This is a genomic window from Legionella sp. JM-2024 (assembly GCF_055389095.1).
The window spans coordinates 3435344-3550686 of the sequence record NZ_AP039388.1 but is presented as its reverse complement, the minus strand read 5'-3'; the positions used below and the strand labels follow the sequence as shown (position 1 = coordinate 3550686).

The following is a 115343-nucleotide window of genomic DNA, read 5'->3' as shown; positions in this document are numbered from 1 at the left end:
TTATTTACGGGATGTTAATTTAGATTTTATTTCATTAACTGCAGGAAGCTTATTATGATCAATTATAAATCAATAAAATGGGGATATGGCCTCATTGCAGTGTTTGTTTTAGGAGTATCAGGATGCTATCTTGACGGCACAAGTCCACAAGAAAGAGGTTATTATTCTCAAAACAATAACATGTCTGCAGCGGGACAAACTGCAACAAATGAAACCCAGTCTCAACAAAAGAGTTATGCTGCAAAAGATCCTGTTCAAAAATCAACTCCAGGACCAAAACGTACAGCAGCACCTCAACTTCCAGTAATTCAATAAATAAACTCTCTATTTATTACCCCTCAAAGTATTTTGCCTATGAGGGGTAGCTCATTTCATATTTGCCTGGATATATTTAATTTTTGCACTATGATTTTTATATGGAACTATTGTGCATTAAATGCAATGGTTTTGCATGATTTTTTAAATTACCAGTAAGTTCCTATTAACTAATGGAGTAGTATGTTATGAAAAACTTTAATTCATATCAGTGGTGTTACTGGATAGTGCCGATTTTTATTATAGGAATGATAGGATGTACAAGTACCACAAAAAATACAGGCAAAGAAACAAATGTTTCATCAATTAGTGAAATTCAGCGAACTAACGTTACCGAGCAGCAAAATATAAGTAATGTGTCGTCAAGTACTGCAGTTGTTACTCCCCCTCGTCCAGAAATTCAGCCCGAAATAGTTCCACTAACACCTATAGAAACTTCTCCCCTAACACCTATAGAAACTTCTCCTCCTCCTTCTGTGGAAGTTCCTATGTGATGGATTTGGCATAAGGATTAATTTATCGCTTAACAGTACAATAGGCTCCTTGCTCTAAAATTAGGTGGGTTATGCAGGGAGCCTATTGATTTAGACAAAAATTTATAATGGTTATTTAGGAGCAATCATTTCTTCCGGTTTCACGTACTGTGCAAATTGTTCAGCAGTTAATATTCCTAATTTGACGGCTGCTTCTTGCAGCGATATATTGTCGTGGTGAGCAGTTTTAGCAATTTTTGCTGCATTATCATAACCTATGTGTTGATTAAGAGCAGTCACCAGCATTAGTGAATGGTGTAAATAGTAATCAATAACGGGTCGGTTAGGTTCTATTCCTTCCGCACAAAACTCCTGGAAAGAATGGCAGCTGTCTGCGAGTATGTTTAAGGAGTGCAACACATTAAATATTATGACTGGTTTGAAAACGTTTAATTCAAAATTGCCTTGGCTGTCAGCAATTCCAACGGCGGTATCATTGCCTAATACTTGTGCACAAATCATGGTCATCGCTTCGCATTGAGTTGGATTCACTTTGCCGGGCATGATGGAGGAGCCTGGCTCATTTTCAGGAATGAGTAATTCACCAATCCCGCAACGAGGTCCTGAAGCCAGCCATCGTATGTCATTGGCGATTTTCATTAGGGCGCAAGCGAGAGTTTTCATGGCACTGTGAGCATGGACTAGTGGCTCATGAGACGCTAAAGCGGCAAACTTGTTAGGGGCTGTCACAAAAGGTAGCTTGGTTATTTTAGAGATGTGTTCGGCTATTTTGACAGCAAATTGAGGATGAGTGTTCAACCCGGTTCCAACGGCAGTACCTCCGGCAGCCAGTTCATATAACTCAGGTAATACTTCTTCCAGACGGTGAATACAGGCATCCAATTGAGTCACATAACCTGAAAATTCTTGACCCAGAGTTAATGGAACTGCATCTTGTAAATGAGTTCTCCCAATTTTTATGATGTCTTTGAAAGCTTCCATTTTGGCAGAAAAAACGTCACGTAAATTGCGTACGGCCGGCAATAATTTTTTATTAAAAGCGATTGCTGCTGCAATATGCATAGCTGTTGGGAAAGTATCGTTGGAAGATTGAGACATATTCACGTGATCATTAGGGTGAATGGGGGATTTGCTTCCCAGTATGCCGCCAGCTAATTCAATCGCACGATTAGAAATAACTTCATTGGCATTCATATTGGATTGTGTACCACTTCCTGTTTGCCAGACATGTAAGGGAAAATGATCGTCTAACATTCCTTGGCTCACTTCATCGGCAGCTCGAATAATTAAATCCGCCTTGTCTTTTGGCAATTTGCCTAATTCCAGGTTGGTCAGCGCTGCCGCTTTTTTTAAGATGCCAAAGGCGTGTGTTACTTCTCGTGGCATAATGTCTTTGCCTATATTGAAGTGATGTAAGGATCGCTCGGTTTGCGCTCCCCAATATTTATCAGCTGGAACTTCAATTTCACCCATGCTGTCTGTTTCTACGCGTGTTTTGGCCATGTTTTAATTCCTTAGCAAGTTAATCGATTGAATATATTGGCTTTGCAACCCTCTCAGCGAGTATGGGGGCTGCTAATTTTAAATCAGAGCTGCGACCGTGAGCGAGCGGGCAAGAAACAGATGCGCTTATGTCCGCTCCCTCACGGTTGCGGCCCTGATTTCTTAAAGTAATGGCTGTCCCTAACCTCCTCTCCCAAGGGGGCATGGGAAGTAAGGGGCATTTGATGGGCTAAGGCCCAACCTACAATAGTAATTTTGGTTTTGTAAATATATACCCCCAAATACCGTGGGTATGTACCTTCCTCTACATGAAAGGAATAAAATCAATTGTCAAAATTCTAGCATAGCAGACGTAAATTAGTAATTTTTGTTATAGTGTCTTATCAAAATTATTGGTGGTTAACTGTGAGAAAAATACGTATCTATCAGCCTGGGGAATATCAACCAGATCAACTGTTGGAGTTATCTCCAGAGGCAGGACAGCATGTGGCTATTGTTTTGCGTATGCAGCCTGATGAACGATTGACCTTATTTAATGGAGATGGTCGTGAATTTGATGTGTTAATCAAGAGTGTAAAAAAAAGACAAGTTCTTGTATCAATTAGTTCCGTCACTGAGATCAGCAGAGAATCTCCATTAAGCATACATTTGGCACAAGCAATTTCTAAAGGTGATCGTATGGAAATGGTGATGCAAAAATCGGTTGAGCTAGGGGTATCAAGTATTACCCCTGTCATCACGGAGCGATGCCAAGTAAAACTGGATAAAGAACGAATGACTAAAAAAATGCATCAATGGCAGAGTATTGTTATTGGAGCATGTGAGCAGTGTGGTCGAAATAAAATTCCGGTGGTAAACCCACCGATACAGCTGGAACAATTGGTCAGAGACGCAAAAGAACGTTTAAAGTTAATTTTACATCCTGCATTTAATAAGACATGGCGTGACTATACTATCGAATTATCAGACATCGTATTGATTATTGGCCCTGAGGGTGGTCTGAGTGATGAGGAAATTAAATTGACTGCTGAATATGGATTTTTACCCTTATCATTAGGGCCTAGAATTTTACGCACCGAAACTGCAGCGATAACTGCTTTAAGTGTGTTGCAAGCTGCCGGAGGTGATCTATAATAGACTCTTTCCAAACTCTACTGCGGTGGGAAATTGCTTCGTCGATACGGTGCTCGAGCCCCCATGTACTGACGCGTACACTCCGGTTCTCCTCGCACTTCCCTCACCTCAGCGAATTTGGAAGGAAGTCTAATAGATCGCTGTATAACCTGCGTCTTTTGCTTTATAGCTCTATTGCATGTATTTTGTAGTATTATAGTAGAGTACTCTTCTTGAAAATCTTGTGCTTGCTCTAAAACAAAATACACAGATTATGCAAGAGATCTGGATCTGGTAGAAAAATCTGGTCTTGGATCAGAAATTTATATTTCTAATAACTGAGGTATATTCATGAGTGATCATATTAAAACAGTAACCGATGCAAGTTTTGAACAGGATGTAATTAAATCATCCAAGCCTGTGTTGGTTGATTTTTGGGCTGAGTGGTGTGGGCCTTGCCGTGCATTGACTCCAATTTTGGAAGAAGTAGCTGCAACTCATAGTAAAGATATGACGTTTGCTAAAATCAATATCGATGAAAATCCTCAAGCCCCAGCCAAATTTGGTGTGATGAGCATTCCAACTTTAATTCTTTTCAAAAATGGTCAGGTTGAGGCCGTTAAAATGGGTTTGTTATCGAAATCTCAATTAAGTGCCTTTGTTGAAAGTCATGTTTAATTGTTGTGATATTTAAGATAATGTTAATAAGTCGGAGCACAATGAGAGATATTTGAAAGGTAGGGAGCCCTGAGTTGGATGTATTATGTACCAGGGCATATATCTTTCTTTGTGCAATTTGTGTTAAAATAATTCTATGAAAGGGATTTTTTCTTAAAATTTAAAAGTTAGAATCAAAAAAATCAAAATAACTTTTTATTTTTAGTTTAAAATGTTGGATCTTGTTGTAAAGCTGTGATAGCCTGTTAGCTATATGTGACATCCTTTAAAACAAGTGAGCCACATAGGCAGCGGATTCCTTAGCTGCTATTCCCTAACATAATTTTTTCTTCGGATATTCAATTCGTTTAAACAATAAATCAAGTGAGAAGTATGAATCTTAGTGAACTTAAGCAATTACCTATTGCCGATCTCGTTAATATCGCTCAAGAGATGGGTGTTGAAAATACCTCCCGTATGCGCAAGCAAGACATCATTTTCGCCATTCTTAAAGCCCATGCTTTAAAAGGTGAAGACATTCATGGTGATGGTGTTTTAGAAGTTTTGACAGATGGTTTTGGTTTCCTGCGCTCTGCTGATGGATCCTACTTGGCTGGCCCTGATGACATTTATGTTTCACCCAGTCAAATCAGGCGCTTTGGACTTCGTTCCGGGGATACCATTTCGGGTAAAATTCGCCCTCCCAAAGACAGCGAGCGCTATTTTGCTTTATTAAAAGTAGATCAAATTAACTATGATACGCCCGACAGCGCTAAGCGTAAGATTTTATTTGAAAACTTAACGCCTTTATTTGCTACTGAGCGTTTGGTTATGGAGCAAGGCAATGGCAGCACTGAAGATTTAACTGCCAGAGTAGTTGATTTGTGCGCACCTTTTGGACGAGGTCAGCGTGGTTTGATAGTCTCGCCTCCCAAAGCAGGTAAGACTTTGATGCTGCAAAACATAGCTCGTTCCATAGAAAAAAATTATCCTGAATGTTATCTCATTGTATTGCTTATTGATGAGCGTCCAGAAGAAGTTACTGAAATGCAACGCTCTGTTAAAGGAGAGGTTGTTGCGAGCACCTTTGATGAACCGGCAAACCGACATGTCCAGGTTGCCGAAATGGTAATAGAAAAAGCAAAACGTTTGGTTGAGCATAAACGAGATGTGGTTATTTTACTTGATTCAATCACTCGCTTGGCCAGAGCTTACAATACGGTAGTTCCTGCATCAGGCAAGGTGCTTACAGGTGGTGTTGACGCTAACGCACTGCAAAGACCTAAGAGATTGTATGGTGCTGCGCGAAACATAGAAGAAGGGGGCAGTTTAACCATTATTGCGACTGCTCTGGTAGACACTGGTTCTAAAATGGATGAAGTGATTTACGAAGAGTTCAAGGGTACTGGTAATATGGAAATTCACTTGAGTCGTAACATTTCAGAGCGCAGAGTTTTCCCTGCAATTAATATTAATCGCTCAGGCACTCGTCGTGAAGATCTCTTGTTGAGCCCAGAAGAATTACAACGTACTTGGATATTGCGTAAAATTCTGCAGTCTATGGATGAATGTGATGCTATTGAGTTCTTATTGGAGCGTATGAAGAATCATAAAACAAACGCTGAATTTTTTGATGCGATGAAGCGTCAGGAATAATTCCAATAAATTTTTGTAGCCCGTACTGGCGCAGCGTAATACGGGATGGGTGATTGATTTTTACATTTTTAATTCATTCATCTCCGGATTCCATATTACGCTGCGCAATACGGGCTACGGTTTTCTTCTTTTTGAGATATTTGTTAATGAAATATTCCGATCTGAGAGATTTTATAATCCAACTCGAATCACGTGAATTGCTAAAACGAATTGATTATCCAGTATCGCCTCATCTTGAGATGACAATAGTCAGCGATAAAGTGTTACGCTCAGGGGGGCCAGCTCTTCTCTTTACTAATACACCCAATTACGATATGCCGGTATTAACCAATCTTTTTGGTACAGTTGAACGTGTTGCTTTAGGAATGGGCGAAGAATCAATAGCTGCCTTACGAGAGGTTGGAAAGTTATTGGCCGCTTTAAAAGAACCGGATCCTCCCAAAGGATTCAAAGATGCGTTTAGTAAATTGCCTTTATTGAAGCAGGCGCTGAATATGGCACCCAAGTATGTTAGTGGGGCAGAATGTCAGACTCATGTTTGGGAAAAAGATGAGGTCGATTTAAATTTATTGCCTATTCAAACTTGTTGGCCTGGAGATGTCGCACCATTGATTACCTGGGGTTTGGTCACTACAAGTGGTCCACATCAATCTCGGGAAAATATGGGAATTTACCGTCAACAGCTATTAAGTAAAAATAAATTGATTATGCGTTGGTTATCCCACAGGGGGGGAGCCCTGGATTATCAGGCTTGGCAACAAGAATATCCGGATGAGCGTTTTCCTATTGCAGTGACCCTGGGTGCTGATCCAGCAACCATATTGGCCGCAGTGACCCCTGTTCCTGATACTTTGTCTGAATATGCTTTTGCTGGGTTACTTAGAGGTCAACGTACTCGATTGACTCGGTGTATTGGGAGCGAACTGCATGTACCAGCCAGTGCAGAAATTATTTTGGAAGGTTATCTTGAGCCAGGGTGTGAAGCACCAGAAGGACCTTATGGGGATCACACTGGTTATTATAATGAAGTACAATCATTCCCTGTATTTACTGTAGAGCGTATTACTCATCGAGATAAGCCTATTTATCATAGTACGTATACCGGGCGGCCACCAGATGAACCAGCGATTTTGGGTGTTGCTTTAAATGAAGTGTTTGTTCCCTTGCTACAAAAACAATTTCCCGAGATCGTGGATTTTTACTTGCCTCCAGAAGGATGTTCTTACCGTTTGGCAGTCGTGACTATCAAAAAGCAATACCCGGGACATGCCAAACGTATTATGATGGCTGTTTGGTCCTTTTTACGTCAGTTTATGTATACCAAGTTTGTGATTGTTTGTGATGATGATGTGGATGCTCGTAATTGGCAAGATGTGATATGGGCAATGACGACACGTATGGACCCTGCCCGCGATACAGTCATGGTCGAAAATACCCCAATTGACTATCTGGATTTTGCTTCTCCTGTTTCAGGACTGGGATCAAAGATGGGCATGGATGCTACCAGTAAATGGTCAGGAGAAACCCAAAGGGAATGGGGTAGACCCATTACGATGGATGAGGATGTGTTGGATAAGGTAAATGGTTATTGGTCCTTATTGGGATTAAATGAATGACGGATAAAGAAGTTCAAGCTCAGGTAGAGGACATTTCCCCTTTAACGGACAGTATCGTGCGATTAATATTAGCGCCAGATGAGTATATTGAATATCAGGCTGGGCAATATTTACAAATACTTTTTGCAGAAGATGCGTTGAGTTATTCGATTGCAAATGCCCCTTTAGGTTCACATCGATATGAATTGCATATTCGCCATAGCCAAGATAATTCTTACCATCAATTATTATTAGCGCATATCAAAAAATATGGTTCTGTGCAATTAAGATTACCATTGGGTGAATGTAGTATTGATAAATTACATTCCCAAAAACCTATTTTATTTATTGCTGGCGGAACGGGGTTTGCTCCAATTAAAGCAATGATTGAACAGTTATTAGCGAATTCGGATAACAGGCCATTTGAGTTATTTTGGGGGGCCCGATCTCAAAGTGATTTGTATATGGATGAAAAGGTAAGAAATTGGCGGTCCCATGCCTCTCACTTTCAGTATTTTTCACTATTATCGGATAAAAGTGATGATACTCTGGCTTCTCGAGTACTCGCCAGACATTCAAAAGATCTTAATGACTGGCAAATAGTTATTAGTGGTCCTTTCGATATGGTTTATAGTACTCGTGATGTGTTAGTTGGTCATGGAGCATCTCCTGCACAGATGTTTTCAGATGCTTTTGGCTTTGAACTAAAAGCAGAAAATGCCTCAAAAAGAACCGAGTGAAATGGAGTAGATTTATGGAAACTTTGTATCAAATTCTGGGCCTTATAGGTGCAGGATTAGTTATTTTTGTATTGTATCGATTTATTAAAGGAAGCCCAGAGCAATTCAGTAAAGAAAATATGAGCAAAAGTTTTATGACGATGGGAGTTTTAGGCTTAATTCTAATAGGTTTTATTGCTTTGCTGGTATTGATGTTAAGAAGCACTTAATGAAATATTGAGCTTCTTATTTACTCAATAGTTACTGACACAAGCTAATGGCTGGAACTGGCACTATGGTAACCCCCGCCTCTTTTTTTCAAATAATTTCTAATATTGGGGTTATTGATAGGTTCCTGGCTTGAGTCTGGAATTAATTGACATTCCTCAACGTAAGTCATTTGGCTGCTGCCATCCACTAATAAACGATACCAAGGATTTCGTGTTGCAAATTCATGTTGAATTGCTTGGGGATTGTATTTTCCTGACGCCTGAAATATGGGATCCACATCGATAACGATCGCTCTATAGCGAATTCGTTTGTGAATAACCAGGTCACCGATATTAAATTTGGCAATTTTACTCATATATTGCTCCTTTTGTGAGCATCATGATGAATGTATCGGTATTTTTTTTTTAAACTTGAGTTAGTGGACTTCTTTGGGAAACTGTTACGGTGAATGAAGTGCGAGGAAAAGCGGAGCGCAGAACTGGAGTTTACTCGCCACTACTGAGGGTTCGATCACCGCATCGACGAAGTAATTCGTCATTGCAGTAGAGTTTACGAAGAAATCTAACCAGTTACAGAAGAGCTGGTGGGTACGTAAAGCTTGGCTAAAATAATACCGGCTTCATAAAGTAAGCACAGTGGTAAGGCGAGTGTAATTTGTGAAAAGACATCAGGAGGAGTAAGCAACATACCAATAATAAATGTTCCGACTATAACATAAGGTCTGATTTTTATAAGAGTGCTTACTGTCGTTAAATGGCTTCGTACCAGAACAAGACAAATTAACGGAACCTGGAAGGAAAAACCAAACAAAATCAGCATGTGTGTAATAAAGTCTATAGCATAAGCCATATCAGGCATAAGCTGTACACCTTCTGGTAGCGCGCGGGCAAAAAACTGGAACATAAAGGGAAGGACAAGATAAAAGCAAAACAGTGCCCCAACTATAAATAGTGAAAGACTTAGAATGATTGTTCCTCGAATTTGTTCCTGCTCATCTTTATATAGTCCCGGGCGAATAAAACGCCAGAGTTGCAATAAGGCAAACGGAGCGGTTAGTAGTAAGGAGACATCAGCGGCCAGCTTCAAGGGAGTAAAAACAGAGGAAGTAATCTGAGTGGCAATCAAGCCTGTTTGATTGGGTAAGGATTTCAGTAATGGTCTTACTAAGGCATGAAAAAGCTCTTCTGAGATGAAAAAAAATAATAAAAATAAGATACCAAACCAGAAGAGGGTATATATTGCTCTGCGGCGTAATTCAATTAAATGAATTAGCATAAAATCAGTTTTGATTAAGTATAAAAATATAGAATAAACTATTAAATTTAATTTATCTAATGCTTTGGTAGAAAGAAATTTACACCCGTAAATTTTCTGCTTTAACCAACTGCCAAAATCTCTCAACTGGATTGTATAGTGATTTGAATTTTAAATGACTTATTTCGACGTACCGCTGCTTGTCAGCGGTATCCATAAATCACTCTGGGTACCTCAGGGGCTAGCCGAGGCATGAAGTTTTTTGAACAGGTCTTTTAAATTTTAATTTACTTGTATTACTGATTGTCTGAATCAATCACAGAGGTTAAACCAGCTGGGTACCATACAACATGGCAGACCCAACTTTAACAATATTTTATTCATAATGTGCAACTTATAATACTATACTAATTAAGTAGCTTTTAAAAAAACAGACTATTAAAAATACGACTAACGACGACATCACCTTGATGATTTTGGGTTCATCTCAAGATTAGAAAATATTGGAAGGTTAAGCAATGACCAGAAATAAAACAGAAAAAGACATTCAATTTGATTTTAATCAATGCTTGGAAAAAGCCAAAGCCAACGAATCGTCTTCATTAGATGTTTTAAATAATGTGGATACGTGGAATAGTTTATCTATTAAACAAAAACAACGTTTATGTGTGGAGTGGGTGCGCCATGGATTTTTAAGTTTTGAAGACTTTAACGATCCTGATACTACAGAATTTTATGGGTTATTGAATGAAGACATATATATTGCTGGCGTAAAACATGATCCTGTTTGTTTACAGAATATTCCTGACAAAATGCTGCCAACAATTTTATCCTCCCTCTATGAAGACGAAAATTTTATGAATGTCCTTATCGATAAAGCTTGTAAAGATATATCGATTCTCCAATGTTCTCAAGAGCTTCACGAAAAAGTAATAGAACTTGCGGCAAATCAGATATGGGGCGGGAAAAAATCTATACTCATGAGGAGGGATACTCCGTTTTACAACGACGTCGAGAAATTCATCGTAGAATCTATCAATCAGGGAACATTTGTAATTAACAATGAAAATACCTTTTTAGCTGGTCAATTTCACTCTTCTTCCGATTTTCTAGCGCATAGTCCCGCGATATGCATGGCCATACTAAGAAAAAATCCTGGAAAATTATTTATTGTATCGAAAGATATATTACCCCTAATACTTAACGATAGTGACACGATGGGGGTGATCGCGCAAGCCTTGCGTTTCGGGGAAATTGAAATGAAAACAATTCCCACCTCTTTGAAAAACAAGGATATTTGTTTTGCAGCACTTATATTCAATCTTAGAAATAATATTTTTGTTCCAGAGGAAATCCGGGAACAGCTTGATTATGAAGAGATTTACTATGAGGCAATGTTAGCGAATCCTGCCGCCTTAAAAGACATTCCTGACGATATGAAAAGTAAAATCATCAATCGATTTTCTCATGAGGAATTTTTTCAACTTATTCAAAAATACCATTTTAATTGTCTACCCTATTTGCCCGATGAATGGGTAGAAAAAATAAAAAGGGAAATATTGCCCAAAGTTAGTACCGTTGTCGTATATGACCCTGATCGTTATGATCGGGAAATACGAATGAGTTGTCAATTATATGCAAGCAGGCCTCAATATCAGGATCAAACGATCGTTATTAATAGCGAGGATTTAAATAAGTTATTAAAAACATTATCTAAAGTATCCGAGCATTCCAGTATAAAATTAGTGATCAATGGCCACAGCAGTTATAGGTCAGAGCACTTGGCTGGTTTGAGTAGTCAATCCATCGTGCATTATCTAGAAAAATATCCCATCATCCATGATCTCGTCCTATCAGGCTGTAGCACGGTAAAAATGGAAGTGACTGCTCAAGAGAAAGAGATAATTAAAGAATTTATTTCCCTGATAAACCAAAAGAGTATTGAAAATAATAAGTCACCAGAAGAAATTATCGATGAGCTTGTCATGAACGGTGTATTTGAAAAAGGTCATCCAGAGTATAAAGAATATAAAAAATTTGTACCATTCCTTCAGAGTATTACAGTAACCCCAGAAGAAATAGAAAAAAATTTAAAGGAATCGGTGATGAAGCTGGTCATTGATGAAATTGAAAAATCAGAAAAAATCACTCATTCCATTACTATAAAAGCTATTCCTGGTCCACTTAATGTAAATGAAACATACGAAAAAAGTACACGAGGCTTTGTCGTATGGAATAAAGAACTATACAAGGAAGGGAAAACCCGGCTTGATTCAGATTTAAGGAAATTGGAGTATAGAAATTACTTTTTTAATACAATCAAGCCACCAGTTATGGGAAAAATTTATATTGCTAATGAAAGAATTACCAAAAAGGGCGAGAACAAGCTAAATGGAAGAAATGAAAAGGCTTATATCATTGTAACTAAAGGAAACAGTGCGCCGCAACTTCATTATTACGATCCTGCTACAAAAATAATTAGCAAGTTGGATTTAAAAGAAAGTCATACTAATGAATTATTATCAATAGTGACGCAAACAATCGGACTGGAAAATATTAAACAAGGTATTAATTTATTTAATTTGAACGATCGTAAGCAGCAAGAAAAATTAGACGATATTATTCTTTCGACCCAAGATAGTACAAATAAACAAGAGCTAACGAGTGCTAAATCAATACGTTATCACTATACGAAGTAGCTTCTCAATGGCATTGCAACATACGAGAATTTTGTACTAGTCTTCACTTGGATAATCAATCTTATGCCGGGCAAGGTATTTTATTTTTGACTCCAATTCTTTCGGGTCTGATTTCTTTTAGTCGATTAAATTGATCAACAAAAATAACAGTAGGTTCATGCATAGCGCAATCATCTTCCAGAATTTGAGAAAAAGAGGCGATAATGACCAAATCACCTGGGGTTACTAAATGGGCTGCTGCTCCATTCACGCAAATATCAGTTGAACCTTTTTCACCGGTAATAGCATAAGTTTCAAATCGAGTTCCAGCCGTGATATTCCAAACATTAACGGCTTCATAATGCAGTATATTCGCAGCTTTTAAAAGCTCGGGAGAGATGGTGATACTTCCTTCATAATTCAAGTCGGCCTGAGTAACACAAGCCCGGTGAATTTTTGATTTAAGCATTTTTCTGTAAGCCATTCTTTACTTCCTAAATTTAAATCCGGAAAAACAGCTGCAAACTACTCTGCAGGTTTACTGCATTGATTTTTCCAGGTTGAACTAACTAAAAAACCGATAACATTATTAACCTTGGTCATTGTGGTTGAATTTTACCCCATGTTTTGGAGTTTATGCTATATAAATTTGCAAAATTGAGAAGGATAGATTTCAACTGATAAGAGTCAGGCTTTGCTGGCGCTTAGCATTAACCTACGGTAAAATTATTAAATCTATTATATTCTGTAGGTTGGTACTGAGATTTTCCTTCGGTTAGGAAGGTTAAATTCAGCGAAACCCAACAATACTGCCGAATTCATTTTCCTAGCATAGGTGATAAAAAGTGAGGCATAGCCCACGTAAACGGTTTGGTCAAAATTTTTTACAAGATAAATATATTATTGATGAGATTCTAAGGGCTATTAATCCCTTGCCAAATGATAATATGCTGGAGATTGGTCCTGGTCTAGGGGCTTTAACACAGCCTTTGTTACAAAAACTGAACAAATTAACAGCGATTGAAATAGATACGGATTTACAAAAATATTTGGCTCAATTGCCCATAGCTCAAGGGAAGTTGAACTTAATTGCCGCGGATGCTCTAACTGTCGATTTTAGTCAATTTCATTCTCATTTAAGAATAATAGGTAATTTACCTTATAATATCTCTACTCCTTTGCTTATCCATTTATTGAAATTTATAACTTATATTGATGACATGCATTTTATGTTGCAAAAAGAAGTTGTAGAACGAATGGCGGCAGTTCCCGGAACCAAAGCATATGGACGACTAAGTGTGATATTGCAGTATCATTGTGAGGTAGGACATTTATTTGATGTGTCGCCAGACGCTTTTGATCCTAAACCGAAAGTGGATTCAGCAATAGTCCGATTGACCCCTTATTGCCCCTCTCCGTTTGATCCCATAAACGTAGAGAAATTAGAATACATTGTTGCAAAAGCTTTTGCTATGAGACGTAAAACCCTTACAAATAATTTGAAAGGGATCATCTCATTATCTCAATTAAATGATTTAGACATTGATGGAGGTAAGCGTCCGGAACAAATTTCTGTTGCGGAATATGTCCAACTAGCGAAATTTATTTCCAATTAGTGTAAAATTATATGATAAGTAATTGTGGAGGTTGTCTTGTTTCATCGTCAACGAAAAAGCTCTTTGTCTAGCCAAGCCAAATCTTTAAAAGAGTTAACCCGTATGGTTACTGCAGAGCAGTTCCTGGGAGAAGAAAAACGGCAAATATTGTTGCAGAAAATGAAAGAGTTGAGCGGGCTTGAAGCGTCTCGCTATGACAGTTTATGTTCTGTTCTTATTGAGAACCTGGTGAACTATTGTCAAAATTTGCCCGAAACCTCGAACAGTTATTATTCTCAACCTGGCGGTTTGGTCGACCATGCCTTAAACAGAACCGAAGCCGCATTGAGCTTATTCAAGGAATTCACTATCCAGGAACAGCCTGACTTACTTTCCGAAGAACAGAAACTTTGGCAATATGCTCTTTATTCAGCCGGTATTTTATTAGGTATAGGTAAATTATTTGATGAGTTTCGAGTTAATTTATATGATCTCAATGGCCAATTATTAAAACAATGGAATCCATTGTTAGAAAATTTAATTAACACGGGTAGTTATTATGATTATCAATTTCAGAAAGAAGCGGATGTAGAGTTTCGTCGCAGATTGAATTTATTATTGGCCAGAACCTTAATGCCGGCTAGTGGGTTTGCCTGGATTGCGTCTAATCCTGAGGTTTTAGCTATTTGGTTAGCTTTACTGAACGAAGATCAGCGTTCCGCTGGCACTTTAGGCGCCATTTTGATTCGAGCTGATGCCATAGCGCTACAACGTTATTTAATGGAATTTATAGCCAGAAGTGGGGCAAGGCGTAGTGGTCGTTATGGAAGAGCCGTAACTTTTACTGGTGGTGTGCCAGAATCCTTGGTAGAAAAAGAACAAGCGATAGGTGTTGAGTTTATTCAATGGCTCATCAAGTCGTTGGATGAAGGCCGTATTATGGTGAATAAAGCACCATTGTTCATGGTGCCCGGTGGGATGCTAATGTGTCCAGAAATGTTCCAACTGTTTGTTCGAGAACATCCAGAATATAAAAATTGGCAAGCGATACAGAATGGATTTTTGTCCTTAGGTCTTCATAGCCGGGGAACGGCAGGCAATGTGACCAGCCGTTTTGAGCAGGCACATACTCAACAAATGTATAGTGGAGTTGTTTTTTCAGAATATGGTGTTGCCTTACCGGATTCCGTTCAGGTGCATCATTTGAATACAGGAAAAATAGAATCCATATCGGCACTGGAATTAATTCATAAATCGCAATTTACTAGCCAATTCACCCAGCAACAAAATGCCATTGTCGTTACTTCTTTACAGAAATTGGCTGCTAATGGCCAATGGCAAAATGTGGAGCATGATACGCCTAATTTGTCACCTGGAGCAAAACGCGGTGCCTGATTATGCGATAGGGGACGTACAAGGCTGTTATGATCCTTTACAACGTTTGCTGGAATTAATCGATTTTAATGAAAAGGAAGATTGTTTATGGTTTGTTGGGGACTTGGTAAACCGAGGCCCTGATTCATTAGCAGTATTAAGATTCATTAGTTCTTTGCCTGTCACGCCTAAAGTGACTCTAGGTAATCATGATTTGCATTTGCTAGGCTCATTATTCGGGGGAAAACCCTGGAGAGGGCATGATGATACTCTTGAAGAAGTCATGCATGCTGAAGATGGAGAGGAGTTGGGGCATTGGCTGCGAAAGCAATCCATCCTTTGTATTTCATCCGAATTGAATATCGTCATGTGTCATGCGGGTATAGCTCCTTTATGGGATTTGCCTGCAGCCATAAGTCTGGCTCATGAATTGGAAACAATACTTTCTGGTGATTTGTATACAGAGTTTTTAGCGAATATGTACGGCAATAAACCAGATATTTGGTCAGATGATTTAGTTGGAATGGACAGATTAAGAGTCATTACCAATTATTTTACCCGAATGCGGTTTTGTGATGCGCAAGGAAGATTAGAGTTAGGCTACAAAGGAACCATTGCCAAAGCGCCTACCCATCTTTATCCGTGGTTTGAAGTACCATGCCGAAAAGAAATTGAAATGGATATTGTTTTTGGTCATTGGGCTGCATTAATGGGACGAAGCACTAATCCCCGTATTCATGCAATAGATACGGGATGCCTTTGGGGTGGAGAATTAACGGCGTTACGTTTGCAGGATAGGCTGAGATTCGCAGTACCAGGATTTGGGGCTAGCCCTTTTTAGTTTAATAATGATGATCAACAGGCGATAAGAAAAGGTGAAATTTTCAAATAAAAGCACAATTTTATTGCAGGTAATTATTTTACTGAGCCTGATTAGCTTTCATGTTTGGGCTGCGAAGTCAACCTCAGCCTCCGACGGTTTCCTTTATTCATGGGTAGACGATCCTAATGCCGAAGCACAGAAGGTTGAGCAAGCTGGAAAAAGGTTACGAGAAGCCATAGCCAATCCAGAATACATGTTGAAAAACTGGATAGAATTACCAATATCTCCGGAATCGCGGAAGAAAACAATTCAGCATTTAACTATAAGGGAAGCGATTCTATTGGCCTTACGTTATAATCCCAATATTCAAAACGCGGAATTGGATCGAATTATACAGCGTTATCAATTGCGCCTGGCTAATAATGAGTTTGAATTACAGTACGCTCTCGGCGCTTCAGGAGTTCTGCAAAAAAGTACTTTTGAGGGGGTGGGGAGTGACACAACTCATTCTTTTTTAGCTAGCCCTGAATTGAATTTGAAAACTAAAATTGGTACCACAGCTTCAGTATCTATCGACAACAATGTTTCTACGAACAACAGTTATAATCCTGTATTAAATTTGTCAATTACCCAACCCTTGCTGCGCGGATTTGGCAAAGCCGTGAATGAGTCAAAGCTTTTGGATGCTATTGATAAAGAATGGTTGAATAAACTCGGCTTGCAGCAATCTGTTATAGATCAGATTACTCAGGTTATTATGGCATACAGGGCGTTGATCTTAAGTGGGAATAATTTACAAAACCAGCGATTGCAATTAGATGAAGCCAGGAAATCCTATCGTATTAACGAAAAAAAGATTGCTGCAGGACAATTAGAGCCGACAGGAAACATACAACAATCCTATCAAATAGAGTCTTTAAGTTTGATGGTAGAGCAGGGTGAAAATGATTTTAAAATAGCATCTCAGGAGCTATTACAAATGATAGGGCTCGACCCTGATTTGCACATATCAGTACCTAGTGATGTGACTATAAAAGAAATAGTAGTTCCTGATTTGCAGAAATCCATTGATATAGCGCTGAATCATAATACCCAGTATTTGGCGCAAAAAATGGCATTACGTGCTGATGAACGGGCATACACCGTTGCAAAAAATCAGCAACTTTGGCAGCTTGATTTAGCGGGCACTGTACAAGGAGGTGCAGTCAATGATGTCACAGGTACTAATACTGGCGTAAACAGTATTTATAATGGTAATAACGTTACGGAATCTGCTCGAATTACCCTTACTATTCCCTTGAATGATATCGGGAGGCGTAGTCAATTAATTAATGCTAAGGTGCAGTTGGAAAAAGACAGAATTAATCTTATTGCGACCAAAAGAGCTTTAATCACTAACGTAACCAACACCATTAATAACATTCAGAGTTTGGCCAAACGTTATGAATTGGCACAAAAACAAGTAAAACTGGCGGAGCAGTCTTACGCTTTGGAAAAGAAAAAACAACAGGCTGGAATATCCAGTGCTTTGGATGTCAATAACACTCAGAATCAGTTGATTCAAGCGCAATCGGGATTGATAGGGGCAAAGATTGCCTATCTCAATCAGTTGTCTACATTGCAACGGATTTTAGGAACTACGCTGGATTACTGGCAGATTAAACTAAGGTATGGCGGATGAACAATTATTTAAAAATATTCTCTATAACATCTCTGATTTTAATTCTGGTTTCTTGTGGTGGTTCTGATAAAACTCAAACCAGTTCATTAAAAACCTACGAGGTGAAACCTCAACCTTTACATAAGATCTTGCATTTTACCGGAACAGTGCAACCATTAAGGGAAAGCAGCCTGACAAGTCCAATGGAAGCAGTGGTTGAAACCATGAATTTTCATTATGGCCAGATGGTAAAAAAAGGGGATATTGTTTTAACTTTAAATTCAAATGAATTGCAAAAACAGTATAACGATACTTTGACGGATTACTTAAAAGCAAAAGACAGTTATTCCATTGCCAAGGCGAAATTTGTTGGTACAGAAGAATTGTGGAATGCAGGCTTAATATCCAAAAATAATTATTTAAGTGAAAAATCAGGGGTGGATACGGCACGAGTCACTTTGATGCAGGCGACACGCAAGCTTTCGGAAATGTTAGAAAAAATGGACGATAAAAACACTCAGAGCTTATCCAATCTAAGTCTGGCTGATTTTGAAAAGGTCCGAAAGATCCTTACCGCAAAGCATAATTTGATTCATTTGAAGGCACCTAGTGACGGAATTATGCTCTACCCTCCCAAGTCAGGTGAGGATAAAAACAATCGAGTGACTGTAGGATCAACCATAAAATCCGGTCAAGTTATCGCTTTGATAGGTGATCTGAAAGGAATCAGCGTAGAAATTGATGTTCCCGAAATAGATATTGATAAAATACGTCCGGGAATGGATGCAACCATTAGTGGTGTTGCGTTTGGCAAGCATCAATTAAAAGGCAAATTGGTTGCAGTGAATGCTCAGGCATCAAACACCAGCAATGCAGGGTTACCATCATTTACAGCAGTAGTAGAGGTTAGCTCATTAACTCCCGAGCAGCAGTCATGGATAAAAGTGGGTATGAGTGCCTCAATAGAACTGAATGTGGAATCCAATAACCAACTGTTAGTACCTATTGCGGCTGTCAAAAGAGAGAAAGGCAACAGCATTGTTCAAGTGCAATTAGCACAAGGCCCAATTCAGAAACGTATCATCACGACAGGTACAGCCCAGGCCGATACTGTGGTGGTTGAGAGTGGTCTTAAATCAGGAGATGTGGTGGTTTATGACTGACAAACCGTTAATCAAACTTTCTGATTTGGTGAAGATTTATCATCTTGAAGGCATCAGTACTACGGTATTAAAAGAAGTCTCTTTAACGGTGAATGAAGGCGATTTACTTGCTATTGTAGGGGCTTCCGGATCGGGTAAGTCGACTCTAATGAACATCATTGGCTTATTGGATAAACCCGATTCGGGGAGTTATACCTTAAAAAATAGAAATGTAGCCAGCTTAACGGATGATCAGGCCGCCGAATTACGTAATCAAAACATAGGCTTTGTCTTCCAGCAGTTTAATTTGCTTCCTCGGTTTACGGCAATGCAAAATGTGGGCTTACCTTTGACTTATAGAGGAGTCAGTCCGACTCTAATCAAAGAAAAAGTGGAAGAGGCTCTGAAGAAAGTTGGAATGCAACAGTATATGCGTCACAGACCAACTCAACTGTCTGGCGGTCAACAACAGCGAGTGGCTATAGCCAGGGCATTGGTCACTGATCCTCAAGTTATCCTCGCCGATGAACCTACTGGTGCGCTTGATTCAAGAACAGGTACTGAGGTAATGAATTTGTTTTTGTCCTTACATGGCGAAGGGCGCACCATTATCATGGTGACGCATGATGAGCACGTTGCCGCTCAATGCAAGCGAAGGATTACTTTAGCAGATGGAGCAATCATAGCGGAGTCCGGGCAATGAATTTTTTCAACCATTGTCAACAAGCCCTGGTTAATTTAACAGCCTCCAAATTGAGATCTCTTTTGGCTGTATTAGGAATCCTGGTGGGAACTGCTGCAGTAGTGGCTTTGATCAGTTGCGGGCAATTGGCAACGGAAAAAGCTTTAGAGCAATTTAAGGCATTAGGTACGGATTTATTAGCTGTTTCTGTTTATCAAAAGGTACCGAGCAAATCACACAGTGAATCGGATTCGTTATCGGTAGATCAATGGCAGCAAATTGCTGAACGCATCCCTTATGTGTTAAAAATTGCACCTTATAGTACGGCCTATCAAACGTTAAGCTTTAACGGGAAGGTGATGCAGGGGGCGATTATTGGGGCTGATGAAAATCTGGCCGATATCGTTCATGTTACTTTGTCACAGGGACATTTTGTTTCCTTTTTAGATTCCTTTGAGCATTTTTGTGTCATTGGGAATGGTCTGGCGCAACAAATAAAGGAAATCAGTCTCGATGACCCTATTGGAAAACAATTACGCATAGGGCAATCACTGTATACCATCATTGGTGTCGCAGATCGTTGGAAGGAAAATGGATTTTTTAATGAAGACATTAATCAGGCAGTCATTATTCCCCTTGCCGGAATGAGCCTGGTGAGCAAGGATGCCAAAATCAGTAATGCTGTGTTACTACTTAAGCCAGACAGCCCAATTGACGAGGTCATTAATGAAATAAAGGAAATCATTAATTCCCAGGCGCCCAAATTAAGTGTTTTTCCTCGCAGTGCAAAACAAATCATAGCCAGCATGGAAAATCAGGGTCGTATCTTTACCTTATTGTTAGCAGTAATTGGTGGGATCTCATTACTCGTTGGCGGCATCGGTGTGATGAACGTGATGCTGGTTTCTGTTAGTGAGCGAAAGAAAGAAATTGGTATTCGAAAGGCTGTAGGTGCCAAGAATAAAGAAATACAAGCGTTGTTCCTGGTTGAGTCGGTTATGTTGTCCTTATTAGGAGGCATACTCGGGGTCATTTTAGGGTTGATTTTTACAAGAATAGTGGCTTATTTCAGTGATTGGACTTTTACCATCTATTTACTTCCGCCTATCGCAGGCTTTCTGGTTTCCGCGGCAACGGGAATATTTTTCGGATTTTATCCAGCTCGACGTGCTTCAAAATTAGAACCTATGGTATCTTTGCGAAGTGAGTAGTTTATTGAAAAAATCTATAGTTTTTTTAAGCAAAACAGGGTACCTGCTCGTTCAATAGGTTCAAGCAAATCTTGAATGCCTATAGGTTGCTTAATCGATAAATCAACCTTCCAGGACAATAATAAATCATCAATTTTATTTTCAATATAAACAAAACGATGTCATCCTGAGCGAGCCGAAGGACCTCCTGAAGATAATTTCCGATGCTCAAATGAGAAGATCCTTCGTTTTACCAGGATGACGGTAATTTGGACAAAACAGGGCTGTTAAATTAACTCTAAATGGTATGATCTTGCTCTGTTTATCCAAATCGATTTATTGCATTGGATTTATAAGTATTTTATGATCATAAGCTATTCAAATAAATGGAATTTTATATGTTAAAAAGAGCTTTAGCCCTGGCCACGTTAGTTTCGAGCACAGTTTCACTGGTTTTTGCCGATACCCCTGCCCCATCGTCTTCAAACAATACCAAACCATCATTACCCTCAAGCTATGCTCCAGTAGTGATTAATGAGACCTTTCAGAGTATTTTGCAAAGGATGAGCGCAGCAAAGGATGGCATCAATGCAAAGCAGCAAAAGCTTTTGGAAGATCGATATGATTTAAGCAATAACCCTTCCAAAACGACAAAGATGACAGGTGGCAAACCTATTCAGGAAGGAGTCAGGATTAAATTGCCTGAAGGGATGACCTGGGACAAACTGTCGCAAATGACACCGGAAGAAATCAAAGCCAAGGGATTGTTCCCGCAAGGGTTTTTACCATTGCCTCATCCTAATCATGCGGAAGGAGGGATGTTATTTCCCAAGATCGCTATCGATGAAATTAAGAAACAGGAAGAGAGGGATTTAACTCGCTTTGATTTGGATTTTGATATTCCGGAGCATTTTTTACCATCCTTCCCTGCTCCAATTTTCTTAACGACCCGCCCTGATCTGGGTGATGTGTCCCAAGGCAAGTTGGTTACCATTGAGAATTATTATGAATTGTTTAATGGAATATTAAATCCCAAGCAGATTGAAGGATTAAGATTATTAGTCACTCCTTTCCCACAGCAACAATTCAACCAAACCAAAGATCGACGTACTGAGAAGCCCAGTCGAGGTGTGGCTTGCTTTGATTGCCATGCGAACGGACATACTAACAAGGCGACCCATTTGGTTGGTGACATTCGTCCACAAGAGTTTCGCCATCGTATTAACACACCCAGTTTACGCGGTGTCAACATACAACGTTTGTTTGGATCCCAGCGCGCTTTAAAATCAGTTGAAGATTTCACTGAATTTGAACAAAGGGCAGCTTACTTTGATGGTGATCCAGTCATTGCTACGAAAAAGGGTGTCAATATTCTGGAGCGTGGCAGCCAGGTTCATTTCATGGCTGAATTTCAGGAGATTTTAGATTTTCCTCCTGCGCCCAAGTTGAATTGGGAAGGAAAACTCGATCCGGCAAAAGCAACCCCGGAAGAATTACGTGGACAAGCACTGTTTTTCGGGAAAGCAAAATGCGCTACTTGCCATACTCCTCCTTATTATACTGACAATACCATGCATAACTTGCAGACAGAGAAATTTTACAAGCCGCAAATGATGAATGGCATGATGGCTGTAGGAGATGGCCCTATTAAGACTTTTCCCTTAAGAGGTATCAAGGACTCCCCTCCTTATATGCACGACGGCCGACTTTTAACCCTGGCTGATACAGTCGAGTTTTTTAATCTGGTGTTGCAATTGCAGTTGACTACTGAAGAGAAGTCGGATTTGACGAAATTCATGGAAGCTTTATAGTTTAATTCCCGATTAAATAAGCCTGTATTAATACAGGCTTATTTTAATTTGGGAAAAAACATCGGAGTTGCCTTTTGATAGTCAATATAGGCTTGGCCCCGTGACTTAATTGAACCTCTTTCCGTCATTGGTCCAGTGACCTGCGTCATGATCAAATAAAGGGTAAGTGGTGAGACGAGACCTATGAAGCCATAGGGTGAGCTCAAGCCAAATACGGTAAACCCACACCACACCAGCCATTCAAAAAAATAATTAGGGTGCCTTGAATAATGCCAAAGGCCGTTAATGCATACTGGAGCTATTGGATTTTTTTTGTATTGCTGAAGTTGATTATCCGCGATGGTTTCTCCAGTAAGACCTATCAGGACAAGAAGGATACCCGGATAATCTAGCCCTGCTAAATAATCCTTAGCTTCCATTCCACTGAAAAACCAGGGGATAGAAATCATTAAAATGAATAGCCCTTGTAATTGAAAATTGAGAAAGAACCCCAACGGTTTTGCTATTTTCCAGGAATCGCTTAGTGTCTCATAACGTTTATCAAGAAGGCCTATTCTAATCCGTGTTACCCAAAGATAAACCCCCAAGCGACATCCCCAAAGAAAAAGTAGAAAACCAAGAATCAGAGTACGTAATGAACAGGATTGAGAAAAAAGATAAATTAATCCACTGATAGTTAATCCAGATGCCCATCCGACATCAACAACAGAAGGGTTTTTTAAATATCGATAAAGACACCAAATCAGACACATGTGTAAGAACAAGACACAGTAAACGATGGCAATCCAAATCATAAAAATCCTTTTTAACGAAGAGATTGGAATTTTTCGTCAGCCCTGTTTATTTCATCATAGTTGTCAAAGCAATACTACCCTTGCCTGCGTGCAAACCAATAGCAGTAGAAACAGGTTCGATGAAAGAAGGCTGCTTTCCAAAAGCCTCTGTAGTAAGCTCAGCAAATTGGATAGCATTTTCAGGCACTCCGGCATGTACTATGCCGTATTGCTCTAGTTCCTGAGTTTGTTGTAATGAGTTGATATAACTGACTATCTTGCCCAAAGCCTTGGTTTTACTAAATGCTTTATCAAGCAGAACCGTTTTACCTTCTTTATTAAGGCCAATAATGGGTTTCAGATTAGCCAATTTAGCAATTTTCCCACTGAATTTGCTCACTCGACCACTGCGAATCAAAGATTCAAATTGTTCTACATAGATAACCAAATGAATTTTGGGGATTCTTAAAGACAATCTCTTTTTAATCTCGTTTATTTCAAGATCGGCATGAATTAATTGCGCGGCATGGCTTACCAGTAATCCCAAGGCACCCGAAGCAAGGCATGAATCAATAACATGAACATTAGGCAAATCCTCTGTTGCTTTGACTATGGCATCGTGTGTTCCACTTAAGGCTTGAGCAATAGGAAGAATAAGTACATGTTCATAGTGAGCCGCCAAGTGGCTGATTTGTTTAGAGATTATTGCCGTCGATGGAAAGGACGTTTTGGGGTATGTTCGCAGCTTGGCTAAATTGTTATAAAAGGTATTTTGATGAACGCCTATTCTATCAAGCAAATGATGCTCATCTATATGCATATTTAATTGAATGATATGAATTTGATTATTATCCAGGATTTCTTGAGGTATGTCGGCACTGGAATCGGTAACCAGAGCTACGGGATATTTCCGTCGGTGAAGAATTTCAAATTGCCTTAGCATGTCTTCGGCTTTCGCTTGAGTAACTGTTCCTTCATTAATTAACATGTCAAACACTTTGGAGGGTTGCATGCAGTGGACGTGAAAGCGACATAGTCGTTCATTGCCGCTGCTTACTATACTATCCCCAAATTGTTCAAGTTGTTTGGCGATAAGCACTCTATTAATAGATTCCCCTGACAGCATGATTTCTGTACAATACCTTAGTTTTGGCGGGGAACCATCAGGGGATGATTCGTGATGGGATTGTAAATCGTCTAAATGGATTTGGTTTATGTTGGTTGCTCTTGGATTAAACAGGTAATCGGTGAATCCACTGATGAAATGATAAAATCCCAAAGCGCCAGCATCGACAACTTGTGCCTTTTTAAGAATGGGAAGCGTGGTAGCTGTACCTTGTAAGGCTTGATTAACTTCTACCAAGGTTTGCTTGAGCAATGTTTTAAAACAGTCAATTTCTTGAGCTAATTTATTGATACTTGCTGACCAGGCGTCCATTACTGTGATAATTGTTCCTTCGACAGGATGTAAAATGGCAGAGCGTACGCTATGACAGGCTTTGGAAATCAGCTTGGCAAAGGTTTGGATATCAATGGATTCAGAAGGGAGTTGTGTTTCAGTAAGGCCATTAAAAAATTGTGAAAATATCATTCCAGAGTTACCTCGGGCTCCCATGAGCGCTGAATTGGCCAATGATTGAATGGTTTCACCCAAAGTAGGCTTTGCTGAAGAATGGTTTATGATAGCCATTGCTGTAGAGGACATATTGTCACCGGTGTCTCCATCAGCAACTGGAAACAGATTAATGGCATTGAGCTTGTCGCGATTTGTAATAACAGAATCACAGGCCGTTAAAATAGCAGCATAAAGTGTGTTGACATCCAGTCGTTGGATTTCCATAGTAGGCTAATTTGGAATAAATGAGCTATCTTATAAGAATACACATAGGCAATTAATTTAAGATAGTGTTTTTTATAAAAAATTAAAGAGAAATAAAAGTTGGTCGAAATTAGAAGTTAACGAATTATAAATATAAATTAGGGGAGAGCTATGAAAAAGTGGGGGCTCATTATTGCATTTATGCTATTCAATCAGTTCACGTATGCCAGTCAAAGTTGGAATCAATGGGTTGCAGGAGTTAGGGAAGAAGCGTTACAACAAGGAATTCCACCCAGTTTATTTGATGAAGCGTTTGCCGGGATTCATGAACCCAGTCGAAAAATAAAAGGATTTTTACGCTCTCAACCTGAACATCGGTTAACTTTCATGAAATATCGCAATACTCGCGCGGATAATTACCGGATTGCGATTGGACGGAAAGAGTACAAGAGAAATAAGGAAATATTAGAAGAAGTTGCCCAACAATTTGGAGTTAACCCTTGCTTTATTGTGTCTTTTTGGGGCATGGAAACCAGCTATGGATCCTATATGGGGAATTTCCCGGTGATTAATGCCTTAGCCACTTTGGCCTATGATTCAAACCGCAAGGATTTTTTCCGCAAAGAATTATTTCTTGCTTTACACATCCTTAAAGGCGGGCATGTCAGCCTGGCTGATTTCAAAGGAGAATGGGCCGGGGCTTCTGGCCAGCCACAATTCTTACCATCCAGTTGGGTAAAATACGCCGTCGACTATGATGGGGATGGAAGAAAAGATATTTGGAAAAGTAAACCGGATGTGTTTGCTTCCATAGCCAATTATATGAAACAAAATGGCTGGCACTCCGGCGAGCCTTGGGCTATTCAAGTGAAGCTTCCTTCCAAGTTTGATATGAAACTGGAAGGTAAAGGTATTGTCAAACCAGTCAGTGAATGGAATGCTTTAGGGGTGCGAACGGAAAGTGGTCAACCACTGCCCTATCAAAATTTGCAAGCCAGTATTGTACAGCCTTATGGCGGCCCGACTTTCCTGGCTTTTCCCAATTACAAAATGATCTTGCGGTATAACAATTCTATCTATTATGCCGGAGCCATTGGCTATATGGCGGATAAGATTTGCCAGGGACAATGATTTAAAGCATAAGGTAGTTCGAGCCCTTGCATAACTATCTATTGATGAAATCCACTGAGCTAATCGTTCAGTGGATTTCATCAATACCATAAGCATTTAAAATGATTTATAAATCATAGGTATCCAACTTAAATGAATCAAAAATCGTTTCAGTGGTCAGTTGTAGGTGCGGGGCCTGCCGGAATTGCAGCAGTAGGGAAATTATTGGATTATGGTATCACGCCTTCTGAAATATTATGGATTGATCCTCATTTTAAAGTGGGAGATTTGGGGCAGCTCTGGCGACACGTTTCCAGTAATACTACGGTCAAGCTTTTCTCCAGTTTTCTGCAGGCTGCGGACTCATTTTCCTATAAAAAAGTATCTCGAGATTTTCATTTAAGCCGCCTGGATCCTGAGAATACCTGTCAGTTGAGTGACGTGGCAGATCCTTTGCAATGGGTTACCACAGGCCTGTTGAATCAGGTCATTGCAGAAGAGACCGTCATTCATAACATGTCTCTGTCAGGAGGCTGTTGGTCTTTATGCTCTGATACCCAACGATATAAAGCAAAAAATGTTATTTTAGCCACAGGAGCCGTCCCATCCAGCCTCAATTATCCCGGTGTTAATATCGTGCCTTTTGAAGTGGCAATCGATAAACAGCGTCTTGCCAATTTTGTTGATACCAATGAGACTTATGGAGTCTTTGGTTCTTCCCATTCGGCCATCATGATTTTACGTTCACTGGTTGAATTGGGGGTAAAGAAAGTGATTAATTTTTATCGCTCCCCTTGCCGCTACGCCATCAATATGGACAATTGGATTTTATTCGACAACACAGGGCTGAAAGGTGAAACGGCCGCCTGGGCGAGGAAACATATCGACGGTGTGTTACCTGCCAATCTTGTCCGCTACTATCCGAGCGAATTAAATATTGCCCGTCATCTTCCAGAATGTGACAAAGTAATTTACGCGGTTGGTTTTGAAAGACGTAATAACATTGTCATTGATAATTACGAACACGTCACTCCTAACCCTCATGTGGGCATTATAGGACCAGGCTTGTTTGGTCTGGGTATCGCTTACCCTGAACTCAGTGTCGATCCATTTGGGACTGTTGAGCAACAGGTGGGCTTGTGGAAGTTTATGGTGTATTTGACTAAAGTATTGCCTGTTTGGTTTAAGTATCATACTTAGAAATCCCGTTGTTGATTTTCATACGGTAGCCATATGATCAATTATCACACAATACCAAAACTCAATAATAATTATTGCCATTCTTCATCAAATTATGGTGCCAGAAAATCATCTGAGAATTAGAATGTAGCATAACAATCGCCACAAGAAACAAACAATTCATTAAGGAGAAAAATGTGAGTACTTCTGATGTGGACTTGGTTATTAAGGCAGCTGAGAAATATGGATTTAATCTGGAATTTAAAACCAAGAATTTATTTCAGGCGAAAGGCTACTCGACTGAAATTAATAAATTATATCAATATGATGGTGAGCTCTTGGAACTAGATGTTCAAGCAGAGTTAAATGATCGCCTATTCATAGTTGAATGCAAGGGAACAGCAAGTAACTCAATGTTAATCTTGGTTAAAGATCCTGATAATTCAGAATCACTCTATAGTAGAAGAGAAATTGATAAACATAGCAGAATCATGGGGTTTGGTGGGACTGGCCTTTTTTGTACGTTTACAGGTGATTTCTTTACAAAAGAACAACACCAGTTAAAAAAATTATCAAAAAATGATACAGAGAATAATTTTTATAAGGCCCAGACTCAGGTTTCAAATGCTTTATGTGCAGTGTCTTCGACTATTCAAAATAGACTTAACTCAAACAATACAATACATATAATGCCACTTATTGTAACAAATGCACAAATATGGGTTATTGATTATGAACAAACACCAACATCTGCCACACTCCATAAATGGGTTAAACATAAAGCAATACCAAATACAAGATTATTAACCTTGTTGGGAGATAATCAAGTATTTACTTATCTGGTTAATATAGTGAATATAAATTATTTAAAAGATTTTCTCGATAAAAGCTTTAATATGAACCGATCAAAAGGTACTGTTGATAATTTAAACGACACTCTTAATTGAGTAGGTGATCTTGAGTCATATTGGTTAATTAACTCATTAAAATTTTAACTATATTAAGATAGATTAATTAACCAGATTTATTGAACTAACTTTGACTTGCTTTTCATCGTTATAAAGAAACAACCATTAATTTAAACAATTCCTCTGTTCATTTATCTCAATATTATTCCTAAGCTACATTGGCTAGAAACGCTTTTTAATATTAATAAAACATTGAACATATTCTAGCACCCATTAAAATAGACAAAATATGACCATTCATGGCCTAGATAGTTTAAAAAACTATGTTTAATTATACAAATTTCATTAAATCTACAGTTAGTTATTCAGACTTGATGCGGTTTTTTTCGGCTTGAGACTCGATCACGGTTACCGTGGATTAGACCTGCATCGCCTTTTTGCTCATAGCGTTGATATATTCTTAGTGTTTGCCGATAACTCAACTCACATTGCTGTGATGTCTGCACCAGACTAATCCGTCTTTGCTTTACCATCTCTAACACCGCCTTTCTCTGGCGCTCTTGCTTATTCATCATTAGTACTCCCATACAACCAGTCTCCTTTTAGTTCTTTGGGAACTTATAAGGTAACTGAATGTGACACTTTCATGGAGTTACGACACCCTAGAATAATAATGTTGAAAACCATTCAGTATTTTCTCTACTTATAAAGATACCTTTTGTATAAATTCTCTGATATCTTCAAGAAGAAGTTGCGCTATAACTCAAGCTAATGTTTCAAGAACGGAAAGGCGTAAGATTATGAAACTATTGACATTAAAACGTTATATTGATGCATTTGGTGATGAACTTGATATAGTAGGTCGATTTCCATCAAGTAAAGTGTATTTAGGTTTAAAGGAAATATAATTTTCTGCCTCGAAGGAATGTAGGATGAATTCAACTGAAATTGTTGCGTATATTGGCGCTCTAGCATGGATACCACATTTAGCGCAATGGATATACGATTATTTTACAAAACCTGCAATAAGAATTATACCGGACAGAATAGCAGAGATTGGTCATACAGTATTCGGTCCAATTTTTAACTTACGCTTATCTATTGATGTAAGTAAAAAAGATACAGTTATTGATTTTATTGGTGTTGAGCTTAAACATGAAAATGGTGCGACTTATAACTTTCATTGGATGGGTATGAATGAAGTATTTAGCGAGGTGATAAAAGTCGGCTCCAATCCGCCAAATGAAAGTCAAATAGTTCAAAAAAATGTCACACCAATTGCTCTTAAAATAAGCCGTTTATCATTAGCAGAAAAATATTTCAGATTCCAAGAAAAGGATTTTATTGATGAAAATAGGAAAAAATTTAATGCTTTGCTCAAGGAGATTGAAACAGCAAAAAAATTGAAAAAAGAAGGAAAAAATATTGACTTTATATGGAGAAATCTAAATGAGTATGAGCATTTTCTAAGAGAAAAATTCATTTGGAAGGCCGGAACATACTCGGTTAATTTTTTGATAAGATCTCCTGCAAAATTTGATTACATCCCACAAGCTGCTGAGTTCCATTTAACACAATCTGATGTTGATACACTAAATTCAAATTTTAGTGAGATAGGAGTATTTACTCAGAATATCTATAATAGTATTGAAGAACGAAATGAACCAGTAAAAGAGCCTACTTGGATTTGGATTAATCCTGAAATTCATAAAAAATAATTTTGCGATACACCTAAGGTCTGTTGTGTTAATTCATAAGTAAATGAAGCCCCACGGCATTGACCTCAAGACCCTCAGCATTCTCAAATGTAACAAATAATTTTTGCTTAACCCCCTATTTTCAGAATTGCAATGCAAAAGCTGCCAATACTGCTATAATTTTTGATCAAAGGATAAACCCAGATTGGCAGGATCTTTGCCGCAAAATAGTTCAGTAATGAACCTCGAGGTTGATGCCGTAGGGGAGTTCGGGAGGTTCTTTCACGGGATCGAGTTTAAAGGAGAGTAGGACATGAGTGATTATCTCGATAAAACCGCGAGCTTAACTCCAGCTGTCAAAAGGATCGTATGCGATAAAGCCACGGAATATCCTCATACTGGATCTTACAATCAAGTGGCGACTCATGGGACGTATTTATGCAGGCGTTGTGGTTTGGCTCTGTTTCGTGGTGAAAGCCAATTCAGCTCAGGCTGTGGTTGGCCCAGTTTTGATGGTGAAATAGTCAATGCAGTGGCAAGAAAGCCGGATGTCGATGGTCAACGCACCGAGATATTGTGCGCGCGTTGCGATGCTCATTTGGGGCATGTGTTTACAGGCGAGTACTTGACCCATAAGAATTTACGCCATTGCGTTAATTCCGCTTCTTTGGATTTTGTGGCGGATGATGAAGTACTGGATACGGAAGAAGCCATACTGGCTGGTGGTTGTTTTTGGGGAGTGGAATATTATCTAAAGCAGATTCCCGGGGTGTTAAAAGTGGAGTCCGGTTATACGGGCGGCCATGTTTTAGAGCCCACTTATGAGCAGGTTTGTGGTGGTGCAACAGGGCATTATGAGGCTGTTCGCGTCGTTTACGATTGTAAAAAAGCGAACTATTACGATATTTTAAAACGCTTTTTTGAAATTCATGACCCAACCCAGGCGAATGGCCAAGGGCCTGATTTAGGGCAGCAATATCTGAGCGCGGTGTTTTATTTTAATCAGGATCAATTCCAGGATGCGGCCTCATTAATTCAGTTATTAAAGAACAACGGCTATCAGGTCGCTACCCGATTGCTGCAGGCACAAGTATTTTGGCCTGCTGAAGATTATCATCAGGATTACTATTTTAAACACCACAAAACTCCCTATTGTCACAAACCTGTGGAGCGTTTTAGAGATTAGACCTCTTCCCGGACTCTGCTGCCGTAGGGAATTGCGTCGTCGATACGGTGTTCGAACCCCATACGCCAAGCGATACACTCCGGTTTTGTGCTTCGTTTCTCCTCGCACTTCTTTGGAAAGAAGTCTATTTATGGGCTTTGTGGCAAAAAATTGGCTATTGGGGTATGATTCGCTTTTTTGCAAGGCATTGTTAGAAGTTAAATGAAAATAACAAACCACGATATTATGTGGACAAATCAGAGGGTTCGCAGACGAAATAATACGCGGCGTTATGACTCATTAGAAGAGAAAGAATTCACCCTTGCTGCTGCGGCTGGCCTGTTTTTAATGTGGAGTCCTTATTCCCCATCAGATGAAATAAAGGAAGAATCGTCATTGGAAAATAAACAAGTTGGCCTCCCCGCTGAAATTGGCCAACTGATTGGACATTATCTTAACCGAAAAGATGGTGCTGGTATTGCTCAGGTTTGTCAAAATGCGAATAAATCGGCACTTGAAGCCAGAGACAGCTATGTTAAAAACAATGGCAAATCGTATGAAGAGGAATCTTATACCCCTTTAATGTTTTTTTACTAAAATTCTGAATGTCATAGGCAATTTATTTTTACGACATATCTTTTTTGACAGTACCATAAGAAGTTTCAGTTTATAGTTCCTTCAAGGTATTGCATACGGTTGGAACCACACTAAAAATCAAGTCAATTAAATTCACAAGTGAGGCGAAGATTGTTGCAAACAGGAATTGTATAGAAAAGCTCGCCATGTCTTTTGCTGAATCCATCATGTCACGATAAGGTCGATCATCGGTATCGGTCGGCATAGTGCACGCCATCAATAAATAAAAACCAGAATATACAGCGCTGCCTGCTGAGAGAAGCAAGCAGATTGGCGGGGCAGTAAAAATGGAAGTTGTTCGGAAAAAAACATCCTCTGGTGATTCATATGGTTTGAAAAGAACATAGCTAAGAGGTATTTTGTGATACCGTGCCCTCAATATTTTAGCCGTAGTTCCCACTAGAGCTTCAAAAAGGTCAGCTGGATTGTTGGGCATTACTTCCCCCAAGCACATGATTTTAAATTGGTCATCATGGTTCTTGTTTTGTCTTTTGTCAATATTTTGTTGAGTAAATCAAAGAATAGCTCGTGATCTGGTTTTGTTGAGGGGTGAGTTTTGAAGAGCAGCAAGATTTGTACAGACATTATTCCTGTCGCATCTCCACACGCAATTTATCAGTTGAGTTGCCGAATCTATATGAGGCTGCTTGCAATACCATTTAAGGTAGAAAAAGAATCATAAGTGCAATCATGATAAACATCTTACGCTTGCTTACCGAAAGGACATAATGAATAATATCAAGCGAGCTTGCAATGGATAGCACAGATGTCTGGAGGTGAAGGCGGCTCGCAGGCACTGGGATCAATTGCCAAAACCCCCAGTATTTTATCGAAATCAACAAGATGAATTGAGGAGTATTATGACTTACGAAAAATCTGAAAAATCTGAAAATGAAGATTTTAAACTAATAAGGATTGCTCAGAATGCCGTGGCAAGAAATTTAAGCCCGTATGAAACCAGTCAGTTATTAAGAGGGATGGATAAAACCCAACTGCAACAGTTTTTCATTTATTACACTGCGCTTAAAAAGGGAAAAGTCACTGACGAACATTATGAAAACACCGTGCAGGAATTTAAAACTCAATTTGATAGGGAAATGATAGAAAAACATACGCTATATGTACCTGCATTAAAAGAAAGTCTATTGGGCAAGGCTCTCCTGGAGCGGCTGGAGGAAAATGTTCCTTCTTATACAATCTGAGCAATAATTCGTTTAGGAAGCCGATTCATTGTTTTGTGATGGTGGCAATTCCGTGGATGCTTCTCAAAAGAATCTCGTTTGCTAATGATTATAAAAACTGGCCAATTAACGATTGTCATGATAATGCCCTGGAGTATCAGTCCCTATTAATAATTTCTTAATGAAAATTTAATATACTCTCTGTTCCATTTTATACAGGTCTGTTTTAGATAAAAATGCCTTATATTAATATTGAATTATTAAAGAGAATACCGCCCCATCTTAGGGGGATTATGGAATATTACCCTGATGTTCTTCTGTTCCAACTGAATCAAATACAGTATACCCATTTATGGTATGAACTCTCTTCTGCAAAATATCTTTATACCAATGGTTATGAGATAAAGTCTACTAACTGGTTTATGTACGCCTTTCAAACTGTTAAAGGTTGGTTTGGCTTTGATAACCATTGCCATCCAGAAAAAATCTCATACACGCTAAATAAGCTCGCCTATTATGGATATACCAAACAATTTCTTCAGCCCGATTTTTCATCCGTCAGAAATTACTCCATGTCACCTGAGATTTGTGCTCTGGCCGTTAAGAACAGCGATGACTTAACCACTGAGCAATTGCAGACTAAAATAGTGAATCACTATTTCAAAGTTGAGCCTTATCTTGGAATGGATTACTCCTATCAAAGGCTAAACTCTAATCATCGCTTTGGTGAAAGTTGGGTAAATGCGGGCGAATGGGAGCTGGTTCCGCAATTGGATCCTCAAGACGACAGGCTAATTGCAGAGGTGATTAGCGCTCTTGATCGGAAAGGCTCTTCAACAGGAGAATTGTTCTTTATACAAAATAGTAAATACTCTCGAGCGGCTGCTCAATACTATTGTGATAAGGCTAAAAATACGGTTGTACCTTCCTTCTTTTTAAGGATACTCTGGACAGACCCACGTCCTCGTTATCTCGCACTAGCCCTTGCATATGATTCTGAAATAGCGAAACGAGATGCTCAGAAATTTATTGAATATCATCTTGGTCAAAAGGAATATGAACAGGCGTTTAATTTATTGGAAATATTGAACGATTCTAATCTGGTTCTAAAGTTTTTGTTGGCGATTCCAGAAACAAAACGTTATTCTTTAATTCAAAAGGACACTCCAATAGCTGCTATCCTGGCGAAATACTATATTGAAAAACAGCAGTATCTTCTTGCAAAACAATTTTACTCTAATATTGAAGTAATTAGTCCCAATGCGGCATTTCATATTGAAATTCAAGAGCAACATTATGAAAAAGCCTATGATGTCTTCAAGAAACAAAAATCCCCTGACTTGTTTTCAATTTCTGCACGTCAATCACTGGCTAAAATATTTTTTGATGAGGCGGAAACAGCCTATGTAAGTGGTAAAACTTACAGAGGAAATAAAAATTGGGAAAAGGCAGAACAGTATTATCTCCAGAGCCTTGAACAAAAAAAGGCGGCTTATCATCTGTATCCATGTGATGAATACCTGGAGGATTTATACACTCATAAACGTTTATATGCTTTGCTATTAATTGATGCTGATATGGACTTACATAAATCAGAAGACAGCGATATTGCCCGAGTTCAAAAAGCAATTACTCTGCTACGAGAATGCCGCCCAAGCAATAAAGAAGAGCAAAAACATCATAAGCACGCCCTTGCAACCGGATTGATGCGCCGAGTGGATACTTTGCGTGAAAAAATTGCTTTTTATTATCATTCTTCTGATTTTGATTCTATCAGAAAACATAAGATCAAACGTCAGCAAGAAATATCCATTTTAATTAAAACATTGGAGGAATTAATCACTCTATTGGAAGGAACCCGAGATAAAGCCTTGCGCTTAAAACTTGGTAAAGCGCATTATCTGCTGGCCGATGTTCAATACTTTTTTGATATCAATGCTCCAGATATTAATCAGCATTATAAAATGGCTATGGAAGCGGTTCCAGAAAATCCGTTTTATGTACTGCGTGTGTCAGAGATATTCGAAAAAGGAAAAGAAAATCATCAAAATACTGGTATAACTCAGCTGAAAAGTATGGGATATCAAGTATTCGATTTTTATCACTGGTCTGATGAGCGTTGGTTTAAACGAGATGACATGATTCATAATATAAAAGATATTCATCAACCACCTTCAAAGCCAACTAATACTTCACAATGGAACTTTACATTTTAGCTAACGGCCACAGATCTTGCTGTTTAGTGAAAGTCACAATATCACTTTTTCAAATGATTAATCCGGAGGTGTTATTTTTGACTATAAGTTCAAATATTGCGGTGAAAAGTCATTTTTATAGCTGGGAGTAGTCTATAATTTATACGTTACTTTCTCTTTTAACAGCATAACTGATGTTTGTTTATGCAAGGAGTGCATTATGAAAATATTAGCCAAGTCATCCGCGTTAGCATTAGTTCTGACCTTTTCAACTCCGCTATTTGCTGAGGATCCTCAATGGATGACCGAGAATAATTTGGTAAAAGGAGTTATCACTCTGCAAGATGATTCACAAGTTCAAGTCTATGGTACTCAAGCTGATCTTGATAAATTGCAACAGAATCTTGCCAATATACAATCCATTGAAGTACAGCCAAGTCAAACCGATACAACTGGCACAACGACTCCGTCAGATCAACCCGATACGACTGACACGACTACTTCGCCAAATCAACCCGATACAACGGATACAACGACTACACCAAATCAATAAGGCGAACAATGGATGTTTTGTCCGGGTTAGATGCAGAGACTATTATCTCATTTAACTCGGACAGTATTACCCATACTGTAATTGCTTTCTAAGACAAATTCCATTTAGCTTAAAAGTTAAGATTTTCAAATCGCAGGCAATATTGGGTTTTGGCCATTTTAAGTAGAATTTGCAAACAAGCGGTAAGAGTCTTGGAGTAATTTTTTTCCCCAGTTTTAAATGTCATGTTGCTGACAGTTCATATTTTTAAAGTGTCTATTCACAACAATTTCAAAATTCTGGTTTTCGGTTAATTAAGCGGAATAGCTACTTTTTAAATTCTGTCTTATCTTCATGCTCTTTCTTATCTGCTTGTTCTTGTAAATTTGTGTTTGCAAAAAAGCTGTTCTTATTAACAGAAGGAGGTTTTTCTTCTTTCGCGGCATTCAATCTGCCTAATGCAGGAATAAGTTCGTGAATAGCTTTTAGAGATTCTGGCTTGTCTGCTGCATTATCCAAAATCGTATAACCCAGTGTAGCTTTAACCTTAACTGCGGCCAATCTAACTTGTTCAGGAATAAGCCCAAGAATGGTTTTAAGGGATTCTGTGTTATCTGCTGCCTTATGTAACACCGTATAACCCCATATATTTTCAACCATAACGGCATTCAATCTATCTTGTTCAGGGATAAGCTCAAGAATGGCTTTAAGGGACTCCGGATTGCCTGTTGCTTTATGCAACACCGTATTACCCCATCCATTTGCAACCATAACGGCATTCAATCTATCTTGTTCAGGAATCAGCTCAAGAATGGTTTTAAGGGACTCTGGTTTGTCTGCTGCATTATGCAACATCGTATTACCCAATCCATTTTCAACCACAGCGGCATTCAATCTCTCTTGTGCAGGAATAAGCTCAAGAATAGTTTTTAGGGATTCCGAGGAGTAGTCTGCTGCATAATGCAACACCGTATTACCATCATCATTGTTCACCTGAATTGCGTCCAATCTCTTTTGTTCAGGAATAAGCTCAAGAATGGTTTTAAGAGATTCCGGGGTGTCAGCGGCTATATGCAACACCGTATTGTCATTATAATTTTTAATCTTAATGGCATCCAATCTATCTTGTTCAGAAATAAGCTCAAGAATGGTTTTAAGCGGTGCCGGGCGCTTTGCTGCCCAATGCAACACAGTATTGGCATATTTATCTTGAAACTTAACTACATCCAATCTATCTTGTTCAGGAATAAGTTTAAGAATGACTTTAAGGGATTCCGAGTTATCTGCTGCATAATGCAACACTGTTTGACCATATTTATCTTCAGCCCGAAGTGCATCCAATCTCTGTTTTTCAGGTATGGATTCGAGAGCTTTGGTCACATACAAGGCATTATTGGTAAGCACTGCCCAACGCAGAATGTTTCCATTGGGGTTGAGTTCCTTGTAATAACCAATGACCGCTGAGCCCAGTGTATTCACTTGCTCTGCTGTCAGCCATTTTTGTTTGATTAACTCGGCCACATCGTCTAACGTATTATCGGGTTCCGTGAGTTTGATGTTTTTTAATAATTCCTCATATAAGCCAGGGGGGAAATTCATAATCAGACTGATGAATTCAAAGGAGTTTTTGGGTGCAATGCCTTGTATGGCTTTTTTAATGAGTTCTTCAGGCAGTTTGCGATTGCCTGTATCGTCTTGCAGAGGATTAATGTGTTTGTATTTTTTTATTAATTGCTTCAGGCTTTCTTTCGTCATACGAGCCGGTTGATTAAATAGCGTTGTGTTTTGATTGGCTTCTACGACAGCGCGTAAATGAGAGGCTGCTGTCTCAACACAAGTCCCTTTTTTTAGTTCATTATCGAGGATGCTTCCTAAACTGCCATGGCTGCCTTGAGCGTTTCTTAAATGATTTTGTGTTTCGGAAGGCAAGCTTTCCATAAAGGAGTGAAACTTATCAATGGCTTCAACAGCGGCTTGACCTGCGTATTCACTGCCCGTCATCCTCTCGCCGCCCAGTGTCAATCCTTTGATTAACAGTTCCAGGGCCTCTTTGGGCGTTGTCCCTTGATTTTTAAAAAGGGCGATATCGTCTTTCAAGGTTCTGAGCACATGATTATGTTCATACAAGGCATCACAAAGCTCGGGATAGTCTTTCTTTAAGTATTCATATAATTTGGCATGACTGCGTAACGGGATATTTTCTATATTCCGAACATCAAAAATCATCTCCCCGCTTATCACATAATGGGACAAATCCGATAGAAGGGGTTCTTTTTTTAATTTCGATGTGCTTTCCCTTGAATCCAAAACCGGCTCTATGCCTTCCATTTTCGCTTTTTTTAATGGGACCGAAATGTCTTGTGAAAGCGATACTTGACATTGTTTTTTTACACGCGGCGCCAGGATAGCCAGCATGTCGGACAGGGTTTGGGGTTTAAAAACAAGCTCTGCTATTTCCCAATAGAGTTGATTGCTTGCGGTAGACGATATTTGGTTAAAGCCAATGGCATCGATTGTATCTTTTTCTCTTTGAGCACATCGTTCTTTAAACCGGGCTTCGAATGTGTCGGGGTTTTCAAGAAGCTCGGATAAATAAGCTATCTCTTGCTCTAACTCCAATTGCAGCACACGCTGCTTCACACTGGCATAATCATGGGGTTCTGAAGACTTGGTGTGTACTAGTTGTTTCTTTTCTTCCAATAATTTTTTAATGGCATCGGTATTGAGAAAAGGCATTTTGAGTTCCCGTCAAATAGAATAATAAAAAGCGATTATATATTATTAGTGGCAATAAATTAACAAAATGATTGTAAATTGGACTTTCTCGGAAACTCTATTGCGGTGACGAATTGCTTCGTTGATACGATCTTTCGTTGGCATTACTATGTCCGTTTATTCATGTGTCTGGACATTGTCTTTCCCGGACTCTCTCTTCTCATATTGCTGGTCTACTTCTTCGGCTTTGCGTTTGTTTTCATGTAATTGAATTTCATTCATTTGCTGTTGCCAGAATGAGGAGATGTGTCCTTTTAATTGATTCATTTTCCTCACGAGCATACCGAGGTGAGTTGCTAACATGGGAAGTTTTGATGGCCCAAAGGCTATGATAGCAACAATGAAAATCAGTAAGAGCTCACCAAGGCTCATGATGATTTATGATCATCTTTTGGGGGCTCATCGGTGGTGTCACTATTCATTGCTTTTCGGAAATTTTTGATTGCTTCACCCAGATCAGAGCCCATTGTTTTTAATTTGGAAGTACCAAACAAGGCCACAATAATGGCCAAAATTAATAATAATGATAACGGACTTATTCCACTTAATCCCATATCAGTTCCTTATCTTTCGGTTTATGAGTACAAAAAGCCCGGCTAAAACAGCACCAGCTATCGATATATTGGTTAGATGATTATAATCAAGCAGATCAAAATAGCTAATCACCCCTAATGAGAAAAATGAGAAAAAGATACCTAAACCCAAGCTTTTCCATTGTATGGTTTGACTTTTATTTTCAGATTGCACACGTTCGAGTTCTTTCACTGATAATAACTGATCTTTTTTTAATTCCAGAAGGTCAAAAATCAGTTTAGGCATATGCGGGAGTTGCTCAGTAAAAAAGGGCAGATTTTGTGTTAAGCGTTTGATAACTGATTTTGGCCCCATTTGTTCACGCAGCCATTTTTCAAGAAATGGCTTCGCTGTAGCCCATAAATCCAGTTCTGGATACAGTTGTCTTCCCAGTCCCTCTATCGCCAACAAGGTTTTTTGTAGCAACATCAATTGAGGTTGTACTTCCATGTGAAATCTTCTCGCGACCTGGAATAAACGGAAAACGACTTGGGCAAAGGAAATATCCTTTAATGGTTTTTCAAAAATAGGTTCACAAACTGTTCTTATGCTGCTTTCAAATTCGGCAATTGGTGTATTACGGGCAACCCATCCGGATTCAACATGCAATTCGGCGACACGCTTGTAATCGCGATTAAAAAATGCGAGCAAATTCTCAGCCAGATATCGTTTGTCATTGTCTGTCAGAGTTCCAATGATGCCAAAATCAATGCAAATGTATTGAGGATCTTTGGGATTTCTATAGGATACAAAGATATTTCCCGGGTGCATGTCGGCATGAAAAAAGCAATCACGAAAAACTTGAGTGAAGAAAATTTCTACCCCACGTTCTGCCAGTTTTTTGATATCAATGCCGTGATCTCGCAGACTGGATATATCTGTAACAGGTATACCATGAATACGCTCCATGACCATGATATTGTGATGACAATAGTCCCAATAGATTTCAGGGATGTATAACAAGGGTGATTTATTGAAATTTCGTCGTAATTGAGTGGCATTAGCCGCCTCCCTCATTAAATCCAACTCATCTAATAAAGTATGCTCGAATTCTTTTACTATTTCTTTGGGTTTAAAACGTTTCCCCTCAGGCCAATAACGGTCTGCCAGGCTGGCAATGGTATACATAATACTTAAGTCTTGTTCGATAACTCGGCGCATATTGGGTCTGAGTATTTTTACGACGACATTTTCTCCTGTTTTCAGAGTGGCGGCGTGCACTTGAGCCATGGAGGCAGATGCCAAAGCCACTGGATCAAATTGAGCAAAAATATCATAAGCGGACTGTTTATAAACCTGCTCAATAATGTCCATAGCGATGTTGCTGGGGAAAGGAGGAACTTTATCTTGAAGTTTACTTAATTCTTTGGCGATGTCTTCCGGAAGTATGTCAGGTCGGGTCGAAAGGGCTTGACCAAATTTAATGAATATAGGTCCTAATTCTTCCAATGATTTACGTAACGCTTCTCCACGAGTCAATTTGACCTTACGAAACCAATTCCATGGATTTAAATAGACGATAAAGCGTAAGGGGGCGAATAGCTTTATTGACACTACGACATTATCCAGGCCATTTTTGGCCAGGATATAGTTGATGTGTATAAGGCGGATTAGTTGTTTAATCGATTTCATGACCGCTCGTCAGTTGTTGAATATGAGCTTCCAGTCGCTCAATGTTCAATGATAATTCATCTAAATCCTGAATAAAATCATCCAATTGATTTCGGGATGTAAAACCTTGTAACTCTTCTTGCAGGTAATCAGAAATATTGCACTGAATACTATCACTGATTTGGTTTTTAAATTCCAGTCCTTTGTCTAATAATACATTGATTTGATTAGCTAACTTATTTCCTGTGAATTGTGCGATGTTCATTTCACTCAATAAATTCTTAAGCGTTTGGCCAAGCTGTTCTGTGGCCGTTGGGATTTCTTGTTCAGTTACCCGCTGCTCAGAAGAGACAATAATAGAATCAGAAATCGTCGAATTGGTTTTGAGTTGGGGTTCTGAACAGGGGTTGATAATATTTGGTTCTGCTTTATTGTTATCCATAGATTGCATTTTATTTTGAACTTTGGTTAAAACCGTCGCTATTTTTTTTTCCAGCACTTCTGGTCGAGACGAAATAGTTTGCCCTAATTTCAATAAAAGAGGTTTTATGGTGTCTAGGCTATCCAGCCCGTTGTCCTGTTTTGTTTTGCGTGACGGACGCCGAGGATTGAGGAAACGCAAATAGCCAATCACTTTCACCAAAGTGACCATCATGAATAAGCCATGCCTTGCAACGACGTAGCTAATAGAAAAAAGACGAGCTACTTGTTTAATCGCCTTCATTACTGCTCATTAAATAATTGATGTGGGCCTGAAGGCGGTCGACACTTAATACTATTTCATCGACCTCACTGAAAAAATCGTCTAATTCGTTTCTTGATGGAAAAACGCGTAATTCCTCCTGCAAATATTCGGTAATATTTTGCTGCATGGATGTGCTGAATTGGTTTTTAAATTCCAGACCCTTGCGCACAAAGGAGCCAATTTGGTGAGCTACCACATCACCTGTAAAATATGCCAGGTGTCCTTCCCAATCAATATCCATCTCGTCAAATATTTTTTTTACCTTTTGTCCTAATTCGACATCGCCAGAGATACGTATCTTGTCATTAAATAAAGAGCGGGCTTTGGAGGCGGGTAATAAACTCAAACGAATTAATCCTATGGGATTACTATGAATTATGGTATCAGGACGACTATCAATTTGATGAAGTAATTGCATTTCTCCATCTTTAAACCGAATGTAGAAATTAACATTTAAAGGAGTAATAACCATTTCAATTATTTTTCCATCAAGCATTTGAAGTTTTTTCGGCATCTGTTCGTCCAGACACAATGCTTGATTAATGGCTTTTTGCAATGCTTTTAGAGAGTATTCTTTTAACATAATGAACTCAATATTTATAGGCAACATGCAGAGCAACTATGCCGCCACTTAAATTGTGATAATGGCAATCCTCAAATCCGGCTCGTTCAATCATTTCCTTTAACGTATTTTGATCGGGGTGCATTCTGATTGATTCCGCAAGATATTGATAACTGGCTTCATCATTTGCAACCAATTTCCCGATTTTTGGTAAAATATTAAATGAATACCAATCATAAACAGATTTTAATCCAGGGAGATTTGGTGTTGAAAATTCCAGGACCATTAACTTGCCGCCTGGTTTGCATACCCTATACATGGAGCGTAACGCCTCGTCTTTATCAGTGACGTTCCTGAGTCCAAATCCTATTGTGATGCAATGAAAACTATTATTGGCAAAAGGCAGACATTGCGCATTGCCTTGAACATAACCGATGTTTTTAAACAATCCTTCATCAAGCAAGCGATCGCGACCAACATTGAGCATGGCTGAGTTGATATCAGTCAGGATAACCTGTCCGAAATCCCCCACTTTTTTGGATAATAATCGAGTTAAATCCCCACTACCGCCTGCCAAATCGAGAACGGATTGTCCGGGTCGAACCTGACTTAATTCAATAGTAAATCGTTTCCAGAGGTGATGGACCCCAAAGGACATCAGATCATTCATTCGATCATAGTTTTTAGCAACTGAATGAAATACTTCCGCTACTTTTTTTTCTTTCTCATCCCAGTCTACTGATTCAAAACCAAAATGGGTGGTTTGTTTCTGATTAGTCATATTTGCCTGGTCAGTGTCATTAAAGTGTTCATCTTAACTGATAATCATCAAGATACCCAGTTAAAAATTGTATACTTTTTTTTATCCATGTACAGGTAGAATTGTGGGATTTCGCAGTGGAATAGCACTTGCCTGAGGCATAAACAGGCACTTCCAGGATAAAAATTACAAATTGTGCAATGTATTTAAATAATGGCTCTCATCTGGGGGAGTATTATTTTTTTGCGAAATCCATAAACACTCTGCCAATTGCTCCATGATTAAATGTTCTACAGCCAGAGGATCTTTGTATTTTTCTAGCAGTTTCGTATAGACAGCACTGATACCTATTGGCCTATTTGTTGCTGTTTGTTCCCTAACGGCAAGATGAAGTCCCATATGGAGAAAGGGGTTGGTGTCACCTAATTCAGGATAATAAGCATGATCCTGGAAAGAACGACTTTGATCCATTATTTTATGGTATTCCGGATGGTCAAGAATCACTTGCGCAATTGCATTTTCCAAAGGGGAAAGTACTTTTTTATTCTGGTATTTATCCCAGCTAGTAAAAAATAACTGTCTGGTTTCTTGTACTGTATCTCCGTAAAACATAATGACCCAATCGGTGTAAAAGAGATTATTTTAACTGAATAAAAAAGTTACAACAACCAATGGACGGCCAAATTCATACTTTGCTATAGGTAAAAATAATACTCATGTCCTGCCCAAACTATCGTCATCCTTCGGTTTCGCTCAGGCTCTGATGTATCCCCATGAAACTTAGCTGTATTTATTTGATTAAAATAGCTATTCCATCCTTTATTCTAATCGAAACCGTTCCTCAACTACACAGAGTTGAGGATAAATTATCCTGAACCCTGTGTAGTTAATTTATGTGGGGATACTTCGATCCTGGGTGCGAATGGTTTCGGGATAAATTCATTCTAAAATTCGTGTGGATACATCAGCTCAGAATGACATCGTTTTGTTTATATTACAGGTAAAGTATGATTTTGCCCTGGATCTTGCGATCTTGGGGATGGCAAAAATGTTGACATTAATGCTTGGAATATGAGATATTTCTTTTGCGAGGTTGGACTTGCTATGTGTCATTCCACTGGGTCAATTGGCGACACACTGATTGGCCCTTTCTATTATCCTGAAAATCACCTATCTCTAATTCTTAGGCATACTCGCTACAGATGCAATTGCACTTTTTAGGAGTACAAATCTCTTTTATAAGCTGCTTGTAACCAATTTGATTCCTATGTAAGCCATCAACAGACCGCTCAAAAGCTCTATTCTTTGCCACACCGTTGTTTTGGTTAAAATATTTGAAAAATAACGAGTGGTAATCGTTAATGAACTGAACCAAATCAGGCTTGCTGAAATAACCCCGGTCAAAAAAGCCAGTTTGTGATCAGGGTATTGACTACTGCCACTGCCAACAATGACTAAAGTATCGATAATGGCATGAGGATTAAGCAGGCTGAACCCTAAGGCAAATAAAATGATTTGAGGTCTGGTGTGGGCTTGAGGTGTTTCCTGTGTCGTTTGTTTATTTTTAGAAAACGCACTTCTTAAATTTTTTACTGCATAATAAAGCAAAAAAGCAGAGCCTAGCCAAATCATCCAGATTTGTAAGTATGGATGAGCCAAAAGCAGTTGATGCAGTCCGGCCACGCTGCCACAGACCAATAGGATATCGCAGAAAAAGCAGATGGCAGCAGAGAGCGCGGGATGGTTTTTCCGAGCACCTTGCTTGATAAGAAAGACATTTTGTGGGCCAAGGGCCATTATTAATGACAACCCTAAAAGTAGTCCATTTAAGTAAATCAACATGGCTATGTTACGACGTTAAAAACAAAAGGGAGATTGTATCACAATATTGAGCAGAATGTTTTAAAGCTTGCTCATGCAAATTTGCTCCAACGTTTTTTGCAAGATTGGAGCAACGTTTGTGCTTGAATAATGGTGTACCCTCTGAAAGGCTTTAAATGCCAGTTGCCTGGACATATTTTTATCTTTTATGAGACGTTCTAATTCATCAGCCATACGAATAGGATCTTCTGGTGGAACAAAAAGAGCACATTCTGAATTTCCCACAATTTCAAGTGGCCCTGATAACTGGGTTAGAACCATGGGTAATGAATGCATCATACTTTCCAAGACAACCAAACCAAAAGATTCTTCGCGAGAAGGCAAACAGAAAATATCAATACTTTGATAAAATGATTCTCTATCCTCAATCCATCCCAATAACGTTACTTCATTATCCAAATCATAATGATCAATCAATTTCACATACTGCTCTTTTTCCTTTCCATCCCCGGCAATTTTGGCTTTAAATGCAATGCCTCTTTTTTTTAATTCGGCTAAAGCATGGATAAATACATCGACACCTTTGATTGCAGCAAATCGGGCGCAGACACCAATAATTGGAATGGATGTGTCTTTTGGTTCTCTATATTTGATGTTGCCAGGAAGGTGGATAAGGTTAGGAATTGTAAATACCCGTTGTTCCTGTATTCCTGAATTGATAATATCCTGACGCATTTGTTCAGTGAGTGCGATGATGGCATCGGTACCAAAGTTATAGTGACCTTTGACATGGCATACAGCAACTGTTGGGACTGTCGTTTTAGTTTTTTTGAACAAGTACGCTGCTCTGTAACTATGAGTAATAATGCAATTCGGTTGATGAATGCGTATCAATTTTTTTAAGCGATGAACTGCAAAAAAATCATGTTGATTGAAATTGTGTATGGTTATCAAATGTTCCTTTGGGCAACTGTCCTTTATTTCTGCTTTGGGATGAATGATTGGAATAACCAGATTACCTTGAGAACTTAAAGCAGGAATATAATTTAAAAACACTTGTTCAAGCCCACCATTAACTTTGGAGAACATGGCATTAAATATTTTCATTTTAAATTCTCATTTTAAATATGGTTTTTATTACAAAAAAAGTTGTAATCAGCGCTATCCTACATCAACTAATACTTGTCCATTTTCAACTTGAGTCGGATATACTTTCAAATTTTTCTTTTTGGAAACTTTACCCAATAAGTTGCCAACAACGGGAGGCCAAGGCGACCAACATTTGGTTTCTCCTGTTTTCAAATCAAATTCGCTTTTATGAAAAGGGCATATGATAGAACAGGATTCAGTAATTTTTCCTTTAGCTAAAGGTAATTTTAAATGGGGACATTGTGATTGGATAGCGTGAACCTGGTTATCATGCCAAATAATCAGTATTTTTTGGCCGTCAATTACGGTAATCTCTCTATTATTTTGTTGTAATTTTTCTAATTCGATGGCAGGTTTGAAAGACATGTTGATTACCTTTATATTGGAAGTCTGTGGATTATATCAGTGATGCTTTTAATCTGTTAGGGGAATTTACCGTAAATCAATAATTTTGTAAGAGATCCTCGATTATGCTCGAGTATATCTTAATATTGTTGCATCAACAGTCAAATGTAAAGACGCTTTTTTCCAGGTTTATGCTTGTTTGCAAAAATACTGGAAGAGCTGTTTACAATTACTCTATAACCTCGACGTACTGTGGCTTGTCCGAGGTATCTGGGGATCTTATGGATGCTGTGGACAAGCCGCGGGACGTAGGACTTTTAGAATATTTTATAAAATGAATTGTCAACGCGACCGAAGGAATTGTGAAATGTTTATTAAGATCGGTAAGTTATTATCCAGGTTAAGAGTTAACTGAATTATTCCTGTGGAACAAAATTATAATTTTTAAAAAGAGCTTAATTGAAACGATCGAATAACGTTGCAACTTGACGAGTGAGGAGTATACAATGCGTCAATTATTCTGTCTCCTCATGAGAATTGAGCAAAATAAGAACAAATAGGAGGGAGCGTGGGCTCTTTGTTTATAAAAAAAATAATTGCTGCAGCCTCAATTGTTGCACTGGTTGTAGTAGGACAAACTGTACAAGCTGAAACGACACAAACAGAAAAGGTGCATGCCGAAAAACCACAAACAGAGAAAGATTTGTTTGCACCTGTAGAGCAAATATTTAATCCCTATTACTCGCCATATCCTCCGACCAAACCGGCTACAGGCGAGCAAGAAGAGTTGATTAAGCGCGGAGAATATTTGGCAAAGATGGGCGATTGCATCGCCTGCCATACCGATGTTGAAGGCGGTACCCCTGCTTTTGCGGGAGGTTTGCCTATTAATACTCCTTTTGGTGTGTTCTATAGCCCTAATATTACTCCAGATAAAGAAACCGGTATCGGAAATTGGACAGAAAAGGACTTTATCCGAGCGCTAAAAGACGGGCGTGATCCCAAAGGAAGAAATTACTTTCCAGTCTTTCCTTATGTCTATTTTTCCAAGATGACTGACGACGATGCTCGAGCCCTGTATGCTTATTTTATGAGTATTCCTCCTGTTAATTTAAAAAATAAATCTCTACCATTCCCTTTCGGAGTTCCTGGGGCAAGATTTTCTTTATGGGGTTGGAACTTATTATTCTTTTTCCCTGAAGAAAATTCGGTTGAATACGATCCTGAACAATCTTCAGAATGGAATCGCGGAAGGTACATTGTCGATACTTTAGGTCATTGCAGTATGTGCCATACTCCAATGAACATATTTGGAGCAGCAAAAAACAGGTATTATTTAACCGGTAGTTTTATAGATGGGTACTGGGCTCCTAATATCACCAAATATGGATTGGAATCGGCAACCCATCAACAAGTAGCTGACGTATTTAAAGAGGGTGAATTAATTAATAGAGCTGGTCCTGTTGCCGGTCCTATGGCTGAAGTGAATCATAACAGTCTTAGCCATTTGACGGAATCGGACAGACTGGCCATTGCAACTTATCTTAAAACAGTAGAAAGTGAAGAATATTTGGGTCTTTCTCCTTCTGAAATGCCCCCTTCTATTGCGCGTGGCAGACAAGTTTATTTGAAAGCTTGTGTCATTTGCCATCAGGATAATAAGATGGGTGCCCCAGTAATTGGTGATTCAGCCAGCTGGTACATGCGACTGAAAAGTAGTGGTTTAACTGGATTATATCGACATGCCATTCATGGCTATAACCAAATGCCAGTTAAGGGCGCTTGCGTCACTTGCTCCGATAACGACATTATTTCAGCGGTGGATTATTTGCTTAATGCTTCGCTGACCAGATCTCAATGGCAAGACCTGGCAACAGGCGGTGTCAAAAAATATCCAGCGAGCGGGAAGACTGTTTACAATGAAAATTGCGCGGTTTGTCATAACGAAGGCAAATTAGGCGCTCCTAAAATAGGCGATAAAGCCATTTGGAAGCCCTTGATAGCGCAAAATATGGATGTACTGATTGAAAACACAGTTACAGGTAAGGACCATTTAAAAAATGGAGGTTGCGATCGTTGCTCGACAGACGAAGTGATAGAGGCAATCAAATACATGGTAAGTCAATCTAAAACTGAAGGTAACTACTCTTTGTGGTAGGTTGTCTGCTTATTTGAACGAATGAACTGGCTTAAACATGAGTCGATTTCTTGGCTACTTGAAGAGATGAGGGAATGGGATGTTAAACAGGTTAAAAATCTGTAAATTGATAGTGTTAATTAGTGCCTTGATTTCTGCACAATCAGCATTGGCTGCAGCAGATCATTGGCAGTTAAATATGTATAAAGGGGTAACGCCTTTAAGCAAAGACATGTACTACCTCCATATGGTGGGCATGGCAATTTGTGCGGTGATTGGTGTTGTGGTATTTGGAGTAATGATTTATTCAATAATCCATCACAGAAAGTCAAAAGGATATCAGGCGGCCACTTTTTATGACAATCCAAAATTGGAAATAGTTTGGACTATTATCCCTTTTTTAATTCTAGTCGGTCTTGCAATCCCTGCAACCAGGGTGTTAATGCGTATGGACGATACAGCATTATCGGATGTCACTATCAAGATAGTCGGTTATCAGTGGAAATGGCAATATCAGTATTTGGATCAGGGGATTAGTTACTTTAGCAATTTATCAACACCTTATGATCAAATCCAAAATAAACAGAAAAAAAACCAATGGTATTTATTGGAAGTAGACAAACCTTTAGTGTTACCAATAAATAAAAAAATCAGGTTTCTGGTTACCTCAAATGATGTGGTTCATTCCTGGTGGGTTCCCGAACTTGGTGTTAAAAGAGATGCTATACCTGGCTTTATGCATGAAGCATGGGCAAGAATTGAAAAACCAGGTGTTTACAGAGGGCAGTGTGCTGAGCTCTGCGGGATCAACCACGGTTTTATGCCTATTGTAGTAAAAGCAGTCAATGACGATGAGTTTAATAAATGGGTAGATGAACAAACGAAAGTAGAAGATATCTATGCTGAAAAAGCGGTTAAACCAAGCGCGCAAAAAACAATGACTCGTGATGAATTAATGACCTTGGGTAAGCAAAAATACGATCTTATTTGTTCTGCGTGCCATCAACCTAATGGCACCGGATTGCCACCGATGTATCCTCCACTTAAAGGCAGTTCAGTTGCTGTTGGCAAGCCTATTTCACGTCATATTGAATTACTTCTCAATGGTGTGCCTGGATCAGCAATGCAACCTTATAAAGATCAATTGACTGATGAAGAAATAGCAGCAATCGCGACCTATGAGCGTAATGCTTGGGGCAATAATACTAATGATTTAATTCAACCCGCAGATGTTGCGGCACTGCGACATGGTACCGATATTAAACCTACCATGGTTAATAAAGCTAAAGCTGGAGGTTTGCAATGAAATACGCAATAGCGCATTCAGAAGATTCTCATGAAGATCATGGTCCCGAGCAAGGCAAGGGGTTTATGGGCTTTGTCAAAAGATGGTTATTTACTACTAACCATAAAGATATAGGTACTCTGTACTTATGGTTAGCCATGATAAGCTTTTTTGTAGCCGGAGCAATGGCTTTGGTCATCAGGGTTGAATTATTTCAACCGGGTCATCGATTTGTTGATCCCAATTTCTTTAACCAAATGACAACATTACATGGCCTGGTTATGCTGTTTGGTGTGGTTATGCCAGCATTTACCGGAATGGCAAACTGGCAAATCCCAATGATGATAGGTGCTCCTGATATGGCGTTGCCACGGTTAAACAACTGGAGCTTTTGGATTTTACCATTCGCCTTTTGTTTATTGTTTTCAACCATGTTTCATGCTGGCGGCGGTCCAAATTTTGGGTGGACGATGTACGCTCCTTTATCTACAACGTACGCACCTCCAAGTACTGATTTCATGATTTTTTCCATTCATATGATGGGACTTTCATCAATCATGGGCTCAATTAACATTATTGCAACTATTTTAAACCTGAGGGCTCCAGGCATGACTTTGATGAAAATGCCTTTGTTTGTCTGGACCTGGCTTATTACTGCATTTCTTCTCATTGCTATTATGCCTGTTTTGGCAGGAGCTGTTACCATGATGTTGGCTGATAGGCATTTTGGTACTACTTTCTTTAATGCAGCGGGAGGCGGAGATCCTATTTTATTCCAACACGTATTTTGGTTTTTTGGTCACCCCGAGGTTTATGTATTGGTGTTACCTGCTTTTGGAGTTATATCAGAAATTATTCCTACTTTTAGCCGTAAGCCCTTATTTGGCTACCATTTTATGGTTTACGCTACTGTGAGTATTGCCATATTGTCATTTATAGTATGGGCTCACCATATGTTCACAACAGGAATACCGCTGGGAGCTGAGTTATTTTTTATGTACACTACAATGCTCATTGCAGTACCTACGGGCATCAAGGTATTCAATTGGGTGAGCACTATGTTCAAAGGATCTATGACCTTTGAAACGCCAATGTTATTTGCTGTAGCGTTTGTATTTCTATTTACTATAGGTGGATTCACAGGTTTGATGTTGGCATTAGTTCCCGCTGATTTTCAATATCAGGACAGTTATTTTGTTGTGGCACATTTCCATTACGTTCTTGTGCCAGGTGTCATATTTGCACTGCAAGCAGCAACCTATTACTGGTTACCCAAATGGACGGGACATATGTATAACGAGCGTTTGGGGAAATGGCATTTTTGGCTTTCTGTTATCTCTGTTAACTTAACATTTTTTCCAATGCATTTCCTGGGGCTAGCTGGCATGCCAAGACGAATCCCTGATTACGCTTTACAATTCGCAAATTTTAATATGATTGTTACCTTTGCAGCTTTTGCTTTTGGATTGTCTCAATTACTCTTCCTATATAACGTTATTGCAACAGTAAGAAAAAGAGGTACTAACAAAGATGTGGCAACGAGCAAGGTTTGGGAGGGGTCACATGGATTGGAATGGACTTTGCCATCTCCACCTCCATACCATACCTTTACAACTCCACCTGAGATTAGCTAAAGGTGGGGTTTAATGAGTAAAGAAAAAAGGCAACAAAAACTACTTACTTTATTAGCGCTATTAGTATTAGGAATGTTTGCATTTGGTTTCGCTTTGGTCCCTATTTACAATAGTTTGTGTAAGAATCTTGGCATCAACGGCAAAACAAAAATGGAGGCTGTTGCCTATGATGAAAGCAAGGCAAAAATTGAATCAGACAGAGAGGTCTTGGTTGAATTTGTTGCAACTAATAATAGTGGTGTACCTTGGGAGTTCTATCCTAAAACTAAAAAAATTAAAGTACATCCTGGAAAAATAGTAAAACTTGCATTTTATGCAGAAAATAAAACCGATCATGCCATGACGGTTCAAGCAATTCCAAGCGTAACACCAGGAATCGCTGCAAAATATTTAAAAAAAACGGAATGTTTTTGCTTTACTCAGCAAACGCTAAATGGTCATGAGGCTATGAATATGCCCTTGCTATTCCATTTGGATATAGATTTACCCAAAAACGTTAATACGGTTACCCTGTCCTATACTTTATTTGATGTGACAGGTAAATCAACGAATTAGGAGCTGTTGGTATATTTACCTCTTGGCTGTCATGTCGTGATTCTGAGTGTCCATTATCCAGAATCAGGATGTTGTGATTCAAGTCAGTTAAATAACAACAACTCTCGAGTATCAGCTAGAGCTGAATGACTTATTGCTACAGGAGATAAAAATATAATGGGAGCGCATGGTACATATTATATTCCCAAACCCAGTCACTGGCCTTTGGTTGGCTCTATTGGTTTGACTACTACTTTAGTAGGAGCCGCATCTTGGCTTCACCATGACTGGTATGGACCTTACATATTTATAGCTGGCTTATGCATTTTGATAGGAATGATGTTTGGTTGGTTTGGTCAAGTCATTTATGAAAACGGTAAAGGCCTTTACGATTTGCAAGTGGATAAATCATTTCGTTGGGGCATGTGTTGGTTCATATTTTCGGAAGTCTGCTTCTTTGGTGCGTTTTTTGGTGCTTTGTTTTTTACAAGATATTGGTCAGTACCTCTTTTGGGAGGTGAAATGCACCCTATTACTCATTACACATTATGGCCTGAGTTTAAGGCTGTGTGGCCTTTATTAAGCAATCCAAATGATCAAACGTTCGTTGGGGCTCATGAAGCAATGGGTGCCTGGGGCCTAGCGGCAATCAATACAGTGATTTTATTAACCTCAGGCGTAACAATTACCTGGGCACATTGGGCTTTAAAATTAGGGAAACGAACACAATTATTAACAGGTATGTCATTAACAATAGCCTTGGGCGTTTTGTTCTTGATGTTACAAAGTTATGAATATCATGAAGCGTATACTGAGATGAATTTAACGCTTGGAGCAGGTATTTATGGTACTACCTTTTTTATGCTCACGGGGTTCCATGGTTTGCATGTAACGATCGGAACGATAATGCTCATTGTCATCCTGATTCGATGCAAGAAAGGTCATTTTACCCCCGAACGGCATTTTGCGTTTGAAGGCGTTGCCTGGTATTGGCACTTTGTAGACGTGGTATGGTTGTTTCTATTTGTCTTCGTCTATTGGCTATAGAGAGAAAGTTAGTCTATTTTCTATTACAACCGGGTGTTAATAAGTAACCCCGGTTGAAATTGAATTTGACTGATTTCCATTTTGTAAGTAAAACAGTAGTGTGAAAATTCTATTTCTCGAACGATGGCATGGCCTCGGAAATATTTTGCGAGAAAAAGAACATGGCTTTCCTTTTCAAAATAATCATTACCCTTTAATTCTAACTCAGATTCAGACAGACTGATCATTTGGCAATCATAGTTACATTGACCAATTTTGATTGTCACAACGACAGGCTGAACAGGTTGAATTAACACAATTTCCCCTTAGTCAAAAGACCTGATTTAAACTTATTTCAATAAAATTGTTGTATCCAGTTATGAAGAGTTTGAATCTCCATTTCAATTTTGTTCTATTAAAATCAAAATGATAAAACATTGCTCATATTGTAAATTTTAGTCTATTAGCTATTAAATTAATAGGTGTCGGTAAATTTTGATACTGCAACGCAGTTCTTGAAAAAAACGTTAAGAGTAATCCTGCCTGTAATATTCGGGTTATTAATACCGATAATAATTCAATTTATAATCAGGCAATTAAAATCAGTTCTTTTCGCGCCACAATCACAAGAAAAGCTCCATATTATCCTTTCTAAATATGAAGCTTCTCACTATTGTGTATTTAAGATAGGATGTTTCTTTCTACTTGCTCTATTGTGTCCATATTTTTAGTTATTCCACATAAAGCCAAAGTTTCCAAAACATTTTCGCATGAAAAAATTCGAGATCTATCAGGTAAGGGAACTTGACATATCGCAGCTGTAATTTTACTGGCCTTTGCCCAAGAACCACTAAAAAGACCAAATGCTTGTGATTTAAGATCATTAATAATTACCTTGATTTTTCCCATTTCCGGGGAAATTACTGCTTTATATACATTTATAACGTCTTGTAATTGAAGCATTAAAAAAAGGTAATCATCTTTATTCTTCTCTACCACTTGTGTCATTGCATGACAATAATTTTTTGTTTCTTGATCTGAAGTCCCCATGCCGTTCTTTTTAATCTCTTGAATTAAAAATTTAATTTGAGATCGAACTTCATCAATTCTGGTCTCTTCTGATAATACTTTTTTATTTTGAAGATAATTTTGTGCTATATCTTGTTTATTAAGTTCTAATAATAGTAGATAACTACGAGCATCATTCCAATCCCAACTGCTATCCTTAATGTGAGAAATCACGTTTTCCAGATGATTTTGACAATCATTTATGGGTATCCCTCTTGTCAGCAGGTGATGTAGTGTATCAATGAGCTGATCTAATTTAATCTCTTTGGTGTCATAAGATGCAATTAATGACATTATTTGGGTTGTTAATTCGACTCCTAATTGTTGATGAGACTCCAGAAGTAGTTTCAATGCAACTGTTTTGTCTGCTGCGAGTATCGCAGCATAGGGTTCCACATACTCTGGATGAGTACTTAACAATTCCATGAATTTAGTGAGCACTTGTCTATTTTCTTTATTTCTTGATGAATTATTTAATAACAATTCCCCTGCTTTTTGGGGTGCCAGTTCATCTAATTGAGGAATAGCAAATCTATTTTTAATTGAGTGATATTGTTGATTAAGGTTAACAAGAACCAATATATGATCTACTAATGTAGTTGGCTCAATATTCTCAATTGATTTGAGGCTCTCAAAACCAGTTTTTACCTCTTCAATTGTTTTGTGTTGAATTTCTAAAAACTCTTTCAAGGCCATATGACTGTTTTTTTCAGCAAATTGAATCGCTTTTTCCAACAATGGCATTGAAACTTTGAAACCTTCTTTGTCTAACATTTCCAGCACCAAAGAAAGGTGACCAAGAGCTGCCTGACGTAAGAAAAATTTTTCTTTTTGAGACATATTGTCTTGCGAAAAAATTTGCTGCATCAACTTGGTTTCGCGTGCCAATCCACCGAGTATATCCATCTTTTCTATTATGGAATCAATAGCTATCTCAATTACTTCCCCATCAAGCGTTTCATTAGGTATTATTTCTCCATTTTCAAGTTGCCCAATATTATCTAAATAAGATAAGCCCAGTTTAAAAAGATTGACTAATACTTCTTGTTGATACTCCTGGTTTTTTTCTACAAAAACTAATTCATTGTTCTGATCTTTTTTGGGCACCCGTTTACCGTTTACTAAAATAGCATTTCCCTTTTCATCCAACTCGTAGGCTTGATGACGAGTTTTATCATAGGGAAACTCTCCTTTACGTAATAGTGCATAAGCTTCTTTGAGATCTGCCTTGATCATCTCTTCTGTGTAGTTGTATGGAGCCTTATTTTGACTCACGACTAAAAGAGGAACATCGTAGTGGTATTTCTCTTTGATTTTCATTGCATGTAAGGCAAGATTTAAGCGATCAAATAACTCGTCTTTGGTGGCATAGAAGGCACGGGTAGCTCCCTTGGTATTTCCTACCAGGATTTCTGTATGGTTTTCAACGCCTACAGTATTTTGTTGTTGCTCAATCAGCTTACGAAGAGTAATAGCGTATTTGGGATGATTTTTTGCTTTCTCTTGTTCTAATCGATTATTCAAAATGTCATAAACTTCCTCAATTTTATTTTTTACCTCTTCATTGTCCTTAAATCTGTCGAGATAATTAGCCTTTTCTCTAGAAAGTAGCCATTTAAAATCCTTTATGATTTCCTTGGTTGGGAAATAATGCTTCATATCTAATGCTTCTAGAATTCTTGCTTTTCTTTTTTCCAGATATTCAACAAAATGAATAGGATCAAGTGACTTTGGATTAGACGACCTATGAAGTTTCTTTACATCAAAAATAACTTTATCATTCTCTAGATTGCCTAAATTATCCAATTTAGCATTAAATAATTTATACATTCTTTTATTAATAACTGAGATATCTCGAATCCAGAACTTGTTCACCGTGTCCATATTTTGAGCCCATACATAACGATAGTCTTTCGAATCCACGTATCGGATATCAGAAAGCACACCTATAGGAAAATAATTCCATTTTTTATCTGCATAACCAGCAAAAGGAATGACTTCACCATGAGGAGGCAATAAGGTATGAGCGCGTTTTTTGGTGTAAATAGTATTTCTTTCACCACCGGGTGTTCCAAGAATCCAACCATCACTCAATCTGTCTTCAAATTTGCGAGGTTCGGTAATCGGTTCCTGGTAGCGTAACTCGGGAGTGCTTGTAGGCACTCTTTGTCGAAGGTATAACATGTTGTTTCGTGGATCAAAGTATTTTCCTTCTTCAACAGGAGCATCTTTCAATTCTTTTATGGATGGCGTATATCGTTCATGAACCGGATCTTCTAATTCGTTTAAAAGATACTCATAATCAGGAAATGTTTCACCACTTAGAGGAGTAGTGGATACAAGTCGCACTAAAGCACGACTATTTTTTATTAAATTCAGTGTCTCCATCGTACCGTTTGGATCAATTAAAGAGTCTTCCCTTTTAATTTCCTGTGGAATAGTTACTTCCTTAAATTCAATCAGTTTATTTTCTAGTAATTGCTTATATTTGGTTCTATCAATTTCAAGAGAAAAGACTCCTTTTTTCTCAGTAATATCAGGGATCACCAAAAATATACTGGAAAATAAGTTGACATAGTTTTCTTTAAAAAGTTCTGCTTGTTGGTTGTCCTCAAAAAAGACAGTTACGGTATTTCTCTCTCTGTGGTGTTTTACCTTAGAGATTACAGGTAATTCAGGTTGAGTAAGTCCGCTCATTGGAATAACCGTTTGTAATGCCTGAATAAAACTAATGGCATTTTGATGATGATTTATTTTATGAGGATTTCCTTCTTCACTGTGTTGAAATTGAAACATGCATTTATTAGGCCTTGATTCGGGCGCATCGGTAAAGCACTTTACTGTAGCTTCAAGAATAAGGTGCTTGCGGTAGCTCTCAAGAAGGTTATTATCCTCTGCTCCTTCTAATTGGCTGTAATAATTTGGTTCTGTGCGAACCACTTTGATTTCATCAAATAAAGTCTTGCGGTTTTCATTTGAAATTGGTTTTTGAAAGCGTTGATTAATATCATTAATCGTTTGTAGCACATCGTGTTTTTTTATTTCAAAAGTTTCTTTTGAAATAAAACCAAATGTAGAACGTTGTCCAGTCAAGATCAAAGTGTCAAAGCTGCAACGCATGAGATTAAAAACCGACTCCAGTTTGGCTAAATCAGTGTTCTGATAAATCCCTGACCGAATCATATAAGAATTTAGAACGCTAATGCTTTTAGCCCCACCGTCTTTTGTGGGATATAGTGGATAACAGCGTGTTAGATCAATTGCATGCGCATCATTCATCATATTCAGTTTGGCATCAGCAAGAGCTCTAATATCACTATTATTTGGATATAATTTATCAAGAGTGTAGGTTTTTGTAGTAATTAATGTTATTGCTTGTTCACGAGTGACAGTACGGCCCAAGCTGGCTTCTTTTTCAATCACGTAGTCTATAAAAACTTCAGGGGGACTTATTTTTCTATCGATACAATCCTGAATAGTGGAGTAACCCATTAATTCCACAACAATAGCATCCCGATAGAGTTTGTCGAGATCATCACCATAAAGCACTTTTGCATTGTCGCGAAAATATTTAACGAATTCTCTTCCTGAAGTTGTCCTAAAACTTTCATAAGTAACACGTCCAAGAGCATACGGTCCAGTATCAGACCAACCGGTTTCGTCTTTCCGACCTACAACACTAAACAGCATCATCATTTGTAGTTTTTCGAGTTCTGAATCACTCAATAATTTGGAATCTTTATTGTGTTCTTGATTAAAGGCATGGAGTGCCGTGATTAGATACGCTACCCTAACAGAATGTGTTAAACCATGGTTGGGGCGATGAACAATGTGTTTGATTTTGGAACCGTATTCGTTTTCAAGACGTTCTTCATTTAATACAGATTGGCCTCTGGCAACAATATCATCATACAATTGTTTTGCTTTTAATTTATCTTCATCAAATTGTATTAATTTTTGTTCTTCTTCTTCAAGCTCTTTGCGTTTTAATTCTTTTTCAGAAGAGTCATCTGGTATACCGTTCAGGATTGTCGTAAGATTTTGAATTGTAGTTTCTAGTGTTAGCCTATCTATCTCATGTGTAGAATTTTGGGCATGAAATTTATGCACGAGTTCAATATCTTTTGGGTCGACCACCATTCCATCGAGAATAATGTCAACGAATTCTCTGGCTGCTTCCCCACTCAAATGAATTAATCTACCATTTTCAAGTTCAATCATAGAGAGTTGGTTAAACCAGCGATTTACTATTGGTGTTATTGAATAAGGTTTGGAAAAATGATTTTTACTTACATGCTCAATGGCTTTTAAAAAACGGCTTTGATTAATTACTGTTTTCATTACTTTATCTCACTACTTAAATAATTTGCCTACAATTTGGTAGAAAGTTAATTATACAGGTCAAATATTAAGCAATTATTAAGCGATAAACGGCTTCTATCCAGACACTTAGAAGAGACAAATAACAATTAACCAACTGATTTTAAATGTATTTTATTAAATTTTTTTGCTAAAAAAGTGGATTATATGGATAAGTCAGTGAGTTAAAGCAAATATAAATGCAAGGATTTAAATTAACAAAATAGCTTTATGTTACATGACCTATGCTACCATTAAGGGATTTCGAAATTTGAGGATGTTTAAAAAGATAGTTTATATTTTGGATGTAAGGCAGTTGTAATGACATGTTATTTATTAATCGAGTATTCATGTTTACAACTCAATTACGTTTGGCGTTTATCTTCCTGATGCCATTTATAATTTGCAACACTGCGATCTAAATATAATGATGATATCGATTAGCTTTTAATTAAAAATAATTTGTGTTCAACATGAAAAAAAGTGATAAGCCATACACTTCAATAAATATAGAGACATTAATACTCGTAGCAGTATGGACATCGCCTTTTATTTTTCAAGGTACGTTTAAGATATTTGATAAGGATAATGCTAATGAGCATTTGGTATTTTATAGATGTGAATGTAATAAGTCAGATAAAACAGATATCTTAGAAGATGAATTTTCCTCTTTTGATTATCAGTTTACTCATCTTTATACAGATACAATCCAGTTTCAGGAGAATTTTCTGAACGAATTATCAGAAAATGCCATTTATTTACTACAGTATGCACTGTATGTGGCTTTAACTAAAATGATAACTAATAATAAACAAAACTATATATATATTGATGAAATCGCACTTCTTTCTCTAACAAAAAGGATAAAGCAGGTATTTAATGAACGCAAAGATCTGGAAGTTGAGGAAGAAATTGGCTTTGCGGTTGCTATGGATTTTAATCCTCAAGAACATACTGGGTTGGAAGCAGTACGTAATTTGCTTTCTATCTTACGTAGTGAGTAATAAATTAACGAGAGTTTGACATAAAAGGCACAATGCCTTTTATACCACTAAATAATAGACCTCTTGCATAACCTGCCTTTTTTATTTTATTGCAATGCTTAATTTAACAATTGGTCTATAATATTTTGCAAGTTATTGTCATTTTCATAATGAATAACTAAAGTCCCTTTGCCAGTTTTTCCTTGCTTTAATTTAATTTTGGTTTGCAATTGCTTTGCCAAAGAGTTTAATTGTTCTCTAAACAGGGAATTATTTTCCTTAAGTGCTTTTGGCTCTGGTTTTCCAGTTTTTATCCGCTCAACCAATTGTTCTGTTTCTCTCACAGATAAATTCTTGGCTACAATCAATTGGGCTACCTGATTTTGTTGATCTTCATCCAGAGCCAATAACGCCCGAGCATGCCCCATATCCAAGTCTCCATTTTCCAGGAGCTTTTTTACCGGGTTTGAGAGGGAGAGCAAGCGAAGAAAATTGCTTACTGCCGTTCTGGATTTGGATAAGAGATCGGCAACTTGCTGATGAGTGAGGGCAAATTCTGTGGTTAGTCTATGCATGGCTCTTGCTTGATCCATGGCATTTAAATCTTCCCGTTGCAAATTTTCAACCAATGCCATAGCCATTGCAGTTTCATCATCTACCTGTTTTAGTATAACAGGTACTTCCGTGAGTCCTGCAAGCTGGCTGGCACGCCACCGCCTTTCTCCTGCAATAATTTCATATCGCCCACTTTCCAACTCTCGGACTAGTAAAGGTTGTAAAACACCCTGTTTTTTAATAGATTGAGCAAGCTCACTTAATGGGGCTTCTTCCATTCCACCGCGAGGTTGATATTTACCAGGCTGTAAACAAGTAACCGCGAGTTTAAGCTGTTCTGGTTGAGATTGCTCGTTAAAGAGAGTACTGCTTGATTGACTTAATAAAGCAGATAAATTACGTCCCAAACTACTGCGTTTTACTGTCATTGTTTACCTCAAATTAGCTTGCTACAGTTTGTTTACTGATCACTTCGGCAGCAAGTACCATATAAGCAGCTGCTCCTGGCGAGGATTTATCGTATTGTAAAGCTGGCATTCCATGACTAGGAGCTTCGGCTAGTCTGACATTGCGTGGTACTACTGTTCTATAAACTTTTGCCGGGAAATGTTCTAATAATTGTTTGGATACTTCCGAGCACAGTCTATTACGTCCATCGTACATGGTACGAAGTACTCCCTCAATATGCAAACGTGGATTGACCGTAGATTTAACTTGCTCAATGGTGGATAACAAAGCGGCCAGACCCTCCAAAGCGTAGTATTCACATTGCATGGGAATCAATACAGAATCAGCAGCAACAAAAGCATTGATAGTTAATGTATTCAAAGCGGGAGGACAATCAATTAAAATAAAATCATAATTTGATTGAATAGGCTGTAATGCTTTGAATAAGAAGGTTTCTCGATGATTGCGTTCCATCAGACTCACTTCAGCGACTGTCAAATCCGAGTTACCGGGAATTAAATCATACCCACAAGTCGTGGCAAGACACGCTTGCTCAGCCAGACAATCGCGTAATAAAACATCATTAGTTGTGTGAACTAATTGATTTTTATCCACTCCACTTCCCATCGTTGCATTGCCCTGAGGATCTAAATCAATCAACAGGACCTGCTGTTTTGATGCAGCCAGTGAAGCGGCTAAATTGATGGCTGTAGTTGTTTTACCTACCCCGCCTTTTTGATTGGCAATGGCTATGACTTTCGCCATAATTATTCCTTGTTCGTGTTATTTATAATCACGCAGCAACGCTCGCCTTCGACACCGTGTACAGTATATCGTTCAATTCGGTATTTTTGATGAATTGGAATTAATTCAGCATCAGGAAGTCGCCCTTTCATTGCTAACCATAACCCATCTTGAGCGATAAGGTGTTGAGTCCACTTAATCATTTGTTCAAGGCTGCTAAATGCCCTGCTTATTACTGTATCAAAACCTTGGTTTGGGTGGTAGTTCTCAACCCGAATTTGTTTTAGTTCAAGGTTTTTTAAATTAAGCTGACGTTTTACTTCACTAAGAAAACTAATTTTTTTTCCGTTACTATCCAATAATACAAATTGTATGTCAGGTTTGGCAATAGCTAAAGGGATACCTGGTAACCCTGCTCCAGTACCCACGTCTAAAATTCTGTTTCCTTTTATCCATGGTAAGATGGCAAGACTGTCCAATATGTGTTTGCCGACCATAGTTTCTATATCTCGGATCGCGGTAAGATTATAAGTCTTATTCCATTTCTTGAGCAGGACCAAAAAATGTAATAATGGCTCACAGATGGAATCCAGCTCAAATGATTCCAAACCTTCTTCCAGTAATAATTTTATTTTAGCATTATTTGTCATACTGGAAGCCGGCTCTTTTTCAAGTGCACAAGCAAAAGAGAAAGGGCTGCAGGTGTTACTCCAGAAATTCGTCCAGCTTGAGCTAAAGAAGTCGGTTTAATTCGGTTCAGCTTTTGAATGACCTCACTCGATAAACCAACGACCTCATTATAATCCAGGGTATCCGGAAGTATAGTATTTTCATGTTTGCGTAATTTCTCAATTTCTTGTTGTTGCCTATCGATATATCCTGCGTATTTATTTTGAATTTCAATTTGTTCCATGACCTCTTGAGGCAAGTCGGGCAAATCCAAATCATTTATCATTAACAGATGTTGATAGTTGATTTCCGGCCGTTTCAAAAATTCGGAGGCTCGGCAATCATGTTGCATTGGATTAAGTAAAGTCTCTTTAAACAATTCATTATGGCCTACTCTAACCCAATTTTTGTATAGCAAATTCTGTGTTGATTCTATGGCTTCACGTTTTTTGGAGAAGGCTTCCCAGCGATTTTCACCTACCATACCAAGTTCACGACCTTTCTCTGTTAGTCTTAAATCCGCATTGTCTTCGCGTAATAGCAAACGATATTCAGCTCTTGAAGTAAACATTCTATAGGGTTCTTGTGTTCCACAAGTGATTAAGTCATCTATGAGAACACCCATATAAGCCTCGTCTCGGCGTGGACACCATAACTCTTGATCTTGCACTTGTAATGCGGCATTCATGCCAGCGATAATCCCTTGAGCTGCTGCTTCTTCGTATCCAGTAGTGCCGTTGATTTGTCCAGCAAAAAACAGATTAGGGATTGCTTTGGTTTGTAAAAATGATGTTAATCCACGAGGATCAAAATAATCGTATTCGATGGCATAACCTGGTCTGGTGATGTGGGCGTTTTCGAAGCCTTTAATGGTGCGGACAAATTGCACTTGCACTTCAAAAGGTAGGCTGGTAGAAATTCCATTAGGGTAAATTTCTTCTGTTGTTAGCCCTTCCGGCTCAACAAAAATTTGATGAGAGGGTTTATCAGCGAATCGAACAATTTTATCTTCAATTGAGGGGCAGTAGCGAGGCCCAACTCCTTCAATAACTCCTGCATACATTGGCGATTTATCCAAATTATTTCGTATGATCTCATGAGTTGCCTCGGTGGTATGTGTTATATGGCATGGAATCTGCTGAGGATGATCATGAACATTACCCAGGTATGAAAAAACAGGGACAGGTGTGTCACCAGGCTGTACTACCATTTGGCTGAAATCAATTGTTCGTCTATCTATTCGAGGAGGAGTTCCAGTTTTTAAGCGACCCACTGGCAAATCAAGATCACGCAAGCTTTTAGCTAATGCGATAGAGGGAGGATCCCCGGCTCTGCCGCCTGCGTATTGGTTCATTCCGACATGAATCTTGCCTCCCAGGAAGGTTCCTACTGTTAATACCACGGCACGTGCTTTGAGGGTAAGACCCATTTGTGTTACAACACCGGTCACCAACCCTCCTTGAATCAACAGGTCATCCACCGCTTGCTGAAATATGGTTAAATTAGACTGAGTCTGGAGCAGTGCTCTAATTGCTTGCCTATAAAGCACGCGGTCAGCTTGGGCACGAGTCGCTCGGACAGCAGGCCCTTTGGAGGCATTAAGAATTCGAAACTGGATACCAGCCTGATCGGCCGCTTTAGCCATTACGCCGTCCAGTGCATCAATTTCTTTAACAAGGTGGCCTTTACCAATTCCACCTATGGCTGGATTACACGACATTTGTCCAAGCAAATCGATATTATGGGTAAGCAGCAGGGTTTGCACACCCATCCGTGCAGCAGCAAGGGCAGCTTCTGTACCAGCATGTCCTCCACCTACTACTATGACATCGTATAACTGTTCAAGATTCATTTTTAACCATTAGTTATGTCTGAAATTTAATTGTTGTTTGAAAAATAATTAAAATCCACACACATTAAAAAATGTGCAATTATACACTTTTTTTAGTAATTGTCCCAAGAGGTAATTAGGTTATGAGCTTGAACCATTATTGCCACTTAATAAAGGTCGCATACTACTGACATCATCAAGCGCATCCAGCTCTATAACTTCTTCAGTCACTGAGTTTTTCTTAATCGAGTCTTGAGATACGGTTTTCTCTTTGGATTGAAAGAAACCTTGTTTTGATTTGAAAGACTTTCCCCAATTATCAGGATTTTTACAAAAGGATTCATATTCTTTTTCATCAAAAGCTTTAATTGTATCTTTTGTAGGCTTGAAAATAGCATTGATCATTAAATTGGTGGCGATGGCAACTCCAATCGTTGCTCCGAGGACAGCGAATCCAATCCCCAAAGGTAAAAAAACAAAGCTGACAAAAACAATTGCCGGGATCAGTGATTCAATGAACACTGAACGAAATAAATGCATGGTTTGAAAAACAATCATTTGTTTTTGATAATCTGTTTCAGCTTTTAATTTTTTAATTTCCAGAAAGAGGAATTTTTTTTCGTTATCATCCAGGTCAGGATTTTTTTCTAATAGAAGTTTAAATAAATCAACTTTATTATCATATTCTTCTCGCGCCTCTTTAGCAGACATGCGTGCTTTGTAGATTTCTATGCCACCTTTTACTGCATTGTAAATTACGGTAAAGGCCAGGCAAAGAACAGCGCCGGTGATAATGATTGCTATCAAAGCAGGGCCAGAGAAGGGCAGGAAGGGGGCTGCCAGCAATGCAAAAGCCAGCATTAATCCAACGGCGTAAGCTATATTTGTGTGTAAACTAATCTTTTGCAAATCCCAATTTCTTACACATTGTTTTTGTACCCGTTCTAAACCAAGCAATTGCAATTCGTATTCTTTTATTTTTTTATCCCTTTCGTCATCCTCTTCAGATCCTTCTTTTGTTTTTCTAATTAATTTTTTCAATTGTTTAATATCGTTTTCAAAATCCAACATTTCCTTGTTGTGTCGAGTCTTTTGCTCTTCATAATCCCAAATGGCCATACTAATATCAAAAACCAAGAGCGCTAAGGTTAATACATCCCCCCAAGTACCTAAAGCCCCTTTTCCTGTAAGCCAGAAAAAGCAAACCAAATTTCCTGTTGCCCAAATGGAATCATTGAGCAAGGCAAATTTTCTTTGATCCCATTGGGTGAGAAATCGTTCTGTCCAAGGTGTTTTTTTCTCAGTCTTACTCATCCATGGGCCACTAATGGTATGTTTGAGTAATAAAAACATGTTGAGGGAAAAACGAAAATAATATAAAGCCCAACTAATTGTACCTGTATAAGGATCAGGGGCTGTCACTACTTTTGTTGCTTGATCGACATTAAAAAAATCAGTAGGTAAGGCTGCAAGAATCACTTTTAAGAGGCTTGAGCCCCAAACCCAATACAAACGTTTCTCATTAAACCATCCCATCGCTTCTTTGATTGTTTTGGTTTTGCGATCCAATGAATCTACAATCATTTCTGCCAGTTCTTTACCAAGAAAAATGCTTAGGTACTTTACGGGATTGCCATCAGTAGCATGACTATGTTCAGGGGAAGGGTTTCTTTTTTGCTCTTCACAAACCTTATTATAATTCAGGCAATCTATCAGTTCTTCACATCGTTTGATATGTTGAGCATATATTTTCAAGTTCTCATATTTTTGATGCTCTTTTTCGTATTTTCTTTCAGCCAATAAAAGCAAATAGGCAACTTGCAGATCTCGAAGAAGTTTATTTTTGTTTTCCTCGTTCATATAACGAAGCATCACTTCATCAGTATTTTCCAAGATGGCAAGATAAAAACTCAGAGGAGCCATTAAATCTCCTCCTTTGGCCTTTCTATTGTATTCGAGAAGTTCGTCAACTCTTTTGTTATAGCGTAGCTCGGTTTCCTTATCACTTTTGAAGGTTTTCAGATAGGATTGAAGAATTAAACTACTTGTTGCCATAAAATGATCTCAGCTTTTTCTAATTTTGTTAATTACCTATATAAATGATACTATAAAAAGCAAATTTGTTCTTTTTTATAACATAGTATTTATTTTGGATACAAGATAAAAGTAGTTTGTTTTACATTATTGATACTAAAATTTTCAGGAATTTATGTGCAGGAGTATTTGTAGGTATTTTTTCTTGCTTTTGTAGTTATAAATTAACGTGAGTATTGGGTTTACCCTACGTATCTTGGGATACACTTCGTGAGGTTCAACGATTTCAATTATTGCTTAATTATTAAAACCTGGAATTATAGCGAATACAATAGACCTCTTGCATAACCTGTCTCTTGGTTACATTGCTGCGTTGCAAACGTTTCTGCGGTGCTCATTTACTACATGTAAACTCCGTTCCTCAAAACGTTTGCGCGCCTTGCCCTAAAACAAAATAATCAGGTTATGCAAGCGATCCAATTTTGATTAGGATTCCATCTCAACCAGTTCAACTTCTCTTCTTAAATAGATATCATCAAAGCGTTTGATATCATCCTCACCCAGATAAGGGCCGCTTTGTACCTCAATAACATACAGTGGCTCACTATTAGGATTACTTAATCGATGCAAGGTATTTTGTGGTATGTATGTGGATTGGTTTTTTGATAAACGGAAGGTATTGTTACCATTGATGACTTCTGCCTCACCGCCAACAATGACCCAATGTTCTGCACGATGTTGATGCATTTGTAAGGAAAGTTTTGCGCCAGGCTTAACCATAAGGCGTTTCACTTTAAATGAAGCGCCTTCAGCTAACACTTCGTAATATCCCCAAGGTCTTGGGACTCGTTGATGATCTTGAGTTAAGTGAGGATGATCTTTGCGTAGGGAACTTACCAATTCTTTCACTTGCTGAGAGTAGCGCTTATCAGCAACGAGTACAGCGTCATTAGTAGCAACAATGATTTGGTCTTGAATTCCAACGGTTGTTACTAATATATCCTCACTATTAATCAGACAATTGTAACTATCTTGAGCTATGACGTTTCCAATTAGAGTATTTCCTTGTTCATCCTGTTCGTTAGCATCAGCAACAGCAGTCCAGCAACCCAGATCACTCCACTGAATTGAGATTGGTATGACTACTGCTTTATCAGTTTTTTCCATTATGGCATAGTCTATGGATTCTTCTTTACACTGGGAGAAGCAATCCAAATCAAGGCGTAAAAAATCATGATGAGACTGGGCCTTGTTTAATGCTTGTTTAGTGAGCTGATGGGTTTGGGCTTCGAATTGCTTTAATTCCTCAAGATAAACTCCCGCACGACAAATAAACATACCGCTATTCCAAAAATAATTGCCTTTACTAACAAATTGGTCAGCGGTTTGTGAGTCTGGTTTTTCTCTAAAACTCAAAACCTGTTTTATGCCATTTGATAGAGAGTGTCCAGCTTCAATGTAACCATATCCAGTTTTGGGACTATCTGGTTCTATACCAAATGTAACGATTGCTTTATTTTTTAAAGCAAATTCTCCACCAGCTAACATGGCTTTCTGCCAAGTGTTATTATCCGATATCCAATGATCGGAAGGTAAAACCAGCATGACAGCGTCTTCATCGACGATACTGGCTAAATAATGGGCTGCACAAGCAATTGCTGGAGCGGTATTTCTTGCACAAGGCTCCAGCAAGTACGTGGTTTGTGCATTAAAATCTTGTAATTGATCCTGACAGATAAAATAATGAGCATCATTACTTACTATAATTGTTTGACTACCGGGTAATCCCATTGCCCTTTTCATAGTTTGTTGAATCAAGGACAATTCACCATTTAATTTTAAAAATTGTTTGGGAAAATTTTGTCGCGACAAAGGCCATAGCCTGGTTCCAGAACCCCCAGCTAGAATTATAGGATAAAGAGAAGTCGTCATCACATTCCATATTGTGGCATAATTGGCTCACATTTTAGCAGGAATTTTTAAGAGCAAGCAATTGTTCCTATTTTTTGAGGTTTTGCATTATGAAAAAAGCAGTCGTATTGCTTTCTGGCGGTTTGGATTCAACTACCTGTTTGGCTTTGGCCAAATCCCAAGGGTTTATTTGTTATGCCGTAAGTTTTTCTTATGGTCAGCGGCATTCTGCTGAATTATTTGCGGCAACTCGCATAGCCAAATATATGAATGTAGCAGAACATAAGATTGTTACTTTAGACACATCCCTATTTGGGGGATCTGCTTTAACAGACTCATCAATTGAAGTACCTGAATTTAAAGAGAGTACTGAAATACCAGTGACTTATGTTCCTGCCCGCAATACTATTTTTTTGGCTATGGCCCTGGGATATGCTGAATCCATTGATGCCAGAGATATTTTTATTGGTGCCAGTTCTGTTGATTATTCTCATTATCCTGATTGTCGCCCTGAATTTATTGATTCCTTTCAGACTTTAGCCAATTTGGCGACTAAAGCAGGAATTGAAGGAGATCGTTTTACAATAAACTCACCTTTGCAATATCTTGGTAAAGTTCAGACTATTCAATTAGGAATGGAATTGGGTGTTGATTATCGATTGACTGTTTCTTGTTATCAAGCTAATGAAGCTGGAGAGGCTTGTGGCCAATGCGATAGTTGTACCTTTAGAAAGCGCGGTTTTAGCGGAGCTGGAGTAGAAGATCCAACTCTATATCAAAAATTTGTCCATATTTAACCCATAAAGTTAAATTAATGATATAATCCTCAATATTTTGGTTTGGAGTTTTGGAATGTGGGATAAAATCAAAGAATGGTATAAGCAGAACAAGGGCTATTTGACGACGCTCTTGATTGGATCACTTGTTATTGGTCTTGGTATTACTCTCTTGTCTTTTTTCTGCCCCCCAGTCCTGGCCGCTTTTGCCGGGATAAGTCTCTTTGGCATTACTCCTTTAGCTTTTTTAACAGCACTGCATCTTCCTGTTGCGGCACTAACTTTGGGTAGTATTGTCACCGGCGTTGCTTTTGCTGCGATTTTAGGGGGTATAGTGGTATGGAAACAGTTAATTGATATCGGAAAACATGTTTATTCGCACTTTGAGAGTAAAGAAGCGGGTAATGCCGATGTGAATGATCAGGAAACATACCATTATTTAATGGAGCATTTGGAAGGAGAAAAGTCTGAGTCGTTTGAAATGGAAGACGATGAAGAGTTTAATGATTACAGCACTTCTGATTCTTTTGAAGACGATAAACCGAAGCATCCAACAAAGTCGACTTCCCATGTTTTGGGTGAAAGTGACATTGTAACCGAGGGTCTTCGAATCTAAGGTAAAATTTATTGCAAAAGATTCGATATTAAAGTAGTTCAATGCTTGACAATATTCCAGGCCATTTTTTCTATAAAATAACAACCTGCATTGGAGAAAAGATAATTGTATTATAATTACTCAGTGCTTGTTTCTATTAGTATTTTATCCTTGTTATAACCAAAAATAGGGTTTCTTAAAGCTAATAAAATGAACTTACTTTACACTTTTGTAACAACATATTGCGCACTTTTGATTCACAACTGATAAATGGGTTGTTACAATTCGCTCCGATTTATAACCTTGGAGTAAAAAAAATGACATTGAAACAATTTGCAACTGGCGTATTTTACTTGCCAGCAGGTGTCTTTTCTGGCTTAACTAACCTGTTTTTAGGTTCCTACGTAAAAGACAATCGCGGTAACTATGTTACTGATGATGAAGGAAACTATATGAGAAACCGTGGCTTATTTGGTTTGACCTTAGACGCCGCTAAATACATAGGAACAGGTATCTCTAATTTCATTTCTAATCATAAAAAAGCAATTGCTGTTGCATTTTGGTCTTCTTTAGCTGTTGCCGGAATTGCTGCTCTAACTGTTGCTCTCTGGCCTGCTGCCCTGGCTGCTGTAACTGGCTTCACCGTTTTTGGTGTCTCAATTGCTTCTGTGGTAGGTACTGGCTTTGCTGCTCAAGTAGCTGCTACTGCTGGTGTTGCTGGTGCTTTAACCAGTGTTGGTGTTTACGTAGGTGCTACCGTAGTTAATGCCTTTAACGCATTGAAAGATTGCTTCACCAACTGGCGCAAATCTTCAAGCAAATCAGAGAATGAGTCTGTTAATGACGAAAACTTTGACGAAGTACGCAGAAACCAATTCGGTGGTTTGAATGACGGTAAAGACAAAAGAGTAGAACTTTCCAGCTCTCATTCAAGTTCTGAAGAAGAGCCTGTTCAAACTAAATCTGTATTCGTAGATCCTAATAAGAAATCAGCTCCTGTTATAGAAGAACAACAACCATCTTTAACTTCTTCTGTAAAATAATATGAGAATGAAGTGAGAATTTAAAACGCGGCCTGGGCCGCGTTTTTTATTAGACCTCTACTTTTCTCCCCATCTCTTCACTAATCCACAATCCAAATCAAATAAGTCGAGAGCTCTACCTATAGTGTCATTGACTATATCGTCTATGTTTTGCGGGTGATTATAAAAAGCGGGTACTGGTGGACAAATAATGCCACCCATTTGTGTGATGCAGACCATATTGTTCAGATGTACAAGGTGTAAAGGTGTTTCCCTGGGCAGAAGGACCAGTTTTCTGCGTTCTTTAAGAACCACATCGGCAGCTCGAGTTAATAGGTTACTGCTGATCCCATGAGCTATTTCTCCTAATGTTTTCATAGAACAAGGTGCTATGATCATGCCCATGGTTTTAAATGATCCACTGGCGATCGACGCGGTGAGATCAGTACATGGATGATAGACATCGGCCAGGGCCTTGAGTTCTGCAGCATTCATCTGTGTTTCATAAGCACGCGTCAATTGTCCTGCTTTACTGATGACTAAATGGGTTTCTATTGGTAATTTTTGTAAGACTTGTAATAGTCTAATGCCATAGATAATACCTGATGAGCCACTGATGCCTATGATAAGCCTTGGGTTATTAGTCATGTCAGTTCACTTTTTTAAATTTTAATTTAATATTAGGGTGTGTTAACAAGTCAATCTAAAATGTCAATATGCCGTGGTTTATCCGCGGCATCCATGGATCCCGCGCACAAGGAGCGGGACATAGACTCTAGCTTGAATTGTCAACGAACCCTGGCAAATTTACCATACTCAATTTATTACAGGGTAGTAACAAAACCCCATGCCCTATACATCACTACTTAATAAAAACCGATTCCTATTGCAGCATTTAACTCGTCTTTGCGTTATAATTAGTCGTTTTTATACTTAATGAGTATTCTATAACTATGACTAGTAAACGTAAAATGTTAGTGACTAGTGCCCTTCCCTATGCGAATGGGCATTTGCATTTAGGACATTTGGTTGAGCATATTCAAACAGATATCTGGGTTCGTACTCACAAAATGTTGGGCATTCAATGCATTAGCGTTTGTGGTGATGATGCTCATGGCACCCCTATTATGTTGAAAGCAGAACAAATGGGGATTACACCAGAGATCTTAACAGCTGAAATCAAATTAAGTCATGAAAGTGATTTTAAAGCGTTTGCTATAGATTATGATTGTTACCATACTACTCATTCACCTGAAAATCAGGCGTTGGCGACTACTATATTCGAACGGTTGCAAACAGGTGGAGATATCATTAAAAAAACAATTCGCCAATTTTATGATCCTGTAAAACAAATGTTTTTGCCGGATAGATATGTTAAGGGAACCTGTCCGAAATGTGGTGCAGCTGATCAGTACGGTGATAATTGTGAGGCATGTGGCGCCACTTATTCCCCAACAGATTTGATTGATCCGGTTTCTGTTATTTCTGGCGCCAGACCTGTAGAGAAAGAATCAGAGCACTACTTTTTTGATTTGCCTCGTTATGAAGAGCTACTAAGGGATTGGACAAGAAAAGGGCATTTGCAAACCGAAGTGACAAATAAACTCAGTGAATGGTTTGAAGCTGGTTTGAAACAATGGGACATTTCTCGCGATGCTCCTTATTTCGGATTCCCCATACCTGGTATCCCTGACAAATACTTTTATGTTTGGTTGGATGCTCCTATAGGATATATGGCTAGCTTCAAAAAGTACTGTGACGAACAGGGTGTTTCTTTTGCTGAATTTTGGAATAAGGATTCAAAGACGGAATTGTATCATTTTGTTGGTAAGGATATCGTTTATTTCCATGCTTTATTTTGGCCTGCCATGTTAGCGGCTAGTGGTTATAGGACCCCTACTGCGGTTTACACACACGGGTTTTTAACAGTTGAGGGACAGAAAATGTCCAAATCGCGCGGTACCTTTATAGAGGCGCGGACGTATCTGGCTCATTTGCATCCTGAATACCTACGTTATTACTTTGCTGCCAAATTGAATGGACGAGTAGATGATTTGGATTTGAATTTTGATGATTTTGTCAATAGAGTGAATGCTGATCTGGTAGGGAAGGTAGTTAATATTGCAAGCCGATGTGCCGGATTTATTAATAAACGCTTTGATAATCGCTTAAGTCAAGAATTGAGTGATCCGCAATTATATCAGGATTTGGTCAGTGTAAGAGAAACGGTGATTGATGCATTTATTGCAAGAGATTACGCGCGGGCTATAAGGCAAATCATGGATTGTGCTGACAAGGTTAATCAATACATCGATGCGAACAAACCATGGGTATTGGCAAAAGAGGAAACTCGATTGGCTGAAGTACACGCCATCTGTACCATGGGGATTAATTTATTCCGTATTTTAATGACCTATCTAAAACCGGTTTTGCCGATGATGGCGAACGCAGCAGAACAATTTTTAAATTCTGCCCCCCTAACCTGGAGTTCTATTGATAGTCCCTTACTAAACCATAATATTAATACCTTTCAGCCTTTAATGGTCAGAATAGAAAAAGAAAAAATTGAAGCGATGCTTGCTCAAAGTAAGGAGTCCTTAATGGTTACAGCGGTGAAAGATAATGCAAATGTTGAGAATGATAACTTTATTAGTATCGAGGATTTTGCCAAAGTTGATTTACGTATAGCCAAAATTGTCAATGCGGAGTCTGTGGAAGGTGCTGATAAATTAATGCGTTTGACGCTGGATTTGGGTGAAACCCAAAAGCAGGTTTTTGCAGGAATAAAAAGTGCTTATGATGCCGAAGAATTGGTTGGCCGTTTGACAGTGATGGTGGCTAATTTAGCGCCACGTACTATGCGTTTTGGCGTTTCTGAGGGCATGGTATTGGCAGCCGGAGATGGTCAGGGAATCTATTTATTACAACCCGATGCAGGAGCGCTTCCCGGTATGAAGGTGAAGTAATGGCTTCTGTTAAAGAAATCGATGCGGTATTACCACAAACTCAGTGTGGGGAATGTGGGTATTCTGGATGTTTGCCTTATGCAGAAGCTTTGGCTCAAGGAGCTGCTCCTATTAATAAATGTCCTCCTGGCAGCGCAGAGACGGTGGAAGCTTTGGGAAAATTGCTGCACATTGATGCTACTCCCTATTTAAAAGAAGCAATAGAAAATACCCGCTCTCCTTCAGTTGCTGTGATAAATGAAGAAGAATGTATTGGTTGTACCAAATGCATTAAAGCGTGCCCAGTGGATGCGATCATTGGTAGTGGTAAATTAATGCACGCCATCATTGCACATGAATGTACTGGATGCGGATTATGCGTGGACCCGTGCCCCGTTGATTGCATCGAGATGGTCGATGTGCCTATCGCTGAGTATGATAAGGATTTTGCTCGACGTCGTTACAATGCGAAACAGATGCGTCAATTGCGAGATGAGCATGAAAAACAGCAAATTTATAGAGAAAGAAAAAAACTCACGACTCATTCTCAAGATACTCAAGCGAAACAACACTATATTCTTCAGGCTCTCGAACGCGTGAAAGCGAAAAAATCTTATGAATAAAAAAAAATACCAAGAAATTTTCGAACGCTTTCAAAAACAGAATCCTCATCCTACTACTGAATTGAAATACAACACTTCCTTTGAGCTGTTAATTGCTGTCATGCTATCTGCCCAAGCGACCGATGTCAGTGTGAATAAAGCCACTGCCAAATTATTCCAGGTTGCTAATACACCGCAAGATTTATTGCACTTGGGATTAGATAAATTAAAAGATTATATTAAATCCATAGGTCTTTATAATAGCAAAGCGCAAAATATCATGAAGACCTGTAAAATCCTTATCGAGGAGCATCGAGGAGAGGTTCCCAATCAAAGAGACGCTTTGGAATCATTACCTGGTGTTGGACGAAAAACTGCAAATGTGGTTTTGAATACCGCGTTTGGCCAAGCAACTATGGCTGTAGATACTCATATTTTTAGAGTGGCTAATCGAATTGGTATAGCGAAAGGTAATACGCCACTGGCTGTTGAAAAACAGTTATTAAAAAATGTACCTTCTGATTTTTTACATGATGCACATCATTGGTTAATATTACATGGTCGCTATGTATGCACAGCGCGTAAACCACATTGCAAAACTTGTTTAATTGCTGATCTTTGTGAATATCCAGACAAGAATTTATCTCCATAAAAATACAGACAGTCGTACGTTCAACTCAGGTTAAAAATTCTACGAACAATAAACTCCCCAAAAGATCTTGCTGTCCTCAGGAGAAGAACCTGTCCTCTAATAGTTTGATGGCCGGAATAGGCATAGTAAAGACCTATTAAACCTGGGTCACACCACTTTATAGAATTAAAAAAATCATAAAGTTCAATTGGATACCTCTTATCATAAAATATTCAAATAAAGTTCAAAAAAAACACTTCGACCCTCTGGTATTTCTCAATTTTTACCCATAAAATAAAATTCGGCTGTTGCAGGAGAGCATTATGGGCTGGTTGTCATCGGTAGTAGATGGAGTTAAAGCTATTGGCACAGGGTTAAATAATGGGGCAAAATGGTTATGGAATAATGTCTCATTATCGAAATTAACTTTTGGAGCGGTCAGTTATACAGCCAATACAACCGTTCAGGTTTTAGAGCAGGGAATCGCTTTGCGTGATGCAGTGCCTACCTTGATCAATAATCCCCAAGCAAAAAAAATTGTTAATGGAGCAGGTTACGTTCTCGTTAATGATGTTTTACCCATGGTTGCCGTGAATTTTGCAAATAATGCCGTCCAAAATTATTTTAGTGATGATTATAGTGGGGAATCCGCCTGGTTTATGCCTTATGTGCTAGGTTTGTCCACTTTAACTGTCGTAGGTTGCCATTATCTTTCATCCTATCTCTGGCGAAAAGACCCTAAACCCCAGGGAGTTGTTGATACTTTTATCTCAAGTGATTTTTTGCCGTCGGTAACTGTCGATTTTACAAACAATGTTGTGCAAAGTTATTTCAGATATGGTTATAATAAGGATATCGCATGGTACGCTCCTTATGCACTTTTTTTATCCGGCTTAACTCTCGTTGATTATTTGGTTACAGGATACGGTTGGAGACAAGGTGCGCAAACTTTAGCGCATGCCGCAGTTCTTGACTCATTAGGACCTTCAGCATTTAATTCAAATAAAAAGATACTTCCCCCTTCAATATGTGACGAGTTGGATTGTAACTATAAACGTAAAATAAAGGGCTGGGGAAGAGAGCCTCTTATTTTAATGGGGAACGATGCTTTGACTTACGGAGTAAGTCTGATCCCCTATGTTGGTAAACCGCTCTCAACAGTATTAAGAGTCTATTTTAATGGACGATATATTATCCGCTTAACCACACCAGAGTTATGTGAACGTCATAAATATCTGGCAATGAAACCAGAGTCTGTTTTAGGATTTGGATTAACATCTGAAGCAACAAACCTGTTAATGGATAAAGTTCTGGAATCAACTGTTGGAATACCTCCTTATCTATATTACAGAGCACTTCGCCATTTATTAATGTTGTCACACGTTAATGTGGCTGCTCATATGACATTACCTCAAATGGATCCAAAAACCAGTTCACCTTATTCGGATCCATTTAATGTTTATGAGCGAGTTAATCGCCTATTGGTTGATATAGTATTCGATGGTGCGATGAAAAGAATTCCTATCGATTTTAAACCTGACAAAGACGCTGAACCATTAATTCCTTTATCTCCTGCCTTACAATTTGGAACTATGGTATTAAATATGGATTTAGAGCAGGAAAAGAAAGCTAAACCGAGCTTTTTTAAGAAAGTGGTGGATAAGGCTTTTGTATTTGTAGCTCCTTCTATTTTTAGAGGTCCCGACGGCTTAATTAATGATCCAATTGTATTTATGTATTGGCCTGCTATACGTTCAGGAGCTATCTCTGCAGCTGAACTCATAGAAGGAGTCGGGAAAACCAAAACCATGGCTACTTTGGCATGGGCACCAAAAACTGTAGCTGCGGCAGTAAATCTCAAATTTGGAATACCCAAAAAGGTAACTCGTTTTGTTTTGATGCTGAGCAAAGAAGAAGATTTTTGGAATTTGGTAACAGCATTCAAATTATGGTTTGAGAGACATAACATTAAAGGTGAAGCCAAAGCGATAACCGGTTCAAACTTGGCTTTAAATGGTATAACTCTTCTTGAGCCTACTCCACCACCTTCCGACAAGGTGGCTATCGTTTCTCAGCAACAGCTGGTAACTGAAAAAGAGGATGCGAAGGCAGTTGTTCCTGCAAACAGTTTAGTACCTGATAAGCCTCAAACACAGATTGTGCTTACTGTTATTAGTCCTGATAATTTATTTGTAACAAGAAAGCGCAGAGGACATAAAGAACAGGAAAGTACTTCAATAACCGAATTGAGTTTGACAAAATAGGATTCTGTATTTTTTATACAATTGGTCATATTATTGATATTTTTTCTGTATCAATACTGCGATTTCCCCAGCAAATCGCACAAAGTTTTTCGACATTTTATAAGTCTAATCTGTAGTCATCTTAAGCTAAGCGAAGGTTCTCCAAACGATTACCCTGTGCTAGCACAGGGAGATTCCTCATTAATTCAAGACGATACCTTTATAAATGACATTAGATTATTTACATTAATCTAGAATAGTTTTTTTCTTTTAAAAAAATACAACATAAGCAATGCCAAAAGGATCATACTTCCCAGAATAAAGGGGTAACCATAACGCCAATCCAATTCGGGCATGAATTTGAAATTCATACCATATATCCCTGCTATAAAACTTAACGGTATAAAAATACTGGCAAACAGGGTTAAAATTTTCATGGATTCATTCATGCGATTATTGATGGTAGACAGGTAAATATCCAGCATGTTGGCCGACATTTCTCTGTGCAAATCGATGGATTCTACCAAGCGGATACAATGGTCATATAAGTCACGGAAGTAAAGGCTATACTTTTTATTTACCAATCCTCTATCATCGGTCAGTAACAAATGAACTATGTCTCTTAATGGAGGAATGGTTTTTCTAAGCGTAATGGTTCTTCGTTTGATGGTGTATAAGGTTCTGAGTTTAATGGTTTCGGGGTTATTAATTAACTGATCTTCCAAAGATTCCAGTAATTGAGCTGAAGATTCGACAAAGTTGAAATAATCATCAACAATATAGTCCATAATAAGATAGGTTAAATAATCACTTCCTTGTTCACGGGTTAATGAATGCTCTCCATTAAGACGTTGATAAATAGAAGATAAATTATACTTTGGGGATTCTCTGAATGTGAGCAAAAGCTGATGTTTGATTATTAAACTAAATTGCTCTGTATTATAAGTTAGGTGATTAGGAGGAGATTGCAATAATTTAAAAACAACAAAAAAATAATCATCTACTATATCCAGTTTCGGTCTTTGCTTTGTATTGAGTAAATCTTCAATAACCAGAGGATGTATGTTGTATAATACACAAATTTTTGTGATTTTCTCGATGTCCGCGAGGCCTGATATGTCTATCCATACATTTTGCCCCGCTTCTTGTGCTTCTTTTATTAGTTGAGCATCGAAGGTGTCCGCCATTTTGTAATGATGCTTGTCATAAATATGTACCATAATTTGAGTGGGTTGTGGTGGATGCTCACCTATATACACCGCGGTTCCTGGTAATAGGCCTGTTTTTGCCGAAGCTTGTTTTTTATGATTGCTCATGAAGTCATCTCAGTTTTAGTGTTTTGGGGATCATTTTTATTAAGGACTTACGCAAAACACCAAGATTGAGACAAAAAATGTTTTTAATGAGGGAGTGTAGATAAACTAAATGACCGAATTAAAAACATTTTTTAACAAAGAGATTGGAGTTTTGCGTAAGCCCTATTATTAACTTATCATTTAGTCGTGGTTTAAGTCGACAGTTGACGATTTTTGTTTGTCTTGATATGACAAGCGCTATAATGCTATATTTGCGAGCTGATTAGCTTAATAACAGGCAAATGTTGCCTGAAGCTTATAGGGCATGAATCAACGTACCCTAGTAAATCATAAAATTAACTCCCTATAGTCAGTATCTATCATTAAGGTAGGATTGGTTGTTATACTATGGTAGCTTTCATCGCATGAATCAGTCTTTGTCCTTAAAGCAATCCCCGGGGTTCATATTCATCGCAGTGAGTATGATAACTTGTCTGATATTATTAATTAATGTTTCTTTTAAAATTATTCTGCTTGAGGGGCTTGTATTTGCAACAAACAGTTTGATTTGTCCTTTAATCGCGGCATTATTTTTATTTGCATTAAGAAATTGCACGTTTAAAGAGCAACGCCATTTACTTAACATTTGTTTGATGACTTTATATATGTTTTGCATTGGTGTGTATGTGCTTGTGAACTTGCCTGCTGCGGAATACATGCATGATAATCCGGCATATCAAATTATTTTTGAAGAAATACCTAAGAAATTTTTTGCCACCACTATTGCTTTTGCTCTGAGCTTTTATTTGCCTCATTTGTTATTTTGTACTAAGTCCAGCAGGGTCTTATCAACCCCAAAGCAATGTGTGTTACTGGCCCTGTTAGGAGGGGCGAGCTTTTTTTGTCTGGATTTTTACCTTTTATTTTCTGCTCCTCATGCGCATAGTTTCAAGCAAATTTTCATTGATTCATTCATGATTGCATCCCTTTTACTCCTTATCATTGGAGTGGTTTATTTAACCTTTGTGCTAAATGACAAACAACATAAAAGCAAGACCTTAATTGTCACAGGAGATTCCGTTTTTCCAATTTACCAATACTTGATTTGCTTTGCGGTTACCGTGATATTGATATGTTTAGCTTGTGAATATCGAATCATTGCGGTAAATAAAGACATGGTACTCTCCGCCAGTTGTGTTTTTTTCCCAATTACTATAGTGATTAGTACTGTGGTAGGTGAATTATGGGGCTACCAGGCCAATTTAAAATTGGTCATTGCTCTTTTTGCAGCACAATTTATTTTTGACGTTTTACTGATGGGAAGCGTTGCATTGCCTTCCCCACCCTTTTTTAATTTGAACCCTTTTTATAATTACATCATGCCAAGAAGGTTATCTGCGGCATCACTTTCTTTGTTTGTCACTTTTCTTGGAAATGCGATGATGCTGCACTATTTAAAGAATTCAAAATGGAGAATTAATAGATTCCTGCGAATATTAGTGGCTAATATATCAGCTAATTCCTTGTTATGTCTGGTTGATTACAGCGTGCTTTACGGCGGCATTTATCCTTATGAACAAATCATCAATTTAGCTATTAGTGTTTGGCAGTATAAATTATTAGCTACCTTTATTTCTCTTCCGATAATTTTATGGATATGCAAGATTTTAGAAAAAAATTATTCTTTCGTCGTACAGGAAGAAAGCGGTTGATATAATATGCGTTCGATTCGCTACATAGGCGCATTAACAAGTGCTCGATATCGAATTATTTCCTCATATCCTTTGAAGAAAATAAACGTAAATTAAGAAATTAAATAATGTGAGAGGAGCTCCTAAAATGATAAATTCTAGAAATCCAAATCCTCTAATACCGCGCTTTTCACTGTTTTGAATAATGATAATGTTACTGGCCGCACCCAAAATAGATAAATTGCCTGCAATGGTACTTCCCACCGCCAAACTCAATAAATTCATAGTGGAATGAGAATGACTCATTAATAGAGGTAAGTACAATGCCACCAATGGAACATTGGAGATGAATTGACTAAGAGCGATACTGATTACAAAAATCATGATAATGTGAGTCACATCAACATGAAAATAAATAATACTGGTTTGGAAAAAACCACTATTCCATACACTTTGCATTAAAATAAATGTACTGGCGAAAAAAATTAAAGTTCCCCAATCCAGTTTTTTTATGTAGTTCCATCGGTGCTTACTCAACAAAATCGGTATAGCGGATAAAAGCGCTATATAACTAAAATTCAATTGAAACAATGAATAATGAATGAAATCCATTAAAACTTTGATTATTATTAACGCTAGCATCATGACCAAACTTATTTTAATCAGTGTAACAGTCCGATAATCCTTTATTGTGGGCAAGACAGGCTTTTCAATTGATTCCTTTAATTCATCTCGGTATAAAAAGAGGATCAAAAAATAAGTTATCACTAGATTTAATAGTGTTGGTATGGCCAAATACTTGAAAAACATTAAGAATGGAGAGGTCATCTCGCCTTTTACAGCAATCAATAAATTTTGTGGATTGCCTATAGGGCTCATGGTACTTCCAATAGTAATTGAAAATGCCAGAGCAAACAGCAATGGTTTTATTAAATTTTTGTGGGATTGACATAGCTGTAGAATAATGGGCGTGCCTATAATGGCTATGGTATCGTTCATCAATAATGCGGAGCTCAAGCCCAGAACAAAAACAATCAACAATAACGCTTGTTTTCCAGTACTTGTGTAATAAAAGATTTGATCAGTCAAATAGGCTAAATAGCCACTTTCTTCTGCTGCCTGGGAAATTAAAAAAACACCAAATAAATAAAGCATTACGTCAGGCTCAATAGCAGAAAAAGCACCTAATGGTGTTATTTTCTGACAAAGCAAAACAGCAACGGCTCCTGTCACCATAATTGCCCAAATAGGAATGACCACTCTTACTACTCTACGCAAGGCAATGGCAATAAGGACAATCAGGAGAATTATGACGGCAACAGGCATTCAGTTACTCTTTCTTCAATCCTGCTCTTTTTTTGCTGGCCGCTTCCAACCATAAATAGTTTTTTGTCGTGACTCAGTTAAAGTCAGTTCGTCGGCGGGAACATTTCTGCGTATGGTACTGCCCGCTCCTATTGTGGCATTGGCCCCAACAGTAACTGGAGCAACTAATTGCGTATCTGACCCGATAAAAACACCATCCTCGATAATTGTTTGATGCTTGTTAACCCCATCATAATTACAAGTAATGGTGCCTGCGCCAACATTCACATGTTTCCCTAATTTAACATCGCCTAAATAACTTAAATGACTTGCTTTTGTGCCTTCATTGAAAATAGCTTTTTTGGTTTCTACGAAATTGCCAATTTTACAATGAGAAGCCAATTGCGTTCCTGAACGAAGACGAGCAAAAGGACCTATGTGACAGTCATTTGCAATATGACAGTCTTCTAATATGCTGTTGGCGTAAATTTCACACCCATCTCCCAATGTGACATTAGTTAAATTGCAGTTTGGACCAATTTTGCAGTTGTTACCTAAAACCACCTTGCCTGTAAAGACGCAATTGATGTCGATATATACATCCTTTCCACAATGCAACTCGCCTCTTAAGTCAAATCGATTGGCGTCAGCTAAGGTTGCACCTTTCTCCATGAGTTGATTGGCAGCTCTTTGTTGCCAGATACGTTCCATCTGTTGCAGTTGCAATCGATTATTGATCCCTTGAACTTCAAAACTATTTTTGGCGCTTAGAGAAGTAATTGGCGTTTTGCTGTTTACTGCCATAGAGATGATTTCAGTTAAATAGTATTCGCCTTGTGCATTGTTATTCGTTAATTGGGGTAACCATTTTTGCAGATTGCTTGCTGGAGTGCAGCAAATTCCTGAATAAATTTCTTTTACATTCTTTTCTTGCTCATTTGCATCCTTTTCTTCTACAATGCTATAAATTTCACCGTGGTTGTTTCTGATAATGCGCCCAAGACCACTTGGATTTTCAAGCTCGGCAACCAGGAGTGCTAAAACGGAATGATTTGTATTTTGAGGTTGGCTGCATTCAATTAATGATTGAAGTGTCTCCACTTGAATCAGTGGAACATCAGCAGATAAAACCAGAACGTGTGCATCGGCAGGGATATGGGGTAAGGCTTGCAACACCGCGTGGCCAGTTCCTAACTGCTCTGCCTGATGTACCCAATGAACGGGTAAGTCAGGGAGTGAGTTTTTTATTTGTTCACCACCATGACCATAAATAATATGGATTGCATCAGGATTTAGTTGCCGAGCGGCTTCTACTACATGGGTTAACATGGGTTTGCCTGCTAGGTGATGAAGAACCTTGGGGGTATCAGAGTACATTCTTTTACCTTGCCCGGCAGCTAAAATAATAATTTGTAAATTCATGAGATTTATGTTTTCCTAAGTTAAATGTCATAATCGGTGCTGATTTAAACAGTCTGCCCCAATGCTATGAATGATGTAAAGTGCTATATGATAATTAAGTTGCAGTTAAAGGAGTAGAGCAATGAATATATTTCTAAAGGTTTTAAAGAAATTAATTAAAGAAAAATTGAGTGAGTTATCATCCAATTTGAAATGGAAATCAGAAACATATGGCTATAATACAAAATTATCAATCGATCAAAAAAATGTGGTTGATAAACTGGAAGAAGATATTGTCCTCTTTAAAGACACAGGTAATGATGAAAATGATTTACTGTCAATCATTGTATTGATAGATACTGCCCGAATAAAAATTCAATCCATAAGGGAACACTATGGGGAACCAAGAGATAAAGGAGATTCTGTAACTTGTCTCAATAATTTGAAGAACCATTCCAACGATTTTCTTGGCAAACTAAAAAAATTTGAATTTAACTTATTAAACAAATCTTACTCAGAAACACCTGAAAACCTTGTTTATTATCATGCCGCCATCTATCTGGGTGATGAAATCTTTACTCCTAAAACAGGCATCGATTATGAAATCAGAACCAAGAAAGAAGAGCAATTAGCAGTAAGACTGCAAGCATTAAGTGAGCGAATTAACCCCTCGCACAATCTGGAAGAACAAAGAAAAAGAGCACTACAAGTGTTGCAAGACCTTGCCCAGGACAATCAAAACGCTATTAAGAAAGACAAGGGTTTCTCTCTTCCTGGTTTAAGTTTTTGGGGTGTTGGGGTGGTGACACCATCAGATTGGTTTAGTTCAGGAGAAGGACGATTTGGCGTTGAATTTAATACTGCTGTTCGCACAATTCAAGGGATGACAGAAACTCAGTTTGAAAAACCAGTGATAAAACAAACAGCGGTCAAACAAGAGGACACGAAGTCAACAGATACAAAGCAGCCAGTACCAAAGCAAGAAGATACAAAGTCTTCCGATCTAAAAAATACAGATGAATTTGAAGAGGAGGATGCAGAACTTTCGTCTGAACACTCCCCTACAATATAAGTTTTTTTTGTTGGGATATTTGTATATAGACGGTGTTTTGTATTTCAATTCTGCTGTCATCCCGAGTGTTAACGAGGGACCTCCAGACTCTAGCACATTGCCATTTATTGGAGGTCCCTCGTTAACACTCGGGATGACAGTCTTCAGAAAAAATTGTAGGAAGCTTTCGTAACAAGCTGATGTCGGATTTGAAAGGAATTTAAACCATTTCTTAATTCTGTAATTCCCCACACAAATTGGTTTCAATCAATTTTTTGATTTCAGGGATCTCCAAATTCTTGCTTAATAAATACAATAATTTGCAATGGGCAGCCTCTGGTGTCATATCATGGCCACTAATCAAGCCGGCTTCTTTTAAAGTATGCCCAGTTGCATATTGATTCATTTCCACTTTTCCCTGATAACATTGGGTACAATTAATAATAATGATACCTCTGTTACAAGCTTCTTTAAGTAAATGCAAAAATCTGGGATCGTTGTTCTGGGCATTACCTGCTCCATAGGTTTCAAGGATTAAACCTCGTAAAGGTTGGTTTAAAATGTATTCGAGAACATCAGAGGCAAAACCAGGAAACAACCTGAAGTTAGCGATAAAGTGCGGAGTAATGGTTTGTAAATGGAACGGTGCTTTGGGGTGGGGTAATAAACGATGTGGATGCAATTCTATCTCTATGCCTATGGATGCCAAATGGGGGTAATTGGGAGAATCAAAGGCATTGAAGCGTTGAGCGCTAATTTTTTGGGTGCGGTTACCACGGAACAAGTGCTGATTAAAATAGATGCATACCTCATGAATGGGTTGATGGGCACAAAGCCATAAGGAGGTTATGAGATTATCTGTAGCATCATTGCGGATTTCAGATAAAGGGATTTGAGAGCCCGTCACGATGACAGGTTTGCCTAAGTGTTCCAACATAAAAGACAAAGCAGAAGCAGTATAGGCCATTGTGTCCGTACCATGTAAAACCACAAATCCGTCAAACCGATCATATTCGTGGGCAATATCTCTGGCAATCCTGTTCCACTCAGTTACGGTCATATTAGATGAATCAAGCAAGGGCTGATATTCCTTTATAATGTATTCTGGCATGTTTTTATGTTTCAAGGCTGGAATTTCTGCCAAAGCTTTTTGAACAAAGCCAGGGGATGGTTCATAGCCATTCGATGTTTTGACACTGCTGATAGTGCCACCAGTATTTATGATTAAGACTTGTTTTTTCATACGGATTTATCAATGATTTGTTATTGTTTCGATAAGTATAGCGAAAACCTGGCTATACCCATAACAACTAATTTTCAGGACTTATGAAAAACTCCAATCTCTTCGTTAAAAAAAGTTTTTAATTCGGTCATTTAGTTTGTCTAAACTCCCTCATTAAAAACTTTTTTTGCCTCGACCTTGGGGTTTTTCATAAGTCCTGATTTTATAATTTGCGGCTGTTCTATTTTTTCTTTGTCTTAATCCACTCCCTAATGGTTGCGGCTTTGATTATGATCAAACTGAGCCGCAACCATTAGGGAGAGGATAATGTACGGACTTGTTAAGTATAATAAGACCAGACTCCAAGGAATTGGGAGCCATTATGACGAAATATTTTGCTCTATAATAAAACAAAAAAAACAATATAAAAACAGAGTCTGACTTTGACCAAATAATATTTACAGATTTAATTGTAAGCTCTTGTACTTTGTGGAAAAATCAAGTTATTAACGGTTTATTCTAAGCAGTGACATCATGGTGATCGATCGTGCCGGATATCGTTTGAACGTAGGTATTATTCTAGTCAACGATTCCGATAGAGTTTTTTGGGGGAGACGTAGTGGGCATGATGCCTGGCAATTCCCACAAGGTGGGTTAGCACCTGGTGAGTCGGCTATGGAAGCAATGTATCGTGAATTACATGAGGAAGTAGGTCTGGATAAAGGTGATGTTGAAATATTGGGTTCAACCAAACGTTGGCTAAGGTATCGACTTCCCAAACAATATTTGCGCCATGGGAGTGAACCTTTGGTTATTGGACAGAAGCAAAAATGGTATTTGCTAAAACTTATAACAAGTGACCAGAAGTTGAGATTGGATTTGAGTGACTCTCCTGAGTTTGATAGCTGGCGATGGGTAGATTTCCATGAGCCAGAACAACAAGTTATTTTTTTTAAGAGGCAAGTTTATATTCAAGCATTAAAAGAATTGGAACCTTTATTAAAAAAGGAACGCCGTACACCTTATGGCTTAAAACGTAAAAGAGGTAATCATAGAGCTTAGATGCTTAAAATACTTAAACGGATAGTTCAAGACGTTACCGCAGCCAGTGATTTAAAAGAAGCACTTGGCATTTTGGTACAACGTATTAATAAAGCCATTAATGCCGAGGCCGTTTCCGTTTACCTTATTGATAACAAAAATGCAGAATACGTGCTGATCGCCACGGAAGGCTTGAATAAGCAAGCAGAGTTTAGAGTCAGAGTAGCTCTTGATTGTGGACTGATAGGTTTGATAGGGCGTAGGGAGGAGCCTATCAATATAGAAAATGCACCCTCTCATCCTGATTTTTATCATAACCCCTTAATTGGTGAAGAGCACCTGAATGCTTTTTTAGGTGTCCCCATTATTCAACACAGAAAATTGTATGGTGTTTTGGTTGTTCAACAACTTGAGCAACGTCATTTTGATGATGCCGAAGAATCATTCCTTATTACTTTAGCTGCTCAATTAGGTGGAATCATTGCTCATGCAGAGGCAACGGGTGAGTTAGCAGAACTTACTCAACCCAAGAAGCCTTTGGGAATGGCCAAAATGGAAGTGGCTCATACCGCACTAACTGGAATAGGGAGTGTACCTGGTATAGGGATTGGTACTGCTGTAGTTGTGTATCCTCCCGCAGATATTGATGCTGTTCCGCGTAACCCAGTTGAAGAATTGGAAGACGAAATCAAAGTGTTTTATGAAGCTTTGGAAACAGCAAGAGATGATATGAGGCGTTTAAGTAAACGCATGAAGGAAACTGTTGCTGAAGAAGAGCATGCTTTATTTGATGTTTATTTAAGAATTTTGGATAAAGACAGCCTGGGAGCGGAAGTAGAGCATGTGATACGGGAAGAACAAATCAGTGCACAAGCAGCATTAGCGACGGTTATCAAAAAACACGTACAGCAATTTGAGAGCATGGGAGATGATTATCTTCGAGAACGTGCAAGTGATTTTCGTGATTTGGGCCGTCGAGTTTTGGCTGAATTACAACGGTCTCAGCGAGAAGAAATTGATTATCCCAAGCGAACTATTCTAATTGGTGAAGAAGTCACCGCAGCAGCACTGGCGGAAGTTCCAGAAGGCCAATTGGCTGGTGTAGTTTCTGCTAAAGGCTCTAATAATTCTCATGTTGCCATTTTAGCCAGGGCTCTGGGTGTTCCCACAGTGATGGGTTTGCGAGGCTTAAAGGTAGAATCAGTATCACGCCGTGCTTTAATAGTTGATGGTTATTATGGCCATGTTTATGTTTCTCCTTCCAAATCTTTATTAGCTGAATTTAAACAATTAGCACAAGAAGAACAGGAATTAAACCAAAGTCTCGTCAGTTTGCGAGATAAACCAGCCGAAACGACTGACAGTTACAGAGTTTCCTTGCAAGTCAATACAGGCTTGGCAATGGATGCGGGTTTGTCTATGAGCGTTGGCGCAGAGGGGGTTGGATTATATCGTTCAGAAGTGCCCTTTATGAGTCGTGATCGTTTTCCTTCTGAGGATGAGCAGACCATTATTTACAGACAGACTCTAAAAGCCTTTGCTCCACGTTTAGTGACTATGCGCACCTTGGACATTGGTGGCGATAAGATTTTGCCCTATTTTCCCGTAGAAGAGGAGAATCCCTATTTGGGATGGCGTGGTATTAGGATTACGCTTGATCATCCAGATGTTTTTTTGATTCAAGTTCGTGCAATGATGCGAGCCAGTGAAGAATTAGATAATTTACGCATTATGTTGCCTATGGTCACTACACTCAGTGAAGTAGAAGAGGCTGTTTATTTGATTGAGCAAGCTTTTGAGGAATTAGTAGAAGAAGACTGTAAAATAGTAAAACCCAAAATTGGTGTCATGATTGAAGTCCCTGCCGCTGCTTACCTGGCACGTGAAATGGCCAAGCGTGTTGATTTTATCTCCGTGGGGAGTAACGATCTCACGCAATATTTATTAGCAGTAGACAGAAATAATGCCCGTGTTGCCAGTCTTTATGATCCACTACACCCCGCTATGTTGCGCATGTTGCTAAAAGTTGTTGAAGGAGGACATGCAGCAGGTGTTGAGGTGAGCATTTGTGGTGAAATGGCCAGTGATCCTTTAGCAGTGATCTTGTTAATTGCTATGGGTTTTGACACGTTAAGTATGAACTCAGCCAGCTTGCCAAGAGTGAAATGGGTCATTCGTAATTTTGCCATTGCGAATGCCCGTAAAATTCTGGCAGAAGTTTTAGAGTTTGAACATCCTGCAGAAATACGATTCCATTTGCAAAAAGCTTTAGAAGATGAAGGATTAGGAGGACTAATCCGAGCGGGTAAGTCATAATGTCCGAAGGGCTATTAATTAATGGAGTCATTTACATTATTATTGGAGCTTTCGCTGGAATAATGTCTGGTTCTCTAGGCGTTGGTGGCGGTATAATTGTAGTGCCAGGATTAGTCTATATTTTTCAACACTCACAAGTAATTCCAGCAGATGTCATTATGCATGTAGCAGCAGGCTGTTCATTGACTGTAATGATTTTTACTTCTTACGCATCCTTAAAAGCGCACAACAAAATGGATGAGATACTCTTACCCGCTTTTAAGAAATTAGCACCTGGTTTAGTACTTGGTACTGTTTTAGGCTCCGTAATGGCTTCTTTCATTCCAACTTATTTATTAAAGATAATATTCGGACTGTTTTTGATTGGAGTAGCGATCAAAATGTTTTTGGATGTTCAGGTAAGTCATACTGATAAATTTCCGGGATATTGGTTCAACACTTTAATCAGTAGTGGCATAGGGTCAGTATCCGGTCTGTTAGGTGTTGGGGGGGGAGTGATCATTATCCCTTATCTAACCTATTGTGGGGTACCGGTTAGAAAAATTGCGGCAGTATCCAATTTAGGTACTTTTGTTGTTGGCATTGCAGGGACAATTATGTTTATGATAACAGGTACTTTCGAAATGCCAAAAATATCATACTCTTTAGGATATATTTATTGGCCAGCTGTGTTGGGAGTAGCAATACCCAGTAGCTTGATTGCGCCATATGGAGCCAAGTTAAATTATATTTTACCTGTAAAGTATTTAAAATATGGTTTTATTGTGATTTTATTCATAACAGCAATTCATATGTTATTGTAAGGAAATTTGAATAACCATGCTCATTTATCCAAATATTAATCCAGTCGCTTTTTCTTTAGGGCCATTAAAAATTCACTGGTATGGTTTGATGTATTTGGTTGGCTTTATTGCTGCCTGGTTATTAGGTTATTGGCGTATAAAACATTATAAATTGAACTGGGATACTGATCAGTTAAGTGATTTTATCTTTTACTGTGCTCTTGGCGTTATTCTGGGCGGCAGAATAGGTTATATGCTGTTTTATGATTTTAAGGAGCTAATCCATCAACCTTGGATATTATTTAAAATTTGGGAAGGCGGAATGTCTTTTCATGGTGGTTTGATTGGGGTGATTTTCGCTGTTTGGTTTTTTTGTCGTAAATACGGCAAAACTTTTTTAGAGGTTGGTGATTTTGCGGCACCTTTGGTTCCTTTGGGGTTAGCAGCAGGACGTTTGGGTAATTTCATTAACGGTGAACTATGGGGACGAGTCACTGATGTTCCATGGGGTATGGTATTTCCTCATGTTGATGAACAACCAAGGCACCCTTCTCAATTGTACGAATTTGGTTTAGAAGGAGTCGCTTTATTTATTTTGATTTGGTGTTATGCGTCAAAGCCGAGACCACAAGGGCGAGTTTCTGCTTTGTTTTTAATGGGGTATGCGATTTGCAGGTTAATTGCTGAAAGTTTTAGACAACCTGATTCGCAATTAGGTTTTGTGGCATTTGGCTGGCTGACTATGGGGCAGGTTTTATCTTTCCCCATGTTATTGATTGGAATTTGGTTATGGTGGGCTAAGCGATGAAAACATATTTACAACTATTAGATCATATTTTACAACATGGGATGGAAAAGTCAGATAGAACGGGTACTGGAACATTATCTGTATTTGGGTATCAAATGCGTTTTGATTTGACAAAAGGCTTCCCTCTTGTAACTACTAAAAAACTGCACATGAGAAGTATTATTCATGAGTTACTATGGTTTTTGCGAGGCGATACAAACATTTCATATCTTAAGGAAAATGGTGTAACGATTTGGGATGAATGGGCTGATAGCAATGGCAATTTGGGACCTGTTTATGGCAAGCAATGGCGCAGCTGGCCGACTGCGGATGGACGTATTATCGATCAATTGAGCGAGGTGGTTCAACAGATTAAGAGTAATCCTGATTCTCGTCGATTAATTGTAAGTGCCTGGAACGTAGGTGAGTTGGATAAAATGGCTTTAATGCCTTGTCATGCCTTGTTTCAGTTTTACGTCGCAAATAATAAGCTCTCTTGTCAATTGTATCAGCGATCAGCCGACGTATTTTTAGGGGTACCTTTCAATATTGCTTCTTATTCTTTGCTTACTCATATGGTAGCTCAACAATGTAATTTGGATGTTGGTGAATTCATATGGACTGGAGGAGATTGTCATTTGTATCTTAATCATCTGGAACAAGCACAAACTCAATTAGCAAGACAACCCTTACCTTCTCCTTCGTTAACAATTAAAAGAAAGCCCGCTTCATTATTTGATTATGCTTATGAGGATTTTGAATTTGTAAATTATCAGTCACATCCTGCAATAAAAGCACCTATTGCCGTTTGATTTTTATCGATATTGGATTTTTATTGCAACTTATGGTTTAATATTGCGTCAAATGTTGATTGGGAATCCAATATCGTGAAAAAAATTGTCGTGTTTGTTTTGTTGACTGTTATTTGTAGCACAGGTTTTACCAGTAAGCTGAGTAAGTTCCTGAATAAAATGGATGCTGAGCAAAAACAAAGAGATGCTCAAGAATGGCAACAGGATATGAATTTTGGGGATTATGCTTTTCGTTTGAAAGATCGTTATGTCGATGATCGTGGCCAACGTTGCCGGGATTATGAGTTTCGCGGTCGTTCCAACCCCTATAAACATGGTTATTTTACAGTGTGTGATGACCGTTGATTTGGATGAAAACCTTATCTCCGCATCTTAATTCATCATCCGCTTCCTTATGGTCTCTGCTCAGTTTTACTTATAATCCGAGCCGCAACCGTAAGGAAGCGGGTTCCAAATTAGCCTATGCTAAATTTCTTATAATATCGGGCAATGGCACTGATTTATTTTGAGTATAATCAACCCAAACTATTTTACTAACACCTTGTGCCATAAGTACTTCTTCTTGATACAAATCGTGATCCATAATCATGCTGGAATTGCCAAGACTATGTAAATTACTGCGTATGGTAACTGTGGCAGGATAAACAACTGGCTTTAAGAAAGTACAAGCAACATGAATGACAACAGGGCCAGTTTTACCTGTCATTTTGATATCAAGTTCTCTAAGCCAGTCGATCCTGGCTTCTTGAAAATAGTCAAAATAACGTGCATTGTTGACATGTCCTAATGCATCCATATCACCCCAGGCAATGTCAAAAGTTTTTTGATGTATCATTTTTTTTATTTCAGTCATGATAAGTCCATAGGATCGACATCAACATTCCAGCGAATGCCATTACTTAGTTTATTCATTGTTAACCACTCTCTTAATTGCGTCAATGAAGTTTTAAGAGCTTTTCTTGACGGAGATTTAACTAATAATTGCATGCGATGTTGGTTTGCTTTTCTAGGTAGAGGGGCAGGGGCAGGTCCTAGTACAGTAAGAGGAGGAATCTGAATTTGATCTTTGGTCGCTTTTAAGAATTGAGTCACTTTGTTAAGGGCTTTACCTTGCGCCCTTATCATTGCTAAAAATTGAAACGGAGGTAATTCAGCATCTTGTCTTGTAATTAATAAGGCTTTTGCAAACTCATCATACCCTTGTTGAATAAGCAAATTAAGCATAGGATGATCCGGTAAATGAGTTTGAATTAGTACTTGTCCGGGATATTCTGCCCTCCCTGCTCTCCCTGATACTTGTGTTAACAATTGGCCTAAATGTTCAATAGCCCTGAAATCCTGGTTATAGAAACCAGCATCTGCATCAACAACTACTACGAGGGATAAGCGAGGAAAATGATGGCCTTTGGCTAACATTTGAGTTCCTATAATAAGTTGAGCTTCCCCCTTATTAATTTTATCCAGATGGTTACTGAGAGAGTTTTTTTTACGGACTTCATCCCGGTCAATTCGCAAAATGTTCTTATCTGGAAAATGATTGCTTAAAAACTCATAAATTCGCTGAGTGCCGCTCCCCACGGGTATTAATTCATTGCTATGGCAGCTATTACAAACCATTGGTATTCTTTGAGTTAATCCACAATGATGACAAATCATTTGTCCAGTCTGTTTATGTAGTGTCAAATGACTATCGCATGCTTTGCAATCCACCATCCATCCACATTGATGGCAAAGTAATACTGGTGCAAATCCCCGTCTGTTAATAAAAACCAACACCTGATTCTCTTGTAGTAAATGGTCTTCTATGATTTTAAGTGTTGGTGAGGCTAATCCATGTTGCAATACTTGAGAACGTAAATCAATAAGTTGAAAATGTAATGGCCTGGAGGATAACGCTTTATGCGTTAAGCGTAATAAAGAGTATTTCTTCTGTTTACAATTATGAATGGTTTCCAGGCTTGGAGTGGCTGAGCCCAGAATGATAGGAATGTTGGCAAGATGAGCACGCATTAGGGCTGTATCTCGAGCAGAGTATCGCACTCCTTCCATTTGCTTTAACGAATTGTCATGCTCTTCATCTATTACAATTAGTCCCAAATCAGGCATAGGGGTGAAAATGGCCGATCGGGTTCCAATAACCATGCTCACTTTACTTTCTTTTGCCAGTTGCCAGGCTACTTGTCTTTCGGATTCATTTAGATTGGAGTGTAATACTGCTATGGGATGATTAAATCGGGCGGTAAAACGCGATAAAAGTTGTGGGGTTAATCCTATTTCAGGAACCAGTATCAATACCTGTTTTCCCTCCTCTAATACTTTGGTAATGACTTGCAGATAAACCTCTGTTTTGCCGCTTCCAGTAACACCCTGAAGCAAAAAGCATTGATAATGATGAAGGTGCTCCAAAATAGTAGTGACAGCAATAGTTTGTTCTGGATTAAGTGTCAAAGGGGGTGTTACTTTATTTGTGACTTTTTGTGGCAGGGCAGTTTGTTTTGATTGGGTAATTACCTGAGCAGTGAGCAATGCACTTATTTGTGTTGTGTTATAACCATGTTGTTTTAAAGCATGCTTTGAGACGGCTTCTTTTTGTTGACTCAAAAAATCAATCAATTCATGTTGTTTCTTTGCCCTTGCCGGGATTAATATTTTAGCTTCTTCGGCAGATATGGCCAATTGATAGTAATCGTTGGCAGGTAATAAACAAGGTAATCCTAAACGATACTTTTTGGGTATTACCAAAGGTATTACTTCAGATAAAGGAGATTGATAGTAACTGCCCACCCATCTACAGAGCTCTAACAGATCTTTGGAAATTAATGGTTGCTCATCTATTATTGAGATAATTTGTTTTAAAGAATAGTTTTCCTGTTTTCTTTGCACTGTATTTATTACTATGCCCAGTCGGGTTTGATTGCGAAAGGGCACCCATACTCTCCCACCTATATGTGGTACTATGTCAAGAACTTCGTAGTCAAAATAATCTTTATTAGTATGGGGGATACAAATTTGATAAATGTCTTTCATTTACTTTTAAGCCATTCATGACTTGCTGACTGTCCTGGTGCAGAAAACACTTTCACTACTACTTTTTCAATGCGATGCTTATCTAATTCATCCTTTTCTTTAATAAGTTCATTAACAAACCAACGTGATAACTCTTCTACTGTAATATTGGTTAATGGCATTAAAGTCACATCTTCTTTAAGAAATGGGATTTTTTTCTTGTTGAATGTGAAATAATAATATTCTTCATCCTCTGCATACTCTAAAAAAGGAGAGAATTGGGGCATAAGAAAAGTCTGGTTTAAGTAACGGCATAGCTTATGGATTCGTTCTTTATAATAGCGATAATCGAACGTCATGCCATTTTCTTCTACCCAGGTGGTCAGTGCTAAATAAACTGAATACATATGGCCATGTAAAGGCTCTCTTTCCGTTGCGGAAAATATAGTAGTATGTCCGGCAGAAAATTTCATGGATTCTTTTTGTAATTCCACAGTAGTCAGGTATTTTTTCATAATTATAAATTCACTCGTTTATCATTGATTAGAAAACCATTTAAATCAATTTCCAGATCTTTGGTGAGCGCGATGACCTTAAATAACTCTCCCATTTCGTTGGGTTGAGTTAATTGTTTAATCGCTTGTTTCGCTTCGAATTGCTCCTGCTCGTTATCTGGAATATTTATTAAGCTTAGCAAACCGTTGGCTAGCAAAAAAGAGGCTTGGTTAGTATAACCCGCGATATGAAAACCAGCCTGGTATGCTGCTTCGGCCACATGAGTAAAATCAACATGAGCAGTGATATCTTGTTCTCCTGGATTAACTAAGGGGTTAGGATGAGAGTGATGCTGGTAATGGCACATCAATGTGCCTTGATTTCGGTCTGCGTGATAATATTCGTGGCGAGGAAAACCATAATCGATGATGAACAAAGCCCCTCTATTTATTATGTTGCTGCAATTCAAAATCCAATCATCAAGAAACAAGTTCGCTTCTGTAAGATAAGGTGGTTGAAGAGGGGGTAAATTATTTTTGATATAGTTTAATAGGCGTTGATTGCTTGTTGGTTTAAATATTTCAGTTAATTGATCTTGCTTATCCAGAGTAACAAAGCTTTCCAGGATTTCTGTTTCAGATTGCATAAAACGATAAACTGGCATGGCATCCAGTACTTCATTAGCCAACATCACTCCATTAAAAGGGGTCTCAGGCCATTTATCAAGCCAATGAACCAAGCCTGCCAATTGTGGGATTTTTTGCAAAATAAGTTCTTGTTGGCGCTGACGTAAATTACCACTGACTTCCAGTATCAAATAAGATTCTGGTAAACAATTCAGTTGTTCCAGATGCAATAATATATCAATGCAGAGCTTTCCTGTTCCTGCTCCAAATTCAAATAAGACGGGTGATTCCAGCAAGGATAGGATCTGCTGACATTGGTTAGCGAGGGTTTTGCCAAACAAAGAGGTTAATTCCGGGGCAGTAATAAAATCACCGTATTTTCCTAATTTTTGTAATCCAGAGCTATAGTATCCTTCGTTCGGGGCATAAAGCGCCAACTGCATAAAATCTATAAAAGGCATTTCCTTTTGCGATTTTAACTGGTTTAGTATTGTTTGTTTTAAATTCATAATCGCTTAAACTAACGTGAGTTCGATGTAAACTGGGGAACATACCTTGAATCAGTCAAACACACAAGCAGCAAAAGTCGCTTTAGTTACCGGAGGAGCCAGACGCATTGGCGCAGCAATTATTAAAAAACTGCATACCTCGGGATATCGGGTTGTTATCCATTGTCGGTCAGCCTTACAAGAATCGGATGATCTTGCCAAACATTTGAATGAGCAACGTCTTGATAGTGCTATTGTTTTACAAAAAGAGTTTACGGAACATAACGCAGCAGACGAAATCATATCAAAAATAAATCATTGGGCAGGCCGTTTGGATTTATTGGTAAATAATGCTTCTGTTTTTAAGCGAACTGATGGTCAATTTGTAAATGAGGCCGACTGGCAATATCTTTTTACAGTGAATGTTCATACTCCCTTCCTGTTAAGTCTTGCAGCTCGTCCTTTATTAACCCAATATAGGGGAGCTATTATCAATCTCACTGATATTCATGCCGATAAACCACTTAAAGGCTATTCAGTATATTGCCAAACTAAAGCCGCATTGGAGATGCAAACCAAATCTCTGGCTCGTGAATTTGCACCAGAAGTCAGGGTCAATGCGGTCGCGCCTGGGGCAATCGCTTGGCCTGAGGATGAAAATAGCTTAAGCAAAGAAGCACAGCAAAAAATTATTGAAAAAACTCCGTTGAAAAGTCATGGTAGTCCTGAGTTTATTGCTCAGGCTGTTCTTGCCTTGGCTGAAAACGCATTTATTACTGGCCAGATATTGAAAGTAGATGGGGGTAGAAGTTTGATAAGTTAGAGTTGTATACTGGATTTTATTTCAAATAGTCAGCTTATTGTATAGGGATATCATTATGGCACGATGGGTTTTATTAATTAGCTCTTTTTTTCTGTTTTTATTTTCTTTCAATGCGAATTCCCGGTTTTTTGATAAAAATCAGTTAATTCAAAGATGTCAAATTCTTAATGAAGAATTGAAAGAGCTGGAGTCTCATCAATACAAGGCATTATGTCAACGTAAGCTTGGATCAGCTGCAAATAAAATAGAATTCGCACGAGTTAAAATTATTTATGATAATTATAAGGATGCACAACATTATTTGTCCACTTCAATTGAGGATCTGAAGTTTGCTGAAGATGTATCTTGTGCGTTCAAATCCGGGATTACTAAAGCCAAAATGGAAGCCAAAGCGATCAAAAAAGAGCTGTAATTTCCATTAAAGAAACTTGCAATCCTTGGATTATATGGTGTCATAATCCAAGGAGATTCTTGTCCTAAAACCCTAAATTTCTATGTAGAGTTCAGTTGGTCGAAGTTTGACAAATTAGAGTTGTATACTGGATTGAATTTCAAATAATCAACTTATTGTATAGGGAAATTATTATGTCAAAATGCATTTCATTTATAGGATTTTTGTTTCTGTCTTTGTACTGTTTAATTGCCAACTCCAATGCTTTTGATAAGGAGCAATTAATTCAAAGATGTCAAATTCTTAGTGAAGAATTAAAGGAGCTAGAGTCTGATCAGAACAAGGTAATATGCCGACATAAGCTTTCTTCAGCTGCAAATAAAATAAAAGCTGCGAAAACTAGAATTGTTTATGAGAATTATAAGGATGCAAAACATGCTCTGACCTTATCAATTAATGATCTGAGATTTGCAGAAGACATTTCCTGTGTTTTTAAGGGAGATATTACAAAAGCCAGAATGGATGCCAAAGCAATTAAACATGAACTAAGTAGTTCAGAAATTGTGGAGGTTAATTCCCATACTACTTTGTACTAATAATACAAAGGGGTATGTGAGGACATAGCTAAAAATTCTTTAATATCTATTAGTGAATCGAGTTGATAAAACTGTTGTAATTGTTGTTCATCAAGTTGTTTGTTGAAGTAATAGCGAACCAGGGATTTACTTTGCAATACGGCTTTATGCTTGTTTTCAAGGTGAGATAAACCTTCCAGATGTATTAAGAATAATTTTAATCTCTCGTAAAAAGAAACATGAGCAGTTTGTTGTTGCAATAGATCTTGATAAAGCCAGGGCTTACCTGTTCCTGCGCGTGAAATCATAAAACCATCGCATTTACTCGCTTCTAAGGCATTTTTTAAATTGGACTCATTGTTGATGTCTCCATTTACAATGACAGGGATGTTGATGCATTTCTTGATATTTGCAATATGATGCCAATTACACGGAATATCATAATCGTCTGTCCATCGCCTGCCATGAACTATGAGCGCATCAGCACCAGCCTCTTCTATTTGCTTTGCCAGGATTACATCTTTTTCATTATTTTGAATACGAATTTTAACTGTAAGGGGGATATTGATGGCTGCACGTACCCTGGAGATAATATCGATCAATTTTTTTGGATCTTCCAATAAAGCACTACCAGCTCCTTTTTTTCGAATTTTGGTTTTGGGGCAACCACAATTGATATCAATTATATCAGCACCTAATGATTGTAATTTAACGGCTGCATCTGAAAGCGTATGAGGATCATTTCCTGATATTTGGTAAGCAAGATATTTTTCTATAGGTGATCTATAAAGATATCGGGATTGAGCTGTGTGTTTGTGGAGAATGTCAACAGCAGAGCTCATTTCTGAAACACAATAGGCTGGTGGGGTATAGAGGTAAAATAGCTCTCTGAAAGGGGCGCAGCTATATCCTGCTAAAGGACCTTGAATCAGTCGATGAGGAAGTGTTAAGGAGCCGATTTGCAGAGGGCTATTAATAAAGGTGTGCATCATTAGAATTAAAAGATATAATCGCCTTTTATTTTAACATGATTAACCATGAAGAACCAAAAAAAAGGGAGAGCTTTACATATGGACAGAAGGTATTTGTCTCCTTTGGAACTACTTAGCATTGCAACGCAACATGCTTATACAGCGGATTATATGTTGCAGCAAATTTCCAACGGAATATATAGAGGTGGAGAGGCTATTGACGTTTTATCCCCCATTACTTCGTTAATGTATGTGGCGTTTCAGCTGACTTTTAAAGCCTATTGTTTACATGATCATAGACCAATCAAAGAATATAAAAACCTTATGGAATTAGTTGAATTAAATAGTCATCTTGGTTTATCCAGCAATGATATTTTTCTTTTAAAAACTTTATCAAGGCAGCAGGTGTTCAATAAAGGCATTGATTACGATCTTTGGGAGAACCAGCAGCAATTGCATGTTTTTTGTGAGGAAATTATTTCTTTGTATGAGAGGGTGCAATTGTTGATGCCTTTGGAGCTTCAAAGCGATTACCAAGAGTAGATCTCTTTCGAAACTCGCTGCAGCGAGTTTCGAAAGAAGTCTAATAAACAATATTGGGTGGTGTTTCTTTAGCGATCAGTGTATTTATATAGTTTTCCTATACCTTGTGTATTCTGTTTTTACACCTCCTTTGTGTAAATTATACAAACAAAATGAGTGATTTTAATAAAAACAAAGCCCGTCCTACTTGGCATCCTGACTGATTCAAGTTAGGATAATATTTTTTCTAAAGGGTAATTGTAATGGAGCAACTGGACGATAAAGTCGTGGATAATGTGCAACAACAAGTACTACAGTTAAGTCGTCACCTCAATTCGCGTATTTTAGGTCAAAAAGATTTGATTTCCCGCTTGTTAATCGCTTTGCTTGCTGATGGTCACTTATTAGTTGAAGGCGCCCCTGGATTAGCTAAAACCAGAGCTGTTAAAGAGTTGTCAGACGTTGTCGAAGGCGATTTCCATCGTATTCAATTTACACCTGATTTATTACCTGGTGATTTGACCGGTACGGATGTTTATCACCCTCAAAATGGTTCTTTTGTCTTTCAACCAGGACCTATATTTCATCATCTGATCCTGGCAGACGAAATTAACCGTGCCCCTGCTAAGGTGCAATCAGCATTACTTGAAGCGATGGCAGAAAGACAAGTCACCATTGGTGGTAAAACTTATCCTTTACCAGAATTATTTTTAGTGATGGCGACTCAAAATCCTATTGAACAAGAAGGAACTTATCCTTTGCCAGAGGCTCAATTGGACAGATTTTTAATGTATGTGAAGATTAGTTACCCTGAAGCGAAAGTGGAGCATGATATTTTAACTTTGGCACGGAAAGAAGCTTTAGGTAATTCAACAGAAAGCCAAACAAAAGCTCCTCAACTATCACAAAAAACTTTATTTGCAGCTCGTAAACAAGTACTTAAAGTACATACTAGTGAAGCTCTTGAGAATTATCTGGTGCAATTAGTCGTTGCTACCCGTAATCCTGGGGTATACAGCGAAGAGCTCGGTCGATGGTTACGTTTTGGCGCAAGCCCGCGGGCAACTATTGCCTTGGATAGATGTTCTAAAGCACATGCATGGCTTGCAGGTCGGGATTATGTGACTCCGGATGATATACATGTCATTGCTCACGACGTATTACGTCATAGAGTATTGTTAAGCTTTGAAGCAGAAGCTGAAGGAATTACCAGTGACGATTTTATAGATACTTTATTACGCTTGGTCGCTATCCCCTAGAGGTTTTTATGACTAATGGTGTTGTCGCAGAATTAAGTGAATTAATTGATCTGAGACGTAATGTTCATTCCGTTCATTATAAACCGGAAGGGAGGGCACTACGTTCTGGAAATCATATTTCTAAATTTCGTGGACGAGGGATGGATTTTGCGGAAGTAAGAAATTATCAGGCTGGTGATGAAATTCGTCACATGGAATGGCGGGTTACAGCCCGTACCGGAAGGCCACATGTTAAAATTTACCAGGAGGAACGAGAAAGGCCAGTTGTTATCCTTGTGGATTTCAATCCTTCCATGCTTTTTGGTACCAGGGTGGCATTCAAGTCAGTTGTTGCAGCACGCTTGGCCTCTCTTTTGGCCTGGACTGTAATAAAGCAAGGCGATAGAGTGGGGGGATTCTTTTTTTCCGCTACTGAACATAGTGAATTTATTCCTCGGGGAAGAGAGTCTGGTGTGCTTCCCTTGTTGGCTTCCTTAAGTCGATATACTGCACAAACAGAAACTCAACGCGAAGAAAAGCCACGTATGCTAAGTGATGCATTAATGAGATTACGTCGTGTGATTCGACCTGGCAGTATACTAGTGCTAATCAGTGATTTTTATTCTATGGATACGGAATGCGAGAAACATTTAAGCCGTTTGAGGGGGCATAATGACCTGTTGGCATATCATATTTGTGACAGAATTGAACTGATGCCACCAAAGCCCCAACAATATGCCATTAGCAATGGTAAGCAAGAAATCATATTAGACACGAGTCTAGAAACGGTTAATACAGCTTATCAGCTTTATTGTCAGCAGAGGGTAGACCAATTAAATGATCAATTGAAACGTTTGCAGATTCAGTATGTACAGGTGACCGCTGATACTAATCTAACTCAATTAGTACGTTTGACATTTCCCAGGAGGGTTCGTGGCTAAAACAGAACCATTGGCTCAATTACGAGATATTCACCTCCCCGAGTCTATCGGTTGGTGGCCTCTTGCGCCAGGTTGGTATGGTTTAATGGTTCTTGTAGTAGTGTTAATGATAGGATTTGCTTATTTTCTCTATAAAAAGCATGTTCATGCATTACCTAAAAAACAGGCATTAGGTTTATTAAAAATCTACAAAGAACAATATGACAAAGATAAAAACACTCAATTAGCTAGTGCCCGAATTTCTGAATTACTGAAACGAGTCGCTTTGGTCTATTATCCAAGAGCAGAAGTGGCCAGTATGCACGGGGAAGCATGGCTTGAATTTTTAAATCAAACCTGCAAAGGGGTTGATTTTAAACCAGTTAAGTCCATGTTATTAGATTCACCGTTTAAAACCTCAGAAACTTTGAATTTGAATCCTTTGATTACTCGTGCAGAAAAATGGATTAAACAAAGAGGTGTACCATGTTCGAATTAGCAACTCCATGGGCCTTGTTGCTTATTCCTATTCCTCTATTTCTTTGGTATTTATTACCAAGAGCTAAGGTAAAATTGCCGACCGCATTGAAAATCCCTTTTTTTGAGGCAATGCTAAATATTGTCGAACACGAGAAGCGATTCATCTCAGCCAAGTCATTGTTGTTAATTCCCACATTAGTTTGGCTACTGCTTGTAATTGCCTTATCTGGTCCTCGCTGGGTTGGCGAACCCAAACCTGTGGAACGGGAAGGATACAATATCATGATGGTGTTAGACCTATCGGGAAGTATGGAAATTACTGATATGTTATTACATGGTCGACCGGTGAGTCGTTTGATGGTGGTCAAGAGAGCAGCGGAACAATTTGTAGAAGACCGGGTTGGAGACAGAATTGGGCTGATACTGTTCGGTACACGAGCTTATCTGCAAACTCCGTTAACTTATGACCGACATAGTGTGTTAATGAGAATTGAAGATGCTACTGCTGGCCTTGCTGGCAAAACTACTTCTATTGGCGACGCGGTTGGTTTGGCTGTTAAACGGTTACAGGATGTACCTTCCAAAGGCCGGGTTATTATTTTGCTGACTGATGGAGCGAATAATTCTGGTGTATTAGCCCCTTTAAAGGCAGCCGAATTGGCCAAGCAAGATGGAATTAAAGTTTATACAATAGGCTTAGGTTCTGAAACCGATCCAAGAGCACTGACCAGTGATTTTTTTGCTCCTAACCTTTCTGCAGAATTGGATGAGCCGACGTTACAAAAAATGGCCAAAATGACTGGAGGGCGTTACTTTAGAGCCACTGATCCTGAGTCTTTACAAACTATTTACCAAACCATTAATCAATTAGAAACGGTGAAACAAGAACAGGCGACTGTTCGACCTCAAAAAGAATACTATCCCTGGGTTGTCGCTTTTGCTTTATTTTTATGTTTTTCCTGGTTGATTGCCAGAGCTGATTTATTGATGTACTTAAGATCTTTTTTACAAGGTAGAGAGGTGCTTAAGTCATGATGACCGAATTTCATTTTTTGAGACCCTTGTGGTTATTAATGATAGTACCTTTAATTACCTTAGCAATAGTTTATTGGCACCAAACACCAAAATTACATGCTTGGGAAGAAGTGTGCGATCGCTATCTTCTTGATCATTTGTTGCAGCGTAAAGGTCAGGGTAAACGCATGATTTCCTTGTCCTGTCTATTCTTTAGTATTTTATTTATGATTTTAAGTATTTCTGGCCCAACTTGGCATAAACTACCCCAAGCTACATATAAACCTATTCAACCAAGAGTTTTACTATTGGATCTGTCCGATAAAATGCTGCTTGGCGATTTATCACCAAATCGTCTTAGTCGCGCCAAATTTAAACTACATGACTTATTTACCCGAAAAGATGTAGGGCAATTTGGTTTAGTTGTTTTTACGGGTGAGTCTTTTGTTGTGTCCCCTTTAACAGATGATGGCCAAACGATATCGTCCTTATTGTCTTCACTAACACCTGATATTATGCCAGTCGGAGGTTATAATTTAGATAATGCGCTGGAAGAAGCAAGCCGATTGCTTAATCAAGCAGGCTATGATCATGGACAAATTTTAGTCCTAACCGCTGAAACACCTTCTTCAGAATCTATTGAAAAAGCAAAAAAACTAGCTGAATCAGGCATCTTTTCTTCAATCATGCCAATTAGAGCAGATAAAAATTTGAATCCCTTATTTCAACGTTTTGCTGACTCGGGTGAAGGGCAATTGTTAGTGTATTCACCTGATTCAAGCGATTTGGAAGGATGGTTGAATGCCTCTAAAAGTAAGGAGAAATTTGCCCTTAATAAAAATGATGACATCCCACTTTGGCGCGATGAAGGTCGTTGGTTTTTAATCCCTGCATTGTTTTTATTATTACCTGTGTTTCAGCGTGGTTGGATGCAAAAGGTGATAGTATGATACTGCGAACTTTAACCTTTTTGTTAGTTTCTTTCATTTCAATTGAAGGAAAAGCATTTAGTTGGTCTGATTTATGGTTTACTCCTGATCAACAAGCACAACATTTGATGGAAAAGGGACAGTTTGCAAAGGCTAAAGATACTTTTGAGAGAAGTGATTGGGCTGCTAGTGCTGCATACAGAGCAGGCGATTATGAACGTGCTGCGAAATTATTCAAAGCTCTTAAAACAGAACAAGGCTATTATAATCAAGGAAATGCCTTGGCACATTTGGGAAAATACGAGGAAGCGATACAAGCCTACGATAACGCTTTGGCATTGGATCCAAGTAATCAAGATGCTGTTTACAATCGAAAACTGATTAGTGAATTGTTAAAGAAAGATAAAGATAAAAAGAAAGACCAGGAACAACAGAACAAAGATCAGCAGAACAAAGATCAGCAGAACAAAGATCAACAGAACAAAGATCAACAGAACAAAGATCAACAGAGCAAAGATCAACAGAACAAAGATCAACAGAACAAAGATCAACAGAACAAAGATCAACAGAACAAAGATCAACAGAACAAAGATCAACAGAACAAAGATCAGCAGAACAAAGATCAGCAGAACAAAGATCAACAGAACAAAGATCAACAGAACAAAGATCAACAGAACAAAGATCAACAGAACAAAGATCAGCAGAACAAAGATCAACAAAATGAAGAGAAGCAACCTAATAAAGCGAATACGAATAAACAGGATCAAGATAACAAGAATGATCAGCAAGAGGGAGAAAACCAATCCGAAGCTAATCAAGAAAAACAATTGGCAAAGGAGCAATGGTTGCGTTTAATACCGGATGATCCAGGCGGATTATTGAGAGAAAAATTTTTACGCGATCATTTACGTAGAGAACGTGGGTGGTATCAATGAAAAAATTAATAATATGGTTTTTATTGAGTTTATTTTCATCATTAACATTTGCCGAAATACAAGTTCAGCTCGACCCTTCTCAGGTAACAATGGGAGAAACTTTTAAATTATCCATTACCCAGGAAGATCAACAATCCGGAGGTGTCCCTGATCTAACCGAATTACAAAAGGATTTTGTCATTTTAGGTACAGAAAGGCATGTCAACTATTCCATTATTAATGGCCAAGCCCAATCACAAAGTCAATGGATAGTTCTGTTAAGAGCATTAAAGCCTGGAATTTTTACTATTCCTCCGATAAAAATTGGTTTGGAGCAAAGTTCCCCGATTACTATCAATGTTCAGGAAAGCACTAAAACTCAAACTTTTCCAGATAACTCTATTCAAGAACAAGATGTCTTCCTGATTGCTGGTGTTGATGAAAAGAAACCTTATGTTAACCAACAAATTATCTATACAGTGAAATTGTATAATAGTAAGCGTTTATTAGATGCTGAATATCAAGGTCCTAAAGTGGATGATGCGTTGTTGATCCCATTAGGTGATGCAAAGCGTTATCATGAAGTACAAAACAACATAACTTATGTTGTAGAAGAACAAAACTACGCTATTTACCCTCAAAAAAGTGGGAATTTGAAGATCATTTCACCAACTTTTAATGCCCTTGTTTATGATTATAATCCTCAGCGGATTCAAGCTAAGAGCAAAACAATTAACTTATCAGTTAAACCAATGCCCAAACAATATCAAGGTAAATTATGGTTGCCTGCTAAACAAGTTAAATTGTCAGAGCAATATGAGAATAATAATCAGACTATTAGCCAAGGGAGCACTTTGACTCGCATTGTTACTCTGGAAGGCGTGGCCATTCCTGCCCAGCTATTACCCTCACTTACATTTCAAGAAACAAGTTCCTTTAGTGTCTATCCCGAGAAAGGTGCTGAACGCAATCAGGTTAAAAATGGTGTGCTAGTTGGCAGTGTTGAAATTAAGGTCACTTATTTATTTAACAAAGCAGGTAAAACAACGATACCAGAATTACGTCTTCTTTGGTTTAATACTGAAACAAGTAAAGATGAAGTAGCTGTTTTACCCCCAAGAAGTCTAGAGATTACTCCTTCAACCACGGCGAAAACAAGTACAACGGATGATTCTCAACGTGTTGATAAAGAGATGCAAACGAAACAACCTGTTTCAGACTCTGGATTAAACACCAATACATCAGGAGGTTGGGCTTTGGCATTAGCTATTATTTTTGCTTTGGCCTGGCTCATCACTTTAGGCTTATGGGTATGGCAAAAGCAATCAAGATATACCATCAGCAAAAGGGAATATAAAAGGGCTTTGAATGCATTAAATAAAGCCTGTAACGAGTGTAATCCTAAAAAAGCTCGGGATGCTGTCTTAAAATGGGCTTCGTTACAATGGCCTGATGCGCCTTTACTGAACTTAACCGATTTAACGCAATTGGTAAGGGATGCGCATTTAAAGAAACAATTACATTTGCTATCTCAAGTATTGTATCGAAGTCAGGAAAAAACTTTGTGGCGCGGGGATGAATTGCTTCGAGCCATTTATGCAGTAAAACGGAATCAATCAGGGAAAAAAAGAAAAAATAATAACTTACCCCCAATTAATCCATTTTAGGAATAAATTTGTATTCTTAAAGGATAACTTTTGTTTACTATTCCTTTGCTATAATTAACACATCAATCATATGGTTGTGTTACTAATTGTTCTTGCAATTCTCTTAATATCTTTAGTTACTGTTGTGGGCAGGGCAGTTTAAACAAAATGTCATAATTCGGTAGTAATACAGATTACGTAGGTAAACTCTACTTTTTTAGTACTAAAAGGAATGAGCTCCTTTTAAAGATTAGCTGACGATTAAGGAGTTTGGCATGTTCGTCGATGAATACATTCGATATGATGTGCATGAGCTGGCTAAGCTTATTAAAAGTCAGCAAGTGAATGCTGAAGAAGTACTGGAATGTGCGCAAACACGCTTATATGAAGTAAATCCTGTATTAAATGCCATAGTTACTGACTGTTTTGAATTTGCGCACCAATGTCTTGCCGAAATGAAAGGTAATGAGCCTTATTATGGGGTGCCTTTATTAGTTAAGGATTTAGGGCATGCCTTAAAAGGTGTCAGATTGACTGAAGGTTCAAGTTTTTTTGCTAATAATTTCCCTCAAACTAATAGCGACTTAGTTAACAAATTGATTGCATTAGGATTCGTTCCTTTTGCTAAAACAAACACTCCGGAACTAGGTCTTTCCTATGTAACAGAATCCACCTTATTTGGACCATGCCGAAACCCTTTTGATATTACCAGAACGGCTGGAGGCTCTTCAGGTGGCTCCGCAGCTGCAATAGTGGCAGGCATAGCCCCCATAGCCACAGCGAGCGATGGGGGTGGGTCGATTCGTATTCCCGCGTCTTGCTGTGGCTTGTTTGGATTTAAACCGACAACAGGTTTAATTCCATCAGGGCCATGGGTCGAGGAGTTATGGTCCGGGATGGCTACCAATTTTCTGCTAACTCATTCAATTAGAGATTCTATCGCATTATTTAGGAGTCTAATAAATCCAGCACAGCTACAAGCTTTGCCTAAAAAGAAAAAACAATTAATTATAACTGAATTGGAAGGTGCCTTTGCTAATGTTCCAGTCGCAACAGAATGTCTGGATGCTGTGAAGAAAATTAAAGTGATCTTAAAAAATGCAGGTCATAAATTAAATAAAATACGTTTGCCATTAGATTTGTCGTCTATTGGGTCTTGTGCACTCACTTTGATTGCAGCAAATACTTATGCAATGGTAAAAGCACAAGAGCAAATTATTGGTAGAAAACCGCAGATTGATGAACTTGAATCCATAACATGGGAATTTTATTATAGAGGTAAAACGGTTAGGTCTTATGAGCTAATTACAGCCAAGAACAAACTGTATCAATTACTGAGACCGTTGTATGAGTTGTTTGAAAAAACAGATGTTATATTAACTCCCGCTTTGGCCCAATTACCATTATTAATCGGGCAATTACGAACGGACGAGGAATTCAATAGTTATCTACAAAAGAATATAGAGTTTTCACCTTTTACTTCTTTGTTTAATCAAGGAGGACTACCGGCCATGACTTTACCAGTCCTGTTCGATGAACATCTGCCCATTTCAATTCAAATGGGTGCTGCAAGAGGGAGTGATTTGCTGTTACTAGAGTTAGCTAACGAATTGCAGTCTATGTTGCCGAATATTACTGCTCCTGTATCTGTTCAAAAGCTCTGATTTTTTTGATATCGAACCAAACTGGTTTGAAGTGGATCCCTTATCAATGCTACGCATCCCCGTTTTTGCTGGGGACAAGCTTTACGGGATAAGTTCGTTTAGCGATATAGAAGATATCTCCTTGCCTTTTATATCGAATTCACGTTAATTAGTTTTAATTCATCAATCCATATGGTAAGTTTACCTTAGCTTCATACATTAAAGGTATGAATGGTTACTCTTTATTATCATTTTGGCAATTGCAGGCAAAGTTCTATGCAACTAAAGATTGTCTCTCGCATGGTGAAGAGTAAGTTGTGAATGGATTTTACAAATGAGGCTTTCAATGAAACTACCATCCAAAGTAATTTTTATCGGTGCGGGTCCCAGTGGATTATTTGCTGCGCGCAAACTCAAGGAAATAGCAAAATTACAAAATAAAAAGGTAGAGTGCCTATTCCTCGAACGTGAATCCGTAGTGGGTGGTAAATGTCATACCTATTCCGATCCTTCTGGTCCTATGTTAAAAACTGAATGGGGAGCTGCATTGGTTGCCCCCAATTATGGTGTTGTCCTTGATGCACTGGCAGATCATAGTATTAAATTTGAAAAAGTGATGCCAACAGATTCAGAAACGATAGAAATCAAACATCTGTTTAATAATGCGTCTGCCTTGGAAAAAATAAGTATGGGAAAAGCGCTCGCTAAAGAACTATGGGCTTTTAACAATGATTACGATATTTATAAGGCAAAAAAACAAAGTAAAAAATCACTTCCCGAGAAATTATTACTTCCTTTCTCTGAGTATTGTGAGCTAAACAATATGCAGTATTTACCTCTTTTTTTGAAGCCTTTTGTACCGGGATTTGGTTATGGCGCATTAACTCATTGCCCTACTTATAGTATTCTTGAATACATGGGTAAGGTCACTATTCCTGATATTCTTTTGGCCGATAACCTGCTTAACAGACCTTCTCTATTAGCGATACATGGTGGTTTTCAGCTTTTGATGGAGAAGATTGCAGAGCAATTTGATGTTCGTTTAAGCGCCAAAATCACTCAGGTTAAAAGAGATGCTGATAAAGTGAGTGTCACTTATGTTCAGAATGGACTCGAGCGAACTGAAACAGCAGATACATTGGTTTTAGCTACTTCACCAAAAAACTGGACTTCCCTGGGCTTGGATTTAACAGAAGTTGAAAAAAATTGCGTAGAAAATTTGGAGTACTATCGATATCCTGTTGCCGTTTATAAAATAAAGGGATTGCCTCCAAAACAATATTTTTTCCCCAAAGCACTGGAAGAATCAGGTTTTGGACATCTGGCGCTTATTACAACAAGGGATAATAGGGATAATCCTGAAGATGGGCGTTTATGCACAGTTTATGTGAATTTACCACCTAATAGTAATGAATTTAAGTTTGATCATGACCTGATAAAAAAAGAAGTGGAAGCGATTTCAGGCGTAACTGAAGTGACTGTTGTAGAAGATAAAATTTGGGAAGATTATATGTCAACTCTTCCCTGGGATTTGCGATTGCAACTTGATAAGGAACAAAATCATACTAATACTATGTATCTTGGATCTTATGCTTTGGGAAGCTTTGAGGACGTTGCCTGTGTTGCAAATAAGGCAACTGATGCCATGACAGAACGTTATGCTCCGACTAATAGCTATGAAGAGGATTTTAGCTGGAAAAATATGCATAGGGCGTGGCAATTTTTTAGTTCACATCCTAAGTCGCCATTAGCCTCAATGCATTGTTCTAAGGAAGTGGGTAATCACTCTAAGCAACCCTAAGTGGAATATAAAAGTGGTTCATTTATAGAAAATATTGTACATAATACTCGCTATTTGTAGATTAGTGTATTATAATTACATTTACTTGTTCTATGAGCATTTTTGGTTAAAATCTTGTTTTTCATTAAAATCCTTCCTTATATAAATCTTGGTAGCGAATTTCTCTCGATGATTACACAGTATTTTTTCTCTGGACGCTTTGGACAAGTGTTTGTTTAATTTAATTTGGAATTTGAAATGTCTGTGAAAGAAACTGGCCACGTTAAGTGGTTTAATGATGATAAAGGTTATGGCTTCATTAGTCGTGATAATGGTCAAGATGATGTATTTGTACACTTCCGTTCTATTGTTAGCACCTCTGGTCGCAAAACTTTGCTAGAAGGTCAACGGGTGGAATTTCTTGTTACTAAAGGTGCTAAAGGTTTACAAGCAGAAGAAGTAACTGTTATCTAATCCTATATTTACTGGAATTGCCTTCCTTTTATTGTTTGCTAAAAGGCAGCAAAAAGGAAGGTGGTTTTTATAATGCAAATGAATGGCATGGATGTTTTCATTCATTGAAATCCTTTTTTATTGAGAATTTGCACCGATACCTGCTTGGTATAAAAGCTAGCAGTAAGATAACGATATTTTACTTTATTTTCTTTTACCCATTCTTGAAAGGCTTTGAATTCATCCTGACGCCAACTGATATTACCGATATATTCGTCAAACACTATAATGGTGCCAGGAACAATCTGTTTGTTTAATTCGTTGAAAACTAATTTAGTGGATGAATACAGATCGCAATCAATGTTAATAAAAGCTATGGGATCTTTATAATTTTTTTTAAAATCAGGCAAAGTATCCTTAAACCATCCGGCTACCAGAGTAACATTGCTTGCTACTGATGGAATTTGGCCATATGTGGAGTATGAGCCAGCTTTTTCATGGTGCCAATCTTCAGGCAGACCTTGAAAACTATCAAATCCGAAAATTTTACGTTTTGGGAAGATCTCTGCGATATGTGAAATGGTATAGCCGAATCTTACTCCAAACTCAAGTATCAATCCTTGTGATGAAATATGAGGCGCTAATAAATCAAATGTTTGATAAGTTGTACCGCTATGCAACATATTTTTATCAGCGTTCTTATGAAGATAAGCAGCAGCATCCAAAAGATCAAATCGTTTGAAGGATTGATAAGTCTCTATGGGTGTTTTATTTGAACCGTCGAGAATATCAATTGCAATACGTTGGCAACAAAAATAGTCATTATTAGGTATTCGTTTAATTGCCCTGTCCAAAAGGGTCTTCATTGCTTTTTTATCATTTAGAGCCATATACACGGCATGAAGCAAGGTGGTGATGTGTCCATCTTTATCCGTCTCTTCAAGTGGTTCTAGTAATAAGCGTGCTTCATCGATTTTATTCAGATCAAGCAAAATAATAGCTCTTGCCCAGCAGGTTTTAGGTATATTGATTTTACGTACACGTGGGAATAAGGCGTAAGCTTCTTTAACTCTTCCTTGTTGTCGCAGGGCATAGATGTAATAAGCGAGGCTTTCACCATCCATTTCTTCTATTTTAAATGTCTCGAAAAGTTTGCAGGCTGAAAAAGAATAATTGGCATGGGCTAGAGTTTTTGCTGTCATTAAGCCCATATCCGTTCTGAATTGACTGAATAAATAAGCTTGCCAGTACATGCTCGCAGCTTGTATCGCTTTACCCATTCGTAATAGGGCAGTTCCCTTTTGATAATAAGCCCCGGAGAATTGTGGATTTACCGCCAATGCGTCATCATAAAATTTTAAGGCAAGTGGCAGATCCCCTTTTTCCAATGCCTTGTCTCCTTCAGATTTAATATCTATAGGGTCTTTTCGGGTCATGTACTTTCTCCTTTCTTATCTCTATATCATAGTACTCCTTTGAGAAAGATGTTAAAGCATTAAAAAATCCTTATAAATCAATTCAATGTAAAAATAATTGCTGGAATTCATATGATACTTGAGTATAATGGACATACCAAACAATAGTCAGGATGTATTTATGATAAAATTAATCACCCTGCTTTTGCTTTTCTGTTCTTTAAGTCTTAATGCCTCAATTCCTGTCAGCGGTACTTTCGAAGCTACAAAATTATGCCCTGCTTATCTTTCTAAGAATCGTAAGTCAAACCCTGATAACTTAATGGTTCAACCAAATCAGCAATATCAATTAAAGGAAATTAATAAAAGCGCGCCAGATTGGTTGCGCATACAATTTTCAGAACATGAGCATAACCTGCGTTGGGTGAATGTTAATTGTGGAGTAATTGAGTATACCGAGCATCCTAGACAACGGTGCGATCTCTCTCCTGGTATGGCTGATGCTTATGTATTGGCCTTGAGTTCACAACCAGGTTTTTGTGAAACCTATGGTTATGAGGTAGGCAAACCAGAATGTATTAAGTTGACCAAAACAGCTTATCAAGCCGATCATTTGATCTTACATGGTTTATGGCCTAACCAGGATGCCTGCGGATATAATTATGGTTATTGTGGGGTAAGTCCTCGGAAAAGTCATTGTGACTATCTTCCGCTGGATTTTTCTGAAGACGTTGCTCAGAATTTAAAAAAATTTATGCCAAGTTATCATTATGGCAGTTGTTTAGAGCGTCATGAATGGAACAAACACGGAAGTTGTCAGACTTTAAGTACAGATGATTATTTTAGTCTGGCTATGCGTTTAACGACAGAAGTTAATGAAACAGAGTTTGGCAAATATCTAACATTGCATCGTGGCGATACAGTAAAACTGGTAACTCTGCGTGAATTAATTACAAGATCTTTCGGAGAAAATAACGCGGGTAAAATTACTTTAAGTTGCAAAAATGGTATTTTAGTGGATATTTATGTTCAATTACCAGCTCTAATACCATTTAAAGAACCTATAGAGTCTTTAATTAATAAAGCTACTGATTCGCAACATCATGATTATTGTAATAGCAATGTAATCATCTCTGATTTCAGTAAAGAAAAGTGGATATAGAAATTGAAGTTTAGGATGCAGAAATTTTATAAGGGGTTCCCTTAGAGCGTGTCGTCACGAGATTGTTTGGCTGCAAATTGAGGCTAATTTGATCAAAAATTTACTCTCGTCAAATAGGGCTGGCTATTCTTCTCGGGCAAACTGAAACTTGCTCGAAATTAACTCAATTTTCGCTTCAAACAATCTCGTGACGACACGCTCTAAACAATATAGGACTTACACAAAACTCTAAGGTCGAGGAAAAAATGTTTTTAATAAGGGAGTTTAGATAAATTAACTGAGTGAATTAAAAACATTTTTTAACGAAGAGATTGGGGTTTTGTGTAAGTCCTATAATATTGCATAATTTCCTTACGGGATACTGCCTTGCACATTACTAAAACTTCCTCTAATGTAGAGAGATTATTGATATAGGAATGAAGATTATGCTAAAGCGGTGCTACTTATTAATTTTACTAATCATTGTATTGACAAGTTGCGCTCATCATAACCCCAAAACACCCCAGGTCCAGTCTCCAAAATCAAGTACTGGCACAAAACAATATCGGCAAGTGTCATCGTTCAACCAAATTGTAGTGCAAGGACGACTGAATGTTAATTTGCATACTGGATATAATAAACCTGAAGTTATATTAAGAGGTGATCCCAGAGACTTGGTTCAAGTACGAACAATAGTAAAACAAAATACATTGTATGTGTCTTTGGGCCAGGGGTATCCGGATTACGGTGTTGTTAATGTGGATATTAAAACCAAATTCCTAAATCGTTTTCGTTATGAAGGGGCAGGGTTTGTTACTGGAAACAATTTGCACACCAGCTATTTGGATTTGCACTTGGCAAATGCAGGTACCACTAAGCTGGCTGGCACTATTGGGTTACAAAAACTAGTAGCGGTTGGTAGTGGGGTAACCCAAATCAATGGGGTGTCAAGCAGGAATTTGCAAATTGTTTTAAAAGGAGATCCAAAGGTACTAATATCTGGTTTTGTGAACCTCAGGACACTTGATATGGATGGGAAGGGTACATTAAGTTTGTATTGGGTAAAGAGTGATCATTTAACTATTAGAGCCAAAAAGTCAGAAAAAATCCAGCTGGCAGGAATTGTTAACAGACTCGATGTTGAACTATGGGGTTTTGCTCAGTTTCAAGGGAAATATTTACGGGCTCAACGTAGCTTTGTGAGGACGCATGATAAATCAGTAGCTGAAATTTCTGCAGTCAATCATCAAAGCAGTCTTGCGACGGATGCTAGTGATATTTATTATTACAATTTATCAAAAACTCGCGCTGATTTCATGGCATTCAATGGTTCTGTGTTGGATATGCGTGGTTGGAACCAATCTGATTTGAAAGATTTTGATCGGTATAATAAGCAATTTCCCTAATTTTTATTTAATGTGAGTTCAATATAAAAGGCAGGGAAATACCTTTTATTCTATGTTATCCCGTAAAGTTTGTCCCCAGCGAAAGCGGGGATGCATAGCATTGATACGGGATCCACTCCAATATAGTCTAGTTCGATATCAAAAAATAGCATCATTTTTTGATATCGAACTCACATTATTTAGCATGGCACTATTACACTTGAAATGGTATCCCAATATTTACTTCAAATTCCTCTTCGTTTGTTGACAACGGATAGTCAAGAGTACCCTCTACAAAGTCACTAAGAAAAGATGGCGATATATCTTCATTTGAATCTTCAGCATTATAATTTTCAATGATTAATAACGAAGCTATTCCGATAGCAAAAAAAGTAATTTTGGATATAGTTAAGCTATTATTTTTTAATGAGGAGTTAGTAAATAAGAACACAATTAACTTCCAAAGAACAAAATGAGCGGGTAAAATACATCAAATTGTTTTTTTATTCAATATACTGTTATGGCAGTTACGAAGAATTGTGTACTTCTCATAGTTTAGAGATACCTCCTGTTTACCTACTTCGATTAATACAATCAATAATTTCGTTTAGATCATTATCCAAAGGCAATACATGTGCGGAATTTTTCAACCAATGTATTCTTACATTAGGTAAATTGCAAAACAAATGTTCTACTTGCTGAGAGGCAACGACTTGATCGTGGGTTCCAAGAAAAAGATCCGCTGGACAGGTCGGGGGAACCCATTCATATTGCTGGGCTAAGGTAAGCATTTCAATTATCGCAGAAATGGGAAGTTTTCTATAAGCTATTTCAGCACGCTCATTGGTAATAAGGTTTCCTGCAGCATTACGGAGTTGACGAAACCCAAGGCATTTAAGGATTTGGGCTAATTTCAGCATAGCATTTATTCGCAAGTGTAACCTTAAAGCAGGAGCCAAGAGAAAAAGGTGATTAATTGCAAAGGATTGGCTTAATTTACAAGCCAATAACCCACCCAGCGATAATCCTAAAATATCAACTTTTTGATATTGATTAACCAGCGCTTCACAGGCATTTTTTGCTGATAGAAACCAATCTGTGGCATTAGATTTAGAAAAGGCTTCTATGCTTTCTGCATGTCCAGCCAGTACAGGGCAGAGGATGGCATCATAGTTTTTTAAATTAGGTATTAGATATCGATACACCGCTGGTGAGGAAGAAAAACCATGTAATACTAACAATGCACGATCCTTGCCAGTGCCGTGTTGATTTATTGGAGCAAGAAGATCAGCTTCTTCCACAGTCAATTCACTGAGGTGTTTCCCTCGTCGTATATAACGAAAATCATCTACTTTCATAGAGTCCCTGTTTGTCTTTTCATACTGCTTATTATTGATAGAATAGTTTACTTGATATTAGGCCGGCAACATTTGAAAGAGAACGGCATATTATCAAATATTAAAAATGTAATTATTAATCAGTCTATAATTAATTATAAGGTCAATTTTAGTATAAGCACCATATAATTTTGGATAAGGGAGCAATGGAAATCAATTCGTTCATAATATCCAATCTTCTTCTAAAATATTGCCAATTCATTGACTTAAGATAATCCAACTGTAATTAGCTCACTGGGAAATGAAAATGTATTATTATCAACATTTAGAATGAGAAGCTGTTTTTTGATTTAGTAAAAATTTTGTAAATTATTTGAACAATCATCAGAATTGGCTGCATTTCCTAGTATAGTAAAAATAAATAAAGATTACATTTCTGGATAATCTATTTTGAGTAATAACCTCGGACAAATTCTGAATGAGGTACTATAATTTAGATATAATTAATAATGGTAAAGTAACATGGCCGAAACTCCAAAATCTGAATCACAGACACCATCACCTAAACCTAAAAAAAAGGACGAACCTAAGGTTGAAAATCCTGTTGAGCCAATTTCTGGCCCTCAACAAAGTACGTTAGGTAAAGTCGGTAGTGTAATCGGAGGACTTGCTAAAAAAGGGGTGGGTAAATTAGTTGACAACATTGGTAAGCAGTTCGGAGCTAATGCGGGTCAACCTGGAGAGAAAAAGGAAGAGAAAAAAGAAGAGAAAAAAGATGAGAAAAAAGATCCGGCCATGGAGATGCTTGAAAGGTATATGAAATTGGTTGAACAATGGCAAGGTTTAGTCAATAAGCCATTTTATTTTGTCGGAGGTAAAATTTCTCAAGGCGCGAGTTTTCTGGTGGATAAGGCAGTTGAAGGCATTAAAAAGAAACTGGCTGGTTCGGAAGAATCTAAATCAAACCCTGAGTCACCAACACCAGAATCTAATAGTAGCAACGATAGCTCATCACCGCCAACGACAGACAGCAGCGATAGCTCATCACCGCCAACGACAGACAGCAGCGATAGCTCATCACCGCCAACGACAGACAGCAGCGATAGCTCATCACCGCCAACGACAGACAGCAGCGATAGCTCATCACCGCCAACGACAGACAGCAGCGATAGCTCATCACCGCCAACGACAGACAGCAGCGATAGCTCATCACCGCCAACGACAGACAGCAGCGATAGCTCATCACCGCCAACGACAGACAGCAGCGATAGCTCATCACCGCCAACGACAGACAGCAACGATAGCTCATCACCGCCAACGACGGACAGCAACGATAGCTCATCACCGCCAACGACGGACAGCAACGATAGCCAGCAATCATCACCCCCG

Annotated in this window: 104 protein-coding genes (1 of these 104 cut by a window edge); 64 read left to right on the top strand and 40 right to left on the bottom strand. The window is 38.3% G+C overall.

Annotation, left to right across the window (positions count from 1 at the left end; translation table 11 throughout):
* Window positions 1-54 precede the first annotated feature (54 nt).
* Both ACZ5EK_RS15520 and ACZ5EK_RS15515 read left to right on the top strand, forming a co-directional pair.
* Complete coding sequence (locus ACZ5EK_RS15520; RefSeq protein WP_464430622.1) at window positions 55-315, top strand: hypothetical protein; 261 nt, start codon at window positions 55-57, stop codon at window positions 313-315.
* Between the two features lie 227 nt (window positions 316-542).
* Window positions 543-809, top strand: coding sequence for a hypothetical protein (locus tag ACZ5EK_RS15515; protein WP_464430621.1), 267 nt, complete (start codon window positions 543-545; stop codon window positions 807-809).
* 111 nt (window positions 810-920) lie between these two features.
* Here the strand turns inward: ACZ5EK_RS15515 and fumC are convergent, their stop codons facing one another.
* Window positions 921-2312, bottom strand: coding sequence for a class II fumarate hydratase (gene fumC, locus ACZ5EK_RS15510; RefSeq protein ID WP_464430619.1), 1392 nt, complete (start codon window positions 2310-2312; stop codon window positions 921-923).
* 405 nt (window positions 2313-2717) lie between these two features.
* On the opposite strand from fumC, the gene ACZ5EK_RS15505 reads away from it, so the two are divergent.
* The 6 genes from ACZ5EK_RS15505 to ACZ5EK_RS15480 all read left to right on the top strand — a co-directional run bounded on the left by ACZ5EK_RS15505 (window position 2718) and on the right by ACZ5EK_RS15480 (window position 8282).
* Window positions 2718-3446, top strand: a complete 729-nt coding sequence (locus ACZ5EK_RS15505; protein ID WP_464430617.1) for a 16S rRNA (uracil(1498)-N(3))-methyltransferase — start codon at window positions 2718-2720, stop codon at window positions 3444-3446.
* A gap of 330 nt (window positions 3447-3776) precedes the next feature.
* Window positions 3777-4103: a thioredoxin gene (gene trxA, locus ACZ5EK_RS15500; RefSeq protein WP_464430616.1), complete on the top strand. Its 327-nt coding sequence runs from the start codon at window positions 3777-3779 to the stop codon at window positions 4101-4103.
* Between the two features lie 372 nt (window positions 4104-4475).
* On the top strand, window positions 4476-5738 hold the full coding sequence (rho, locus tag ACZ5EK_RS15495; RefSeq protein WP_464425778.1) for a transcription termination factor Rho: 1263 nt from the start codon (window positions 4476-4478) through the stop codon (window positions 5736-5738).
* Between the two features lie 146 nt (window positions 5739-5884).
* Complete coding sequence (gene ubiD / locus ACZ5EK_RS15490; RefSeq protein WP_464425777.1) at window positions 5885-7354, top strand: 4-hydroxy-3-polyprenylbenzoate decarboxylase; 1470 nt, start codon at window positions 5885-5887, stop codon at window positions 7352-7354.
* Entirely contained in the window at window positions 7351-8073 is a 723-nt protein-coding gene (locus ACZ5EK_RS15485) for an NAD(P)H-flavin reductase (RefSeq protein ID WP_464430615.1), read from the top strand. The genes ubiD and ACZ5EK_RS15485 overlap by 4 nt, the downstream gene beginning before the upstream one ends.
* A gap of 14 nt (window positions 8074-8087) precedes the next feature.
* Complete coding sequence (locus tag ACZ5EK_RS15480) at window positions 8088-8282, top strand: hypothetical protein (RefSeq protein WP_464430614.1); 195 nt, start codon at window positions 8088-8090, stop codon at window positions 8280-8282.
* 44 nt (window positions 8283-8326) lie between these two features.
* Here ACZ5EK_RS15480 and hspQ read toward each other — a convergent pair whose 3' ends face one another.
* Window positions 8327-8638, bottom strand: coding sequence for a heat shock protein HspQ (hspQ, locus tag ACZ5EK_RS15475; RefSeq protein ID WP_464430612.1), 312 nt, complete (start codon window positions 8636-8638; stop codon window positions 8327-8329).
* 206 nt (window positions 8639-8844) lie between these two features.
* Window positions 8845-9558, bottom strand: coding sequence for a twin-arginine translocase subunit TatC (gene tatC / locus ACZ5EK_RS15470; RefSeq protein ID WP_464430611.1), 714 nt, complete (start codon window positions 9556-9558; stop codon window positions 8845-8847).
* Window positions 9559-10055: 497 nt separating this feature from the next.
* Between tatC and ACZ5EK_RS15465 the strand changes: the two genes are divergently transcribed.
* On the top strand, window positions 10056-12236 hold the full coding sequence (locus ACZ5EK_RS15465) for a hypothetical protein (RefSeq protein ID WP_464430609.1): 2181 nt from the start codon (window positions 10056-10058) through the stop codon (window positions 12234-12236).
* Window positions 12237-12297: 61 nt separating this feature from the next.
* Here the strand turns inward: ACZ5EK_RS15465 and panD are convergent, their stop codons facing one another.
* Complete coding sequence (gene panD / locus ACZ5EK_RS15460) at window positions 12298-12699, bottom strand: aspartate 1-decarboxylase (RefSeq protein WP_464430608.1); 402 nt, start codon at window positions 12697-12699, stop codon at window positions 12298-12300.
* 361 nt (window positions 12700-13060) lie between these two features.
* On the opposite strand from panD, the gene rsmA reads away from it, so the two are divergent.
* From rsmA to ACZ5EK_RS15420, 8 genes are all read left to right on the top strand, one after another.
* On the top strand, window positions 13061-13831 hold the full coding sequence (gene rsmA / locus ACZ5EK_RS15455; protein WP_464430607.1) for a 16S rRNA (adenine(1518)-N(6)/adenine(1519)-N(6))-dimethyltransferase RsmA: 771 nt from the start codon (window positions 13061-13063) through the stop codon (window positions 13829-13831).
* 36 nt (window positions 13832-13867) lie between these two features.
* A complete protein-coding gene (locus ACZ5EK_RS15450; RefSeq protein WP_464430606.1) occupies window positions 13868-15205 on the top strand; it encodes a conjugal transfer nickase/helicase domain-containing protein in 1338 nt (445 codons plus the stop codon).
* The gene (locus tag ACZ5EK_RS15445; protein ID WP_464430605.1) at window positions 15198-16025 is read left to right on the top strand and encodes a symmetrical bis(5'-nucleosyl)-tetraphosphatase; all 828 of its coding nucleotides are present in this window, start codon (window positions 15198-15200) and stop codon (window positions 16023-16025) included. The genes ACZ5EK_RS15450 and ACZ5EK_RS15445 overlap by 8 nt, the downstream gene beginning before the upstream one ends.
* Window positions 16026-16059: 34 nt before the next feature.
* The gene (locus ACZ5EK_RS15440) at window positions 16060-17688 is read left to right on the top strand and encodes a TolC family protein (protein ID WP_464430604.1); all 1629 of its coding nucleotides are present in this window, start codon (window positions 16060-16062) and stop codon (window positions 17686-17688) included.
* Window positions 17685-18830: an efflux RND transporter periplasmic adaptor subunit gene (locus ACZ5EK_RS15435; RefSeq protein ID WP_464430603.1), complete on the top strand. Its 1146-nt coding sequence runs from the start codon at window positions 17685-17687 to the stop codon at window positions 18828-18830. The genes ACZ5EK_RS15440 and ACZ5EK_RS15435 overlap by 4 nt, the downstream gene beginning before the upstream one ends.
* Window positions 18823-19512: an ABC transporter ATP-binding protein gene (locus ACZ5EK_RS15430; protein ID WP_464430602.1), complete on the top strand. Its 690-nt coding sequence runs from the start codon at window positions 18823-18825 to the stop codon at window positions 19510-19512. The genes ACZ5EK_RS15435 and ACZ5EK_RS15430 overlap by 8 nt, the downstream gene beginning before the upstream one ends.
* The gene (locus ACZ5EK_RS15425; RefSeq protein ID WP_464430601.1) at window positions 19509-20702 is read left to right on the top strand and encodes an ABC transporter permease; all 1194 of its coding nucleotides are present in this window, start codon (window positions 19509-19511) and stop codon (window positions 20700-20702) included. Before ACZ5EK_RS15430 ends, ACZ5EK_RS15425 begins: the two co-directional genes overlap by 4 nt.
* Window positions 20703-21079: 377 nt before the next feature.
* Window positions 21080-22492: a cytochrome B6 gene (locus ACZ5EK_RS15420; protein ID WP_464430600.1), complete on the top strand. Its 1413-nt coding sequence runs from the start codon at window positions 21080-21082 to the stop codon at window positions 22490-22492.
* A gap of 38 nt (window positions 22493-22530) precedes the next feature.
* Here ACZ5EK_RS15420 and ACZ5EK_RS15415 read toward each other — a convergent pair whose 3' ends face one another.
* Window positions 22531-23286: a DUF1295 domain-containing protein gene (locus ACZ5EK_RS15415; RefSeq protein ID WP_464430599.1), complete on the bottom strand. Its 756-nt coding sequence runs from the start codon at window positions 23284-23286 to the stop codon at window positions 22531-22533.
* Window positions 23287-23332: 46 nt separating this feature from the next.
* Window positions 23333-25105 (bottom strand): DegV family protein, encoded by a 1773-nt coding sequence (locus ACZ5EK_RS15410; protein ID WP_464430598.1) that lies wholly within the window; start codon window positions 25103-25105, stop codon window positions 23333-23335.
* A 150-nt stretch (window positions 25106-25255) separates the two neighbouring features.
* On the opposite strand from ACZ5EK_RS15410, the gene ACZ5EK_RS15405 reads away from it, so the two are divergent.
* The 3 genes from ACZ5EK_RS15405 to ACZ5EK_RS15395 all read left to right on the top strand — a co-directional run bounded on the left by ACZ5EK_RS15405 (window position 25256) and on the right by ACZ5EK_RS15395 (window position 28320).
* Window positions 25256-26215 carry a lytic murein transglycosylase gene (locus tag ACZ5EK_RS15405; protein WP_464430596.1) on the top strand — a complete coding sequence of 320 codons (960 nt, stop codon included), beginning with the start codon at window positions 25256-25258 and terminating at the stop codon, window positions 26213-26215.
* Window positions 26216-26347: 132 nt separating this feature from the next.
* Window positions 26348-27394 (top strand): NAD(P)-binding domain-containing protein, encoded by a 1047-nt coding sequence (locus ACZ5EK_RS15400; protein ID WP_464430595.1) that lies wholly within the window; start codon window positions 26348-26350, stop codon window positions 27392-27394.
* Between the two features lie 176 nt (window positions 27395-27570).
* A complete protein-coding gene (locus ACZ5EK_RS15395; protein ID WP_464430594.1) occupies window positions 27571-28320 on the top strand; it encodes a hypothetical protein in 750 nt (249 codons plus the stop codon).
* A 326-nt stretch (window positions 28321-28646) separates the two neighbouring features.
* Here the strand turns inward: ACZ5EK_RS15395 and ACZ5EK_RS15390 are convergent, their stop codons facing one another.
* Window positions 28647-28856, bottom strand: coding sequence for a helix-turn-helix domain-containing protein (locus tag ACZ5EK_RS15390; RefSeq protein WP_464430593.1), 210 nt, complete (start codon window positions 28854-28856; stop codon window positions 28647-28649).
* A 357-nt stretch (window positions 28857-29213) separates the two neighbouring features.
* Between ACZ5EK_RS15390 and ACZ5EK_RS15385 the strand changes: the two genes are divergently transcribed.
* The 3 genes from ACZ5EK_RS15385 to ACZ5EK_RS15375 all read left to right on the top strand — a co-directional run bounded on the left by ACZ5EK_RS15385 (window position 29214) and on the right by ACZ5EK_RS15375 (window position 31740).
* Window positions 29214-29999, top strand: a complete 786-nt coding sequence (locus ACZ5EK_RS15385; protein WP_464430592.1) for a hypothetical protein — start codon at window positions 29214-29216, stop codon at window positions 29997-29999.
* Window positions 30000-30291: 292 nt separating this feature from the next.
* Window positions 30292-31164 (top strand): bifunctional methionine sulfoxide reductase B/A protein, encoded by an 873-nt coding sequence (locus ACZ5EK_RS15380; protein WP_464430591.1) that lies wholly within the window; start codon window positions 30292-30294, stop codon window positions 31162-31164.
* A 201-nt stretch (window positions 31165-31365) separates the two neighbouring features.
* Window positions 31366-31740, top strand: coding sequence for a hypothetical protein (locus ACZ5EK_RS15375; RefSeq protein ID WP_464430590.1), 375 nt, complete (start codon window positions 31366-31368; stop codon window positions 31738-31740).
* Between the two features lie 70 nt (window positions 31741-31810).
* Here the strand turns inward: ACZ5EK_RS15375 and ACZ5EK_RS15370 are convergent, their stop codons facing one another.
* A complete protein-coding gene (locus tag ACZ5EK_RS15370; protein WP_464430588.1) occupies window positions 31811-32215 on the bottom strand; it encodes a hypothetical protein in 405 nt (134 codons plus the stop codon).
* Between the two features lie 424 nt (window positions 32216-32639).
* Here ACZ5EK_RS15370 and ACZ5EK_RS15365 point away from each other — a divergent pair, with 424 nt between their 5' ends.
* The 3 genes from ACZ5EK_RS15365 (at window position 32640) to ACZ5EK_RS15355 (ending at window position 35708) form a co-directional block, all read left to right on the top strand.
* Window positions 32640-32981 carry a hypothetical protein gene (locus ACZ5EK_RS15365; RefSeq protein ID WP_464430587.1) on the top strand — a complete coding sequence of 114 codons (342 nt, stop codon included), beginning with the start codon at window positions 32640-32642 and terminating at the stop codon, window positions 32979-32981.
* A gap of 215 nt (window positions 32982-33196) precedes the next feature.
* The gene (locus tag ACZ5EK_RS15360) at window positions 33197-35176 is read left to right on the top strand and encodes a hypothetical protein (RefSeq protein ID WP_464430586.1); all 1980 of its coding nucleotides are present in this window, start codon (window positions 33197-33199) and stop codon (window positions 35174-35176) included.
* A gap of 199 nt (window positions 35177-35375) precedes the next feature.
* Window positions 35376-35708 carry a hypothetical protein gene (locus ACZ5EK_RS15355; protein ID WP_464430585.1) on the top strand — a complete coding sequence of 111 codons (333 nt, stop codon included), beginning with the start codon at window positions 35376-35378 and terminating at the stop codon, window positions 35706-35708.
* A gap of 306 nt (window positions 35709-36014) precedes the next feature.
* Here ACZ5EK_RS15355 and ACZ5EK_RS15350 read toward each other — a convergent pair whose 3' ends face one another.
* The 11 genes from ACZ5EK_RS15350 to ACZ5EK_RS15300 form a co-directional block, all read right to left on the bottom strand.
* Window positions 36015-38423 carry an ankyrin repeat domain-containing protein gene (locus ACZ5EK_RS15350; protein ID WP_464430584.1) on the bottom strand — a complete coding sequence of 803 codons (2409 nt, stop codon included), beginning with the start codon at window positions 38421-38423 and terminating at the stop codon, window positions 36015-36017.
* A 156-nt stretch (window positions 38424-38579) separates the two neighbouring features.
* Window positions 38580-38834 (bottom strand): Sec-independent protein translocase subunit TatA/TatB, encoded by a 255-nt coding sequence (locus ACZ5EK_RS15345; RefSeq protein WP_464430583.1) that lies wholly within the window; start codon window positions 38832-38834, stop codon window positions 38580-38582.
* A complete protein-coding gene (gene tatA / locus ACZ5EK_RS15340; RefSeq protein ID WP_464430581.1) occupies window positions 38831-39016 on the bottom strand; it encodes a twin-arginine translocase TatA/TatE family subunit in 186 nt (61 codons plus the stop codon). The genes ACZ5EK_RS15345 and tatA overlap by 4 nt, the downstream gene beginning before the upstream one ends.
* Window position 39017: 1 nt before the next feature.
* Window positions 39018-40667 (bottom strand): ubiquinone biosynthesis regulatory protein kinase UbiB, encoded by a 1650-nt coding sequence (ubiB, locus tag ACZ5EK_RS15335; RefSeq protein ID WP_464430579.1) that lies wholly within the window; start codon window positions 40665-40667, stop codon window positions 39018-39020.
* Complete coding sequence (locus tag ACZ5EK_RS15330) at window positions 40654-41370, bottom strand: hypothetical protein (RefSeq protein WP_464430578.1); 717 nt, start codon at window positions 41368-41370, stop codon at window positions 40654-40656. Before ACZ5EK_RS15330 ends, ubiB begins: the two co-directional genes overlap by 14 nt.
* The gene (locus ACZ5EK_RS15325; protein WP_464430577.1) at window positions 41357-41974 is read right to left on the bottom strand and encodes a ubiquinone biosynthesis accessory factor UbiJ; all 618 of its coding nucleotides are present in this window, start codon (window positions 41972-41974) and stop codon (window positions 41357-41359) included. The genes ACZ5EK_RS15330 and ACZ5EK_RS15325 overlap by 14 nt, the downstream gene beginning before the upstream one ends.
* A 7-nt stretch (window positions 41975-41981) precedes the next feature.
* Window positions 41982-42734, bottom strand: coding sequence for a bifunctional demethylmenaquinone methyltransferase/2-methoxy-6-polyprenyl-1,4-benzoquinol methylase UbiE (gene ubiE, locus ACZ5EK_RS15320; protein WP_464430575.1), 753 nt, complete (start codon window positions 42732-42734; stop codon window positions 41982-41984).
* Between the two features lie 165 nt (window positions 42735-42899).
* Complete coding sequence (locus ACZ5EK_RS15315; protein WP_464430574.1) at window positions 42900-43325, bottom strand: DUF1841 family protein; 426 nt, start codon at window positions 43323-43325, stop codon at window positions 42900-42902.
* Window positions 43326-43949: 624 nt separating this feature from the next.
* Entirely contained in the window at window positions 43950-44555 is a 606-nt protein-coding gene (locus ACZ5EK_RS15310) for a LysE/ArgO family amino acid transporter (RefSeq protein ID WP_464430573.1), read from the bottom strand.
* A 60-nt stretch (window positions 44556-44615) separates the two neighbouring features.
* Window positions 44616-45641 carry a glycosyltransferase family 4 protein gene (locus ACZ5EK_RS15305; RefSeq protein WP_464430572.1) on the bottom strand — a complete coding sequence of 342 codons (1026 nt, stop codon included), beginning with the start codon at window positions 45639-45641 and terminating at the stop codon, window positions 44616-44618.
* A gap of 54 nt (window positions 45642-45695) precedes the next feature.
* Complete coding sequence (locus tag ACZ5EK_RS15300) at window positions 45696-46049, bottom strand: Rieske (2Fe-2S) protein (protein WP_464430570.1); 354 nt, start codon at window positions 46047-46049, stop codon at window positions 45696-45698.
* 547 nt (window positions 46050-46596) lie between these two features.
* Between ACZ5EK_RS15300 and ACZ5EK_RS15295 the strand changes: the two genes are divergently transcribed.
* From ACZ5EK_RS15295 to ACZ5EK_RS15275, 5 genes are all read left to right on the top strand, one after another.
* Window positions 46597-48186, top strand: a complete 1590-nt coding sequence (locus ACZ5EK_RS15295; protein ID WP_464430569.1) for a c-type cytochrome — start codon at window positions 46597-46599, stop codon at window positions 48184-48186.
* Window positions 48187-48265: 79 nt separating this feature from the next.
* Window positions 48266-49471, top strand: coding sequence for a cytochrome c oxidase subunit II (gene coxB, locus ACZ5EK_RS15290; RefSeq protein WP_464430568.1), 1206 nt, complete (start codon window positions 48266-48268; stop codon window positions 49469-49471).
* Window positions 49468-51084: a cytochrome c oxidase subunit I gene (gene ctaD / locus ACZ5EK_RS15285; RefSeq protein ID WP_464430566.1), complete on the top strand. Its 1617-nt coding sequence runs from the start codon at window positions 49468-49470 to the stop codon at window positions 51082-51084. Before coxB ends, ctaD begins: the two co-directional genes overlap by 4 nt.
* Window positions 51085-51096: 12 nt before the next feature.
* Window positions 51097-51639: a cytochrome c oxidase assembly protein gene (locus tag ACZ5EK_RS15280; protein WP_464430565.1), complete on the top strand. Its 543-nt coding sequence runs from the start codon at window positions 51097-51099 to the stop codon at window positions 51637-51639.
* A gap of 156 nt (window positions 51640-51795) precedes the next feature.
* Window positions 51796-52665 carry a cytochrome c oxidase subunit 3 gene (locus ACZ5EK_RS15275; RefSeq protein WP_464430563.1) on the top strand — a complete coding sequence of 290 codons (870 nt, stop codon included), beginning with the start codon at window positions 51796-51798 and terminating at the stop codon, window positions 52663-52665.
* Between the two features lie 23 nt (window positions 52666-52688).
* Here the strand turns inward: ACZ5EK_RS15275 and ACZ5EK_RS15270 are convergent, their stop codons facing one another.
* Both ACZ5EK_RS15270 and ACZ5EK_RS15265 read right to left on the bottom strand, forming a co-directional pair.
* Window positions 52689-52961, bottom strand: a complete 273-nt coding sequence (locus ACZ5EK_RS15270; RefSeq protein WP_464430561.1) for a hypothetical protein — start codon at window positions 52959-52961, stop codon at window positions 52689-52691.
* Between the two features lie 364 nt (window positions 52962-53325).
* On the bottom strand, window positions 53326-58053 hold the full coding sequence (locus ACZ5EK_RS15265; protein WP_464430559.1) for a SidE phosphodiesterase domain-containing protein: 4728 nt from the start codon (window positions 58051-58053) through the stop codon (window positions 53326-53328).
* 491 nt (window positions 58054-58544) lie between these two features.
* Between ACZ5EK_RS15265 and ACZ5EK_RS15260 the strand changes: the two genes are divergently transcribed.
* Entirely contained in the window at window positions 58545-59075 is a 531-nt protein-coding gene (locus tag ACZ5EK_RS15260; protein WP_464430557.1) for a hypothetical protein, read from the top strand.
* Window positions 59076-59173: 98 nt separating this feature from the next.
* On the opposite strand, the gene ACZ5EK_RS15255 is transcribed toward ACZ5EK_RS15260, so the two are convergent.
* From ACZ5EK_RS15255 to ACZ5EK_RS15230, 6 genes are all read right to left on the bottom strand, one after another.
* A complete protein-coding gene (locus ACZ5EK_RS15255) occupies window positions 59174-60037 on the bottom strand; it encodes a ParB/RepB/Spo0J family partition protein (RefSeq protein ID WP_464430555.1) in 864 nt (287 codons plus the stop codon).
* Between the two features lie 13 nt (window positions 60038-60050).
* The gene (locus ACZ5EK_RS15250) at window positions 60051-60821 is read right to left on the bottom strand and encodes a ParA family protein (protein ID WP_464430553.1); all 771 of its coding nucleotides are present in this window, start codon (window positions 60819-60821) and stop codon (window positions 60051-60053) included.
* 2 nt (window positions 60822-60823) lie between these two features.
* Window positions 60824-61450 (bottom strand): 16S rRNA (guanine(527)-N(7))-methyltransferase RsmG, encoded by a 627-nt coding sequence (gene rsmG / locus ACZ5EK_RS15245; RefSeq protein WP_464430551.1) that lies wholly within the window; start codon window positions 61448-61450, stop codon window positions 60824-60826.
* Entirely contained in the window at window positions 61447-63321 is a 1875-nt protein-coding gene (gene mnmG, locus ACZ5EK_RS15240) for a tRNA uridine-5-carboxymethylaminomethyl(34) synthesis enzyme MnmG (RefSeq protein WP_464430550.1), read from the bottom strand. The genes rsmG and mnmG overlap by 4 nt, the downstream gene beginning before the upstream one ends.
* A gap of 120 nt (window positions 63322-63441) precedes the next feature.
* Window positions 63442-65355, bottom strand: coding sequence for a hypothetical protein (locus tag ACZ5EK_RS15235; RefSeq protein ID WP_464430549.1), 1914 nt, complete (start codon window positions 65353-65355; stop codon window positions 63442-63444).
* Between the two features lie 465 nt (window positions 65356-65820).
* Window positions 65821-67266, bottom strand: a complete 1446-nt coding sequence (locus ACZ5EK_RS15230) for a mannose-1-phosphate guanylyltransferase/mannose-6-phosphate isomerase (protein WP_464430547.1) — start codon at window positions 67264-67266, stop codon at window positions 65821-65823.
* 89 nt (window positions 67267-67355) lie between these two features.
* Between ACZ5EK_RS15230 and queC the strand changes: the two genes are divergently transcribed.
* From queC to ACZ5EK_RS15215, 3 genes are all read left to right on the top strand, one after another.
* Entirely contained in the window at window positions 67356-68042 is a 687-nt protein-coding gene (gene queC / locus ACZ5EK_RS15225; RefSeq protein WP_464430546.1) for a 7-cyano-7-deazaguanine synthase QueC, read from the top strand.
* 55 nt (window positions 68043-68097) lie between these two features.
* Window positions 68098-68637 carry a lpg2885 family Dot/Icm T4SS effector gene (locus tag ACZ5EK_RS15220; RefSeq protein ID WP_464430544.1) on the top strand — a complete coding sequence of 180 codons (540 nt, stop codon included), beginning with the start codon at window positions 68098-68100 and terminating at the stop codon, window positions 68635-68637.
* Window positions 68638-68933: 296 nt separating this feature from the next.
* The gene (locus tag ACZ5EK_RS15215; RefSeq protein WP_464430543.1) at window positions 68934-69659 is read left to right on the top strand and encodes a lpg2884 family Dot/Icm T4SS effector; all 726 of its coding nucleotides are present in this window, start codon (window positions 68934-68936) and stop codon (window positions 69657-69659) included.
* A 57-nt stretch (window positions 69660-69716) separates the two neighbouring features.
* On the opposite strand, the gene ACZ5EK_RS15210 is transcribed toward ACZ5EK_RS15215, so the two are convergent.
* Window positions 69717-70286, bottom strand: a complete 570-nt coding sequence (locus ACZ5EK_RS15210) for a UbiX family flavin prenyltransferase (protein WP_464430542.1) — start codon at window positions 70284-70286, stop codon at window positions 69717-69719.
* Between the two features lie 305 nt (window positions 70287-70591).
* Here ACZ5EK_RS15210 and metG point away from each other — a divergent pair, with 305 nt between their 5' ends.
* The 4 genes from metG to ACZ5EK_RS15190 all read left to right on the top strand — a co-directional run bounded on the left by metG (window position 70592) and on the right by ACZ5EK_RS15190 (window position 76080).
* Window positions 70592-72604 carry a methionine--tRNA ligase gene (metG, locus tag ACZ5EK_RS15205; RefSeq protein ID WP_464430541.1) on the top strand — a complete coding sequence of 671 codons (2013 nt, stop codon included), beginning with the start codon at window positions 70592-70594 and terminating at the stop codon, window positions 72602-72604.
* Window positions 72604-73206 (top strand): RnfABCDGE type electron transport complex subunit B, encoded by a 603-nt coding sequence (locus tag ACZ5EK_RS15200; protein WP_464430540.1) that lies wholly within the window; start codon window positions 72604-72606, stop codon window positions 73204-73206. The genes metG and ACZ5EK_RS15200 overlap by 1 nt, the downstream gene beginning before the upstream one ends.
* Window positions 73199-73837, top strand: coding sequence for an endonuclease III (gene nth, locus ACZ5EK_RS15195; RefSeq protein WP_464430539.1), 639 nt, complete (start codon window positions 73199-73201; stop codon window positions 73835-73837). Before ACZ5EK_RS15200 ends, nth begins: the two co-directional genes overlap by 8 nt.
* A gap of 302 nt (window positions 73838-74139) precedes the next feature.
* Window positions 74140-76080 carry a hypothetical protein gene (locus tag ACZ5EK_RS15190; RefSeq protein ID WP_464430538.1) on the top strand — a complete coding sequence of 647 codons (1941 nt, stop codon included), beginning with the start codon at window positions 74140-74142 and terminating at the stop codon, window positions 76078-76080.
* Between the two features lie 230 nt (window positions 76081-76310).
* Here ACZ5EK_RS15190 and corA read toward each other — a convergent pair whose 3' ends face one another.
* Window positions 76311-77375 carry a magnesium/cobalt transporter CorA gene (gene corA / locus ACZ5EK_RS15185; protein ID WP_464430537.1) on the bottom strand — a complete coding sequence of 355 codons (1065 nt, stop codon included), beginning with the start codon at window positions 77373-77375 and terminating at the stop codon, window positions 76311-76313.
* Window positions 77376-77779: 404 nt separating this feature from the next.
* On the opposite strand from corA, the gene ACZ5EK_RS15180 reads away from it, so the two are divergent.
* Complete coding sequence (locus tag ACZ5EK_RS15180) at window positions 77780-79066, top strand: VUT family protein (protein ID WP_464430536.1); 1287 nt, start codon at window positions 77780-77782, stop codon at window positions 79064-79066.
* Between the two features lie 63 nt (window positions 79067-79129).
* Here the strand turns inward: ACZ5EK_RS15180 and ACZ5EK_RS15175 are convergent, their stop codons facing one another.
* Both ACZ5EK_RS15175 and glmU read right to left on the bottom strand, forming a co-directional pair.
* On the bottom strand, window positions 79130-80371 hold the full coding sequence (locus ACZ5EK_RS15175) for an anion transporter (RefSeq protein WP_464430535.1): 1242 nt from the start codon (window positions 80369-80371) through the stop codon (window positions 79130-79132).
* Between the two features lie 15 nt (window positions 80372-80386).
* Entirely contained in the window at window positions 80387-81772 is a 1386-nt protein-coding gene (gene glmU / locus ACZ5EK_RS15170) for a bifunctional UDP-N-acetylglucosamine diphosphorylase/glucosamine-1-phosphate N-acetyltransferase GlmU (RefSeq protein ID WP_464430533.1), read from the bottom strand.
* A gap of 121 nt (window positions 81773-81893) precedes the next feature.
* Here glmU and ACZ5EK_RS15165 point away from each other — a divergent pair, with 121 nt between their 5' ends.
* On the top strand, window positions 81894-82823 hold the full coding sequence (locus ACZ5EK_RS15165; protein ID WP_464430532.1) for a lpg2874 family Dot/Icm T4SS effector: 930 nt from the start codon (window positions 81894-81896) through the stop codon (window positions 82821-82823).
* Window positions 82824-83034: 211 nt separating this feature from the next.
* Here ACZ5EK_RS15165 and ansA read toward each other — a convergent pair whose 3' ends face one another.
* Complete coding sequence (ansA, locus tag ACZ5EK_RS15160) at window positions 83035-84045, bottom strand: asparaginase (protein ID WP_464430531.1); 1011 nt, start codon at window positions 84043-84045, stop codon at window positions 83035-83037.
* Window positions 84046-84558: 513 nt separating this feature from the next.
* Here ansA and ACZ5EK_RS15155 point away from each other — a divergent pair.
* The 6 genes from ACZ5EK_RS15155 to ACZ5EK_RS15130 all read left to right on the top strand — a co-directional run bounded on the left by ACZ5EK_RS15155 (window position 84559) and on the right by ACZ5EK_RS15130 (window position 90107).
* Window positions 84559-85086 carry an RNA pyrophosphohydrolase gene (locus tag ACZ5EK_RS15155; protein ID WP_464430530.1) on the top strand — a complete coding sequence of 176 codons (528 nt, stop codon included), beginning with the start codon at window positions 84559-84561 and terminating at the stop codon, window positions 85084-85086.
* A complete protein-coding gene (gene ptsP / locus ACZ5EK_RS15150) occupies window positions 85087-87381 on the top strand; it encodes a phosphoenolpyruvate--protein phosphotransferase (protein WP_464430528.1) in 2295 nt (764 codons plus the stop codon). It abuts the gene before it with no gap.
* Window positions 87378-88184, top strand: coding sequence for a sulfite exporter TauE/SafE family protein (locus ACZ5EK_RS15145; protein WP_464432513.1), 807 nt, complete (start codon window positions 87378-87380; stop codon window positions 88182-88184). The genes ptsP and ACZ5EK_RS15145 overlap by 4 nt, the downstream gene beginning before the upstream one ends.
* Before the next feature lie 16 nt (window positions 88185-88200).
* Window positions 88201-88971, top strand: coding sequence for a prolipoprotein diacylglyceryl transferase (gene lgt, locus ACZ5EK_RS15140; RefSeq protein WP_464430527.1), 771 nt, complete (start codon window positions 88201-88203; stop codon window positions 88969-88971).
* Window positions 88968-89762 (top strand): thymidylate synthase, encoded by a 795-nt coding sequence (gene thyA, locus ACZ5EK_RS15135; RefSeq protein ID WP_464430526.1) that lies wholly within the window; start codon window positions 88968-88970, stop codon window positions 89760-89762. Before lgt ends, thyA begins: the two co-directional genes overlap by 4 nt.
* Before the next feature lie 75 nt (window positions 89763-89837).
* Window positions 89838-90107: a hypothetical protein gene (locus ACZ5EK_RS15130; protein ID WP_464425668.1), complete on the top strand. Its 270-nt coding sequence runs from the start codon at window positions 89838-89840 to the stop codon at window positions 90105-90107.
* A gap of 115 nt (window positions 90108-90222) precedes the next feature.
* Here ACZ5EK_RS15130 and ACZ5EK_RS15125 read toward each other — a convergent pair whose 3' ends face one another.
* Genes ACZ5EK_RS15125 through ACZ5EK_RS15110 form a run of 4 tightly spaced genes read right to left on the bottom strand, consistent with a single transcriptional unit; the run spans window position 90223 to window position 94398 of the window.
* The gene (locus tag ACZ5EK_RS15125; RefSeq protein WP_464430525.1) at window positions 90223-90615 is read right to left on the bottom strand and encodes an acyl-CoA thioesterase; all 393 of its coding nucleotides are present in this window, start codon (window positions 90613-90615) and stop codon (window positions 90223-90225) included.
* Entirely contained in the window at window positions 90612-92789 is a 2178-nt protein-coding gene (locus tag ACZ5EK_RS15120) for a primosomal protein N' (protein WP_464430524.1), read from the bottom strand. The genes ACZ5EK_RS15125 and ACZ5EK_RS15120 overlap by 4 nt, the downstream gene beginning before the upstream one ends.
* Window positions 92786-93283: a 6-pyruvoyl trahydropterin synthase family protein gene (locus ACZ5EK_RS15115; RefSeq protein ID WP_464430523.1), complete on the bottom strand. Its 498-nt coding sequence runs from the start codon at window positions 93281-93283 to the stop codon at window positions 92786-92788. The genes ACZ5EK_RS15120 and ACZ5EK_RS15115 overlap by 4 nt, the downstream gene beginning before the upstream one ends.
* 2 nt (window positions 93284-93285) lie before the next feature.
* On the bottom strand, window positions 93286-94398 hold the full coding sequence (locus ACZ5EK_RS15110; protein ID WP_464430522.1) for a class I SAM-dependent methyltransferase: 1113 nt from the start codon (window positions 94396-94398) through the stop codon (window positions 93286-93288).
* 46 nt (window positions 94399-94444) lie between these two features.
* Here ACZ5EK_RS15110 and ACZ5EK_RS15105 point away from each other — a divergent pair, with 46 nt between their 5' ends.
* The 3 genes from ACZ5EK_RS15105 to ACZ5EK_RS15095 all read left to right on the top strand — a co-directional run bounded on the left by ACZ5EK_RS15105 (window position 94445) and on the right by ACZ5EK_RS15095 (window position 96187).
* The gene (locus tag ACZ5EK_RS15105; RefSeq protein ID WP_464430521.1) at window positions 94445-95200 is read left to right on the top strand and encodes a pteridine reductase; all 756 of its coding nucleotides are present in this window, start codon (window positions 94445-94447) and stop codon (window positions 95198-95200) included.
* A 55-nt stretch (window positions 95201-95255) separates the two neighbouring features.
* The gene (locus tag ACZ5EK_RS15100) at window positions 95256-95612 is read left to right on the top strand and encodes a hypothetical protein (protein WP_464430520.1); all 357 of its coding nucleotides are present in this window, start codon (window positions 95256-95258) and stop codon (window positions 95610-95612) included.
* A 173-nt stretch (window positions 95613-95785) separates the two neighbouring features.
* Entirely contained in the window at window positions 95786-96187 is a 402-nt protein-coding gene (locus tag ACZ5EK_RS15095; RefSeq protein ID WP_464430519.1) for a hypothetical protein, read from the top strand.
* Here ACZ5EK_RS15095 and ACZ5EK_RS15090 read toward each other — a convergent pair.
* Entirely contained in the window at window positions 96184-97155 is a 972-nt protein-coding gene (locus tag ACZ5EK_RS15090) for a tRNA dihydrouridine synthase (protein ID WP_464432512.1), read from the bottom strand. The genes ACZ5EK_RS15095 and ACZ5EK_RS15090 overlap by 4 nt on opposite strands.
* 81 nt (window positions 97156-97236) lie before the next feature.
* Between ACZ5EK_RS15090 and ACZ5EK_RS15085 the strand changes: the two genes are divergently transcribed.
* The 11 genes from ACZ5EK_RS15085 to ACZ5EK_RS15035 all read left to right on the top strand — a co-directional run bounded on the left by ACZ5EK_RS15085 (window position 97237) and on the right by ACZ5EK_RS15035 (window position 108697).
* Window positions 97237-97680 carry a hypothetical protein gene (locus ACZ5EK_RS15085; protein ID WP_464432511.1) on the top strand — a complete coding sequence of 148 codons (444 nt, stop codon included), beginning with the start codon at window positions 97237-97239 and terminating at the stop codon, window positions 97678-97680.
* A 242-nt stretch (window positions 97681-97922) separates the two neighbouring features.
* The gene (locus ACZ5EK_RS15080; protein WP_464425655.1) at window positions 97923-98918 is read left to right on the top strand and encodes an AAA family ATPase; all 996 of its coding nucleotides are present in this window, start codon (window positions 97923-97925) and stop codon (window positions 98916-98918) included.
* A gap of 8 nt (window positions 98919-98926) precedes the next feature.
* Entirely contained in the window at window positions 98927-99838 is a 912-nt protein-coding gene (locus ACZ5EK_RS15075; protein ID WP_464430517.1) for a DUF58 domain-containing protein, read from the top strand.
* Entirely contained in the window at window positions 99831-100316 is a 486-nt protein-coding gene (locus tag ACZ5EK_RS15070; protein WP_464430516.1) for a DUF4381 domain-containing protein, read from the top strand. Before ACZ5EK_RS15075 ends, ACZ5EK_RS15070 begins: the two co-directional genes overlap by 8 nt.
* A complete protein-coding gene (locus tag ACZ5EK_RS15065; protein WP_464430515.1) occupies window positions 100304-101332 on the top strand; it encodes a vWA domain-containing protein in 1029 nt (342 codons plus the stop codon). Before ACZ5EK_RS15070 ends, ACZ5EK_RS15065 begins: the two co-directional genes overlap by 13 nt.
* Window positions 101329-102261, top strand: coding sequence for a vWA domain-containing protein (locus ACZ5EK_RS15060; protein ID WP_464430514.1), 933 nt, complete (start codon window positions 101329-101331; stop codon window positions 102259-102261). Before ACZ5EK_RS15065 ends, ACZ5EK_RS15060 begins: the two co-directional genes overlap by 4 nt.
* Complete coding sequence (locus ACZ5EK_RS15055) at window positions 102258-103175, top strand: tetratricopeptide repeat protein (RefSeq protein WP_464430513.1); 918 nt, start codon at window positions 102258-102260, stop codon at window positions 103173-103175. Before ACZ5EK_RS15060 ends, ACZ5EK_RS15055 begins: the two co-directional genes overlap by 4 nt.
* A complete protein-coding gene (locus ACZ5EK_RS15050) occupies window positions 103172-104821 on the top strand; it encodes a BatD family protein (protein ID WP_464430512.1) in 1650 nt (549 codons plus the stop codon). Before ACZ5EK_RS15055 ends, ACZ5EK_RS15050 begins: the two co-directional genes overlap by 4 nt.
* Before the next feature lie 254 nt (window positions 104822-105075).
* The gene (locus tag ACZ5EK_RS15045; protein WP_464430511.1) at window positions 105076-106464 is read left to right on the top strand and encodes an amidase; all 1389 of its coding nucleotides are present in this window, start codon (window positions 105076-105078) and stop codon (window positions 106462-106464) included.
* A gap of 325 nt (window positions 106465-106789) precedes the next feature.
* Complete coding sequence (locus ACZ5EK_RS15040; protein ID WP_464430510.1) at window positions 106790-108244, top strand: FAD-dependent oxidoreductase; 1455 nt, start codon at window positions 106790-106792, stop codon at window positions 108242-108244.
* A gap of 237 nt (window positions 108245-108481) precedes the next feature.
* Window positions 108482-108697 carry a cold-shock protein gene (locus ACZ5EK_RS15035; protein WP_464425640.1) on the top strand — a complete coding sequence of 72 codons (216 nt, stop codon included), beginning with the start codon at window positions 108482-108484 and terminating at the stop codon, window positions 108695-108697.
* Window positions 108698-108798: 101 nt separating this feature from the next.
* On the opposite strand, the gene ACZ5EK_RS15030 is transcribed toward ACZ5EK_RS15035, so the two are convergent.
* On the bottom strand, window positions 108799-110112 hold the full coding sequence (locus tag ACZ5EK_RS15030) for a class I SAM-dependent methyltransferase (RefSeq protein ID WP_464430509.1): 1314 nt from the start codon (window positions 110110-110112) through the stop codon (window positions 108799-108801).
* Between the two features lie 160 nt (window positions 110113-110272).
* Between ACZ5EK_RS15030 and ACZ5EK_RS15025 the strand changes: the two genes are divergently transcribed.
* Together ACZ5EK_RS15025 and ACZ5EK_RS15020 are read left to right on the top strand one after the other, a co-directional pair.
* Window positions 110273-111253, top strand: coding sequence for a ribonuclease T2 family protein (locus tag ACZ5EK_RS15025; RefSeq protein ID WP_464430508.1), 981 nt, complete (start codon window positions 110273-110275; stop codon window positions 111251-111253).
* A 425-nt stretch (window positions 111254-111678) separates the two neighbouring features.
* Window positions 111679-112638, top strand: coding sequence for a GIN domain-containing protein (locus ACZ5EK_RS15020; RefSeq protein ID WP_464430505.1), 960 nt, complete (start codon window positions 111679-111681; stop codon window positions 112636-112638).
* Between the two features lie 193 nt (window positions 112639-112831).
* Here ACZ5EK_RS15020 and ACZ5EK_RS15015 read toward each other — a convergent pair whose 3' ends face one another.
* Together ACZ5EK_RS15015 and ACZ5EK_RS15010 are read right to left on the bottom strand one after the other, a co-directional pair.
* Window positions 112832-113068: a hypothetical protein gene (locus ACZ5EK_RS15015; protein ID WP_464430504.1), complete on the bottom strand. Its 237-nt coding sequence runs from the start codon at window positions 113066-113068 to the stop codon at window positions 112832-112834.
* Window positions 113069-113189: 121 nt separating this feature from the next.
* A complete protein-coding gene (locus tag ACZ5EK_RS15010) occupies window positions 113190-113975 on the bottom strand; it encodes an alpha/beta hydrolase (RefSeq protein ID WP_464425633.1) in 786 nt (261 codons plus the stop codon).
* Window positions 113976-114476: 501 nt separating this feature from the next.
* Here ACZ5EK_RS15010 and ACZ5EK_RS15005 point away from each other — a divergent pair.
* Window positions 114477-115343: the 5' portion of a hypothetical protein gene (locus ACZ5EK_RS15005; RefSeq protein WP_464430503.1), read on the top strand. The gene runs 207 nt beyond the window's last position; 867 of the gene's 1074 nt are visible here — the first part of the coding sequence; it begins with the start codon at window positions 114477-114479; the stop codon falls past the right edge of the window.

What these genes read in the sequence shown, in the direction of transcription:
- ACZ5EK_RS15520 (WP_464430622.1), top strand. Translation starts at nt 55, where the DNA reads ATGATCAATTATAAATCAATAAAATGGGGATATGGCCTCATTGCAGTG.
- fumC (WP_464430619.1), bottom strand. Translation starts at nt 2,312, where the DNA reads ATGGCCAAAACACGCGTAGAAACAGACAGCATGGGTGAAATTGAAGTT.
- trxA (WP_464430616.1), top strand. Translation starts at nt 3,777, where the DNA reads ATGAGTGATCATATTAAAACAGTAACCGATGCAAGTTTTGAACAGGAT.
- rho (WP_464425778.1), top strand. Translation starts at nt 4,476, where the DNA reads ATGAATCTTAGTGAACTTAAGCAATTACCTATTGCCGATCTCGTTAAT.
- ubiD (WP_464425777.1), top strand. Translation starts at nt 5,885, where the DNA reads ATGAAATATTCCGATCTGAGAGATTTTATAATCCAACTCGAATCACGT.
- ACZ5EK_RS15485 (WP_464430615.1), top strand. Translation starts at nt 7,351, where the DNA reads ATGACGGATAAAGAAGTTCAAGCTCAGGTAGAGGACATTTCCCCTTTA.
- ACZ5EK_RS15480 (WP_464430614.1), top strand. Translation starts at nt 8,088, where the DNA reads ATGGAAACTTTGTATCAAATTCTGGGCCTTATAGGTGCAGGATTAGTT.
- hspQ (WP_464430612.1), bottom strand. Translation starts at nt 8,638, where the DNA reads ATGAGTAAAATTGCCAAATTTAATATCGGTGACCTGGTTATTCACAAA.
- tatC (WP_464430611.1), bottom strand. Translation starts at nt 9,558, where the DNA reads ATGCTAATTCATTTAATTGAATTACGCCGCAGAGCAATATATACCCTC.
- ACZ5EK_RS15465 (WP_464430609.1), top strand. Translation starts at nt 10,056, where the DNA reads ATGACCAGAAATAAAACAGAAAAAGACATTCAATTTGATTTTAATCAA.
- panD (WP_464430608.1), bottom strand. Translation starts at nt 12,699, where the DNA reads ATGGCTTACAGAAAAATGCTTAAATCAAAAATTCACCGGGCTTGTGTT.
- ACZ5EK_RS15435 (WP_464430603.1), top strand. Translation starts at nt 17,685, where the DNA reads ATGAACAATTATTTAAAAATATTCTCTATAACATCTCTGATTTTAATT.
- ACZ5EK_RS15430 (WP_464430602.1), top strand. Translation starts at nt 18,823, where the DNA reads ATGACTGACAAACCGTTAATCAAACTTTCTGATTTGGTGAAGATTTAT.
- ACZ5EK_RS15425 (WP_464430601.1), top strand. Translation starts at nt 19,509, where the DNA reads ATGAATTTTTTCAACCATTGTCAACAAGCCCTGGTTAATTTAACAGCC.
- ACZ5EK_RS15420 (WP_464430600.1), top strand. Translation starts at nt 21,080, where the DNA reads ATGTTAAAAAGAGCTTTAGCCCTGGCCACGTTAGTTTCGAGCACAGTT.
- ACZ5EK_RS15415 (WP_464430599.1), bottom strand. Translation starts at nt 23,286, where the DNA reads ATGATTTGGATTGCCATCGTTTACTGTGTCTTGTTCTTACACATGTGT.
- ACZ5EK_RS15410 (WP_464430598.1), bottom strand. Translation starts at nt 25,105, where the DNA reads ATGGAAATCCAACGACTGGATGTCAACACACTTTATGCTGCTATTTTA.
- ACZ5EK_RS15405 (WP_464430596.1), top strand. Translation starts at nt 25,256, where the DNA reads ATGAAAAAGTGGGGGCTCATTATTGCATTTATGCTATTCAATCAGTTC.
- ACZ5EK_RS15400 (WP_464430595.1), top strand. Translation starts at nt 26,348, where the DNA reads ATGAATCAAAAATCGTTTCAGTGGTCAGTTGTAGGTGCGGGGCCTGCC.
- ACZ5EK_RS15390 (WP_464430593.1), bottom strand. Translation starts at nt 28,856, where the DNA reads ATGATGAATAAGCAAGAGCGCCAGAGAAAGGCGGTGTTAGAGATGGTA.
- ACZ5EK_RS15385 (WP_464430592.1), top strand. Translation starts at nt 29,214, where the DNA reads ATGAATTCAACTGAAATTGTTGCGTATATTGGCGCTCTAGCATGGATA.
- ACZ5EK_RS15380 (WP_464430591.1), top strand. Translation starts at nt 30,292, where the DNA reads ATGAGTGATTATCTCGATAAAACCGCGAGCTTAACTCCAGCTGTCAAA.
- ACZ5EK_RS15375 (WP_464430590.1), top strand. Translation starts at nt 31,366, where the DNA reads ATGAAAATAACAAACCACGATATTATGTGGACAAATCAGAGGGTTCGC.
- ACZ5EK_RS15370 (WP_464430588.1), bottom strand. Translation starts at nt 32,215, where the DNA reads ATGCCCAACAATCCAGCTGACCTTTTTGAAGCTCTAGTGGGAACTACG.
- ACZ5EK_RS15365 (WP_464430587.1), top strand. Translation starts at nt 32,640, where the DNA reads ATGACTTACGAAAAATCTGAAAAATCTGAAAATGAAGATTTTAAACTA.
- ACZ5EK_RS15360 (WP_464430586.1), top strand. Translation starts at nt 33,197, where the DNA reads ATGCCTTATATTAATATTGAATTATTAAAGAGAATACCGCCCCATCTT.
- ACZ5EK_RS15355 (WP_464430585.1), top strand. Translation starts at nt 35,376, where the DNA reads ATGAAAATATTAGCCAAGTCATCCGCGTTAGCATTAGTTCTGACCTTT.
- ACZ5EK_RS15350 (WP_464430584.1), bottom strand. Translation starts at nt 38,423, where the DNA reads ATGCCTTTTCTCAATACCGATGCCATTAAAAAATTATTGGAAGAAAAG.
- ACZ5EK_RS15345 (WP_464430583.1), bottom strand. Translation starts at nt 38,834, where the DNA reads ATGAGCCTTGGTGAGCTCTTACTGATTTTCATTGTTGCTATCATAGCC.
- tatA (WP_464430581.1), bottom strand. Translation starts at nt 39,016, where the DNA reads ATGGGATTAAGTGGAATAAGTCCGTTATCATTATTATTAATTTTGGCC.
- ubiB (WP_464430579.1), bottom strand. Translation starts at nt 40,667, where the DNA reads ATGAAATCGATTAAACAACTAATCCGCCTTATACACATCAACTATATC.
- ACZ5EK_RS15330 (WP_464430578.1), bottom strand. Translation starts at nt 41,370, where the DNA reads ATGAAGGCGATTAAACAAGTAGCTCGTCTTTTTTCTATTAGCTACGTC.
- ACZ5EK_RS15325 (WP_464430577.1), bottom strand. Translation starts at nt 41,974, where the DNA reads ATGTTAAAAGAATACTCTCTAAAAGCATTGCAAAAAGCCATTAATCAA.
- ubiE (WP_464430575.1), bottom strand. Translation starts at nt 42,734, where the DNA reads ATGACTAATCAGAAACAAACCACCCATTTTGGTTTTGAATCAGTAGAC.
- ACZ5EK_RS15315 (WP_464430574.1), bottom strand. Translation starts at nt 43,325, where the DNA reads ATGTTTTACGGAGATACAGTACAAGAAACCAGACAGTTATTTTTTACT.
- ACZ5EK_RS15310 (WP_464430573.1), bottom strand. Translation starts at nt 44,555, where the DNA reads ATGTTGATTTACTTAAATGGACTACTTTTAGGGTTGTCATTAATAATG.
- ACZ5EK_RS15305 (WP_464430572.1), bottom strand. Translation starts at nt 45,641, where the DNA reads ATGAAAATATTTAATGCCATGTTCTCCAAAGTTAATGGTGGGCTTGAA.
- ACZ5EK_RS15300 (WP_464430570.1), bottom strand. Translation starts at nt 46,049, where the DNA reads ATGTCTTTCAAACCTGCCATCGAATTAGAAAAATTACAACAAAATAAT.
- coxB (WP_464430568.1), top strand. Translation starts at nt 48,266, where the DNA reads ATGTTAAACAGGTTAAAAATCTGTAAATTGATAGTGTTAATTAGTGCC.
- ctaD (WP_464430566.1), top strand. Translation starts at nt 49,468, where the DNA reads ATGAAATACGCAATAGCGCATTCAGAAGATTCTCATGAAGATCATGGT.
- ACZ5EK_RS15280 (WP_464430565.1), top strand. Translation starts at nt 51,097, where the DNA reads ATGAGTAAAGAAAAAAGGCAACAAAAACTACTTACTTTATTAGCGCTA.
- ACZ5EK_RS15275 (WP_464430563.1), top strand. Translation starts at nt 51,796, where the DNA reads ATGGGAGCGCATGGTACATATTATATTCCCAAACCCAGTCACTGGCCT.
- ACZ5EK_RS15265 (WP_464430559.1), bottom strand. Translation starts at nt 58,053, where the DNA reads ATGAAAACAGTAATTAATCAAAGCCGTTTTTTAAAAGCCATTGAGCAT.
- ACZ5EK_RS15260 (WP_464430557.1), top strand. Translation starts at nt 58,545, where the DNA reads ATGAAAAAAAGTGATAAGCCATACACTTCAATAAATATAGAGACATTA.
- ACZ5EK_RS15255 (WP_464430555.1), bottom strand. Translation starts at nt 60,037, where the DNA reads ATGACAGTAAAACGCAGTAGTTTGGGACGTAATTTATCTGCTTTATTA.
- ACZ5EK_RS15250 (WP_464430553.1), bottom strand. Translation starts at nt 60,821, where the DNA reads ATGGCGAAAGTCATAGCCATTGCCAATCAAAAAGGCGGGGTAGGTAAA.
- rsmG (WP_464430551.1), bottom strand. Translation starts at nt 61,450, where the DNA reads ATGACAAATAATGCTAAAATAAAATTATTACTGGAAGAAGGTTTGGAA.
- mnmG (WP_464430550.1), bottom strand. Translation starts at nt 63,321, where the DNA reads ATGAATCTTGAACAGTTATACGATGTCATAGTAGTAGGTGGAGGACAT.
- ACZ5EK_RS15235 (WP_464430549.1), bottom strand. Translation starts at nt 65,355, where the DNA reads ATGGCAACAAGTAGTTTAATTCTTCAATCCTATCTGAAAACCTTCAAA.
- ACZ5EK_RS15230 (WP_464430547.1), bottom strand. Translation starts at nt 67,266, where the DNA reads ATGACGACTTCTCTTTATCCTATAATTCTAGCTGGGGGTTCTGGAACC.
- queC (WP_464430546.1), top strand. Translation starts at nt 67,356, where the DNA reads ATGAAAAAAGCAGTCGTATTGCTTTCTGGCGGTTTGGATTCAACTACC.
- ACZ5EK_RS15220 (WP_464430544.1), top strand. Translation starts at nt 68,098, where the DNA reads ATGTGGGATAAAATCAAAGAATGGTATAAGCAGAACAAGGGCTATTTG.
- ACZ5EK_RS15215 (WP_464430543.1), top strand. Translation starts at nt 68,934, where the DNA reads ATGACATTGAAACAATTTGCAACTGGCGTATTTTACTTGCCAGCAGGT.
- ACZ5EK_RS15210 (WP_464430542.1), bottom strand. Translation starts at nt 70,286, where the DNA reads ATGACTAATAACCCAAGGCTTATCATAGGCATCAGTGGCTCATCAGGT.
- metG (WP_464430541.1), top strand. Translation starts at nt 70,592, where the DNA reads ATGACTAGTAAACGTAAAATGTTAGTGACTAGTGCCCTTCCCTATGCG.
- ACZ5EK_RS15200 (WP_464430540.1), top strand. Translation starts at nt 72,604, where the DNA reads ATGGCTTCTGTTAAAGAAATCGATGCGGTATTACCACAAACTCAGTGT.
- nth (WP_464430539.1), top strand. Translation starts at nt 73,199, where the DNA reads ATGAATAAAAAAAAATACCAAGAAATTTTCGAACGCTTTCAAAAACAG.
- ACZ5EK_RS15190 (WP_464430538.1), top strand. Translation starts at nt 74,140, where the DNA reads ATGGGCTGGTTGTCATCGGTAGTAGATGGAGTTAAAGCTATTGGCACA.
- corA (WP_464430537.1), bottom strand. Translation starts at nt 77,375, where the DNA reads ATGAGCAATCATAAAAAACAAGCTTCGGCAAAAACAGGCCTATTACCA.
- ACZ5EK_RS15180 (WP_464430536.1), top strand. Translation starts at nt 77,780, where the DNA reads ATGAATCAGTCTTTGTCCTTAAAGCAATCCCCGGGGTTCATATTCATC.
- ACZ5EK_RS15175 (WP_464430535.1), bottom strand. Translation starts at nt 80,371, where the DNA reads ATGCCTGTTGCCGTCATAATTCTCCTGATTGTCCTTATTGCCATTGCC.
- glmU (WP_464430533.1), bottom strand. Translation starts at nt 81,772, where the DNA reads ATGAATTTACAAATTATTATTTTAGCTGCCGGGCAAGGTAAAAGAATG.
- ACZ5EK_RS15165 (WP_464430532.1), top strand. Translation starts at nt 81,894, where the DNA reads ATGAATATATTTCTAAAGGTTTTAAAGAAATTAATTAAAGAAAAATTG.
- ansA (WP_464430531.1), bottom strand. Translation starts at nt 84,045, where the DNA reads ATGAAAAAACAAGTCTTAATCATAAATACTGGTGGCACTATCAGCAGT.
- ACZ5EK_RS15155 (WP_464430530.1), top strand. Translation starts at nt 84,559, where the DNA reads ATGGTGATCGATCGTGCCGGATATCGTTTGAACGTAGGTATTATTCTA.
- ptsP (WP_464430528.1), top strand. Translation starts at nt 85,087, where the DNA reads ATGCTTAAAATACTTAAACGGATAGTTCAAGACGTTACCGCAGCCAGT.
- lgt (WP_464430527.1), top strand. Translation starts at nt 88,201, where the DNA reads ATGCTCATTTATCCAAATATTAATCCAGTCGCTTTTTCTTTAGGGCCA.
- thyA (WP_464430526.1), top strand. Translation starts at nt 88,968, where the DNA reads ATGAAAACATATTTACAACTATTAGATCATATTTTACAACATGGGATG.
- ACZ5EK_RS15125 (WP_464430525.1), bottom strand. Translation starts at nt 90,615, where the DNA reads ATGACTGAAATAAAAAAAATGATACATCAAAAAACTTTTGACATTGCC.
- ACZ5EK_RS15120 (WP_464430524.1), bottom strand. Translation starts at nt 92,789, where the DNA reads ATGAAAGACATTTATCAAATTTGTATCCCCCATACTAATAAAGATTAT.
- ACZ5EK_RS15115 (WP_464430523.1), bottom strand. Translation starts at nt 93,283, where the DNA reads ATGAAAAAATACCTGACTACTGTGGAATTACAAAAAGAATCCATGAAA.
- ACZ5EK_RS15110 (WP_464430522.1), bottom strand. Translation starts at nt 94,398, where the DNA reads ATGAATTTAAAACAAACAATACTAAACCAGTTAAAATCGCAAAAGGAA.
- ACZ5EK_RS15100 (WP_464430520.1), top strand. Translation starts at nt 95,256, where the DNA reads ATGGCACGATGGGTTTTATTAATTAGCTCTTTTTTTCTGTTTTTATTT.
- ACZ5EK_RS15095 (WP_464430519.1), top strand. Translation starts at nt 95,786, where the DNA reads ATGTCAAAATGCATTTCATTTATAGGATTTTTGTTTCTGTCTTTGTAC.
- ACZ5EK_RS15090 (WP_464432512.1), bottom strand. Translation starts at nt 97,155, where the DNA reads ATGCACACCTTTATTAATAGCCCTCTGCAAATCGGCTCCTTAACACTT.
- ACZ5EK_RS15085 (WP_464432511.1), top strand. Translation starts at nt 97,237, where the DNA reads ATGGACAGAAGGTATTTGTCTCCTTTGGAACTACTTAGCATTGCAACG.
- ACZ5EK_RS15080 (WP_464425655.1), top strand. Translation starts at nt 97,923, where the DNA reads ATGGAGCAACTGGACGATAAAGTCGTGGATAATGTGCAACAACAAGTA.
- ACZ5EK_RS15075 (WP_464430517.1), top strand. Translation starts at nt 98,927, where the DNA reads ATGACTAATGGTGTTGTCGCAGAATTAAGTGAATTAATTGATCTGAGA.
- ACZ5EK_RS15065 (WP_464430515.1), top strand. Translation starts at nt 100,304, where the DNA reads ATGTTCGAATTAGCAACTCCATGGGCCTTGTTGCTTATTCCTATTCCT.
- ACZ5EK_RS15060 (WP_464430514.1), top strand. Translation starts at nt 101,329, where the DNA reads ATGATGACCGAATTTCATTTTTTGAGACCCTTGTGGTTATTAATGATA.
- ACZ5EK_RS15055 (WP_464430513.1), top strand. Translation starts at nt 102,258, where the DNA reads ATGATACTGCGAACTTTAACCTTTTTGTTAGTTTCTTTCATTTCAATT.
- ACZ5EK_RS15050 (WP_464430512.1), top strand. Translation starts at nt 103,172, where the DNA reads ATGAAAAAATTAATAATATGGTTTTTATTGAGTTTATTTTCATCATTA.
- ACZ5EK_RS15045 (WP_464430511.1), top strand. Translation starts at nt 105,076, where the DNA reads ATGTTCGTCGATGAATACATTCGATATGATGTGCATGAGCTGGCTAAG.
- ACZ5EK_RS15040 (WP_464430510.1), top strand. Translation starts at nt 106,790, where the DNA reads ATGAAACTACCATCCAAAGTAATTTTTATCGGTGCGGGTCCCAGTGGA.
- ACZ5EK_RS15035 (WP_464425640.1), top strand. Translation starts at nt 108,482, where the DNA reads ATGTCTGTGAAAGAAACTGGCCACGTTAAGTGGTTTAATGATGATAAA.
- ACZ5EK_RS15030 (WP_464430509.1), bottom strand. Translation starts at nt 110,112, where the DNA reads ATGACCCGAAAAGACCCTATAGATATTAAATCTGAAGGAGACAAGGCA.
- ACZ5EK_RS15025 (WP_464430508.1), top strand. Translation starts at nt 110,273, where the DNA reads ATGATAAAATTAATCACCCTGCTTTTGCTTTTCTGTTCTTTAAGTCTT.
- ACZ5EK_RS15020 (WP_464430505.1), top strand. Translation starts at nt 111,679, where the DNA reads ATGCTAAAGCGGTGCTACTTATTAATTTTACTAATCATTGTATTGACA.
- ACZ5EK_RS15010 (WP_464425633.1), bottom strand. Translation starts at nt 113,975, where the DNA reads ATGAAAGTAGATGATTTTCGTTATATACGACGAGGGAAACACCTCAGT.